This window comes from Amycolatopsis sp. cmx-4-61 (assembly GCF_046548775.1).
Classification (GTDB): domain Bacteria; phylum Actinomycetota; class Actinomycetes; order Mycobacteriales; family Pseudonocardiaceae; genus Amycolatopsis.
On record NZ_JAEBEI010000015.1, the window covers coordinates 1 to 115,343 of the forward strand.

Annotated in this window: 95 protein-coding genes and 2 pseudogenes (1 of these 97 running past the window's edge); 55 read left to right on the forward strand and 42 right to left on the reverse strand. The window is 73.0% G+C overall.

Features of this window, described 5'->3' with window-relative positions:
- Window positions 1-300: 300 nt before the first annotated feature.
- Entirely contained in the window at window positions 301-2,280 is a 1,980-nt protein-coding gene (locus ACLJOU_RS32915; protein ID WP_410572984.1) for an amino acid transporter, read from the forward strand.
- A 73-nt stretch (window positions 2,281-2,353) separates the two neighbouring features.
- Here the strand turns inward: ACLJOU_RS32915 and ACLJOU_RS32920 are convergent, their stop codons facing one another.
- The gene (locus tag ACLJOU_RS32920; RefSeq protein WP_410572986.1) at window positions 2,354-2,731 is read right to left on the reverse strand and encodes a hypothetical protein; all 378 of its coding nucleotides are present in this window, start codon (window positions 2,729-2,731) and stop codon (window positions 2,354-2,356) included.
- 221 nt (window positions 2,732-2,952) lie between these two features.
- On the opposite strand from ACLJOU_RS32920, the gene ACLJOU_RS32925 reads away from it, so the two are divergent.
- Window positions 2,953-4,989, forward strand: a complete 2,037-nt coding sequence (locus ACLJOU_RS32925; RefSeq protein ID WP_410572988.1) for an MGH1-like glycoside hydrolase domain-containing protein — start codon at window positions 2,953-2,955, stop codon at window positions 4,987-4,989.
- Here ACLJOU_RS32925 and ACLJOU_RS32930 read toward each other — a convergent pair.
- From ACLJOU_RS32930 to ACLJOU_RS32950, 5 genes are all read right to left on the reverse strand, one after another.
- Window positions 4,986-5,777 carry an FkbM family methyltransferase gene (locus tag ACLJOU_RS32930; protein WP_410573334.1) on the reverse strand — a complete coding sequence of 264 codons (792 nt, stop codon included), beginning with the start codon at window positions 5,775-5,777 and terminating at the stop codon, window positions 4,986-4,988. The genes ACLJOU_RS32925 and ACLJOU_RS32930 overlap by 4 nt on opposite strands.
- A 25-nt stretch (window positions 5,778-5,802) precedes the next feature.
- Window positions 5,803-6,549, reverse strand: a complete 747-nt coding sequence (locus ACLJOU_RS32935) for a cytochrome c oxidase assembly protein (protein ID WP_410572990.1) — start codon at window positions 6,547-6,549, stop codon at window positions 5,803-5,805.
- Window positions 6,546-6,977: a DUF2243 domain-containing protein gene (locus tag ACLJOU_RS32940; protein ID WP_410572992.1), complete on the reverse strand. Its 432-nt coding sequence runs from the start codon at window positions 6,975-6,977 to the stop codon at window positions 6,546-6,548. Before ACLJOU_RS32940 ends, ACLJOU_RS32935 begins: the two co-directional genes overlap by 4 nt.
- A 241-nt stretch (window positions 6,978-7,218) precedes the next feature.
- On the reverse strand, window positions 7,219-7,698 hold the full coding sequence (locus tag ACLJOU_RS32945) for a hypothetical protein (RefSeq protein ID WP_410572994.1): 480 nt from the start codon (window positions 7,696-7,698) through the stop codon (window positions 7,219-7,221).
- Window positions 7,673-8,596 carry a DMT family transporter gene (locus ACLJOU_RS32950; RefSeq protein WP_410572996.1) on the reverse strand — a complete coding sequence of 308 codons (924 nt, stop codon included), beginning with the start codon at window positions 8,594-8,596 and terminating at the stop codon, window positions 7,673-7,675. The genes ACLJOU_RS32945 and ACLJOU_RS32950 overlap by 26 nt, the downstream gene beginning before the upstream one ends.
- 318 nt (window positions 8,597-8,914) lie before the next feature.
- Here ACLJOU_RS32950 and ACLJOU_RS32955 point away from each other — a divergent pair, with 318 nt between their 5' ends.
- The 3 genes from ACLJOU_RS32955 (at window position 8,915) to ACLJOU_RS32965 (ending at window position 10,882) form a co-directional block, all read left to right on the forward strand.
- Entirely contained in the window at window positions 8,915-9,904 is a 990-nt protein-coding gene (locus ACLJOU_RS32955) for an SDR family oxidoreductase (RefSeq protein ID WP_410572998.1), read from the forward strand.
- A gap of 36 nt (window positions 9,905-9,940) precedes the next feature.
- The gene (locus ACLJOU_RS32960) at window positions 9,941-10,555 is read left to right on the forward strand and encodes a DUF2231 domain-containing protein (RefSeq protein WP_410573000.1); all 615 of its coding nucleotides are present in this window, start codon (window positions 9,941-9,943) and stop codon (window positions 10,553-10,555) included.
- 168 nt (window positions 10,556-10,723) lie between these two features.
- Window positions 10,724-10,882, forward strand: coding sequence for a hypothetical protein (locus tag ACLJOU_RS32965; protein WP_410573002.1), 159 nt, complete (start codon window positions 10,724-10,726; stop codon window positions 10,880-10,882).
- Here the strand turns inward: ACLJOU_RS32965 and ACLJOU_RS32970 are convergent.
- On the reverse strand, window positions 10,837-14,232 hold the full coding sequence (locus tag ACLJOU_RS32970) for a TM0106 family RecB-like putative nuclease (RefSeq protein ID WP_410573004.1): 3,396 nt from the start codon (window positions 14,230-14,232) through the stop codon (window positions 10,837-10,839). The genes ACLJOU_RS32965 and ACLJOU_RS32970 overlap by 46 nt on opposite strands.
- 166 nt (window positions 14,233-14,398) lie before the next feature.
- Here ACLJOU_RS32970 and ACLJOU_RS32975 point away from each other — a divergent pair, with 166 nt between their 5' ends.
- The 9 genes from ACLJOU_RS32975 (at window position 14,399) to ACLJOU_RS33015 (ending at window position 23,294) form a co-directional block, all read left to right on the forward strand.
- Window positions 14,399-16,975 carry an alpha-glucuronidase family glycosyl hydrolase gene (locus ACLJOU_RS32975; RefSeq protein ID WP_410573006.1) on the forward strand — a complete coding sequence of 859 codons (2,577 nt, stop codon included), beginning with the start codon at window positions 14,399-14,401 and terminating at the stop codon, window positions 16,973-16,975.
- A gap of 85 nt (window positions 16,976-17,060) precedes the next feature.
- Entirely contained in the window at window positions 17,061-18,020 is a 960-nt protein-coding gene (locus tag ACLJOU_RS32980; RefSeq protein ID WP_410573008.1) for an acyl-ACP desaturase, read from the forward strand.
- Window positions 18,021-18,040: 20 nt separating this feature from the next.
- Complete coding sequence (locus ACLJOU_RS32985; protein WP_410573010.1) at window positions 18,041-18,805, forward strand: IclR family transcriptional regulator; 765 nt, start codon at window positions 18,041-18,043, stop codon at window positions 18,803-18,805.
- A gap of 70 nt (window positions 18,806-18,875) precedes the next feature.
- Entirely contained in the window at window positions 18,876-19,907 is a 1,032-nt protein-coding gene (locus ACLJOU_RS32990; RefSeq protein WP_410573012.1) for a Rieske 2Fe-2S domain-containing protein, read from the forward strand.
- Window positions 19,904-20,065 carry a hypothetical protein gene (locus ACLJOU_RS32995; RefSeq protein ID WP_410573014.1) on the forward strand — a complete coding sequence of 54 codons (162 nt, stop codon included), beginning with the start codon at window positions 19,904-19,906 and terminating at the stop codon, window positions 20,063-20,065. Before ACLJOU_RS32990 ends, ACLJOU_RS32995 begins: the two co-directional genes overlap by 4 nt.
- Window positions 20,062-20,982, forward strand: coding sequence for a PDR/VanB family oxidoreductase (locus ACLJOU_RS33000; protein WP_410573016.1), 921 nt, complete (start codon window positions 20,062-20,064; stop codon window positions 20,980-20,982). Before ACLJOU_RS32995 ends, ACLJOU_RS33000 begins: the two co-directional genes overlap by 4 nt.
- Window positions 20,983-21,033: 51 nt before the next feature.
- The gene (locus ACLJOU_RS33005; RefSeq protein WP_410573018.1) at window positions 21,034-22,491 is read left to right on the forward strand and encodes a phospholipase D-like domain-containing protein; all 1,458 of its coding nucleotides are present in this window, start codon (window positions 21,034-21,036) and stop codon (window positions 22,489-22,491) included.
- A gap of 201 nt (window positions 22,492-22,692) precedes the next feature.
- Entirely contained in the window at window positions 22,693-22,992 is a 300-nt protein-coding gene (locus ACLJOU_RS33010; protein ID WP_410573020.1) for a hypothetical protein, read from the forward strand.
- Window positions 22,929-23,294 (forward strand): hypothetical protein, encoded by a 366-nt coding sequence (locus ACLJOU_RS33015; protein WP_410573022.1) that lies wholly within the window; start codon window positions 22,929-22,931, stop codon window positions 23,292-23,294. The genes ACLJOU_RS33010 and ACLJOU_RS33015 overlap by 64 nt, the downstream gene beginning before the upstream one ends.
- A gap of 3 nt (window positions 23,295-23,297) precedes the next feature.
- Here ACLJOU_RS33015 and ACLJOU_RS33020 read toward each other — a convergent pair whose 3' ends face one another.
- The 4 genes from ACLJOU_RS33020 to ACLJOU_RS33035 form a co-directional block, all read right to left on the reverse strand.
- Entirely contained in the window at window positions 23,298-24,872 is a 1,575-nt protein-coding gene (locus tag ACLJOU_RS33020) for a succinic semialdehyde dehydrogenase (RefSeq protein ID WP_410573024.1), read from the reverse strand.
- On the reverse strand, window positions 24,869-26,497 hold the full coding sequence (locus tag ACLJOU_RS33025) for a GMC family oxidoreductase (protein ID WP_410573026.1): 1,629 nt from the start codon (window positions 26,495-26,497) through the stop codon (window positions 24,869-24,871). Before ACLJOU_RS33025 ends, ACLJOU_RS33020 begins: the two co-directional genes overlap by 4 nt.
- A 119-nt stretch (window positions 26,498-26,616) precedes the next feature.
- Window positions 26,617-27,075 carry a dihydrofolate reductase gene (locus ACLJOU_RS33030; protein WP_410573028.1) on the reverse strand — a complete coding sequence of 153 codons (459 nt, stop codon included), beginning with the start codon at window positions 27,073-27,075 and terminating at the stop codon, window positions 26,617-26,619.
- Window positions 27,072-27,869, reverse strand: a complete 798-nt coding sequence (locus tag ACLJOU_RS33035) for a thymidylate synthase (protein WP_410573030.1) — start codon at window positions 27,867-27,869, stop codon at window positions 27,072-27,074. The genes ACLJOU_RS33030 and ACLJOU_RS33035 overlap by 4 nt, the downstream gene beginning before the upstream one ends.
- A gap of 105 nt (window positions 27,870-27,974) precedes the next feature.
- Here ACLJOU_RS33035 and ACLJOU_RS33040 point away from each other — a divergent pair, with 105 nt between their 5' ends.
- From ACLJOU_RS33040 to ACLJOU_RS33050, 3 genes are all read left to right on the forward strand, one after another.
- Window positions 27,975-28,427 carry a Fur family transcriptional regulator gene (locus tag ACLJOU_RS33040; RefSeq protein ID WP_410573032.1) on the forward strand — a complete coding sequence of 151 codons (453 nt, stop codon included), beginning with the start codon at window positions 27,975-27,977 and terminating at the stop codon, window positions 28,425-28,427.
- On the forward strand, window positions 28,424-30,697 hold the full coding sequence (katG, locus tag ACLJOU_RS33045) for a catalase/peroxidase HPI (RefSeq protein ID WP_410573034.1): 2,274 nt from the start codon (window positions 28,424-28,426) through the stop codon (window positions 30,695-30,697). The genes ACLJOU_RS33040 and katG overlap by 4 nt, the downstream gene beginning before the upstream one ends.
- A gap of 178 nt (window positions 30,698-30,875) precedes the next feature.
- Entirely contained in the window at window positions 30,876-31,640 is a 765-nt protein-coding gene (locus tag ACLJOU_RS33050) for a polysaccharide lyase family 7 protein (RefSeq protein WP_410573036.1), read from the forward strand.
- 42 nt (window positions 31,641-31,682) lie between these two features.
- Here the strand turns inward: ACLJOU_RS33050 and ACLJOU_RS33055 are convergent, their stop codons facing one another.
- Window positions 31,683-32,705, reverse strand: coding sequence for an LLM class flavin-dependent oxidoreductase (locus ACLJOU_RS33055; protein WP_410573038.1), 1,023 nt, complete (start codon window positions 32,703-32,705; stop codon window positions 31,683-31,685).
- A gap of 130 nt (window positions 32,706-32,835) precedes the next feature.
- Here ACLJOU_RS33055 and ACLJOU_RS33060 point away from each other — a divergent pair, with 130 nt between their 5' ends.
- Together ACLJOU_RS33060 and ACLJOU_RS33065 are read left to right on the forward strand one after the other, a co-directional pair.
- Window positions 32,836-33,354: a hypothetical protein gene (locus tag ACLJOU_RS33060; RefSeq protein WP_410573040.1), complete on the forward strand. Its 519-nt coding sequence runs from the start codon at window positions 32,836-32,838 to the stop codon at window positions 33,352-33,354.
- 150 nt (window positions 33,355-33,504) lie between these two features.
- Window positions 33,505-35,172: an alpha/beta fold hydrolase gene (locus ACLJOU_RS33065; protein WP_410573335.1), complete on the forward strand. Its 1,668-nt coding sequence runs from the start codon at window positions 33,505-33,507 to the stop codon at window positions 35,170-35,172.
- On the opposite strand, the gene ACLJOU_RS33070 is transcribed toward ACLJOU_RS33065, so the two are convergent.
- Window positions 35,156-36,793 (reverse strand): DUF6461 domain-containing protein, encoded by a 1,638-nt coding sequence (locus tag ACLJOU_RS33070; RefSeq protein WP_410573042.1) that lies wholly within the window; start codon window positions 36,791-36,793, stop codon window positions 35,156-35,158. The two genes, ACLJOU_RS33065 and ACLJOU_RS33070, sit on opposite strands and share 17 nt — an antisense overlap.
- Before the next feature lie 221 nt (window positions 36,794-37,014).
- The gene (locus tag ACLJOU_RS33075; RefSeq protein WP_410573044.1) at window positions 37,015-39,777 is read right to left on the reverse strand and encodes a SpoIIE family protein phosphatase; all 2,763 of its coding nucleotides are present in this window, start codon (window positions 39,775-39,777) and stop codon (window positions 37,015-37,017) included.
- A gap of 393 nt (window positions 39,778-40,170) precedes the next feature.
- Between ACLJOU_RS33075 and ACLJOU_RS33080 the strand changes: the two genes are divergently transcribed.
- The 7 genes from ACLJOU_RS33080 (at window position 40,171) to ACLJOU_RS33110 (ending at window position 47,624) form a co-directional block, all read left to right on the forward strand.
- Window positions 40,171-41,469 carry a cellulase family glycosylhydrolase gene (locus tag ACLJOU_RS33080; protein ID WP_410573046.1) on the forward strand — a complete coding sequence of 433 codons (1,299 nt, stop codon included), beginning with the start codon at window positions 40,171-40,173 and terminating at the stop codon, window positions 41,467-41,469.
- A 115-nt stretch (window positions 41,470-41,584) separates the two neighbouring features.
- Window positions 41,585-41,944, forward strand: coding sequence for an ArsR/SmtB family transcription factor (locus ACLJOU_RS33085; protein WP_410573048.1), 360 nt, complete (start codon window positions 41,585-41,587; stop codon window positions 41,942-41,944).
- Entirely contained in the window at window positions 41,941-42,429 is a 489-nt protein-coding gene (locus tag ACLJOU_RS33090) for an SRPBCC family protein (protein WP_410573050.1), read from the forward strand. The genes ACLJOU_RS33085 and ACLJOU_RS33090 overlap by 4 nt, the downstream gene beginning before the upstream one ends.
- A 1-nt stretch (window position 42,430) precedes the next feature.
- Window positions 42,431-42,991 (forward strand): maleylpyruvate isomerase family mycothiol-dependent enzyme, encoded by a 561-nt coding sequence (locus ACLJOU_RS33095; RefSeq protein ID WP_410573052.1) that lies wholly within the window; start codon window positions 42,431-42,433, stop codon window positions 42,989-42,991.
- A 131-nt stretch (window positions 42,992-43,122) separates the two neighbouring features.
- Window positions 43,123-44,616, forward strand: a complete 1,494-nt coding sequence (locus tag ACLJOU_RS33100) for an MGH1-like glycoside hydrolase domain-containing protein (protein WP_410573054.1) — start codon at window positions 43,123-43,125, stop codon at window positions 44,614-44,616.
- The gene (locus tag ACLJOU_RS33105; RefSeq protein ID WP_410573336.1) at window positions 44,538-46,151 is read left to right on the forward strand and encodes a discoidin domain-containing protein; all 1,614 of its coding nucleotides are present in this window, start codon (window positions 44,538-44,540) and stop codon (window positions 46,149-46,151) included. The genes ACLJOU_RS33100 and ACLJOU_RS33105 overlap by 79 nt, the downstream gene beginning before the upstream one ends.
- A gap of 123 nt (window positions 46,152-46,274) precedes the next feature.
- The gene (locus ACLJOU_RS33110) at window positions 46,275-47,624 is read left to right on the forward strand and encodes a cellulose binding domain-containing protein (RefSeq protein WP_410573056.1); all 1,350 of its coding nucleotides are present in this window, start codon (window positions 46,275-46,277) and stop codon (window positions 47,622-47,624) included.
- Here ACLJOU_RS33110 and ACLJOU_RS33115 read toward each other — a convergent pair.
- Together ACLJOU_RS33115 and ACLJOU_RS33120 are read right to left on the reverse strand one after the other, a co-directional pair.
- Window positions 47,625-48,354: pseudogene (locus ACLJOU_RS33115) on the reverse strand (alpha/beta fold hydrolase).
- Window positions 48,351-48,590 carry a DUF1330 domain-containing protein gene (locus ACLJOU_RS33120; protein ID WP_410573337.1) on the reverse strand — a complete coding sequence of 80 codons (240 nt, stop codon included), beginning with the start codon at window positions 48,588-48,590 and terminating at the stop codon, window positions 48,351-48,353. The pseudogene ACLJOU_RS33115 and the gene ACLJOU_RS33120 overlap by 4 nt, the downstream one beginning before the upstream one ends.
- Before the next feature lie 128 nt (window positions 48,591-48,718).
- Between ACLJOU_RS33120 and ACLJOU_RS33125 the strand changes: the two genes are divergently transcribed.
- Window positions 48,719-49,717: a LacI family DNA-binding transcriptional regulator gene (locus ACLJOU_RS33125; protein ID WP_410573058.1), complete on the forward strand. Its 999-nt coding sequence runs from the start codon at window positions 48,719-48,721 to the stop codon at window positions 49,715-49,717.
- Here the strand turns inward: ACLJOU_RS33125 and ACLJOU_RS33130 are convergent.
- The 5 genes and pseudogenes from ACLJOU_RS33130 to ACLJOU_RS33150 form a co-directional block, all read right to left on the reverse strand.
- Window positions 49,682-51,093, reverse strand: a pseudogene (locus ACLJOU_RS33130) (FtsW/RodA/SpoVE family cell cycle protein); the annotation flags it as partial. The gene ACLJOU_RS33125 and the pseudogene ACLJOU_RS33130 overlap by 36 nt on opposite strands.
- Before the next feature lie 192 nt (window positions 51,094-51,285).
- Window positions 51,286-52,296, reverse strand: a complete 1,011-nt coding sequence (locus ACLJOU_RS33135; RefSeq protein WP_410573060.1) for a DUF5914 domain-containing protein — start codon at window positions 52,294-52,296, stop codon at window positions 51,286-51,288.
- A 402-nt stretch (window positions 52,297-52,698) separates the two neighbouring features.
- Window positions 52,699-53,589 carry a MerR family transcriptional regulator gene (locus tag ACLJOU_RS33140; RefSeq protein ID WP_410573062.1) on the reverse strand — a complete coding sequence of 297 codons (891 nt, stop codon included), beginning with the start codon at window positions 53,587-53,589 and terminating at the stop codon, window positions 52,699-52,701.
- A gap of 217 nt (window positions 53,590-53,806) precedes the next feature.
- Window positions 53,807-54,691, reverse strand: coding sequence for a MerR family transcriptional regulator (locus tag ACLJOU_RS33145; RefSeq protein ID WP_410573064.1), 885 nt, complete (start codon window positions 54,689-54,691; stop codon window positions 53,807-53,809).
- A gap of 106 nt (window positions 54,692-54,797) precedes the next feature.
- Window positions 54,798-55,688 carry a YhjD/YihY/BrkB family envelope integrity protein gene (locus ACLJOU_RS33150; protein WP_410573066.1) on the reverse strand — a complete coding sequence of 297 codons (891 nt, stop codon included), beginning with the start codon at window positions 55,686-55,688 and terminating at the stop codon, window positions 54,798-54,800.
- Between the two features lie 33 nt (window positions 55,689-55,721).
- Here ACLJOU_RS33150 and ACLJOU_RS33155 point away from each other — a divergent pair, with 33 nt between their 5' ends.
- Entirely contained in the window at window positions 55,722-56,387 is a 666-nt protein-coding gene (locus ACLJOU_RS33155) for a CDP-alcohol phosphatidyltransferase family protein (protein WP_410573068.1), read from the forward strand.
- Between the two features lie 13 nt (window positions 56,388-56,400).
- Here the strand turns inward: ACLJOU_RS33155 and ACLJOU_RS33160 are convergent, their stop codons facing one another.
- The 3 genes from ACLJOU_RS33160 to ACLJOU_RS33170 all read right to left on the reverse strand — a co-directional run bounded on the left by ACLJOU_RS33160 (window position 56,401) and on the right by ACLJOU_RS33170 (window position 60,120).
- Window positions 56,401-57,924, reverse strand: coding sequence for a phytoene desaturase family protein (locus ACLJOU_RS33160; RefSeq protein ID WP_410573070.1), 1,524 nt, complete (start codon window positions 57,922-57,924; stop codon window positions 56,401-56,403).
- A gap of 280 nt (window positions 57,925-58,204) precedes the next feature.
- On the reverse strand, window positions 58,205-59,323 hold the full coding sequence (locus ACLJOU_RS33165; RefSeq protein ID WP_410573072.1) for a glycosyltransferase: 1,119 nt from the start codon (window positions 59,321-59,323) through the stop codon (window positions 58,205-58,207).
- Window positions 59,302-60,120 carry a carotenoid biosynthesis protein gene (locus tag ACLJOU_RS33170; protein WP_410573074.1) on the reverse strand — a complete coding sequence of 273 codons (819 nt, stop codon included), beginning with the start codon at window positions 60,118-60,120 and terminating at the stop codon, window positions 59,302-59,304. The genes ACLJOU_RS33165 and ACLJOU_RS33170 overlap by 22 nt, the downstream gene beginning before the upstream one ends.
- Window positions 60,121-60,510: 390 nt before the next feature.
- On the opposite strand from ACLJOU_RS33170, the gene ACLJOU_RS33175 reads away from it, so the two are divergent.
- From ACLJOU_RS33175 to ACLJOU_RS33220, 10 genes are all read left to right on the forward strand, one after another.
- Complete coding sequence (locus tag ACLJOU_RS33175) at window positions 60,511-61,611, forward strand: polyprenyl synthetase family protein (protein WP_410573076.1); 1,101 nt, start codon at window positions 60,511-60,513, stop codon at window positions 61,609-61,611.
- A 142-nt stretch (window positions 61,612-61,753) separates the two neighbouring features.
- Window positions 61,754-63,229 carry a phytoene desaturase family protein gene (gene crtI / locus ACLJOU_RS33180; protein ID WP_410573078.1) on the forward strand — a complete coding sequence of 492 codons (1,476 nt, stop codon included), beginning with the start codon at window positions 61,754-61,756 and terminating at the stop codon, window positions 63,227-63,229.
- On the forward strand, window positions 63,226-64,188 hold the full coding sequence (locus ACLJOU_RS33185; RefSeq protein WP_410573080.1) for a phytoene/squalene synthase family protein: 963 nt from the start codon (window positions 63,226-63,228) through the stop codon (window positions 64,186-64,188). The genes crtI and ACLJOU_RS33185 overlap by 4 nt, the downstream gene beginning before the upstream one ends.
- Before the next feature lies 1 nt (window position 64,189).
- A complete protein-coding gene (locus tag ACLJOU_RS33190) occupies window positions 64,190-64,534 on the forward strand; it encodes a lycopene cyclase domain-containing protein (protein ID WP_410573082.1) in 345 nt (114 codons plus the stop codon).
- Window positions 64,531-64,851 carry a lycopene cyclase domain-containing protein gene (locus ACLJOU_RS33195; protein ID WP_410573084.1) on the forward strand — a complete coding sequence of 107 codons (321 nt, stop codon included), beginning with the start codon at window positions 64,531-64,533 and terminating at the stop codon, window positions 64,849-64,851. The genes ACLJOU_RS33190 and ACLJOU_RS33195 overlap by 4 nt, the downstream gene beginning before the upstream one ends.
- On the forward strand, window positions 64,848-65,579 hold the full coding sequence (locus ACLJOU_RS33200) for a class I SAM-dependent methyltransferase (protein ID WP_410573086.1): 732 nt from the start codon (window positions 64,848-64,850) through the stop codon (window positions 65,577-65,579). Before ACLJOU_RS33195 ends, ACLJOU_RS33200 begins: the two co-directional genes overlap by 4 nt.
- On the forward strand, window positions 65,576-67,117 hold the full coding sequence (locus tag ACLJOU_RS33205; RefSeq protein WP_410573088.1) for an FAD-dependent oxidoreductase: 1,542 nt from the start codon (window positions 65,576-65,578) through the stop codon (window positions 67,115-67,117). Before ACLJOU_RS33200 ends, ACLJOU_RS33205 begins: the two co-directional genes overlap by 4 nt.
- Before the next feature lie 5 nt (window positions 67,118-67,122).
- Window positions 67,123-67,329, forward strand: a complete 207-nt coding sequence (locus tag ACLJOU_RS33210) for a hypothetical protein (RefSeq protein ID WP_410573090.1) — start codon at window positions 67,123-67,125, stop codon at window positions 67,327-67,329.
- A 5-nt stretch (window positions 67,330-67,334) separates the two neighbouring features.
- Complete coding sequence (locus tag ACLJOU_RS33215; RefSeq protein WP_410573092.1) at window positions 67,335-68,564, forward strand: NAD(P)/FAD-dependent oxidoreductase; 1,230 nt, start codon at window positions 67,335-67,337, stop codon at window positions 68,562-68,564.
- 320 nt (window positions 68,565-68,884) lie between these two features.
- The gene (locus tag ACLJOU_RS33220) at window positions 68,885-70,759 is read left to right on the forward strand and encodes a Calx-beta domain-containing protein (RefSeq protein ID WP_410573094.1); all 1,875 of its coding nucleotides are present in this window, start codon (window positions 68,885-68,887) and stop codon (window positions 70,757-70,759) included.
- Between the two features lie 99 nt (window positions 70,760-70,858).
- Here ACLJOU_RS33220 and ACLJOU_RS33225 read toward each other — a convergent pair whose 3' ends face one another.
- Window positions 70,859-71,683, reverse strand: coding sequence for a PaaX family transcriptional regulator C-terminal domain-containing protein (locus tag ACLJOU_RS33225; RefSeq protein ID WP_410573096.1), 825 nt, complete (start codon window positions 71,681-71,683; stop codon window positions 70,859-70,861).
- Between the two features lie 159 nt (window positions 71,684-71,842).
- Between ACLJOU_RS33225 and ACLJOU_RS33230 the strand changes: the two genes are divergently transcribed.
- From ACLJOU_RS33230 to ACLJOU_RS33240, 3 genes are all read left to right on the forward strand, one after another.
- Complete coding sequence (locus ACLJOU_RS33230) at window positions 71,843-73,156, forward strand: MFS transporter (protein ID WP_410573098.1); 1,314 nt, start codon at window positions 71,843-71,845, stop codon at window positions 73,154-73,156.
- Window positions 73,153-74,499 carry an alpha/beta hydrolase gene (locus tag ACLJOU_RS33235; protein WP_410573100.1) on the forward strand — a complete coding sequence of 449 codons (1,347 nt, stop codon included), beginning with the start codon at window positions 73,153-73,155 and terminating at the stop codon, window positions 74,497-74,499. The genes ACLJOU_RS33230 and ACLJOU_RS33235 overlap by 4 nt, the downstream gene beginning before the upstream one ends.
- A 108-nt stretch (window positions 74,500-74,607) precedes the next feature.
- The gene (locus ACLJOU_RS33240; protein ID WP_410573102.1) at window positions 74,608-75,207 is read left to right on the forward strand and encodes an NAD(P)-dependent oxidoreductase; all 600 of its coding nucleotides are present in this window, start codon (window positions 74,608-74,610) and stop codon (window positions 75,205-75,207) included.
- Window positions 75,208-75,452: 245 nt separating this feature from the next.
- On the opposite strand, the gene ACLJOU_RS33245 is transcribed toward ACLJOU_RS33240, so the two are convergent.
- A complete protein-coding gene (locus ACLJOU_RS33245) occupies window positions 75,453-76,352 on the reverse strand; it encodes a LysR family transcriptional regulator (protein WP_410573104.1) in 900 nt (299 codons plus the stop codon).
- A gap of 27 nt (window positions 76,353-76,379) precedes the next feature.
- Between ACLJOU_RS33245 and ACLJOU_RS33250 the strand changes: the two genes are divergently transcribed.
- Entirely contained in the window at window positions 76,380-77,159 is a 780-nt protein-coding gene (locus ACLJOU_RS33250) for an inositol monophosphatase family protein (protein WP_410573106.1), read from the forward strand.
- A 52-nt stretch (window positions 77,160-77,211) separates the two neighbouring features.
- Here the strand turns inward: ACLJOU_RS33250 and ACLJOU_RS33255 are convergent, their stop codons facing one another.
- Window positions 77,212-78,141: an alpha/beta hydrolase family esterase gene (locus ACLJOU_RS33255; protein ID WP_410573108.1), complete on the reverse strand. Its 930-nt coding sequence runs from the start codon at window positions 78,139-78,141 to the stop codon at window positions 77,212-77,214.
- 189 nt (window positions 78,142-78,330) lie between these two features.
- On the opposite strand from ACLJOU_RS33255, the gene ACLJOU_RS33260 reads away from it, so the two are divergent.
- Both ACLJOU_RS33260 and ACLJOU_RS33265 read left to right on the forward strand, forming a co-directional pair.
- A complete protein-coding gene (locus ACLJOU_RS33260; protein ID WP_410573110.1) occupies window positions 78,331-79,146 on the forward strand; it encodes a PaaX family transcriptional regulator C-terminal domain-containing protein in 816 nt (271 codons plus the stop codon).
- A 146-nt stretch (window positions 79,147-79,292) separates the two neighbouring features.
- Window positions 79,293-80,735, forward strand: coding sequence for a hypothetical protein (locus ACLJOU_RS33265; RefSeq protein ID WP_410573112.1), 1,443 nt, complete (start codon window positions 79,293-79,295; stop codon window positions 80,733-80,735).
- A gap of 46 nt (window positions 80,736-80,781) precedes the next feature.
- Here ACLJOU_RS33265 and ACLJOU_RS33270 read toward each other — a convergent pair whose 3' ends face one another.
- The gene (locus ACLJOU_RS33270) at window positions 80,782-80,958 is read right to left on the reverse strand and encodes a hypothetical protein (protein ID WP_410573114.1); all 177 of its coding nucleotides are present in this window, start codon (window positions 80,956-80,958) and stop codon (window positions 80,782-80,784) included.
- Window positions 80,959-81,044: 86 nt separating this feature from the next.
- On the opposite strand from ACLJOU_RS33270, the gene ACLJOU_RS33275 reads away from it, so the two are divergent.
- A complete protein-coding gene (locus tag ACLJOU_RS33275) occupies window positions 81,045-81,266 on the forward strand; it encodes a hypothetical protein (protein ID WP_410573116.1) in 222 nt (73 codons plus the stop codon).
- 50 nt (window positions 81,267-81,316) lie between these two features.
- On the opposite strand, the gene ACLJOU_RS33280 is transcribed toward ACLJOU_RS33275, so the two are convergent.
- Window positions 81,317-81,562 (reverse strand): ATP F0F1 synthase subunit C, encoded by a 246-nt coding sequence (locus tag ACLJOU_RS33280; RefSeq protein ID WP_410573118.1) that lies wholly within the window; start codon window positions 81,560-81,562, stop codon window positions 81,317-81,319.
- 1,043 nt (window positions 81,563-82,605) lie between these two features.
- Between ACLJOU_RS33280 and ACLJOU_RS33285 the strand changes: the two genes are divergently transcribed.
- The 9 genes from ACLJOU_RS33285 to ACLJOU_RS33325 all read left to right on the forward strand — a co-directional run bounded on the left by ACLJOU_RS33285 (window position 82,606) and on the right by ACLJOU_RS33325 (window position 91,997).
- Entirely contained in the window at window positions 82,606-83,364 is a 759-nt protein-coding gene (locus ACLJOU_RS33285) for an AfsR/SARP family transcriptional regulator (RefSeq protein ID WP_410573120.1), read from the forward strand.
- Window positions 83,365-83,651: 287 nt separating this feature from the next.
- Window positions 83,652-83,903 (forward strand): acyl carrier protein, encoded by a 252-nt coding sequence (locus ACLJOU_RS33290; protein ID WP_410573122.1) that lies wholly within the window; start codon window positions 83,652-83,654, stop codon window positions 83,901-83,903.
- A 9-nt stretch (window positions 83,904-83,912) separates the two neighbouring features.
- A complete protein-coding gene (locus ACLJOU_RS33295; protein WP_410573124.1) occupies window positions 83,913-85,163 on the forward strand; it encodes a beta-ketoacyl-[acyl-carrier-protein] synthase family protein in 1,251 nt (416 codons plus the stop codon).
- Entirely contained in the window at window positions 85,160-86,269 is a 1,110-nt protein-coding gene (locus tag ACLJOU_RS33300) for a beta-ketoacyl synthase N-terminal-like domain-containing protein (RefSeq protein WP_410573126.1), read from the forward strand. Before ACLJOU_RS33295 ends, ACLJOU_RS33300 begins: the two co-directional genes overlap by 4 nt.
- Window positions 86,266-87,006 (forward strand): 3-oxoacyl-ACP reductase FabG, encoded by a 741-nt coding sequence (gene fabG, locus ACLJOU_RS33305; protein ID WP_410573128.1) that lies wholly within the window; start codon window positions 86,266-86,268, stop codon window positions 87,004-87,006. Before ACLJOU_RS33300 ends, fabG begins: the two co-directional genes overlap by 4 nt.
- Before the next feature lie 14 nt (window positions 87,007-87,020).
- Window positions 87,021-88,403 carry a hypothetical protein gene (locus ACLJOU_RS33310; protein WP_410573130.1) on the forward strand — a complete coding sequence of 461 codons (1,383 nt, stop codon included), beginning with the start codon at window positions 87,021-87,023 and terminating at the stop codon, window positions 88,401-88,403.
- Between the two features lie 120 nt (window positions 88,404-88,523).
- A complete protein-coding gene (gene sbnB / locus ACLJOU_RS33315) occupies window positions 88,524-89,561 on the forward strand; it encodes a 2,3-diaminopropionate biosynthesis protein SbnB (protein ID WP_410573132.1) in 1,038 nt (345 codons plus the stop codon).
- 13 nt (window positions 89,562-89,574) lie between these two features.
- Window positions 89,575-90,549, forward strand: coding sequence for a 2,3-diaminopropionate biosynthesis protein SbnA (gene sbnA / locus ACLJOU_RS33320; protein WP_410573134.1), 975 nt, complete (start codon window positions 89,575-89,577; stop codon window positions 90,547-90,549).
- Window positions 90,550-90,692: 143 nt separating this feature from the next.
- Window positions 90,693-91,997, forward strand: a complete 1,305-nt coding sequence (locus ACLJOU_RS33325) for an MMPL family transporter (RefSeq protein ID WP_410573136.1) — start codon at window positions 90,693-90,695, stop codon at window positions 91,995-91,997.
- Window positions 91,998-92,074: 77 nt separating this feature from the next.
- On the opposite strand, the gene ACLJOU_RS33330 is transcribed toward ACLJOU_RS33325, so the two are convergent.
- The 11 genes from ACLJOU_RS33330 to ACLJOU_RS33380 form a co-directional block, all read right to left on the reverse strand.
- The gene (locus ACLJOU_RS33330; protein WP_410573138.1) at window positions 92,075-93,040 is read right to left on the reverse strand and encodes an ATP-binding cassette domain-containing protein; all 966 of its coding nucleotides are present in this window, start codon (window positions 93,038-93,040) and stop codon (window positions 92,075-92,077) included.
- A complete protein-coding gene (locus ACLJOU_RS33335) occupies window positions 93,040-93,243 on the reverse strand; it encodes an MbtH family protein (protein ID WP_410573140.1) in 204 nt (67 codons plus the stop codon). Before ACLJOU_RS33335 ends, ACLJOU_RS33330 begins: the two co-directional genes overlap by 1 nt.
- A gap of 81 nt (window positions 93,244-93,324) precedes the next feature.
- Window positions 93,325-94,143: an ABC transporter permease gene (locus tag ACLJOU_RS33340; RefSeq protein ID WP_410573142.1), complete on the reverse strand. Its 819-nt coding sequence runs from the start codon at window positions 94,141-94,143 to the stop codon at window positions 93,325-93,327.
- Window positions 94,140-104,372 carry an amino acid adenylation domain-containing protein gene (locus ACLJOU_RS33345; protein ID WP_410573144.1) on the reverse strand — a complete coding sequence of 3,411 codons (10,233 nt, stop codon included), beginning with the start codon at window positions 104,370-104,372 and terminating at the stop codon, window positions 94,140-94,142. The genes ACLJOU_RS33340 and ACLJOU_RS33345 overlap by 4 nt, the downstream gene beginning before the upstream one ends.
- Window positions 104,372-105,337 (reverse strand): pyridoxal-phosphate dependent enzyme, encoded by a 966-nt coding sequence (locus tag ACLJOU_RS33350; protein ID WP_410573146.1) that lies wholly within the window; start codon window positions 105,335-105,337, stop codon window positions 104,372-104,374. The genes ACLJOU_RS33345 and ACLJOU_RS33350 overlap by 1 nt, the downstream gene beginning before the upstream one ends.
- Entirely contained in the window at window positions 105,328-106,545 is a 1,218-nt protein-coding gene (locus ACLJOU_RS33355; RefSeq protein ID WP_410573148.1) for an acyl-CoA dehydrogenase family protein, read from the reverse strand. Before ACLJOU_RS33355 ends, ACLJOU_RS33350 begins: the two co-directional genes overlap by 10 nt.
- Window positions 106,542-107,159, reverse strand: coding sequence for a DUF2786 domain-containing protein (locus tag ACLJOU_RS33360; protein ID WP_410573150.1), 618 nt, complete (start codon window positions 107,157-107,159; stop codon window positions 106,542-106,544). The genes ACLJOU_RS33355 and ACLJOU_RS33360 overlap by 4 nt, the downstream gene beginning before the upstream one ends.
- Window positions 107,160-107,162: 3 nt before the next feature.
- On the reverse strand, window positions 107,163-107,441 hold the full coding sequence (locus tag ACLJOU_RS33365; protein WP_410573152.1) for an acyl carrier protein: 279 nt from the start codon (window positions 107,439-107,441) through the stop codon (window positions 107,163-107,165).
- An 89-nt stretch (window positions 107,442-107,530) separates the two neighbouring features.
- Window positions 107,531-109,207 (reverse strand): phytoene desaturase family protein, encoded by a 1,677-nt coding sequence (locus ACLJOU_RS33370; RefSeq protein WP_410573154.1) that lies wholly within the window; start codon window positions 109,205-109,207, stop codon window positions 107,531-107,533.
- Window positions 109,208-109,313: 106 nt separating this feature from the next.
- Complete coding sequence (locus tag ACLJOU_RS33375; RefSeq protein WP_410573156.1) at window positions 109,314-111,884, reverse strand: FtsX-like permease family protein; 2,571 nt, start codon at window positions 111,882-111,884, stop codon at window positions 109,314-109,316.
- On the reverse strand, window positions 111,884-112,678 hold the full coding sequence (locus ACLJOU_RS33380) for an ABC transporter ATP-binding protein (RefSeq protein WP_410573158.1): 795 nt from the start codon (window positions 112,676-112,678) through the stop codon (window positions 111,884-111,886). Before ACLJOU_RS33380 ends, ACLJOU_RS33375 begins: the two co-directional genes overlap by 1 nt.
- 152 nt (window positions 112,679-112,830) lie before the next feature.
- Here ACLJOU_RS33380 and ACLJOU_RS33385 point away from each other — a divergent pair, with 152 nt between their 5' ends.
- A complete protein-coding gene (locus ACLJOU_RS33385; RefSeq protein ID WP_410573160.1) occupies window positions 112,831-114,108 on the forward strand; it encodes a sensor histidine kinase in 1,278 nt (425 codons plus the stop codon).
- Between the two features lie 6 nt (window positions 114,109-114,114).
- On the opposite strand, the gene ACLJOU_RS33390 is transcribed toward ACLJOU_RS33385, so the two are convergent.
- Together ACLJOU_RS33390 and ACLJOU_RS33395 are read right to left on the reverse strand one after the other, a co-directional pair.
- Window positions 114,115-114,759 (reverse strand): LuxR C-terminal-related transcriptional regulator, encoded by a 645-nt coding sequence (locus tag ACLJOU_RS33390; RefSeq protein WP_086839021.1) that lies wholly within the window; start codon window positions 114,757-114,759, stop codon window positions 114,115-114,117.
- A 55-nt stretch (window positions 114,760-114,814) separates the two neighbouring features.
- Window positions 114,815-115,343, reverse strand: the 3' portion of a protein-coding gene (locus ACLJOU_RS33395; RefSeq protein ID WP_410573162.1) for a hypothetical protein. 281 nt of this gene lie beyond the right edge of the window; only the last 529 of its 810 coding nucleotides appear in the window; its start codon lies beyond the right edge, outside the window; it ends in the stop codon at window positions 114,815-114,817.

The window sequence follows — 115,343 nt, forward strand, 5'->3', positions numbered from 1 at the left end:
AGTTGACCAGCTCGATCGCATCTTGCCGGAACTGCTCCGGGTACTTCGACCTGCGAGACACCAGGACATCCTCCCTCCAGACCACCGTCTGGAATCAAGGTGTCCGGCCCCACGGGGCAACTCCACGAGATGCCCGAACCGGGCCTCCCAGGTACGCGAGCTGACTCCCGGGTACCGAACCCGGAACGTTGACACCGTCCGAAGAGGACCGACCTCGGGGAGCCTCCCGTGCGGCCGCCACGCGGGGTCGGGCATGCTGATGACCACTGTTCTGCGAGGCCGAGGGGACGAGAGGGCGAAATGGGTGCTTCACCCGATTTGACCATACCGGAGAGCGTGGACAGCCCGGCGCCGCCGCAGCCCGCTTCGGCCGTGGCCCGGTGGCTGCTGGAGCACCGCGTCGCCCCCGTCGGGCGCGCCGGCGGCGAGGACCACGGCACGCCGCAGGCGTGGTGGAAGGTCATGTGCCTGACCGGCGTCGACTACTTCTCCACCCTCTCCTACCTGCCCGGCATCGCCGCGCTCGCCGCCGGGGCGCTCTCGCCGCTGGCGACGCTGCTGATCGTCGCGCTGACGCTGCTCGGCATGCTCCCCATGTACCGCCGGGTCGCCCACGAAAGCCCGCACGGGCAGGGTTCGGTGGCGATGCTGGAGACCCTGCTGCCGTTCTGGCGGGGCAAGCTGTTCGTCCTCACGCTGCTCGGGTTCGTGGCCACGTCGTGGATCATCACGATCACGCTGTCGTCGGCGGACGCCACCGTGCACATGCTGGAAAACCCGTACCTGCCGGGCTTCCTGCACGGCCACGCGGTGCTGATCACCGTCGTGCTGCTGCTCATCCTCGGCGGGGTGTTCCTGCTCGGCTTCAGCGAGGCCGTCGGGGTCGCCATCCCGCTCGTCGCGGTGTTCCTGCTGCTCAACGCCGTGGTGACGGTCGCCGGGGTGATCGACCTGGCCGGGAACTCCGCCGCCCTCTCCCACTGGACCGACGCGCTCACCGCCGGCGGTGGCGGGTTCACCGGCGTCATCGGCCCGGCCGTCATCGCGTTCCCGATGCTGGTGCTGGGGCTGTCCGGGTTCGAGACGGGCGTCAGCATGATGCCGCTGGTCGCGGCCGAGGGGAAGAACGCCGAAGAGAAGCTGGCCTCCCGGATCCGCAACACGCGGAAGCTGCTGACCGCCGCCGCACTCATCATGTCGGTGTTCCTGATCGCGACGAGCTTCGTGACGACCGTGCTGATCCCGGCCGACGCCTTCAAGGACGGCGGCGAAGCCAACGGCCGCGCCATGGCCTACCTCGCCCACCACGAGCTCGGCGAGCTCTTCGGGACGGTCTACGACGTCAGCAGCGTGCTGATCCTGTGGTTCGCCGGTGCCTCGGCGATGGCCGGGCTGATCAACATCGTCCCGCGCTACCTGCCCTCCTACGGCATGGCGCCGGAGTGGGGCCGCGCCGTCCGGCCGGTCGTGCTCGTCTACACCGCGATCAGCATCCTCATCACCATCGCCTTCGGCGCCGACGTCAACGCCCAGGCCGGCGCCTACGCGACCGGCATCCTGGCGATGATGGTCTCCGGCGCGGTCGCGGTCAGCATCTCGGCGATCCGGCGACGGCACCGCGGGGCAGCCGTCGGCTTCGTCGTCCTGACGCTCGTCCTGCTGTACGCGCTCGTCGAAAACGTCATCGAAAAACCGGACGGCATCGCGATCTCGGCCCTGTTCATCCTCGGGATCATCGTCGTCTCGCTGGTGTCCCGCGTTTCGCGGACGACGGAACTGCGCGCCGACCGCATCGAGTTCGACGAAGACGCCCGCCGGTTCATCGCCGATTCCCTGGGCCACGACGGCGCGTTGAACATCGTCGCCAACAAGCGCCAGGGCGGCGACGAGGCGGAGTACTCCGCGAAGGAGGCCGAACAGCGCGGGGTCAACCCGGTGCCCGGCGCCGCGGACATCCTGTTCCTCGAGATCGACGTCGTGGACCCGTCGGAGTTCAGCAACGTGCTCCAGGTGCGCGGCGTGGAGATCGACGGTTACCGGATCCTGCGCGCGAACAGCCCCGCGGCGCCCAACGCGATCGCGGCGATCCTGCTGGCCCTGCGCGACGTGACCGGCGTCCGGCCCCGCTGTTATTTCGACTGGTCGGAAGGCAACCCGCTCGGGCACCTGTTCCGCTACCTGCTCCTGGGCCGCGGCGACACCGCGCCGGTCGTGCGGGAGATCATCCGCAGCAGTGAGAAGGACCCGGCCCGCCGCCCGGCCATCCACGTGGGCGGCTGAGGGGCTTTCGCACCGCCCCGGTGGGTTGCTGCGCCGCGAAGACCGCTTCGCGGCCGCGTCCCGAACGGCCTGGCTACCGACCCGCCGGTGGCGGACCGCCTCGCCGGACCGGCGCACGAGCCGGGGCTCGGGCGGGACCGCGGGCGTCCTGCGGCCGGGGGGCGCGGACCGGTGCCCGGCCGGGCGCTCGCGCCGGTCCGCGCGGCGGAGGCGGCGCCGCCGGGCGGGCCGCCCGGGGCGGGCGTTCGGCTTGCGGCGCCGGGCGGGGCCGGTTCACCCAGGAGTCGAACACCAGGATCAAAACCGCGAACACGGCGAAGCCGATGCCCAGCCCGATGTGGACCAGCGCGCCCAGGATGCCGGCCACCAGCAGCACCGGCAGCACCGCCATCAGGCAGAACGGGTCGATCCGGCCGAATTTCCGGCGGGACGTCCCTTCGCGGGGACTCACCGTGCGGCCTCCGGGTTGCTGCGCGCCATTCCAGCAGTATGCAACGTCGGAGCCCCGCCCTGCCACCTGGACGGCGTACCGGAGCGCCCCATGACCACGGGCGGTGACCTCGCGGATCGCCGCCGTGGTGGACAGGAACGGACAGGATCCGGGCGGATCCGGAGAGAGACCGCCGTTCCGTGGTGCAATGGCCGGCGCCGAAAGCCGAAAGGGGTACGCGGATGAGGAACGGCTTCCCGCAGCGAATCGGTTACGCACTCCTGGCCCTGGTGACGACGTGCGGCACGCTCGCCGGCGCCACCCCGGCCACCGCCGATCCGTCGGCCCCTTCACTCGAGTTCGCGAACCCGGACATCCAGGCCCTGTTCGGCGGCGCCTACACCGCCGCGCTGCAGAACCTGCTGCACACCAACACGATCGGGTACGACGCGCGCTACGACCGCAGCGGCCTGCTGGATCCCGCGACCGGCATCCTCCGCGCGGGCGGCGGCTACAACCAGCCGTGGACGCGCGACGCGTCGATCAACACCTGGAACGCGGCCAGCCTGCTCACCCCGGCCGTCGCGAAGAACACGTTGTGGGCCGTCGTCGACAAGGACGCGAGCGGTGCTCTGCGCCTGCAGCAGGACGACCAGCAGTGGGACCAGGTCGTCTGGGTCACCGCCGCCTGGAACCACTACCTCGTGACCGGCGACCGGGACTTCCTCCAGAACGCCTACCGCGCCGCCACCACCACGCTGACGATCCGCGAACACGCCACCACGGCCGGCTTCAACGCGACCTACGGCCTGTTCACCGGCGCGTCCTTCTTCAACGACGGCATCGCCGGCTACCCCGCGCCGCCCGCCGACGCGACCGAGTCGGTCAGCACCGGGAGCATGCCGTGGCCCGGCGTCGCGAGCGGGATGTACCTGAGCACGAACGAGCTCTACTACGCCGCGTACGTCAACGCCGCGAACATGGCCGAGAAGCTGGGCCGCCCGGCGTCCGAGGTCGCGGGGTACCGGACCAGGGCCACCGCCCTGCGGACGGCGATCAACCAGCGGTTCTGGAACCCCGCCACCGGCCTGTACGACTACCAGCTCCTCGCCGACGGCTCCCGCGGCGCCTTCCAGGAAGGCACCGGGCTGGCCTTCGCCCTGATCTTCGGCGTCGCGAACCCGGCGCAGGCGCGGTCGATCGCCGCGCACGCCCGCGAACTGCCCTGGGGCATGCCCGACACCTTCCCGAACTGGGCGCGCTACAGCGATGCGCAGCCCGGCCGCCACAACGCCATCGTCTGGCCGCTCGTGCAGGGACTGTGGGCCAAGGCGCTGGCCGGGCAACGCGAGCAGAACGCGTTCGCGTCCGAAACGGCCCGCCTGGCCAAGCTGGCCGGCAACAACAGCGGCTTCTGGGAAATCCACAACGGCACCACCGGGGTCGTCGACGGCGGCTGGCAGCGGCTGGGCGACACCGTGAAGTTCCACTGGGGTTCCGAACCCGACCAGACGTGGTCGGCCACGGCGTTCCTCGACATGGTCCACAGCGGCCTGTTCGGGCTGACGTTCGCCGACCGCGGGCTGTCCTTCGCGCCGCTCCTGCCGGCGGGCTGGGGTGACGTCACGCTGCGGAACCTCCGCTACCGCGGTGCGAACCTCACCATCGCCCTGCACGGCGCCGGCGCCTCGATCCGCTCCTTCACCCTCGACGGCCGGAGCGGCCCGGCCTCGGTCCCGGACACGCTCACCGGCGACCACACCATCGACATCACCCTCACCGGAGCGGCCGCCGGCGACCGGGACGGCGACGGTGTCGCCGACGCCCAAGACCGCTGCGCCGACACGGCGGGCACCGCCGCCTTGGGCGGCTGCCCCGACCCGGCCCACCTCGAAGCCGAGGACGCGCGCAACACCGGCGGGGTGAAGACGAACGTGAACCACACGGGTTACTCGGGCCGCGCGTTCCTCGACGGCCTCTGGGCGCAGGGCGCGGCGGCGTCCTTCACCGTGCACCGCACCACGACGGCGCCGGAACGCGCCGCGATCACCGTGCGGTACGCCAACGCGAACGACGACACCCGGACCATGACCCTGTCGGTGGACGGGCAGCCGGTGCGGCAGGTCGGCTTCCCGAAGGTCTCCGGCAGCTGGGACGACTGGGGCACCACGACCTTCGCCGACGTCCCGCTCACCGGCCGGGACCCGGTGGTGACCCTCTCCGAAAACCCGGGCGACTCCGGCGCGATCAACCTCGACTGGCTCGAATACCGGCGTTAGCGGACGGCGAACACCATCCCGATGTCGGCGGCCTCCTGGACGGGGTCCTGCACGGCCTCGACCGTGAAGCCGCGCGTGGCGAAGACTTCGCGGACGGTGTCGCGGTTGCGGCGCCACCCCTCGACCTCGACGACGGCCTGCCGGACCAGCGGCCAATGCCGGTCTTCGAGCCCGCGCAGCACGTCGAGCTCGGCGCCTTCGACGTCGACCTTCAGCAGGTCGACGCGGTCGATACCGTGCTCGTCGAGCACCGCCGACAGCGGCCGGACGCGGACGCGGTGGGTCTCGAGCTCGCGCATCACCCGCAGCTTGCGCCCGACGATCCCCCGCAGGATCGGCGCCGGCACGCGGCGCAGCCCGGCACCGAGGCCGCCGCGGCGGATCATCTCGACGACGCTCGCGGTGACCCGCCGCCGCTCGGTTTCGACGTTCGCCGCGTCCCGCCATGACGAGGAAAAGATGGTCGCCGCCGGGAAGTAGCTGAAGTCGAGTTCGGCTTCGCCGGCCGCCAGCCCGTACGGCAGCGCCGTCAGCCGTCCGCCGAAGAAGTCGCGTCCGTTGCGCTCCAGCGTCGCGTGCAGCGGGGGCAGCGGCTCGAACGCGTAGATCCGCACGTCCCCGTCCAGCCGCTCGTAGACGGCCGCGGAGAAGACGCCGATGTTGGCGCCGACGTCGAGGACGGTCGCACCGGGAGCGAGCTCGACGCCGTGGGCGAAGTAGGCGCCCACCTCCTCGCGCAGGAAGGACACCTCCCACGGGTTGATGCTGTGCAGGTCGATCGTGTCCATGGTCACGCGCAGAGGCTTATCAGGATCACGCTCGCCGGGGCACCCCCGTTCGGCGGCTGCTCCGGGCTTCCTCGCGCCCGCGGGCGGCGTACCACTGCAGCGCGACGATCAGCGCGAGCCCGAACTCGACGACGTCACCGCCGTAGTACATGAGCTCAGCACCGGCCTGCCGGTCCGCGACCGAGAGCACCACTCCCGGCGGCGCGCTGACGTACAACGTCTTCGCCAGCACGGCGTGCGCGGCGGCCGCGCCGATCAGGGCGCCCGCGCGGACGCCGAGCCCGGCCCGGTGGCGCAGCGGGTCGAGCCGGCAGATCGCCGTGGTGAACAGCAGCCCGGTCAGGAAGACGTGCAGGTGCAGCCACGGTTCGTCGCCGATCGCCGCGTACCGGCCGGTCCGGTAGAGCAGCCAGAGGCTGCCTGCCTCCAGGACGGCGGCGACCGGCGGGAAGACCAGCACGCCGGCGGGTCGCGACCCGAGCACCCGGGTGAGACGGCGGCGCGCCGTCGTGGGGACCGCCCGCAGCAGGAGGGTCATCGGCCGGGCGAGCACGAGCAGGACGGGCGCCAGCATGCCGAGCAGGACGTGCTGCAGCATGTGCCCGGTGAACGAGGACGTCCCCGGAACCAGCGCCACGGCGACGCCGGCGCCGAAGACGACGTCCCGGGCGGGCGGCCAGCGGTCACCGCGTTGCCGCAGCCGCCACGCGCCGGTTTCGTAGGCCATGATCGCCAGCAGTGCCGGGAGGTGGTGGCCGAGGTGAGCGCTCACGCGGTCGCCCGGGTGCGGCGCAGCAGGAGCACGCCGGCCACGACGAGCAGGACCGCGACGACGTTCCACGTCCAGTCGTACGGCGTGAGGTCCACGGCGTAGCGGATCTGGTGCAGGCCGAGGAGTTTGTGCTGGATGGTGCCGTCGTAGAGCTGGAAGGCGCCGGCGCCGGTCAGGATCCCGCCGGCGAGGGCGCGGCCGGAAAGCCGGTCACCTCGCCGCAGGTCGGCGACGAGCACCAGCCCGAACACGATGGCGAAGAAACCGAAGGCGTGGAAGATGCCGTCGGAGACGAGGCCGGCGTCGGTGGTCGAGCGATCGTAGAAGTGGTGCCAGTGCAGCAACTGGTGGAAAACGGTCTCGTCGGCGAACGCCGCGACGCCGATCCCGGCGAGAACTCCGGCCCACGCCGATCGGGCTGTCCGCATGCCCATCACCTCCGGTGCCCGGCTACCCGCCCGGGTGCGGGACACGCGTGCTCGTTCGCCGGGGCCGGCACCGGGCAGACCGTGGGCGACGAAAGCCGAACGGGGCCTGGCCCGCACTCGACCCCGGGACGGCGGCTGGCGCGCCTGACGGCGAAGGGCCGTCAGGCGCGACTCAGCGGCGGCTCCACACCCGGCGAGGGGTCAGCCTCACCCCGCAGGGAGCGCGCCCAGGGTCAGCGGCTCACGGTCGCCCGTCCTCGCCCTCGATGTGCATCGCGGCCTGCTCGGGCCCGGCAGCCACCGCCGAGCCGGCATCGATACCCACCTCGTCGGGCTCCGAATCGAACGGCGGGCCGTCGCCCGCCACCGGTTCCAGCTGCATCGGCTCGTCCGGGGTCGCGCCCGTGTCCGGGTCCGCGTCCGCCTGCTCGCCGGGATCGGCCTCGAGGCCGGCCGGCGGGACCTGCGCCGTCGGGTCGGGGCGTTCCTCGTCGATGCGGTCGCCCAGCCCGCGCGGGTGGGCCTGCTCCCACGGCGTCATGCCGTACTTCGTCACGCCCGACCAGTGTTCCGGGGGATCCATGCCCTCCTCGAGCGGGTCGGCGCGAAGCCGGTCCTCGTCGAGGTCCTCGGCGCTGTTCAGCGCGGCCGGGTCCGTCTCGACGGCGTCCGGTTGGCCCGTGTCCTGCGGCGGGTCATAGCTGTGGTCCGGTTCGGTCATGTTCCCCGGGCTTCCCGCTGAGGCGACGGCGAAACACCGGCCGCCGGCAGCTTTCCCCGGTCCGGGCCAGCAGGACCACGCCCACGACGGCGACGGCCGCGGCCGGGACCCACACGAAAGCGTGACCCGGTTCGAGGCGCTCGCCCGTCAGCAACCGGGCGGCGGGCACGGCGGCGAGCGGGTCGAGCAGCACCAGCGCCGGCATCGACCACGACAGCGCACCGCGCGCGTACGCCTGCTGGCTGCCCAGCTGCGCGACCACCGCGACGGCGAGTGCCGCCCACAACGCGGTACCGCCCAGCGTCGGCAGCAGCCCGCGTTCGCCGAACGTCTTGACCGCCGCGGAAATGAGCACCGCCGCCACGCCGGCGGCGATCCCGGCCGCCGCACCGCATGCCAGCGCGCCCCACGGCCCGCGCCCGATCCGGCTGACCCCGGCGACGACACCTCCGGCCACGACCACCGCGGCAACGACGGCGAACCACGGCGGCAGGTGGTCGCCGGTGCCGGCGGCGGGGCGCGCCGCGACCAGGAAGACGGCGAGGCCACCGCAGGTGAGGACGGCTCCGATCCCGTCGAGGCGCGACGGCAGGCACCGGTCCCGCACCGACCGGATCGCCAGCGCGACGACCAGTCCCCCGGCGAGCACCGGCTGCACGATGGCGACCGGCGCCAGGGCCAGCGCGACCACCTGCAGCAGGGTCCCGAGGATGGTGGCGCTCTGGCCGACCATCCACTTGGGACGCGTCACGAGCAGCCGCAGTTCGACACCGCGAGCATCCGCGGTGCTCAGGGCGGCCTCGTGCTGCAGCACGGAGCCGACGGCGAACATGACGGCCGCGACCGCGGCGACCGAGGTCCCGGGCACGAAAGCGGCGATTCCGGCGGGAAGAGGCACGCGGCAGGAGTACCCGCACCCGGCCCTGGTCATGCCGCAAGGACGGGGGTGCGTTCGGGCTCCGCGGCCGGCGCAGGGATGGCCGGGCAGGGGCGGTAGCCACCCGAGCCGCAGCATCACGCGACGACGCCAGGGATGGCCGCGTAACGCGCGATCGAGCGGCCCGGCTCCGCGGCGCCACAAAGCGATGCCACCGCGCTGAAAACCCACCCCAGCGCGGGGAACAGCCGCAACCCGCGACAACCACGCGCCGAGGCGTTTGTCGGGCCACACGAGCGGTATCCGCGTGGCCCGGGATCCCCAACAGGAGGAGGCGTCATGCCCCGACCGGTGTCCGACCAGGTGGTCGTGCTCATGGGCGCGTCGAGCGGGATCGGGCGCGCCGCGGCGCTCGCCTTCGGCGCCCGCGGGGCGCGTGTCGTGTGCGCCGGGCGCACCGCGCGGGCCCTCGACACCCTCCTCGAGGAGATCACGGGGGCCGGCGGGACCGCGCTGGCCGTGCCCACCGACATCACCGATCCGGACGCCGTCCGCGCGCTCGTCCGGACCGCCGAAGCGGAGTTCGGGCGCATCGACACCTGGGTGAACGTGGCCGGCGTGTCGGTGTTCGGGCGGGTCGAAGACATCACCGACGAGGAGTTCGAGCGCGTCCTGCGGGTGAACTTCCTCGGGCACGTCCACGGCGTGCGCGCGGCGCTGCCCGCGTTGCGCCGCGCGGGCGGCGGCTCGGTCATCGGCGTGGCGTCGGCCGAGGGCGTGCGGGCGGTGCCGCTGCACGCGCCCTACACCGCCAGCAAGTTCGCGCTGCGCGGCTTCTACGACTGCCTCCGCATCGAACTCGCGCAGGAGGGTGCCCCGATCGCCGTCACGACCATCCTCCCCGGGGCCATCGACACGCCGTTCTTCGAGCACGCGCGCAGCAAGCTCGGCGCGCTGCCGAAGCCCCCGCCGCCGGTGTACGCGCCCGAGGCGGTCGCCGACACGATCGTGTTCGCCGCGACGCACCCCCGCCGCGAGATCCCGGTCGGCGGAGCCACGGCCGGGTTCTTCCTCGGGCAGCGGCTCTCCCCCGGGCTGACCGATGCCCTGCTGTCGGTGCGCCGGATCGGCTCGGGCAGCTTTCGCAACACCCTGCCGGACAACGGAACCGACAACGTCGACTCCTCTGTGGACGAACCGGGCCGCGTCCACGGCAGCCACCCGGGAAAGGTGGTGCAGCGCAGCGCCTTCACCCGGCTGATCGGGACGCTCCCCCGGCCGGGCGACCTGCTCACCGCGGTGGTGTCCCGGCGTCACCGCACGAGTTGAGGATTGACCCGCGCGCGACGGGGTAGCCGCAGCGGTATGGATCCGACGCGCGACGGTCACGCCCGGTCGAAGCCCGCCTGGGCGCACCGGGTGCTGGGGAAAGCCGAAAACGCCCAGGCGCTCGACGGCCCGGCTGCCGCACTGCGGAAGGTGCTGGGCGGTGCGGACGGGACCGGCCTGGTACGCCAGCTGCGCGGCCAGGGTCTGGGGCACCCGCTGCACCCGCTCGCGGTGACGCTGCCCATCGGCGCCTGGCTGTGCTCGGCGCTGTTCGACCTCCTCCCGGACGGGAAGGACACCGCGCGCCGCCTGGTCGCCACGGGGTTGCTGGCCGCCCCGGCGGCGATGGTGCTCGGCCTGGCCGACTACACGGACCTCGACGTGCGGCAACGCCGGGTCGCCCTGGTGCACGCGGCGGCCAACGCCACGGCGGTCGCGCTGTTCGGAGCGTCCTACGCGGCCCGGCGCCGCGGCCGCAGCGGACGGCTCCTCGCCGCCCTGGGCCTGACGGCGACCAGCGTGGGCGGCGCCCTCGGCGGGCACCTGTCCTACGCCCAGGGTGCCGGGGTGTTCCGCTGGCAGCCCCTGGACGATCTGGCGCCCGCGGAGCTCGCGGGGGACGACCCGGCCGCGCCCCGCAACCCCGCCTGACGCACCAGTCCGCCGTTCCCGGCCGGCCCGGCCGATAACCCCGGTGAAGGCTGAGCGGTGGCTCACGTACGCGGAGGGGCGGGCCGCGCACCTGGACGGTCGCGCGCCACGAAATCACCCCCCGCCGAGCGCACGCTTGATCACCGGCCGCCGGGGTAACCGTCTTCCATGAGCGAATCCGACGAACGCCCCCTGACCCCCGACGCGCCGGCCCCGCCCGGCACCCCGGAACTCGATCTCGACGTGGAGATCCCCGAGACCGACCGCACGGAACCCGGCTCTCAGGACGTCGAGGACGACGCCGGCACGACCGAACCGCCCGGCTGACCCGCGGGCCACGGGCGGGCCGCCGTCATCAGGCCGATCATGCCCGCGACCAAGCGCATCTGGTCCACCGTCCGGATGTCGGCCTCGACGAGCCGGGGCGAGCACACCAGCACCGCCAGTGCCTGCGCCCGCGACAGCGCCACGTTGAGCCGGTTGCGGGACAGCAGGAAATCCAGGCCGCGCGGCAGGTCGACCGCCGACGAGGACGTCATCGTCGCGATCACCACCGGGGCCTCCTGGCCCTGGAACCGGTCGACCGTGCCCACCCGGACCCCCGGGAATCCGGCGTCCGCCAGGGCCCGGGTCACCGTGCGCGCCTGGAGGTTGTACGGCGCCACCACCAGGATGTCGGGGTCGCCCAGCGGCCGCCGCGCACCCTGGTCCGTCCACATGCGACCGTACACTTCGGACACCAGCCGGACGACCTCGGCGGCTTCCTCCACCGACCGCGTCGTGTTGCCCTGGTGGTCCACTTCGGACACGTACAGGCCCGCGGCGACGCCGTCCAGCGCGCGGTCCGCCGCCGACGGGTGGGCGTGCAGCCGTCCGGCGTAGGACAGGTTCGACACCGGTTCGCACACGGCCGGGTGCATGCGGCGCGTCTCGTCGAGGAAGTAGCCCAGCGACGCGGGCATGATGTCGGCCTCGCCGATCAGGTGCCCCAGCGCCGAGGCCTCGGCACCCGCCGGGTGCGTCCCCTGCACCACCTGGGGCAGTTGCTGCGGATCGCCCAGCAACAGGACGTTGCGGGCGCACATCGACACCGCGAGCGCGTCGGCGAGGGCGAACTGGCCGGCCTCGTCGATGATCAGCAGGTCGAACGGCTCCTCGCGGACCGCGGCGTTGGCGAACGTCCACGCCGTCCCGCCGACCAGGTGCCCGGCGTCGTGCTCCTCGCGCCACTTCACCAGTGCCGGGTTGCTCTTCGGCTGGTCCCAGGGCGCGGCGGGGTCCGGCGTCTTCTTCGCGCGCTTGGCGCACGCCAGCTCCGGCGCGCTCTTCTTGGCCGCGCTCAGCACGTTTTCCACGGCCTTGTGGCTGGTCGAGGTGACCGCGACCGTCCGGCCCGCCCGGACCAGCCGCGCGATCAGCCGGCCGGCGAGGTAGGTCTTGCCCGCCCCCGGCGGCCCCTGCACGGCCAAGGCCGACCCGTCGAGCGCCTCGACCGCCTCGATCACCGTGGCGACCAGGTCCTCCCCCGGCTCGGGCAGCGTCACGCCGCCACGCAGCCGCGGCGGCGTCCGGCGGAGCAGGTCGACGCCCGGGTGCCGCGGCAGTTCCGGCAGCGCGTCGACAACCAGGCGCGCAAGGTCGGCGACCGCCTCGTCCTTGGGCGACGGCCGCACCGGGCTGCCCGGCAGCACCGCGTTCGGCCGGTCGTTCGTGGTGGCGTCCGGCGGGCAGCTCTCTTCCAGGGTCAGCTCCACCGCCGACGCGGCGACGACCTTCGCGTCGCGGGCGGTGTCGCCGTAGCGCAGCCGCACGTCGTCGCCGGGGGCGAACGGGTGCGGCCGGTCGGGGTCGCACGTCAGCTGCAGCGTCCGTTTCGCGGTGCGCGCCCGCCCGGCCGGGGGCACCCACTCCCCCGCTTCGAGCGAGACCGGCACGGCGCAGGCGGTGTCCACCTCGAGGTCGCCGAGCGGGGCGGCGAGCTGGCGGAAGTACTCCCACCACGCCGGGTTCGTCTCCCGGCGGTGGTAGCCGACGGACGCGGCCAGCAGCGCGCGGGCCCGCTCGTCGGGGGTGAACTGCCCCGGGTCGTCCGGCAGCCCGTCGAGCAGGGGGTCGACCAGCGCGGCGAGCTGCGCGGCCCGTTCGGCGCGCCGCTCGGCGGCGACGTCCTCCTCGGCCGCGCGCAGCAACGCGTCTTCGGCGGACTCCTCGGCCGGCTCCGGGACGTCGATACCCGCCTCGGCGCGGACCCGGTGCAGGAAGTCGAACAGCCGCCGGGCGGACACGCAGTCGTCCTCGGTGTTCTCGCCGATGCGACGCAGGACCTCCTCGGCGCGTTCCGGCTCCCCGGACTGCGAGAACGCCAGGTACTCCTCGTACGCGTCGACGTCGGACACCGCGGTCTTCGCGCGGGCGCCGGGCTGGTAGAGCGGTTCGAGGTGCCGGATCGAGTACGACCGCTGCGACACGCGCAGCGCCTTGCGCACGACCGCGTGCAGGTCGACGACCGCACCGCTGCGGAGCAGGTGGTCGACGGTTTCCTCGCGGGTGCCGTGCACCGCCGCGAGCCGCTTGATCGCGGTGACTTCGTACGGCGCGTAGTGGTAGACGTGCGAGCCCGGGTGCTCGGCCACGCGCGCCGCGGCGAAGTCGACGAACTCCTCGAACGCCCGCCGCTCCTGCGCGCGGCTGTGCGCCCAGAACGGCGTGAACTGCCGGTCGCCGAACGCGCCGAAGAGGTACTCCAGGCCTTCGCCGGCGAGGGCGTGCGGATCGCCCGCGAGGTCGACGAACACGTCGCCCGGCGCGGGAGCGGGCAGGGCGGCCAGCTCGTCCGGGTCGACGATCTCGTAGGCGATCTCGCCGGTGGTGTCCTGCCGGACCTGCAGCGCGGCCTGGGCGCGCAGCGTCGCGAACGCCGTCGCCGAAAGGTCCCGCGGCCGGTCGTCCGGACCGGCGGCGGCCAGCGCGTCGATCGAGCCGAGCCCGGCGGCGGCGAGCTTGCGCCGCTGGTCACCGCGCATCCCGGCCACCAGCGAGAGGTCTCGGTCGGCTTCGCGGGCCGTCACGCAGTGCTGCGCGAACCCGCAGCCGGCGCAGGCCGGGCGTTCGTCGGCCCACAGCGGTACCGGCAGCCGCGGCGGGCGCCCGGCCAGCCGGACCCGCAGCCGGTCCACCAGCGGCCGGAAGTCCTCGACGCGCAGCGACCGGGTACCCCCGTCGGTCAGCCGGAGGTGCAGCTGCGGCCCGGCCGGCCAGCCGCCCCGGGTCAGTGCGTCGGCGCACGCCGTCAGCCGGACCACCGCCGCCGGCGTCGCTTGCCGGACCGGTGTCGCGTCGTGGACTTCGTAGCGGCCCTCCCCGTCCCGGACCAGGAAGTCCGCCTGCGCCGAGAACCCGCCGTCGGCGAAGACGGCCCGGTGGATCACCGGCGTTCCCGACCGCAGCGCCTCCTCCGTCGCCTTCGCGGCGAGCGCGGTGTCCTCGACGTCGATCTCGGCGACCTCGCGCCCGTCGGCGCGGAACCGGGCCAGCATCGCCGAGGTGTGCCCGCGCCGCGAGACCGGTTCGGCGGGTGCGGGGCGCGGCGCTCCCGGCAGTCCCGCGGCCAGCGCCTGGCGGAGGACGCTGCGGTGTTCGCAGTCGAGCAGGTCGGCGAGATCGGCTGGGGTGAGCATCGCCGCGAAGTCTGGCACGGGGCTTCGGCCCGGCCGGGCACACCGTCCCCGACACGCCGAAACTTTCGGGATTTCCCCGGTATATCGCCAATTCTTGACAGTGCGAGCCCGCGCCCGCAATAGTGCGGGAACCGAACTTAATACCCGGCGATCACGTGGGGGAACCTTGTCTCTCGACGACGAGCACGGGCTGCGGCGGCGCTCCTTCCTGATCGGCAGCGGAGCCGTCCTGACGACATCGGTGTTCGGCGCCCCCGCGGCCCAGGCGAGTCCGCCGGGTTTCCCGGGTGACTACGACGGCTCGGACCTGTGGCTGCGCTACGAGCCGGTCGCCGATCCCGGCCTCCTCGCCCGGTACCGGGCCGCGCTCGGCGCGATCGTCGTGGAGAACGCCGACCGGACGAAGGTGCACCGCCACACGGCGAACCTGGGCATGGCCCCCGGCTCCACCGAACACCTGGTGGAGAGCACGTTGGCCGCCGCGCGCGACGAACTCGTCCGGGGTCTCGGCGGGCTGCTCGGACGGTCCGTGCCGGTGCGGGACGGCTTTCCCGACCGCGCGGTGGTCGTGGGCACGCCGGACAGCTCACCCCTGGTGCGCCGGCTCGTACCCGCGCGCGACCTGGCGCCCCTCGGTACCGAGGGTTACCTGATCCGTTCGCTGTCCCGGGGCGGGCACCGGTCGATCGTGATCGCCGGCAACACCGAGGTCGCCGCGCTGTACGGGACCTTCGCCTTCCTCCGGCGTCTCCAGGCGGAACACCCCCTCGCCGACCTGAAACTTTCTTCGGTTCCCCGGATCAACCACCGGTACCTCAACTACTGGGAAACCGAGCGTCTTTACGCCGGGAACAACCCGGCGGGTACCGGCGGGTCGAACGGTGAAAACGGGGCGATCTTCGATTTCACCGCCACCGGCGCCTCCGCCGGGCTGAACCTGCCGGTGATCCTCGACCGGTACCTCGTGGCGGCGCGGGCGATGGCCTCGGTGGGCATCAACGGCATCACGATCAACAACGTCAACGCCAACAGCTTCTACCTCACCCCGGCCGCCATCGAGCAGGAAGCCGCCCTGGCGGACGCGCTGCGCCCGTACGGGATCAAGCTGGCGGTGTCGATCAACTACGCGGCCCCGACCGACGCCCGGTTCGCGCCGGACACCCTCACCCGCGAGCAGCTGGACCCCTACAGCGCGCAGTTCCGGGACTGGTGGACCCGCCGGGCCCGGCAGCTGCAGGCGGCGATCCCCGACTTCCTGGGCTTCACGGTCAAGGCGAACTCCGAAGGCCAGCCGGGTCCCCAGGACCTCGGCTACGACCACGGGGACGGCGCCAACGGCATCGCGGCGGCGGTGGCGCCGCTCGGGATGCGGATCTTCTGGCGGACCTTCGTCTACAACGCCGACGTGGACGCGGACCGGCTGAAGCGCGCGTACCTGGAGTTCGGTCCGATCGACGAAGAGCGCCAGCCCGACGGCACGATCGGCCGGTTCGCGAAGAACGTCTTCCTGCAGACCAAGAACGGCCCGCTCGACTACCAGGCCCGGGAGCCGGCCAACCCGCTGTTCGGCCGGATGGAACACACGAACCAGGCCATCGAGCTGCAGGTCACCCAGGAGTACACCGGGCAGAACACGATGCTGTGCTACCTCGGCCCGCTGTGGGAAGAGGTGCTGAAGTCCGACACGTACGCCACCGGCCCGGACGGCCGGCTGCTGCCGCACCGCCTGGTGGGGCACGTGGTGGACGGCACGGCCCAGGGCCACCCGGACAGCGCCATCGTCGGCGTGGCCAACTTCGGCAACGCCGACAACCTGACCGGGCACCACTTCGCGCAGGCGAACCTGTACGCCTTCGGCAGGCTGGCCTGGGACTGGACGCTGGACGCCCGCGGCATCGCCGAGGACTGGGTCCGGCTGACGTGGGGCAACCGCGACTTCGTCGTCCGGACGATCGTGGCGATGATGCTGGGCTCCCGCGAGGCGCTGGTGAGCTACCAGACGCCGCTGGGCGTCGCGCACCAGTTCCGGTCCAGCGACCACTACGGCCCGAACCCCGCCGAACGGCTCGCGCGCGACGACTGGAGCCCGGTGTACTACAACCGGGCCGACACCGCCGGACTGGGCTACGACCGCTCGCCCACCGGCAGCGGGTTCACCGCGCAGTACTTCCCGGTGCTCGCGGCCCGGTACGCCGACATCGAGACCGTGCCCGAGAACCTGCTCATGTGGTTCCACCACGTGCCGTGGGACCGGCGGATGCACAACGGCCGGATCTTCTGGGACGAGCTCGTGTACCGCTACCAGACGGGCGTCCACTACGTGTCCTGGATGCGCCGGGCCTGGGACGCCCTCGAACCGCACGTCGACGCCCGGCGCTTCGCCGAAGTGAAGGCGAAGCTCGCGGCCCACGAGGCCGACGCGGGCACCTGGCGCGACACCTGCGTGGGCTATTGGCAGCAGTTCAGCGGCCGGGCCGTCCCGACCGACGGGCCCCTCTCGATCAGGATCGTCGTCGGCGGCCGGGCGCTCGGCGGTTTCGACGCCGGGGCCGCGTCCAGCACCGTCCCGCTGGCGGCCGGTACCGCGCCGAGGATCACGAAGGTCATCCCGGCCGATCCCACCGTGCGGTGCGAAGTCCTTTCCCAGGCCGGTGGCGTGCCCGGGCGGGCCGTCGTGCGGGCCACCGGCATGAGCTTCTTCGGGCCGATTCTGAAGGATTACGTGTTCGAGTTCACGCGTTGAGGGGAACCTCCCGGTAACCGCGTCCGTTGTCGTTTCCTACGGCACCGTAAGTTACGGTCGCGTAGGCACGAAAGGACGTTGCCCCATGCCGGTCCCCGAAACCACCCGCCTGCTGCACGAACTGGAAGGCACGGTCGAAGAGAACCTCAACCGGCACCTCGCCGCCGCCCAGGAGTGGATGCCGCACGAGTACGTGCCCTGGAGCCAGGGCCGCGACTTCGCCGAGCTGGGCGGGGAGGCGTGGGCCCCGGAGCAGTCCAGGGTGAGCCCGATCGCCCGGACGGCGCTCGAGGTCAACCTGCTCACCGAGGACAACCTGCCCAGCTACCACCGCGAGATCGAGCGCGCGTTCGGCCGCGACGGCGCGTGGGGCACGTGGGTGCACCGGTGGACGGCCGAGGAGGGCCGCCACGGCATCTGCATCCGCGACTACCTGCTGGTCACCCGCGCCGTCGACCCCGTCGAGCTGGAGCGGATGCGGATGGAGACCATGCAGGCGGGCTACGACACCGGCGACAAGCCGCTGCTCAACGTCTGCGCCTACGTCTCGTTCCAGGAGCTCGCGACCCGGCTTTCGCACCGCAACACCGGCCGCTACACCCAGGACCCCCTGGCCGAGAAGCTGCTGGCCCGGGTGTCCACGGACGAGAACCTGCACATGGTCTTCTACCGCAACCTCGTCAAGGCGGCCCTGGAGATCTCGCCGGACGCGATGATGCGCGCGATCACCGACGAGGTGCTGAACTTCGCGATGCCGGGCGCGGTGATCCCGAGCTTCCAGCGCAAGGCGGCGCTGATGGCCAAGGCCGGCATCTACGACCTGCGCATCCACCACGACGACGTCGTCCAGCCGCTGCTGCGGTACTGGAAGGTGTTCGACCTGACCGGCCTCGGCGCGGTCGGCGAAGCCGCGCGGGAGGAGCTGGCCGCGTTCCTCAAGGGGCTCGACACGCAGGCGTCCCGGTTCGAGGAACGCCGGGACGCCGCGGCCGCGCGCCGGGCCGCGCGGGGCATAGCGGACACAGTGGACACAGTGGACGCCTGAGTCACCCACCGGAGGTCGCCGTGCCGCACCGAGGTCGCGTGCCCGGCGCCACCGGGCCGGTGCTCGGCCGCGCGCTGAAGGTGCTCGAGGCGTTCTCGCCGGACCGGCCGGCCCTGCGGCTGAGCGAGGTCGCGCGCCGGACCGGGCTGCCGGCCGCGACCGCGCACCGGCTCCTGCGGGAGTTCTGCGCGTGGGGCGCGCTGGAGCGCGACGAGACCGGCGTCTACCGGGTGGGGCTGCGACTGTGGGAACTGGGCTCGCTCGCGCCGCGGGGGCTGGGCCTGCGGGAACTCGCCCTGCCGTTCCTGGAGGACCTCTCGCAGATCACGCGGGAGAACGTCCAGCTCGCCGTCCGCGAAGGCACCGAAGTCGTGTACATCGAGCGGATCGCCGGCTCCGGGGCCGTCCCGGTGCTGACCCGGGTCGGCGGCCGGTTCGCGCTGACCGCGACCGGTGTCGGGCTCGTCCTGCTCGCCCACGCCCCCGCCGACGTGCAGGAGGACGTGCTCGGCCGTCCGATCGAGCGGTACACCAGCGAGACGGTGACCGAGCCGGACCGGCTGCGGCACATGCTGGCCGACGTGCGCACGCACGGCTTTTCCATCAGCGAGCGGCAGGTGACCCTGGACGCGCTGTCGGTCGGCGCGCCGATCCACGACGCGCGGGGGCGGGTCGTCGCGGCGGTGTCGCTGGTCGTGCGGCACGGGAGCGTGGCGCCGCACGCGCTCGCCCCGCTGGTGATGACGAGTGCGCGGGCGATCTCGCGGGCGCTTTCCGTCTTATGAAATAGCCCTTCGTGGCATCCGGGCCGCTCCTCCAGGCTGTGACCCGGCCCACCACGAAAGGACGACCTCGATGAGCGCCATCCCCCGCGACCAGTGGTACGTCGCCGCCTACGGCTCCGAGATCGGGGCCGAGCTGTTCAGCCGCACCGTCTGCGGCGAGCCCATCCTCTTCTGGCGGACCCGGGACGGGAGCGTCACCGCGATGGCCGACCGGTGCGTGCACCGGCGGTTCCCGTTGTCGCAGGCGCCTTCGCGGCTGGTCGACGACCAGGTCGTGTGCGGCTACCACGGGTTCACCTACGGCGCGGACGGCAAGTGCGTGGCCGTGCCGGGGCAGACCCGGGTGCCGCGGACCGCGCGGCTGACGCGGTACCCGTTGGTGGAGCAGGACTCCTTCGTCTGGGTGTTCATCGGCGACCCGGCCAAGGCGGACGCGGCGGCGATCCCGCGGGCACCCTGGCTCGACTCGCCGGGCTACACCACCGTCCGCGGGATGGAACCGCTGAAGGCGCGGTACTCGCTGCTGGTGGACAACCTGCTGGACCTGTCGCACGAGACCTACCTGCACGGCGGCTACATCGGCACCCCGGAGGTCGCCGAAACGCCGATCACCACCGAGGTCGACGAGGACGCCGGCGTCGTCTACGTCTCGCGGCACATGGCCGACGCCGCGTGCCCGCCCTTCTACGCCAAGTCGACCGGCCTGGAGGGGCGCATCACGCGCTGGCAGGACATCGAGTACACGCCGCCGTGCCTGTACAAGCTGCACAGCCGCATCGCGCCGGTCGGGTCCGTGCCCGATCCCGACGGCAGCGACCCGGACGCCTTCCACGTCGAGGTCGTCTACGCCATCACGCCCGAGACGGAGAACTCGACGCACGACTTCTGGGCGGTGGCCCGGGACTTCGCACTGGACGACGAAGGCGTGTCGGCCTTCCTCGCCGAGAACAACCGGACCGTGGTGCTGCAGGACGTCGAAGCCCTCGACGTCCTCGAGCGGGTGATCGCCACCGAACCGGACGGCTACCAGGAGCTCTCGATCAACGTCGACACCGGCGGCCTGGCGGCCCGCCGGATGCTGCAGCGGCTGGCGGCGTCATGACCGGACCGATGCTCACCGGCGACCACGTCAACCGCATCCACTGGGTGCTCGGCACCGACCGGCTGCGCGCGGTCTGCCACTGCGGCGCCGAGCGCGAGTTCGACGACCCCGTGCGGCTGTGGGACTGGCTGCTCGCCCACCCCGAGGGACACCGATGACCCGGGAACTGCTGGTGGACCGCAAGGAAAAGCTGGCCGACGGCGTCGTCCGGCTGACGCTCCGCGCGCCGGGCGGCGAGCCGCTGCCGCCGTGGGACCCGGGGGCGCACGTCGACCTCCGGCTGCCCGGCGGCGTCGTGCGGCAGTACTCGCTGTGCGGCCGCCCCGCGGACAGGTCGGCCTACCAGGTCGCCGTGCTGCGCGAGCCCGGCGGCCGCGGCGGCTCGGCGTACGTGCACGACTCGCTGTCACCCGGGGACCTCGTCGAGGTGGACGGCCCGCGCAACCACTTCGCGCTGGTGGACGCCGAGCGGTACCTGTTCGTCGCCGGCGGCATCGGCATCACGCCGATCCTGCCGATGCTCGACGCCGCCACCGCGGCCGGCCGCGATTGGCAGCTGGTCTACGGCGGCCGGACGCGTGCTTCGATGGCGTTCACGGCCGAGCTCACCGCGCACGGCGACCGCGTGACATTCCGGCCGCAGGACGAACACGGGTTGCTCGACCTCCCGGCAATCCTGGCCGCGGCGAAGCCGGGCACGGCCGTGTACTGCTGCGGCCCGGAACCGCTGCTGGCGGCGGTGGAGGCGCTCGCCCCGGCGGACCTGCACGTCGAACGCTTCGCCCCACTGCCGGACGACGGCGAGCGCACGGCCTTCGAGGTCGAGCTGGCCGGCTCGGGCCGGGTGCTGCCGGTGCCCGCGGACCGCTCGATCCTGGAAGTGGTCGAGGACGCCGGGATCACGGTGTTGTCGTCGTGCCGGGAGGGCACGTGCGGCACCTGCGAAACCGGGGTGCTGGGCGGGACGCCGGACCACCGGGACTCCGTGCTGACCGCGGAGGAACGCCAGGAGAACGAGGTGATGATGCTCTGCGTGTCCCGCGCCTGTTCGCCCCGGCTGGTGCTCGACCTCTGACGCAGCGTCACTGCACGGCGAACCGGCCCGATCTGTAGTGATATGGGAGTCGTGACGACGTTTGACTCTTTCGTGGACAAGGTGGACGAGCGGCTCGGCGACGGACTCGAGCGTGTCCTGTGCGCCCACCACCGGCGGCGGCTGCACCGGCTCGGCTGGGGTGACGTGCTCGCGCCCGGCGGTGCGCAGGACCGGCTCGGCGGGCGGGCGCCGGTGCGCGAGGGCAACCGGGTCGAGGTGCTGATCGACGGCGAGGAGTCGCTGCCCGCCGTCGCCGACGCCATCCGGCGGGCGAAGTCGCACGTGCACATCGCGAACTGGCACGCGAGCGCGGACTTCCGGCTGACGCGGGAGCCGGGCTCGCCCACCCTGCGTGAGCTGCTGGCCGAGGCCGCCGGGCGCGGGGTCGAGGTCCGCGTGCTGCTGTGGGCCGGGCCGCCGTTCCCCGCGTTCCAGCCGTCGCGGAAGCTGGCCCGGTCCGAACGGCGGAAGTTCACCGAAGGCACGGACGTGCGCTGCGTGCTCGACGCCCGCGAACGGACCATGCACTGCCACCACGAGAAGCTGGTGGTCGTGGACGACGCCGTCGCGTTCGTCGGCGGCGTGGACTTCACCGCGCTGGAGGGCGATCGGCACGACAGCCCGGACCACCCGCCGCGGCCCATCGGCTGGCACGACCTGATGGCCCGGCTCGAAGGACCCGCGGTCGCCGACGTCGCCGGGCACTTCCGGCGGCGCTGGACCGAAGTGGCGGGCGAGGCGCTGCCCGAACCCGCGGTCCCGGAGCCCGCCGGCTCCAGCCGCGTCCAGCTGCAGAAGACGGTGCCGAACGACACCTACGACTTCCTGCCGAAGGGCGACTTCACCATCCTCGACGGCTACCTGCGCGCCCTCCGTTCGGCGCGGCGGCTGGTCTACCTGGAGAACCAGTTCCTGTGGTCGCCGGAAATCGCCGAGGTCCTCCTCGACAAGCTGCAGAACCCGCCGTCCGACGACTTCCGCGTGGTGCTGCTGCTGCCGCGCAAGCCCAGCAACGGCTCCGACACCACGCGCGGCCAGCTGGGCCGCCTGCTGGACGCGGACGACGGCCACCACCGCCTCCTGGCCACGACGATCAGCGCGCACGACGGGGACGCGTCGGCGCCGGTGTACGTGCACGCGAAGCTCGGCATCGTGGACGACGAGTGGCTGACCATCGGCTCGGCGAACCTCAACGAGCATTCGCTGTTCAACGACACCGAGGTCAACCTCGTCACCGACGACCCGGAGGTCGCCAGGGGCACCCGGCTGCGGCTGTGGGCCGAGCACCTCGGGCATCCGGTGTCGGAGCTGGAGAACCGCGACCCGGCGGACATCGTCGACAACCTGTGGCGGCCCCTCGCCGAGGAGCAGGCCGAGCGGGAACGCCGCGGTGAGCAGCGCACCCACCGGCTGGTCCTGCTGCCGGGCGCCTCCCGCCGCGCGGCCCGGCTGCAGGGCCCGTTGCGGGGGCTGCTGGTGGACGGCTGAGCGGTTCGCGTTGAGTCTCCCCGAGCGCTGGACATCGATCTGGCCACGGTCCGGCGCGTCCTCGCCGAGGAGACCTCCCTGGCCCCAGTCGCCGCGGTGCACGCGGCCGCTCTCGACGCGCAGATCCGTGACTTGCGCCTGCGGCGTGCGGTACTGGCCGCGGTCGCGAACCGGAAATCGACTCCGCGGGAGAGGGATCTGATGCACGAACTGGTGAACCTGACCGACGCCGAACGGCGCCGCTACATCCACGACTTCGTCGACGACACCTTCGGCGGTGCCGACGCCAATCCGGCCATGGTGGAACTGCTGCGGTCGAGCATGCCGGAGCTCTCCGAAGACGCCACCCCCGCACAGGTCGAGGCGTGGATGGAGCTCGTCGAACTGGTCCAGGACAGCGGATTCCGGACCGCGGATTCCGGACCGCGGTGCGCCGGATGGCCGCGTACCAGGCGGCCCAGCGCGCCGACGGCGACACCACCGGCCTGCACCACGACCTGACCGAAACCGTGCGCGAGGAAGTCGGCCGAGCGCTCGCGACCGGCATCGCCCCGGACTCGGAGCAGGCCGGCGGTGTCGTCGCCACGCTCAACGCCCACTACGCCGAGACGTTCGGCAAGGCCGACGACAGCCGGCTGAAGCGGTGGATCCTCGACCGGCTCGAGGTCGCCGGGGTTGCCCGCGTCACGCGGTATTGGCAGCAGGTGGCCACCATCGACGACTGGCCGCCGTTCCCGGACCTCGAACCCGTGTTCACGTGGTTCGGCCAGGCCCTGCGCGCCCGTGTCGACAGCCGGCCGTGAACGCTACCGGATCCGCAGCTTCCGCATCAGCTTCAGCCCGGAAAGCATGCTCTCCACGTACTTCTCGTACCCCTGCCCCGGCCGCGGGCCCATCACCTGCTTCTTCAGCACGGCCAGGTTCTGCACGTCCGTGTACTTGAGCAGCCCCTGATCGCCGTGGCGGGCCCCGACGCCGGAGTTCTTCACCCCGCCCGAGGGCGTCCCCTTGGCCGCGTACGCGGTCGCCAGGACGTCGTTGACGTTCACGTTGCCGGACTCGATGCGTGCCGCCACCGCGCGCGCGGCCGCGACGTCGGTGCTCCAGACCGAGGCGTTCAGGCCGTAGTCCGTGTCGTTGGCCAGCGCCACCGCTTCGTCCACCGTGCGGTACTTGTGCAGGGCCACCACCGGCCCGAAGGTTTCCGTGACGCCGCAGAGCATGTCCGCGGTGACGCCCTCGAGGATCGTCGGCTCGAAGAAGGCCGGGCCGAGGTCGGGCCGCGGCCTGCCACCGCACAACACGGTGGCGCCCTTGGCGACCGCGTCGTCCACATGGGACTTGACGCGGCGCATGTGGTCGACCGAGACCAGCGACCCCATGTCGGGGCCGAAGTCGTACGCCGCGCGGACGTCGAGGGCCGAGGCCGCCGCCACGAACGCCGTCTTGAACTCCTCGTACCGGGACTCCGGCAGGTAGATCCGCTCGATGTGCATGCAGATCTGGCCGGTGTTGCCGAACGCACCGAAGATCGCGCCCCGGACGGCTTCGGCCAGCGAAGCGTCCTCCAGCACGATCATCGGGTTCTTGCCGCCGAGTTCGAGGCAGCAGCCGATCAGGTTGCGGCCCGCCCGCTCGCCGATCACCCGGCCGGTCGCCGTCGAGCCGGTGAACATCACGTAGTCGGCGTGGTCGATCAGCGTGGGGCCGACGTCGGGACCTTCGCCGCACACCACCTGGAACAGGCCTTCCGGCAGCCCCGCCTGCTCCAGCAGCCGGACGCCGTAGAGCGGCGAGAGCGCCGTCTTGTTGTCCGGCTTCAGCACCACCGCGTTGCCCGCCATCAGCGCCGGCACCGCGTCGGAAACCCCGGTGGCGAACGGGAAGTTCCACGGCGCGATGATGCCGACGACACCCTTGGGCAGCCGGACCTCGGTCGACGTCGTCAGCAGCGGCACCGGGCCGCCGCGCTTGGCCGGCGCGAGCAGGCGGGCGGCCCGCTTCAGGTAGTGGCTCATCACCATCGGCGGGTCGCAGGTTTCCTCGATCGCCATCCGCCGGTTCTTGCCGCTTTCGGCCTGGATGAGGTCGGCGATCGTCCGCGCCTGCTCGACGAACAGCGCGTGCGCCCGCTTGAACACGGCCAGCCGCTGCTTGAGCGGGGTGGCCGCCCACCTGCGCTGGGCCTCGCGCGCGACGGCGAACGCCCCCTCGATGTCCTCGGGCGCCGACTGCGGCAGCTCGACGAGGACGTCGCCGGTGTAGACCTCGGTGAGCTTCCAGGTCGCGCCGGCCGAGCCCGGCACCCGGGCGACGAGCTGCCGCAGGAACGCGTCGGTGACGGACGCGGGACGGGTGAGCCCGAGCGGGGTGAGGGTCATGACCGGCTCCCGAGGACCAGCTGGGCGCCCATTTCCCCGATCATGATGCAGGGCGCGTTGGTGTTGCCGCCGGTGATCGACGGCATGATGGAGGCGTCGCAGACCCGCAGCCGCTCGACGCCGCGGACCCGCAGGTCCGGGCCGACGACGGCGAGTTCGTCGACGCCCATCCGGCAGGTGCCGACGCCGTGGTAGACCGAGGTCGCCCGGTTGAGGATCGCGTCGCGCAGCGCCTGGCCCTCGAGGTCCTTGCCGGGGTGGATCTCTTCCTTGACCGAGCCCTTGAACGCCTTGGACGCGAAGATCTCGCGCACCATTTCCGAGCCCTCGCCGAGCAGCTCGAGGTCGGCCGGGTCGGACAGGTACCGGAAGTCGATCAGGGGCGGCGCGGCGGGATCGGCCGAGGCCAGCCGCAGCGTGCCGCGGCTCTTCGGGTAGATGAGCGTCGTCAGCACGGTCAGGGCGCCGCGCTTGTCGACCGCGTGCCGGATCGGCGCGTCCTGGTTGGGCGAAACGTACGCCCACGGCAGGAGGTGCAGCTGCAGGTCGGGGACCGCCCCGGCCTGCGAGGTGCGCAGGAAGGCGACCGCCTCGAAGACCGAGTTCGCCAGGAACGTGGTGCCGGGGCGGAGCAGCTCCCGGGCCAGCCCGCGGGCGAAGTACGGGGCCGTGCCCTTGTTCTTGCTGGACGACACGTGGAACGTCAGGGCGTGGAACATGTGGTCGTGCATGTTGTCGCCGACGGGCAGGTCGGCGACGACGTCGATGCCGTGTTCCTTCAGGTGCTCGGCGTGGCCGACGCCGGACAGCATGAGCAGCTGGGCCGACCCGATGACCCCGGCGGAGAGGATGACCTCCTTGCCGGCCCGGATGGTGCGCCGGCGGCGGCCGTCGACCACCTCGACCCCGACGGCGCGGCCGTTTTCGATGAGCACCTTCTCGACGAGCACCCCGGACTGCAGCTGCAGGGTCGGGGGCGCGAGGTGGTGGATGTAGCCGCGCGAGGCGCTGTAGCGCAGGCCGTCGGCGGCGTTCTGCTGCATGCGGCTGACGCCTTCTTGGGACTCGGCGTTGTAGTCGTCGAGGATCTTGCAGCCGAGCGCGTCGGCGGTGGCCTCGACGAACTGCAGTGAGCCCTCCTGCGGATTCTTCGCGCGGGTGATCCGGATCGGGCCGCCCGCGCCGCGGAAGGCGTTCTCGCCGTCCTCGAAGTCCTCCATGCGCTTGTAGGCGGCGTTGACGCTGTCGGCGTCCCAGCCGGTGTTGCCTTCGGCGGCCCAGGAGTCGAAGTTGGCGCGGTTGCCGCGGACGTAGACCATGCCGTTGATGGAGCTGGAGCCGCCGACGACCCGCCCCCGGGGCACCGGCATGCGCCGATCGAGAACGTGTTTCTGCGGCACGCCGTAGTAGCCCCAGTCGAGCAGCTTCTTGAGCTGCGGCACGGCGTGCATCGGCCCGACGAGCCCGGGTTTCCGGACCAGCAGCTGCTCGTCGCTCTTCCCGGCTTCCAGGACGATCACGCTGGCCCCGGCCTGCGCCAGCCGCCCCGCGATCGCCGCTCCGGAGCTGCCCGACCCGACGACGACGTAGTCGGCCTCGTTGCCGCGCGCCGCCTTGTCCGCCATGTCCGCTCCTCGCTACGACCCGCTGGAACTGGAACGTGTTCTAGTTCCAGTCACCGTATAGCGCCGACCCCGGCGAGCGCAACGGCCCGGAGGCGGGCACTTTCACGGGAAAGTGCCCGTCAGGACCAGGTGAGGAAGCGGTAGTGCAGGCCGGTCGACGACTCCAGCCACTCCCCGGCGGCCTCCGCCGGGCGCCCGACCTCGGGCGCGTACGTGTCGCCCTCGAAGGACTCCCGCAGCTCGGTGACCACGATCCGATCCGCGAACGGCAGCGCCGCCCGGTACACCGCCGCCCCGCCGATCACCCACAGGTCACCGGACACCGCGGCCAGCGCGGACGGCAGGTCCGCGAACGTCTCGACGCCCTCCTGCGGCGCCGACGACAGCACCAGGTTGCGCCGGCCCGGCAGCGGCCGGAACCGCGGCGGCAGCGACTCCCACGTCCGGCGCCCCATCACCACGGCCGCCCCGGCGGTCAGCTCCTTGAAGTGCCTGAGGTCTTCGGGCAGGTGCCAGGGCAGCGAACCGTCCCGCCCGATGACCCCGTTCGCCGCCTGCGCCCAGACCAGCCCGATCACACCGCCACCGGCGCCTTGATGCCCGGGTGCGGGTCGTAGCCCTCGAGCGAGAAGTGCTCGTAGGTGTAGTCGAACAGGCTGTCGGCGGGCTTCAGGCCCAGCGCCGGGAACGGCCGCGCGTCCCGGGCCAGCTGCGTGCGGACCTGGTCGACGTGGTTGTCGTAGACGTGGCAGTCGCCGCCGGTCCAGACGAAGTCGCCGACCTCCAGGCCCACCTGGGCGGCGATCATGTGCGTCAGCAGCGCGTAGCTGGCGATGTTGAACGGCACACCGAGGAACAGGTCCGCGCTGCGCTGGTAGAGCTGGCAGGACAGCTCGCCGCCGGCGACGTAGAACTGGAAGAACGCGTGGCAGGGCGGGAGCGCCATGCGCGGGATGTCGGCGACGTTCCACGCCGAGACGATGATGCGCCGGGAGTCCGGGTTCTCACGCAGCGTGCGCAGGACCTCGGCGATCTGGTCGACGTGTCCGCCGTCCGGGGTCGGCCACGAGCGCCACTGCACGCCGTACACCGGACCCAGGTCGCCGTCCGGAGCCGCCCACTCGTCCCAGATCGTGACGCCGTGCTCCTGCAGCCACGAGACGTTCGCGTCGCCGCGCAGGAACCACAGCAGCTCGTAGGCGATGGAGCGGAAATGGACTTTCTTCGTGGTGATGAGGGGAAAACCCTCGGACAGGCGATACCGCAGCTGGTGCCCGAAGATCGACCTCGTGCCCGTGCCGGTACGGTCGCCCTTGCGGGCGCCCGTGTCGAGGACGTGGCGGAGGAGGTCTTCGTACTGCGTGTCCGGCATGCCCGGAGCCTAGCCATGCCGCTGACTCAGCGTGAACCCCGGCTGGGCCACTCGGACGAGAGCCAAACTTGACCCATTCCAGAAAAGGCCCTAGGGTCGGCGGTGATGTCGGACTTCGAAGCACAGCTGCGTGCGGTCTCGCTGCGGGTCACCCGGCCCCGGCTGGCCGTGCTGGCCGCGCTGCGCGACCACCCGCACGTCGACACCGAGACGGTGATCGACCTGGTGCGGGCCGAGCACCCGACGGTTTCGCACCAGACGATCTACGACGTGCTGCGGGCGCTCACCGACACCGGCCTGATCCGGCGCATCCAGCCGGCCGGCGCGAACGCGCGCTACGAGGCCCGGGTCGGTGACAACCACCACCACGTCGTGTGCCGTTCGTGCGGGGCGATAGCCGACGTCGACTGCGCCGTCGGCCACACCCCCTGTCTGACCGCTTCGGACGACCACGGTTTCGTGATCGACCAGGCGGAGGTCGTCTACTGGGGCACCTGCCCCGACTGCGCGGCCGACCGTCCCCGAAATGATTCGCCGCTCCCGGAAGGAAGTAAATGAGCTCCACCCAGGACACCCCGTCCAGCGCGCAGGGCGTGGACAAGAAGGCGGCGGCCGGTTGCCCGGTCGCGCACGACTCGGTGACTTCGCACGGCAGCGAGAGCGAAAACCCGGCGATCGATTCCCCGAAGCCGAAGACGGGCGGCCGGCCGCGCACGAACAAGGACTGGTGGCCCAACCAGCTCGACCTGTCGGTGCTGCACGCCCACTCCGCCAAGGGCAACCCGCTCGGCGCGAACTTCAGCTACGCCAAGGAGTTCGCGAAGCTCGACGTCGAGGCCCTCAAGCGGGACATCACCGAGGTGCTCACCACCTCGCAGGACTGGTGGCCCGCCGACTTCGGCCACTACGGCGGCCTGATGATCCGGATGAGCTGGCACGCCGCGGGCACCTACCGCATCCACGACGGCCGCGGCGGCGCCGGGGACGGCAACCAGCGCTTCGCCCCGCTCAACAGCTGGCCCGACAACGCCAACCTCGACAAGGCGCGCCGCCTGCTGTGGCCGGTCAAGCAGAAGTACGGCCAGAAGATCTCGTGGGCCGACCTGCTCGTGCTGGCCGGCAACGTCGCCCTGGAGTCGATGGGCTTCAAGACCTTCGGCTTCGGCTTCGGCCGCGTCGACGTCTGGGAGCCCGAGGAGATCATCTGGGGCCCGGAGGACGCCTGGCTGGGTGACGAGCGCTACGTCAGCGACTCGGAGATGGCGCCCGAGGTCGGCGCGACCGAGATGGGCCTCATCTACGTCAACCCCGAGGGTCCCCGCGGCAGCGCGGACTTCGAGGCGGCGGCCCACTTCATCCGCGAGACCTTCGGCCGGATGGCGATGAACGACGAGGAGACCGTCGCCCTCATCGCCGGCGGCCACACCTTCGGCAAGACCCACGGCGCCGGCATCGCCGACGACCACGTGGGCCCGGAGCCGGAAGGCGCGAACCTCGAGGCCCAGGGCCTCGGCTGGCTGAGCACCCACGGCAGCGGCAAGGGCCCGGACACGATCACCAGCGGCCTCGAGGTGACGTGGACCGACAAGCCGACCGAGTGGAGCAACCGCTTCTTCGAGATCCTCTTCGGCTACGAGTGGGAGCTCACCACGAGCCCCGGCGGCGCCAAGCAGTACGTCGCGAAGGACGCGCCGGAGATCATCCCGGACCCGTACGACCCGAACAAGAAGCACAAGCCGACGATGCTCACGACGGACCTGTCGCTGCGCTTCGACCCGGTCTACGGCCCGATCTCGCGCCGGTTCCTGGAGAATCCGGACGAGTTCGCGCTGGCCTTCGCCAAGGCCTGGTACAAGCTGCTGCACCGTGACATGGGCCCGGTCAGCCGCTTCCTCGGCCCGTGGGTCGCCGAGCCGCAGCTGTGGCAGGACCCGGTGCCGGCCGTCGAGGGCGAGCTCGTCGGCGACGCCGACATCGCCGCCCTCAAGGCGAAGGTCCTCGAGTCCGGCCTGTCGGTTTCCGAGCTGGTTTCCACCGCGTGGGCGTCGGCCGCGAGCTTCCGCTCCACCGACAAGCGCGGTGGCGCCAACGGCGCCCGGATCCGCCTGGAACCGCAGCGCAACTGGGAGGTCAACCAGCCCGAGCAGCTCGGCAAGGTCCTGGCGGTCCTCGAGGGCGTCCAGCGCGAGTTCAACGAGGCGGGCGGCGCGCAGATCTCGCTCGCCGACCTGATCGTGCTGGCCGGCTCGGCCGCCGTCGAGAAGGCGGCGCGCGACGCCGGCGTCGAGACGACCGTGCCGTTCCACCCGGGCCGCACCGACGCCTCGCAGGAGCAGACCGACGTCGACTCCTTCAAGGTGATGGAGCCGCGCGCCGACGGGTTCCGCAACTACCTGCGCTCCGGTGAGAAGCTGCAGCCGGAGGTGCTGCTCGTCGAGCGCGCCTACATGCTCGGCCTGTCCGCACCCGAGATGACCGTCCTGGTCGGTGGCCTGCGTTCCCTCGGCACCAACCACGGCGGGGCCGCGCACGGCGTCCTCACCGACAAGCCGGGCGTGCTCTCAGGCGACTTCTTCGCCAACCTGCTCGCGCCGGGCACCCGGTGGAAGGCGGCGGAGTCCGGTGAAAACGTCTACGAGATCCGCGACGTGACGACCGACGAGGTCAAGTGGACCGCCACCGCGGTCGACCTGATCTTCGGGTCGAACTCGCAGCTGCGGGCGCTGGCCGAGGTCTACGCCAGCGACGACGCCCGCGAGAAGTTCGTCGCCGACTTCGTGGCGGCGTGGACGAAGGTCATGGAGCTCGACCGCTTCGACCTCGCCTGATCCGGCGCAGAACGGGCCCGGCCGGGTTTCGGCCGGGCCCGTTTCGTGTCCGGCGTGATCTTGACAACGGGTGAGCGCCGACCTACCGTGGGTCCCACGCCGCCGGGTTGTCCAGACCATTTATTTCACATCCGTGAACGAATGGTGCAGTGTCCCCACCGCGAAAGGACACCCGACGATGCGTGTGCGTGCCCTGCTCGTCCTCCTGGCGATCCCGGCCCTGGCCGCGGCGACCGCCTCCCCCGCACTGGCGGCGGACCCGTCCGTGGCCCCGGGCGGCAACTTCGACCTCTCGGTCTGGCAGCTGCAGGAGCCGGTCGGCTCACCGGACAGCCCGACGACCATTTCGTCGTCCCGGCTGCAGGGGCCGAACGGCTTCCAGGACAGCTACTTCTACACCGACACCCGCGACGGCGCGATGACCTTCTGGGCGCCGGAAAAAGGCGTCACCACGCCGAACTCGAACTACGCGCGGTCGGAGCTGCGCGAGATGAACCGCGACGGATCCTCGGCGAACTGGTCGCTGAGCGGATCGCACAAGCTGAACGCGACGCTGCGGGTGGTGTCGGTGACGTCGAACGTGTGCGTCGGCCAGGTGCACCTCGGCACCGGCGGCTCGTCGACGAAACCGCTGCTGGAGCTGTACTACCGGGCCAGCGGCGACATCGTGCTGGGCACGGAGAACTCCCCCGACGGCGGGCAGACGGCGCACACCGTCGGCCACGTCTCGGTCGGCAAGACGTGGACGTACACGATCGGCATCTCCGGCGGCAACACCATCGACCTCACGGTCAACGGAACGACGACGCACTACGGCATCCCGTCGTCGTTCAAGGCGTACAAGCAGTACTTCAAGGCCGGTTCGTACAACCAGTCCTCTTCGGACAGCACGACGAAGGGCGCGCGGGTCGCGTTCTACGGCCTGAAGGTCACGCACAGCTGACGACGAGCGGCCCGGCCGCCACCCCACCGGGCCGCTCCCGCGTCAGCGCCAGCCCAGCTCCGGGGCCACGTGCCGCACGATGTTCTCCAGCACGTGCGCGTTGTAGTCGACGCCGAGCTGGTTCGGGATGGTGAGCAGCAGCGTGTCCGCGGCCTGGATGGCCTCGTCCTCCTTGAGCTGCCGCACGAGCTCGTCGGGCTCGCCCGCGTAGGAGCGGCCGAAGATGGCGCGGGTGTTCTCGTCGATCATGCCGACCTGGTCGCGCGAGTGGCGGTCGCGGCCGAAGTACGCGCGGTCCTGGTCGTTCGTCAGCGCGAAGATGCTGCGGCTGACCGAAACCCGCGGCTCGCGCTCGTGGCCGGCCTCGGTCCACGCCTCGCGGTAGGCCTCGATCTGCTTGCGCTGCTGGACGTGCAGCGGCTCGCCCGTCTCGTCGTCCTTGAGCGTCGAGCTCTGCAGGTTCATGCCCAGCTTCGCCGCCCAGACGCTCGTCGCGTTCGAGCCGGAGCCCCACCAGATGCGGTCGCGCAGGCCCGCGGAGTGCGGCTCGAGCCGCAGCAGCCCCGGCGGGTTGGCGAACATCGGCCGCGGGTTCGGCTGCGCGAAGCCGTCGCCGTCCAGGAGCTTGAGGAACACCTCGGTGTGCTGGCGGGCCATGTCGGCGTCCGTCTCGCCCTCGCCCGGTGCGTAACCGAAGTACCGCCAGCCGTCGATCACCTGCTCGGGGGATCCCCGGCTGATGCCGAGCTGGAGCCGGCCGCCCGAGATGAGGTCGGCGGCACCCGCGTCCTCGATCATGTACAGCGGGTTCTCGTAGCGCATGTCGATCACGCCGGTGCCGAGTTCGATCTTCGACGTCCGCGCGCCGATCGCCGCGAGCAGCGGGAACGGGCTGGCCGCCTGCCGCGCGAAGTGGTGCACGCGGAAGTAGGCGCCGTCCACGCCGAGCTCCTCGGCGGCCACCGCCAGGTCGATCGACTGGTGCAGGAAGTCGGCGGCCGACCGGGTCTCGGAGTGCGGGCTCTCCGACCAGTGGCCGAAGGACAGGAAGCCAATCTTCTTCACACGCCCTCAGACGTCCGGCGGCCCGATTTGATTCCCCGGTGTGAGCGGTCCGACCGTCGCTCGTTCCGGTGAACCGGCGCCCACGCCCGGCCCGGCCGGGGTACTCCTTCGGGAAACGAGGAGGAGACGCATGCCCGACAACGACCTCACGGGGTTCCTGATCATCGGACTGGTGTTCGTGGTGGCGGACGGCCAGGTCCTCTACCGCGGCGGCCGGCGGTACCTGAGCGGGCCGGACGGCGCGGAGGGGACCGGCTCGATGGCCTGGATGGTGGTGACCGTCTTCCACCTCGTGTCGTTCGGCGTGCTCGCCCTGCTCTCGGTCGTCGGCCCGCAGTGGTCGGGCTCGACGGCCGCGCTCGTCGGCCGGCTCGGCGTCTTCCTGCTGCTGATGGCCGTGGCGCACGTGCTGACGCTGGCCGTGCTCTCCCGCCGCCGTCAGGACCGGATCGTCGAAGAGCACTTCCAGGACCGCGAAACCGACCGGCCGATGACCGAGACCTACGTCCGGCCGGCCACCGAGGTGGTCGTCGAGCAGGCGTCGACCGACCCGGCGTGGCGCCCCACGGTCACCCCGGTGCCGGGGCAGGAGGGCCCGCACCCGCGGGTGGCCCCCGATCTCGGCAACCACGGCCCGTACCGCACCTGACCTGCGCCGCCGCGTTCACCGGATCGACGGAATCTTCCCGGTAGGACGCGGTTCCCGTGCTGCCGCTCCCCACCGGGCGTGATTGGATCTGGCCCGGCCGGTGCGCGAGGAAGGAAGACTGCGGTGCGAACGTCCCGAGCTGGACTGGCGGTGGTCGTCTCGGTCCTGGTCGCGGCCACGGCACCGGCCGCCGCCACCACGCCCGACCCGCTCGCCCCGTACCGGAGCCAGGAGGTCGCCTGGGGCGCCTGCCCGTTCAAGCAGCGCAGCCAGCCCCACCCGGCGCAGTGCGCGCGGATCACCGTCCCCCGCGACTGGGCGGCCCCCGCCGCCGGCAACGACCTGCAGGTGGCGATCAGCCGCGCGGCGGCCACCGGCACCCGGCAGGGCGCGATCCTGGTCAACCCCGGCGGCCCCGGCGGCCGGGGCACGTCGCTGGCCGGCGCGCTGGCCGGCCTGGAACCGGCGGTGAACGAGCACTACGACATCATCGGCATGGATCCCCGCGGCACCGGCCAAGAGGGCGGCACGGACGAGGGGTACGTGTGCCGGGTGCCGCTGGGGCGGCTGCCCACGGACGACGACGACCTCGACGCCCGCGACCGCTCGGCCGGAAGCATCGCCCTGCACCAGCGGACACCGCGCGTGCTGGCCGAGGCCTGCCAGAGCGACGCGCGGGCGCCGTTCATCACCACCTGGCAGACCGCGCACGACATGGACCTGATCCGCGCGCTGCTGGGCGACGAAAAGCTGAACTACCTCGGCTTCTCCTACGGCACGTGGCTCGGCGCCAAGTACGCGTCGCTCTTCCCCGAGCACGCCGGGAAGATGGTCCTCGACTCCAGCGTGAACTTCGAAGGCCGCCTCCAGGCCGCGTTCGAAGCGTTCCCGAAGATCGACCAGCGCCAGTTCGACCGCGTCTACGCGCCGTGGCTGGCCCGCCGGTTCCCGGAGCAGCTCGGCAAGACCGCCACGGAGGTCAAGGCCAAGTGGGAGCGGCTGCGGGCCTTCTTCAAGACCAAGGGGGTGCCGCCCGACGTCTTCGACTCGGTCTTCGTCGGCAACGGCAGCACCCGGCAGTGGATGACCGGCGCCCTGGTCCTCACCAAGGGCGCGGCGGCGCTCGACGGCAAGACGACCTCGGCGCCGGCCGCGCTGACCGACGCCCTCGACCGGGCCTCGCGGGCCGTCTTCGGGCGTCCGGCCGCCCAGCTGACCGCCACCGACGTGGCCGCCGACCCGCCCGAGCCCGACTACGCCGACGTCCCCGGCACGCGGCTCGCTGTGGCGTGCGGCGACCAGCCGACGCGGACGGCGAGCTGGTACAAGCTGCTCAGCGACCTGCAGGGGCCGGCGTACCCGCTGTTCGGCTGGGCGTACGGCCTCAGCGAGGCGTGCGGCTTCTGGTCCGACCCGCCCCAGCACGAACTGCCGAACCTCTCGTCGAAGGCGGCGAAGAACATCCTCGTCGTCCAGGGCGAGTTCGACCCGCAGACCGGGTACGAGCAGGCGGAGGCGGCGGCGCGCGCGGCCGGGATCCCGATGATCTCGGTGGCGGAATCGCCGTTCCACGGCCAGTACGCCGTGAGCGGGAATTCCTGTGTGGACAAACTGGTGAACGGCTTCTTCCTCGGCGGCGCGCGGCCGGCGGCGACCATCTGCCCCGGCGTCCCGCTGCCGGGCGAGCACCAGGTCTTCCCGGTGCCGGGCCCGGTGGGCGAACCGTCCCAGCCGCCGGCGCCCGCGGCGCGGGACTCCCGCACGACGGTCCGGGAACGGCTCCAGGACGAAATCAGCGCGGTCAACCGCGAGCACTGATCCGGTAGGCCAGCCCGAGCCGCTCGATGTCCTCGAGGTCCTCCGGGTACAGCCCCCGTCCGGTGAACCGCTCGACGGCGACCAGGCCCTTCTCGTCCCGGTCGCGGAAGTTCGCCAGGTCGAGGCCGGCCAGCGCCGCGGTGACCTCGCCGGTTCCGGACGGCTCCTGCAGCCCCGGCTCGAACGACGTCAGGACCTCGCCGCCGCGGGCGAAGGACAGGCGCGTCACGCCGTTGACGTTCCAGAACATGCTCGCCGCCCGGCCGGCCCGGGACACCGCCGTCAGCACCGGGGCCTGGGAGCCGATGAAACCGTTCTCCTCGACCACCACCACGACCCCGCCGAAGTCGCCGACCGCCAGCCACTGGTCCCGGTACTGCTCGCGCAGCTCGTCCAGCGGCTCGGGCTCGGCCGGATCGGCACCGAACCCGCGGATGACCTCCTCCGCGGGGAGCCCGGTGACGACCGTGACCGTCGCGGCCACCGTGAGCCGCGACCGCCGGATCCAGCGGTAGCGCACCTCCGGTCGATCCGCCGTCGGCGGCTCCGGCTCGCCGCGGAGGCGGTGGCCGAGGCGGTCGGCGCGGGCGTGCACCACCGGTGGCCCGGGCGGGGCCGCCCAGATCCAGAGGCTGTAGCCCTCGGTCTCCGGGTCGTCGCGGCCGTAGGCGTGCACGCGGACGCGGTAGTCGCCGGGCCACGGCGGGGTCTTCGCCCGCCCGCCCACGCCGGCCGAGCCGTGCTCGGCGCGCCAGCTGAGCTCCACGACCTCGTCCCAGCCCAGGGTTTCCACCTCGGCCGGCGGCTCGGCGAGCACCCGGACACCGACCTGGACCCAGCCCGCCTCCGTGCCGGTGCGGACGACCACGCCTCCGTCGACGGCCTCGGCGAGACCGTTCTCCGCGAAGCTGCCGAAGGCCGGGAAGCCGCCTTCGGTCAGGGCGAAGACGTGGTCGCGGACTTCCGCTGAGGTGCTCCCGTACTGCGGCAGCAGGTATCCGGCCCGCTCTTTTTCCCGCAGTGCCGCCGCGTACCCGGCGGGCATCGGTGCCGTGCGGAGGAGGTTCGCCGCGACCCCGAGCGCCGTGCCGACGATGCCCGCGGCATCGGGGCAGCCGGCCTCGCGCGCGGCGATCGTCGCGGTCACCAGCGCGATGGCCAGGTGGTCGGCTCCGTGCGCGGCCGCGATCGCCGCTTCGTCGCCCTCGACGGTGCGGAACAGCGTCGTGTCCTCCACCAGGCCGGCGGTCAGGTCCGCCACCAGCTCCAGCAGGCCGGGCCGGGTCTGGTGCAGGAAACGCGTCTGCCGCACCGCTTCCGCTTCGCTGTCGGACGTGATGAAGGCGAAGGCCCCGGACGAGGGCGGCGGTTCGAGCGCGCCCGTCACCGAAGGCGCCGGGACCTGCAGCTCGGCCAGCGTCAGCTCCACCGCACCGTGCACCCGCTCGATGACCCACGACGGCAGGGTCCGCAGCGACCGGACGACCGCGGACTCGTCCGGCAACCCGCGCGGCTCCGGCTCCGACCGCAGGCGGCCCAGCACCGCGGCCGGCGCGGGCGGGAGCACGGCACGGACGGCGGCCACGGCTGGGGCCACCGCGGCGGCGAGGTCCTCCCCCATGCGACCACTGTGCCAGAAACCGGGCCGGAGCTGGAGGCGGACCGGAATTGTCGGACCCCTCCCGTAGCCTCCGGCCGGTACCGATCGACTGGGGAGGCAGCGATGACCGGGACCATGTTCGTCCGGAACCCGCGTGGCGATACCGCGTCTGGGAAATATCCGCCGGCGCGGGCTCGCGTGCCGCGGTCACCGTCCACAAGGGACCCGCGAGCCGGACCGCCTCAGAGGCTGACGGTTTCGACCGGGAAAGCCCCTGACCTCGGTCCCGCCAGGCCGGCGAGCTCGAGGATGCGAAGCGGCGCCGAGCGCGCCTTCGCCCGCGTCTTGAACGTCAGCCCGCGGCGCCCGGTCACCGTCGCGACGTCCAGGAGGAGGGCGATGCCGCAGCTGCTCAAGTAGCCCAGCTCGGTCACGTCGATGGCCACGGACTTCGACGCCGTCGCCTCGACCGCGGCGAGGACAGCCGGGCGGACTTCGCCGATCGTCGCCAGGTCGAGGTCTCCGGTCAGCTTCAGCGTTAAGGATTCGGGCGCGCTGTCGTCCACCGTGACGTTCGGGGAGCCGGGCGGCGCCGGCCGGCTTTCCCGGACGCCGGCGGGGGTTTGCGCGGAGGCCGGGTCCGGGCTCGCGGCGATGCGGAAGCGGACGGCGGTGCCGTCGTCGCCGTGGTCGATGCCGAACTGCTCCGAGAGCGCCTGGATGATCCCGATGCCGCGGCCGCGGTGGCTGTTGTCCGCCGGCTCCGGGCGCCAGTGGCCGTCGTCGCGGACGAGGGCGTCGAACCGGCCGTCCGCCGTGCGGGTCACCGAGTACGTGACCTCGCCCGGCGTCCGCGGGAAGGCGTGCTCGACGGAGTTGGCCACGGCCTCCCCGATGGCGAGGCTGAGGTCCTGGTGCAGTTCCGCGGGCAGGGCGGCGAGCGCCGACCAGCGCTCGAGGTCGTCGCGCAGGCGTTGCAGCACGTGGGGCTCGGCGGCCGCACGCCGCTGCAGCGGTGGCGGCAGCAGCCGGATCGCCAGCAACGCGACGTCGTCCTCCTGCCCGCTGTCGAGCAGGGCCTCGGCGATCGCGGTGACCAGCTCCTCCGGCGCGCGGGCGTGCGCGGCGGCTGCGGCTTCGCACAGCCGCCGCAGTCCTTCGTCGATCGGCTCGGCACGTCGCTCGACGAGGCCGTCGGTGTACAGGAGCACCGAGGCGCCGGGAGTCAGGGTCGCGGTGTCTTCGCGGTAGCGCGTCCGGTCCGGGCCGCCGAGCACGGCACCGCGGCCGGGCAGCAGCCGGACGCTTCCGTCCTCGACCACCACGGGCGGCGGGTGGCCGGCCACGGCCCAGCACAGCTCGCCGGTTTCCCAGTCGAGCGTGAGACAGGCGCAGGTCGTGCCGGCCGCCCCCGCGGTGCGCCCGGCGAAGGCGTCGAGGCGGTCGAGGGCGGCGGCCGGGCCGAGGCCGTCGAGCAGGCTGCCGGCCAGCGCGCTGCGCAACTGTCCCATCACCGCCGCGGCCTGCGGTCCCTTGCCCACGACGTCACCGACGGACAACGCGATCCGCGTCGGTCCCACGGACACGAGCTCGTACCAGTCGCCGCCCGTCTGGGCGTGCACGGCCGCCGGCTGGTAGCGCGCCGCGGCGGCGATCCGCGGCAGGGCGGGCAGTTCGCGCGGCAGCAGGCCGCGCTGCAGCGTCTCGGCGATCTCGTGCTCCCGCTGCAGCAGCAGTTCCCGCTCGGCTTCGCGCCGGCGCCGTTCGGTGACGTCGCGGCCGATGGCCTGCACGCCCGACGGCGTCGCCTGGATGCTCAGCTCCAGCGCCATTTCCGTGCCGTCGGCCCGGCGGACGTGGTCGACTTCGCTGGTCTCGCGCACGGTGCCCGGCCGGGCGATCAGCTGCCGCCACCGGTCGCGGCCGGCGGCGTCGAGCAGGGCGGTGATCGGCGTGCCGATCAGCTCGTCGCGCGCGTACCCGAGGAGCTCGCAGGCCGCCGAGTTGATCTCGACGAACCGCAGGTCGCGATCGAGCACCCAGATCGCGTCGGTGGCGCGCTCCACCAGCAGCCGGTGCCGTTGTTCGCTGTCCCGGAGGGCGCGCCCGGCGTGCGTGCGCTGGATGGACTCCCAGCACCGGCTCACGATGAGCTCGACCAGCTCGATCTCCGCGTCCGTCCACTCCCGGACCGTCGCCTGGTGCACGGCCATCGCCGCGACGAACCGGCCGCCGCGCAGCAGCGGCACGCAGATGACGGCGCGGATCCCGGTCACGCGGTAGGCGTGCCGGTCGGCCGGCTCGAGGCGCTCGTCGTGGAGGCTGTCGGCGACCACCCACGAACGGCCGGCCCGCATGGCCCGCATGCAGCCGTCCCCGAACTCGGACATGGCGAAGCGGCCGGGCAGCGGCGGCAGGCCCGTGGCGTGGTCCCCGCTCATCAGGAAGTGGTCTTCGTCCTCTTCCGCTTCCGCGTAGGCGCAGCGGTCGGCGCGCAGGTGTTCGCCGAGGCTGCGGGCCGCGTACACCATGATGTCCTCGGGGTCGGCCAGTTCCTGCAGGCCCCGTTCGAAGCCGGCGAGGAACCGCTGCCGTTCCGCCTCGGACTGCCGGCCGGAGGCGTCCAGCAGCACACCGCCGATCGTCGCGCCACCGGGGGCGCACCGGCCCAGCTCGTGCAGCCACACCACCCGGCCGTCGCCGGTCAGGGCGCGGTAGGTGACTTCGTAACCGCCCTGGCTCCGGCCCGCCGCCCGCGCCCGCGCGCAGTGGTCGCGGTCCTGCTGGTGGACCACCGAGAGAGCGAACGCCGGATCGGCCAGCCACGACTCGGGCGGATGGCCGAGCAAGGTGCGGGAAGCGGCGGAGACGAAGGTGAAGGCACCGCTGCGGGCGTCGGCCTCCCACACGACGACGGGCAGGCCGTCGACGAGATCCCGCAAGTCCTCCGGCTGCATGTTCCCCGGCTTCCCACGAACGTCGACCCGCAGCGCGGCTGCGAACACCCTACGGAGCCGACGGCCGGAGCGCGATTCAGCGCCCGATCGGGAGAGAAATCTGTCGTGACGGGTGCAGATATCTCCTTGAATCGCCCAGCGGCCGGCAAGCCCTTCCCCGTTGCCGACGACCCGCGTCCACCCCACCGCCCCCGCGCCGCCTCCCCCACCCGAAGCGACCGGCGCCCTTGACGATCCCCTCCGTCGGATGTTCTCATCTCTGGGAGCGCTCCCAGCCTGTCGAAACACTCGAACACGGACCAAAGGGAGTTCAATGAAGCGCTCCATCGCTGCGCTGGCCACCGCCGGCGCGACGGTTCTCGGCGGCACCGCCGTGCTCGCCATGCCGGAGGCTTCGGCCGCCGCGCAGGGCTGCCGGGTCGACTACACCGTCACCAACCAGTGGCAGGGCGGGTTCCGGCCGGGGTCAAGGTCACCAACCTCGGCGACGCCGTCAGCGGCTGGTCGCTCAAGTTCACCTTCCCCGACGCCGGCCAGAAGGTCGCGCAAGGCTGGAACGCCACCTGGTCGCAGTCCGGCGCGACGGCGACCGCGGCCAACACCGACTGGAACCGGACCCTCGGCACCGGTGCCGTCGCCGACCTCGGCTTCACCGGCACCACCACCGGCGCCAACCCGATACCGGCGTCCTTCACCCTCAACGGCGTCACCTGCACCGGGTCGACGACGACCACCACCACCCCCACCACGCCGACGACACCCACGACCACACCCACGACGACACCCACAACAACGACCACCACGCCCTCCGGCAGCACGCCGCTGGCCGCCAACGGCCAGCTGCACGTCTGCGGCGTCCACCTGTGCAACGAGGCGAACCGGGCGATCCAGCTGCGCGGCATGAGCACGCACGGCCTCCAGTGGTTCGACTCCTGCTACAACGACGCCTCCCTGGACGCCCTCGCGAACGACTGGCACGCGGACCTGCTGCGCATCGCCATGTACGTGCAGGAAAAGGGCTACGAAACCAACCCGGCCTGGTTCACCGACCGGGTCAACAGCCTGGTCGGCGAGGCCGAGGAACGCGGCATGTACGCGATCATCGACTTCCACACCCTCACCCCGGGCGACCCGAACTACAACCTCGACCGCGCCAAGACCTTCTTCGCGGCGGTCGCCGCGCGGAACGCGGCGCGGAAGAACGTGATCTACGAGATCGCCAACGAACCGAACGGCGTCAGCTGGGGCGCCATCAAGTCCTACGCCGAGCAGGTCATCCCGGTGATCCGCGCCGCCGACCCGGACGCCGTGGTGATCGTCGGCACCCGAGGCTGGTCGTCGCTCGGCGTCTCCGACGGCTCCAACGAAACCGAGATCGTCAACAACCCGGTCAACGCCTCGAACATCATGTACACGTTCCACTTCTACGCCGCCAGCCACAAGGACAACTACCGCGCCACGGTGAGCCGGGCGGCCGCGAAGCTGCCGCTGTTCGTCACCGAGTTCGGCACGGTGACCGCCACCGGCGGCGGCACCCTGGACCAGGCGAGCACCACGACCTGGCTGGACCTGCTCGACCAGCTCCAGATCAGTTACGCGAACTGGACGTACTCCGACGCGGACGAAAGCAGCGCCGCCCTGCAGCCCGGCACCTGCGCGGGCAGCGACTACGGCACCGGACGGCTGACCGCGTCCGGCGCGCTGGTCCGGAGCCGCATCAACACCCCGGATCACTTCTGATCCCCCGGGTGGGGGTTCCGCGCGCGGAACCCCCACCCTTTCTCAACTCATCGGTTGACAACGGGCCGGGGCGGGTTCTAGGTTCTTGTTCAACCGAAGAGTTGAGGACAACGCGGTGGACGAGGACAGCGAGCGGCTCAACCGCGTGTTCGCGGCACTGGCCGACCCGACGCGGCGCGACCTGGTGGCGCGGCTGGCCGGCGCGGACGCGACCGTCGGCGAGCTGGCCGAGCCGTACGACGTCAGCCTTCAGGCGATCTCCAAGCACGTGAAGGTGCTCGAGGAAGCCGGCCTGGTGACGCGCAGCAAGGACGCCCAGCGCCGTCCGGTCCACCTGGACGCCGAGGTGTTCGACCTGATGACCAAGTGGATCGAGCGGTACCGGCGGCAGGCCGAGGAGCGCTACCGGCGCCTCGACACGCTGCTGGGCCGCATGACCGGCGACGGAACCCGACCCGAAGAGGACGCATCATGACCAGCACGACGCACCGAACCGAAATACTGGCCGACGAGAAGGTCCCGAGCATCCGGATCGTCCGCGACTTCGACGCCGCACCCGAGCAGGTGTTCCGCGCGCACACCGACCCCGAGCTGTACGCGCAGTGGGTCGGGCCGTACTCGGTCACCACCCGGATCACGCGGTGGGACGCGCGCACCGGCGGCGAGTGGGCGTTCGCCAACGACCGCGACGGCGAGGAGATCGCCGCCTTCCACGGCTGTTTCCACGACGTGCGGCCGAACGAGCGGATCGTCTCGACGTTCACCTACGACGGCGAACCCGACGGCGTCGCCCTGGAAACGCTGACCCTCGAGGAACTCGAGGGCGGCCGCACCCGGCTGCACGTGCTGAGCGTGGTCAAGGACTTCGCGACCCGCGACGGGATGCTGGCGAGCGGCATGGACACCGGGGTCGACGAGGGCTACGCCAAGCTCGACGCACTGCTCGCGAAGGAAGCGTGAAATGACTTCGTCCGGACCCGCCCGACGGCACGCCCAGGACGCGGCCCGCTTCACGGAGCTCACGGAATCGGCCTCGGCGGGCGACTGGACGCGGCCCAGCCCGGTCGCGGACTGGACCGCCCTCGACGTCGTGCGGCACCTGGTCGAGTGGCCGCGGGCGTTCCTGCGGGGGGCCGGGATCGACCTGCCGGCCCTGGCCGTCGAAGCGGACCCGGCCGGCGCCTGGAAGCAGCACGTCGCCGACATCCAGGCCATCCTCGACGACCCCGCCGGCCGCGTGCTCAGCAACCCGCACACCGGCGACCGGCCGGTCGACGAAGCGATCGACCAGTTCTACACCAACGACGTCTGGATGCACTCCTGGGATCTGGCCAAGGCGCTCGGGCGCGAGCCGGACCTCGGCGAGGAGCGCTGCGCCGCCACGCTGGCCGGGATGCAGCCGATGGAAGCGATGCTGCGCGAGAGCGGGCAGTTCGGGCCGGCGGTGCCGGTCCCCGGCGACGCCTCGGCCCAGGACCGGCTGATGGGCTTCCTCGGCCGCGACCCGGCCTGGCGCCCCTGACCACCCCGGGGGTCGGTGCGGTTCGACCGCACCGACCCTCGGATACAACGTTGTAAAGCATATTTACAACGTTGTAACGAGCCGCTAGCGTCTCCTCCGGCCGGTCCCCGAGGATCACGAGGAGCGTCAGCATGCGCTCGCTTCGACGTCTGTGCACGGTCCTGCTCGCCACCGTCGCCCTCAGCGGCACGGTGACCCCGGCGCACGGCACGCCCGCCCCGCCGCCGGTGTACCCCGGCGTGGGCGCCGGGACGCACTTGCTCGACCACGCCGCGAAGCTCGCGGGCCTCGTCGATCCCGGCTGGTACGAAGCCAACATCCCGTTCGTCGACCTGCCCGACAAGACGATCGAAGACACCTACTACTACCGGTGGCGCACCTACAAGGAAGCCCTGAAGTACACCGGGCCGAAGGACGGGTGGATCGTCTCCGAATTCCTCGGCCCGGTCGGCTACTCCGCACCCGGTGGCGGGATCGACGCCGCCGCCGGGCACCACCTCTACGAAGGCCGGTGGCTGCGGGACCACCGGTACCTCGACGACTACGTCGACTACTGGCTGCGCGGCAGCGGTGCGGGCGCCAAGCCGGCCACCGACGGCCTCAACGCCAACACCACCGACTGGGCCCACGAATACTCGTTCTGGGCCGCCGACGCGGTGCTCGCGCGGGCATCCGTCGACGGCCGGTGGGGGTTCGCCGTCGACCGGCTCCCCGACCTGCAACGGCAGTGGGCCGTCTGGTCGCCCCAGTTCGACGCGCGGCTCGGCCTCTACTGGCAGGTTCCGGTGTGGGACGCCATGGAGTACACCGCGAGCTCCTACCAGAGCCCGGACCCCTATCACGGCGGAGCCGGCTTCCGCCCGACGCTCAACGCCTACCAGTACGGCGACGCACTGGCCATCGCGAGCCTGCTGCGCCGCCGCGGCGCTCCCGGCGACCGGCAGCTCGCCGACCGGTACGACCGGGACGCCCGCTCCCTGCAGGCGAACCAGGACCGCGTCCTGTGGGACAGGGGCGACCGGTTCTACAAGCACGTGATGCGGGACGGCAACCCGGCGCACGCGAAGATCGCGGACCGGGAGGAGATGGGGTTCGTACCCTGGTACTTCCACATGGCGCCGGCCGGCGCGTCCGCCGCGTGGGCCCAGCTGACCGACCCGGCGGGCTTCGCCGCCCCCTTCGGGCCGACCACGGTCGAACGGCGCAGCCCGTGGTTCCTGCACGACGCCCAGCTCGGGTGCTGCCGGTGGTCGGGCCCGAGCTGGCCCTACGCGACGAGCCAGACCCTCACCGCGCTGGCGAACCTGCTCACCGACTACCCCCCCCGCAGCCCTACGTTTCCGCGCAGGACTACTACGGCCTGCTGCGCGGCTACGCCCTCACCCAGCGCAAGGACGGCCGGCCCTACGTCGCCGAAGCGCACCACCCCGACGAAGACCGCTGGCTGTACGACTCCCCCGGGCACAGCGAGGACTACAACCACTCGACGTTCGACGACCTCGTGCTGTCCGGCCTGCTCGGCGTCCGGCCGCAGCAGGGCGACCACGTGCGGCTCGCGCCGCTCGTTCCGTCCACTTGGGACCACTTCGCCGTCGAGAACGTGCCCTACCACGGCCGCAACCTGACCGTGGCCTGGGACCGGGACGGGCACGTCTACGGACAGGGCGCCGGGCTGAGCGTCTGGCTCGACGGCGAGCTCGTGCACCGCCAGGCCGGCCTGACGGCGGTCGACGTGCCGGTGCGGCCGGGCCGCGCCGCCGACGCCGCCCACGAAGTCGACGACCTGGCCAACATCGACCGCACGGGGTATCCGGCGGCGTCGGCGTCCTACACCTGGCGCGGGGACAGCCCGGCGAACGCGATCGACGGCCAGGACTTCGCCCTCGACGTCCCGTCGACGCGGTGGACCGGCTACGGCAGCCCGAACCGCAGCGACTGGCTGGCCGTCGACCTCGGCGCGGCCACCGACGTCTCGGACGTCCGGATCTCCTTCTACGACGACGGGGGCGGTGTCCGCACGCCGGACGCCTACGCCGTGCAGTACCGCACCGCGGCCGGGTCGTGGGCCGATCTCCCCGGTCAGCAACGGGATCCGGCGACCCCGGTGCGGGGCCGGCCGAACCGGGTCGTCGTGCAGCCGCCCGTCCGCACCGACGGGCTCCGCGTCCTGCCGTCCAGAGTGGACGGTGGCGCGACCGGGATCACGGCGGTGCAGGCGTGGCGGGCCGAAGACGAACGGCTGACCGTCCGGCTCCAGGACAGCCCGGCGCGGCTGCGGCCCGGGCAGACGGCCGAGATCGGTGGCACGGTCCGCAGCTCGCGGCCGGTGACCGTCCGGCCCGCGCTCACGCTGCCGCGCGGCTGGACGGCCCAGCCGATCGGGCCCGGCGGCGATCTGCGGCTCACGCCGGGACGGCCCGTGACGCTGCGCTGGCGCGTCACCGCCCCCGCGGACACGCCGGTCGGCACCCGGGCGCCGGTGCGGCTGCTGGTCACCACGCTCGACCGCGGCGGCCCGGTGCGCAGCACCGCGGACGTGGTCCGGGCGGAGGTGGTGTTCGACCCGGCCGACTTCGCCACTCCGGTCTGGGACGACGACTTCGGGGGCACACAGCCGGAGCCCTACCGGGTCAGCCCGCGGTTCGGGGAACCGGTGCCCGAGCTGAGCCAGGCGGACGGTGCCCTGGTCGCGTCCGCGAACCGGCAGTCCGCCGCCGTGCTCGTGGCGCCGGTGGCCGCGCCGGCCGGTGACTTCGCGGTCCTCCTCGAACCCCGCGCGTTCGCCGGGAGCGCCCCGGAGGACAGTGTGCTCCTCGGCCGCGCCGCGGGACCGGATGATCTGGCGCTGGCCTGGTACAACCACCACTTCGGGACGTCCGGTGCGGACGTGCGCGCCGGCGGCCGCGACTACGGCGACGACGCGACCGGCGGGTGCTGCGCCGCGGTCACGTGGGCACCGGGCGATCGGTTCGCCGTCGTGTCGGACCACCGGGGCGGCCTGACGAGCTGGCTGGGTCACCAGGGCCGGTGGCAGCTGCTGCGCACCATCCCGGGCGGCTCGGCGGTCGCGCCCGGCTGGTCGCCCGCGATCGGTGTGCGGCTGACCGCGGGCCGGCTGGTCCTGGACCGGCTGACGGTCGTGGCCCGCGGGCCGGCGTAGGGCTCCGGCGAGGAGGCGATTGACAAACGGCGGGGGCGCGCGGGACTCTGGGAGCGCTTCCAGACAATGCCGCCGGGGCGCTTCCGCCTGCCGCCGCGGCCGGAGAAGGCGGAAGGAGAATCCGTGGGATCCATCTCCCGCCGGCCGGCCGCGCGCCCGGGTGTCCTCGCCGTGATCGCCGCGCTCGTCCTCGGCGTTTCCCTGCTGTGGCCGTGGAGTTCGGGTGCCGCGCCGGCGACCCCGATCACCGGCAACGCAACCCACTTCGACGCACTCGGGGCACCCTACGGCGGCTGCGGCCTGCCGCAGGACGTCCTCGACTCGCCGGACTTCGTCGCGCTCAACGTCTACAACACCCCCGGCGACTACAGCTTCTACCCGCGGCCGATCCCGCCTTCCCAGGCGGCCAAGATCGGCCTGTGGGACAACGGCCGCAACTGCGGGCGGTTCGTGCAGGTCACCATCGGCGACTACTGCACCGGCGTCAACGACGGCGCCCCGGGACAACCGTTCTGCCGCAACGGTTCCTGGGTGACCGACGGCTACGCCGGCGCCCAGCTGACCATGGTCGTGGCCGACAGCTGCGGCGACGCGAACGCCTGGTGCCGCGACGATCCCGGGCACCTCGACCTGTCGACCGCGTCGCTCAACCGGTTCGTCAAGAACGGCGTCCCGGTCGGGGACATGAACCCCGCGCACTGGAACAACCGGCACATTTCGTGGTCCTACGTGCCCGCCCCGAACTACAGCGGTGACCTGAAGCTCGGGTTCCTGCAGGGCGCGCAGCGGTATTGGACGGCGATCGCCGTGTCGCACCTGCCCAACGGCGTCCACGGCGTGGAGTTCCTCGGCGCGGACGGCAGCTGGCAGCAGGCGCAACCGGACAGCGACCTGGGCCAGGCCTTCCTCATCGGCCCGACCGCCACGGCGGGCACCGCCTACGCGATCCGGGTCCGCGACTCCGGCGACGCACTCGTCAACGACGGCCGCGTCTACCGGTTCACGCTGCCCGACCAATGCCTTTCGGGGTGCGCGGCCGCCTACACCGGCATCAGCTACACGACCGGGACCGGCACGCCAGCTACAACACCGACAACACCGACCACGTCCACGAGTCCCACCAGCACGGCGACCACCTCGACCACCCCGACCACCCCGACCGCCCCGGCCGGGACGTCGTGCACGGCCACCTCCGCGGTGACGTCCTCGTGGAACGGCGGTCACCAGCTGGAGTTCACCGTGAAGAACACCGGCTCGGCCGCTCTCACCGGCTGGAGCACGGCGTTCTCCTTCGCGGGCACCCAGCAGGTGACGAATTCCTGGAACGCCGCGGTGACCCAGACCGGACCGCAGGTGCAGGCGGCCAACCAGACCTACAACGGAACGCTGGCGCCCGGGGCGACCACGACCTGGGGTGCCGTGGTGACCGGCGCGGTGCAGCCCCTGGCCGGGCTGGGCTGCACCGCCCGCTGATCAGCCGGCGACGGTGGCCCAGAACCCGGTGAGCGCGGCGGCGGCGCGGGCCGGTTCGTGGGTCATCCACCAGTGGCCCAGCCCGTCCAGCACGGCCAGCCGGGCGGCGGCGTTGCGCTTCGGTGCCGGCGACGTGGTCGGCGGTGGCCAGGATGGCGAGCCCCGGCCGGGCCGCCGCCCGCTCCAGCGGCAGGCCCAGGCCGGGCGGCCCCGCCGCGCGGTACACGGCGAGCACCGCGCGGCCCATCGCCTCGTCCTGCCCCGCGGCGACGCGGGCGGCGACGCCTTCACCCATCCCCCGTTCGACGAGCACCGCCGTCCGTTGCTCGGCGGTGCCGCCGAACCGGGCGGCGACGTCGGCCTCACCCGCCCCCGGCGTCCGCCAGCGGCGGGCGAGCTCGTGCCACGCGTAGCCGGGGTCGAACATCCCGAGCCCGTCGCCGACCCAGCTGCGGACGAGCTCCGGACGGGTCGGCACGACGTTCAGGACGTGCCCGCCGCCGAGGTCGTGGCCCACCAGGTCCACCGGCTCGCCGAACGCCTCGAACTCGCCGGCGAGCCAGTCGCGGTAGTCCGCGTGGGTCGTGCCGAACCCGGCCGGCAGGGGCGCGCCGAACCCGGGTGGGGACAGACGGACGACATCCGGGCGCGTCGGCGCGAGCTCGGCCGGCAGCAGGTCCCAGACCGCCGCCGTCTCCGGGTTGCCGTGGAGGAAGACGGCGGGCGTCATCCCGCGACCGGCGTGGTCGGCTGCAGCACCGCTTCCACCAGCGCCTCGGTGCGCAGGTGGGCGGTGGCCCGGTACTCGGGGTCGCGGACCATGGCCGCGAACGCCTGCCGGTCCGGGTAGCGGACCAGGGCGACCACGTCCCAGGCCTGCCCGTCCTCGGCGACCAGCGCCCGCCCGCCGTCGCCGAGGTACTGCCGCTGGAGGCCGTAGCGGGAGCTGAGCCCGCTACTCCGCAGGGCGGCCGAGTAACGCTGGTAGGTTTCGCGGCCGCCGTCCGGCCGAAGCGCTGCCCGGCTCCCTCGTGCCGCACTCTCCGGCGCCCACCCCTTAGGCTCGTCGTCTGACCGCGGAGGGAGGTGGCGGCGTGACCGAACGCGGGCGGTTGCCGCGGGTCAAGCGCGCGACGATCGAGGACGTGGCCCGGGAGGCCGGGGTGGGACGGCAGACCGTCTCGCGCGCCCTGCGGGACCTGCCGGAGATCGCTCCGGACACCCGCGAGCGCGTGCTGGCGGCGGCGACCCGGCTGGGTTACCGGCCGAGCGCGCTGGCGAAGGGCATGCGCACCCAGCGGTCGGACGTCATCGCGCTGATCGTCTCCGACATCGCAAACCCCTTCTACCCGGCCGTGGCACGCGGGGTGTACGACGCCGCGGAGGCGGCCGGGTGCAGCGTCGTGCTCTACAACACCGACGCCGACCCCGGCCGGGAACGCGACGCCATCGAGGACGCGCTGGCCCGCTCCGCGCGCGGAGTCGTCGGGTTCTTCTACGGCACCCCGGACGACATCCTCGCCGATTACGCGCGCTCCGTCCCGCTGGTGGTCGCCGACCGGGAACTGCCGACGGAGGTGGCGGCCTCGGTCAGCAACGACTTCGCGTCCGGGACCGCGGCCGCCGTCGCCCTGCTCGCCCGGCGGCCGGACGCCTGCCTCGGCATGCTGGACAGCTCGGTCGGCGTCGCGGTCGACGAGCGGCGGCTCGCCTTCGTCACCGCCTGCGCGGCGCACGGGTTCGGCGATGTCTCGGCGCGGATCGTCCAGGGCCCGCCCACCATCCCGGGCGGCACGGAAGCGGCCGGCCGGCTGCTTTCGGCGTGGCCCGAGGTCAACGGGATCTTCGCGTTCAACGACCTGATGGGCATCGGCGCGGTGCAGGCCGTCTTCGCCCGCGGCGGCGCGGTCCCGCAGGACTGCGCCGTGGTCGGCTTCGACGACCTCGAGATGTCGGCCTACCTCCACCCGCCGCTCACCACGGTCCGGATCGACAAGTACGACCACGGCCAGGCCCTGGTCCGGGCCCTGCTGGCGGAGACCGCCGACCGGATCTCGCTGCCGGTTTCGTTGATCACCCGCGCCACCACCTGAGTCGAATCCGTCGAGGGACGCCCTTGACGGGGTCCTGCGCTCTGGCCCTGCAACGGTTCTGCGCACGGGTCTCGCGGCGGGCGCGGTCAAGGACTGAGGACCCGGCGCCGCTCGCCGCCGGACGCCCGGACCCGTGGGGCATACGCCGGTGGGGCGGGCAGGCGCAGCAGCCACCCGAAGCGGCCGGGACCGTGGTGACGCAACGCCGCCACCGCCTCCGGCTCGTTGCGGGCGCAGTTGGCGAGGATGCCGAACATCGCCAGCGTCACCAGCAGCGACGAACCGCCGTACGAAACCAGCGGCAGGGTCACGCCCGTCACCGGGAGGAGGCCGACGACGTAGCCGATGTTGATCGCCGCCTGGACGACCACCAGGAGCGTGAGCGTGCCCGCCACCAGGCGGATCCACGGGTCGAGCGCCCGGCGGGCGATCCGGGTGCCCACGATCGCGACGCCCGCGTACAGCACGATCACCGCGATGCAGCCCACGAACCCGAGTTCCTCCCCGACCAGCGCGAAGATGAAGTCGTTCTCCACGCCGGGCAGGTAGCCCCAGTTCGCGCTGCCGCGGCCGAGCCCGCGACCGAACACCCCGCCGTCGGCGAGGGCGTACAGCGCCTGGGTCGTCTGGTACGAGCCGTCCGAGTCCGACAGGAACGACAGCACCCGGGCCAGCCGGTAGTCCGTCGTCACGGCCAGCACCGTGAACCCGGCCGCCGCGCCGGAGACCAGGGCCGCGAACAGGCGGCCGGAGATGCCCGCGAACCACAGCAGGCCCAGCATGATCACGCCCAGGGTGATCGTGCCGCTGAGGTTGGGCTGGGCCATCACCAGCGCGAACATCAGCAGCGTCACCGGGACCACCGGCACCAGCAGGTGCCGCCACCGGTGCAGCAGGTGCTCCTTGGCCGCCAGGACGTGCGCGCCCCAGAGCACCAGCGCCAGCTTGGCGAACTCGATCGGCTGGACCGACTGCCCGGCGATGACGAACCAGCGCTGGGCGCCGCCGCCGGCCGAGCCCAGCGGGGTGAGCACCAGGAGCAGCATCCCCAGCGCCGCCGCCATCGCCTTGCTCGCCATCCCCCGGATCTTCCGCAGCGGCAGGCGGAGGCCGAGCCAGAACACCCCGGCCCCCAGACCCAGGTACGTGACGTGCTTGACGAACAGGTCGTACTTCCCGCCGCCGGTGCGCGGGTCGTAGGAGGAGACCGACGACGCGCTCAGCACCATCACCACCCCGACGAGCCCGAGGGTCCCGGTCAGCGCCAGCACGAGGTGGAACGACGCGAGCGGCCGCGTCAGCCACCCGGTCAGCGCCTCCCCCGCGGCGGCGGCCCGCGACCCGCGCGGACGGCGGCCGGCTTCGTGGACGTCGATGGCGCGAACCTCATCCCGTACGGGGAGAACGGCGGTCCCGTTCCCGGCCTCGCCAAGCTAGCCACACCCGGCTGGCAAGATCCTGAGAACACGGGAACGCACCTGTCCGGCCCACGGCGAGGAGATGCCGGAGCAGACCGGTCGTGTCGGCGCGCAGGCGGGGTTTCGGCCTGCCGCATCGCCGCCCGAGGACTAGCGGTGGTCCCCGCGCAACGCGTACCGCCGCTCGGCGTAAGCCAGATCGTCCCGCCACAGCCGGGCCGCCGCGCGGCGCATCAGCGGCCGCAGCGCCGGGGCCATGCGGGCAGCCTTGGCGAACCCCGGGCGGTCGGACGCGGCGATCGTCGCCTCGATCACCGCCGTGCGGGGGCGGCCGTCGGCGCCCGGGCCGAGCGGGGTCGCGTGCGTTTCCACCACGCTGCCGGCGCCCTCACCGTCCACAATGGTCATCAGCACCGTCCGGGGGCCCGGGCAGGTGAACTCGGCGACCACCGGGACGCCGATCTTGCCCGCCAGCCGGAACGTCACCTCGACGACGAACCGGTCGTCGGCCTCCGCGACGTCGACCCCCTGCGGCGCCGACAGCACGCGCAGCCGCGCGAACGAATACGGGTGGAACCACGCGCCGTGCCACGGGTCGAGGCGGTTGGCCACGACGTCTTCGGGCTCGCAGACCCCGGCCAGCGTCGCCACGGCGTCCACCGTGGTCCCGGCCGGGCGGACCGGCACGATCGGCCGGTCCGTGGGCTGCTCGCCGCCGATCCGGTCGAGGCGGACCCAGGCCAGGACGCCGTCGTCGTAGGACGGCAGGGCGGTCCACCCCGGGCGGTCCGCACCAACGCGCAGGCCGTGCCAGCGACAGACCAGCTCGCCGCAGTGCACGCGCGCCTCGGCCAGCGGTGCGCCGAGGTGGGGGCAGGCACCCGGGCCGACGAGCAGCGCGCCGTCCGGCCCGCGCCAGGCGACCAGCTCCCGGCCGCCGACCCGCACGCCGAAGGGCCGGTCGGCGCGGATTTCCCGCGCGGCGGCGAAGACGAACCAGTTGCCGGCCGGCCGGGCGCCGGCCCGCTTGACCGCCGCTTCGATGAGCGCGGGGCTGCAGTCGGCGTAGGCGGGCTCCTGGCGGGCCCACGCCGGCTCGCGGAACGGCTGCACCGGCCACCGGGCCGGCCAGCGCTCGATCACCTGCCGCTTGAGGTCCACCGGAAACGCTCCCGCCTGCCACGGCCGGCCGAAAGGCCGGCACGCGGGTAATCCTGGGCCATTTGGAGCGGTTGCGCAACGCTTTGGCCGGGCGGTCGGGTGCGGATTCACGCCTTCAGGCGTTCGAGGGCCAGGTCGAGGGCCGCGGCCGGAACGCTTTTACCCAAGCCCGGGGCACCGATCCACGCCTCCAGGCACTCGGTGGCCAAGTCGAGAGCGCAGCCAGAACGCTTTCACCCGGCACCCGGCACCCGGCACCCGGCACCCAGCACCCGATTCACGCCTCCAGGCGCTCGGCGGCCAAGTCGAGAGCCCGGCACCCGGGCACCGATTCACGCTTCAGGTGCTCGGCAGCCACGTCGAGAGCCCGGCCAAAACGCTTTCACCCGGCACCGGCTCGATTCACGCCTTCAAGCGTTCGGTGGCCAGGTCGAGGGCCGCGGCCAGGTCGTTGACCCAGGGGACGTCCCGTTCGGCGAGGTTCTCCCAGCCCGGCCCGGCCGTCGCGATGTCGAAGCCGCGCCGCCGCAGGCGCTGGACCAGCAGGTCGTCGACCGTGTTGGCGGACATCGACCACAGGAACACCACCACCGGGTCGAGCTTGGCCGCGATGGCGACCGTCGTCTCGGCGGGCACCATCTGGCCCAGGTGGACCGCCGGGATCCCGACCTCCACCATGGCGGCGCGCAGGACCTCCATCGGCAGGCTGTGCCGTTCCTCCGGGCAGCAGGCCAGCAGCACCACCCGTCCGGGCGGGGTGTTCGCGAAGCCGGCGCTGTAGCGCTGCAGGGCGAGCGAGATCTCGCCGGTCAGCGCCCACTCCGACTCGAAGCAGACGTCGCCGCGCAGCCAGCGGCCGCCGAGGTGGCGCAGCACGGGCACGAGCACCTCGGTCCACGCCGCGGCCGGGCCGAGCGCGTCCAGGGTCTCGTCCAGCAGCGCGGCCAGCGAGGCGAATTCGAGGCCGTCCGCGGCCCGCTCGAGCTCTTCGATGTGCCGCTCGACGGAAAGCTCCGCGACCGTTTCGCCGACGCCGGAGAACGCCGCCGCGGCCGCTTCCCTGGCCCGCATGCCGCGGTCGATGAGCCGCTGCATGTACTGCAGGCGGCGGACGTCGGCGTCGGAGTACCGGCGGTGCCGTCCGTCGTCCCGCAGCGTCGGGCCGACCCCGTAGCGCGCGGCCCAGGTCCGCAACGTCACCGGCGAAACGCCGAGCAGTTCGGCGACCTTGCCGGGCGTCCACGAACCGCCGGCCCGGGGCCCGTCCCGGCCGCTCTCCGCGTCGACGTCCATCAACACCACGTTTCCACACGCCAGGGACACCCCGCCGGTGCGGTCGCCACGGGGCGACCTCCCGGCGGCACGGCCGCCGGCCGATTATGTCCGCATCAACGGATACGGCATCCGGCGCTCCTCCGACACTCCCGGCGGGCAAGAAACACCCGCCGAAGGGAGGTTTGTGACCCGAATCATGGTTTGTCCACGGCTGTGGTCGATGCATCGGAGGCGGTCACGGCCACACCCGTCCGGCGTGCGCGGAAACCGCCCGCAGTGCCGCCCGCAGGTCGTTGAGCACCGGGCCGACACGTCCCCCGACCGGGTACCAGCCGGGCCCGGCCGCGCGCACCGGCAGGTCCCGCCGGGCGAGCTCGGCCACGAGCGGGGCGTCGGCGCTGTAGGGCGTCATCGACCACAGCAGCACGAGCACCGGCTCGAGCCGGACGGCGGTCCGCACGACGACGTCCGGTGCCACCATCTCCCCGAGGAAGACCACCGGAACGCCGGCCTCCCGCAGCACCGCGGCGAGGACCTGGAACGGGAGCGGGTGCCGCTCGGCGGCGCAGCAGGCCAGCAGCACCGGACGTCCGTGCGGGGGCGGCCGGACGCGGGCCGCGTGGCGCTCCAGCGCCGCGGAGACCGCCCCGGCCAGGGCCCACTCGGCCGCGAAGGCGCGTTCCCCGGTCTGCCACCGCTCGCCCTGCCGGCGCAGTACCGGCGCGATCACGTCGACCCAGGCCGCGAGGGTGCCGTGCCCGGCCAGCAGCTCGTCCAGGAGAACGGCCAGCGCGGGCAGGTCGAGGGCCACGGCGGCCTGGTCGATTTCGTCGGCCCGGAGCCGGGACTGCGCCGGGGTGACGGCCTCGGCGAGGACCATCCCGGCCGCCGTTCCGGCCCGGATCCCCTGGTTGACCAGCGCGTGCATGCGGCGCAGGCGCTGCAGCTCGCGCGGGCCGTAGAGGCGGTGGCCACCGGGCCCGCGGCGGGCCGGCCCGAGGCCGTACCGGCTGTCCCAGGCGCGCAGCAGCACCGGCGACACGCCGAGCGCGGTGGCGATCTGTCCCGTCGTCCACCACAGGGCCCGGTCGGCCACGTCCGCTTCGGGTCTCGTCGTCACGCACCCCCCAGCCGCTGGTCACCCGGCCCCGACGCGCGTCCGCCGGGCCGTACCGCCGATGATGACCCAGTCGGATCGATAGTGCAACGCTTTAGGGGTGATCGACTCAGGCGGCTTGCCCCGAACTACGGGAGCCTTCGGACACCTGACTCGCTTCTGCATCGATTCGTCGGGCTCCCAGCCGGGTTCGCTCGGCGCTGAGGACGAGCCGGTACCCGAACAGGAGCAGCACGTGGAGCAGGTAGAGCCAGAGGATCAGCGCCGAGACCGCGCCGACCACCTCGAGGCCGCCGAAGGGCACACTCCAGTCCAGGGGAATGGCCAGGAACAGGAGGAACCCGTGGAAGAACCCCGCGAGCACGGCGGCCACGGCGAACGCGCCCGCGACCAGCGGCCCGCGACGCACGCCGCGCGGGGCACTGCCGGCGAAGACGATCGCGGTCACCGCCGCGATGATCAGCCAGTCGATGTGGAACGAGAGCGTGATGCCCCAGAACGTCGACCAGCCGCCGCGCGTGTAGAAGCCGGCCACCGTGTCGGCGGTGGCCAGCGGCGCGATCGCCAGGGTGGGGCTGAGGACCAGGACGGGCACGAACATCAGCCGCCCGCGCCAGCCGACGAGGGCGCCGGCGGGCTGCCCGGCGACCTGGACCAGGCCGCGCAGCAGGCCTTCGCCGTAGAAGGTGGCCGGCAGCAGGGTGACCAGCAGGGCGGTCCACGGCGTGCCGAGCGCGGCGGTGGCCAGGGCCTCGAGCGCCGCTCCGGGACCGTGTCCGGGCGGCAGCGCGTCGGCCCAGCGCGAGACGCCGTGGCGGACGAACCCCGGCGACCCGAGGAACGCCGCACCCCGCAGGGCGACCAGCGCCAGCGGGACGACGGCCAGCACGGCGAAGAACGTGACGCCGGCGGCCCACAGGGACAGGTCGCGGCCCCGGAGGGCCCGGCCGGCGTCCCGCAGGACGGCGGCCGCCCGGCGGGCCACCTCACGGGCGCTCACGCCGGCACCCCGGCCCCCGAGGACGACGACGGGGTGGCCGGCTGGTCCCGGGTGCACGAGCACGACGCGTCGGGCAGCGCGCTCGCCGTCGCGTGGCTGCGGACGATCCACCTGCTGGCCCGTCCGGTGCTCGGCGTGCCGCCCGACGTGCTGACCGGCTGCGGGGTGCTGAGCGCGCTGGCGGCGGTCTGGCTGGCCGCGCTGGGCGGGGACGCGCTGTGGCTCGCCTTGGCGGCGATCGTGGCGACCGGGGTGTTCGACGGCTTGGACGGCGCGGTGGCGCTGCGCACCGGCCGCGCCCGCCCGCTGGGCGCGGTGCTCGACGCGGCTTCGGACCGGCTGACCGAACTGTGCTTCGTGGCGGTGTTGCTGGTGCTCGGCGCACCCGCGGGGTGGTGCGCGGCGATGGCGGTCCTCCTGTTGCTGCACGAGTACGTCCGGGCCCGTGCCCAGGCGGCGGGCATGGCCGGCGCGGGGGCGATCACCGTGGCCGAGCGCCCGACGCGCCTGGTCGTGACCGCGGTCGCGGTCACCGGGGCGGCGGTGGTGCCGGGCGGGACACCGTGGACGGACTGGCCGTGGGGGACGACGTGCGCGGTGCTGGGGACCGGCCTGTCGGTCGTCGGACTGGCCCACCTCGGGGTGGGGGTCGCCCGGGCGTTCCGGCGGGCCGGGGAACCGGGCGACGAGCGCCGCTGAACCACGGGCCCGGTCATCGGCTCCGCCCGTCTCCGGGTTCGGGGAAGCGGGGGCGTTCCGCCGGCCCGACGAGCTCCGCCACGATCTCCGCGGACATCGCCACCAGCGGCAGGCCGCCTCCGGGGTGGGCCGAGCCGCCGGCCAGGTACAGCTTCGGCACCGGGCTAGCGTTCGCCGGACGCAGGAGGGCCGCGCGGGGGCCGTTCGACGACGAGCCGTAGATCGCTCCCCCGGGCGCACCCGTGTCGCGTTCGAGGTCGGCCGGGGTGCGGATTTCGCGCCACCGCAATCGGTCGCGCACGTCCAGGCCACGGGCGGCGAGGACCTCGAGGACCCGGTCCGCGTACTTCTCCGCCAGTCCCGGCGCCGTCCAGTCGACGCCGGCCGCCGGGTCGTGGCGCGGGGCGTTCACGAGCACGAACCAGGCTTCGCAGCCCGGCGGGTGCAGCTGCGGGTCGTCGGGGGCGCAGAGGTAGATCGTGGGGTCGTCGACCGGCCGGGGAGAGCGGCCGAAGATCGCGTCGAACTCGGCGTCGTAATCGGCCGGGAACAGCACGCGGTGGTGGCTGGGGTCGGGTGTCGTGCCCTCCAGCGCGAGCAGCAGCACGAACCCCGCCAGTGACGGCTGCGTCTTCCCGAGTGCCCGGCGCGGCCGGCGGGCCCGGGGGTCGTCGAGCAGGTCGCCGTAGACGTGCGTGGCGTCGGCGTTGGCCACGACGGCCGAGGCCGCGAGCCGCTCGCCGTCCGCCAGGCGGACTCCGGAGACGCCCGCCGGGCCGGTCTCGATCGCGGTGACCTCCGTGCCCGTCCGGACGTCGACGTCCATGGCGAGGAGCCGGTCGACGAGGGCGTCCCCCAGCCGGCGCAGGCCGCCGCGGACGTGCCAGGCGCCGAACTCCTGCTCGACGAACGGGACGACGCTCAGCACGCCGGGCAGCCGCCGCGGGTCCGAGCCGGTGTAGGTCGCGTAGCGGTCCAGCAGCATCCGCGCGCGCGGATCGCTCAGCCGGCGACGCCCGATCCCCCGCAATGTGCGCCAAGGCGCGATGGCCAGCAGGTCCCGGACGCCCCGGGCGTGCCGGAGCAGGTCGCGGGGGCCGTTCAGCGGGCGGCGCAGCACCGGTTCGCCGACCAGGCCCCACAGCCGCTCGGCGTCCCGCATGAGGCCGCGCCACTCTTCACCGGCACCGCCGCCGAAGGCCGCTTCGAGCGCGTCGGGGACGGCCGCGCGCTCGTGCGGGACGGCCAGCTCGGTGCCGTCGGCGAACCGGTACCGGCAGGCCGGGTCGACCGGCACGATGTCGACCAGCTCGTCGAGGTCCGCGCCGGTGGCCGCGAAGAGCTCGCGGTAGACCGAGGGCAGGGTGAGCAGCGACGGGCCGGTGTCGAAGGTGAAGCCGTCCCGGGTGCGGCTGCCGAGCTTGCCCCCGCAGGTGGCCGAGCGTTCCAGCAAGGTAACCCGATGCCCGGCGGCGGCGAGCCGGGCCGCGGACGCCAGGCCGCCCATCCCGCCCCCGACCACCACGACGGCGCTCATCGCGATCCCCCGCTCGACAGCGGCCCGATCGCGGGAGCGACAGCGGCCACGCGATCTTCCGGCCGCCGGACCCACCCGCCAGCGAACGCCGAACCACCACCGGCCACCAGGGCGGGTTCCCCGCCCAGCCCGACCACGGCAGCCACGCGATCTTCCGGCCGCCGGACCCACCGGCCCGCGAACGCCGAACCACCACCGGCCGCCACCACGTCACTCACGCGGACGCGCAGCGCCTTCTCCGACCGACCGGCTCGCACCGGCCTGACCGAGCACCCGGCGTTCACGCGCGTCCCCCCTTCGGCAGCCGACGGCCCTTCCACACCAGCCGCCCCTTTGCCCGGGCCCGCCAGGACCGGCCGATCAGCCCGGCCAGTGCCAGCACCGATACCGGGTGCGCCAGGCTGTCCGGCCACACCCGTCCTCCGGTCCGCCGGGCCGACACCACCCGTCCGGCGACTCCGGCCGCGTACCCGGCCAGCCCCGCCCGCGAACCACCCAGCGCCGCCACGGCGGGGAGTACCCACACCACGAGGAACAACCCGGCGATCGCCGCGGCCGCGGGGGCCGAGCCGGTCGCCGACCACAGGGACTTCGTGTAGCCCTCCCGCAGCTGCGCCCACGTCGGGTACATGTGGCACTCGGCGATCCGGCTGCCGTCGGCGACCACGCCGCGGCCGCCGGCGCGCTTCACCGCGCGCATCAGGGCGATGTCGTCCAGCACCTCGGCCCCCACCGCGGCGAACCCGCCGCACTTGCGCAGCATCGCGGCGTCGATGACGAAGAACTGGCCGTTGGCGGCGGCCAGCGACGGCCGCGGTGACGTCTCGGCGAGCCGCAACGGCAGCAGCACCAGCCACGACCACTGCAGCAGCGGCTGCACCAGCCGCGCCCCGAGCCCTTCGGCCCGCTGGCGCGGGAACGGCGACACCGCGTCGAGTTCCGCTTCGCGCAGCAGGGAAACCGCGGCCGCGACGGCGTCGGGCGCGAGCACGACGTCCGCGTCGACGCAGACCAGCACGCTCCCCCGCGCCCGCTGGGCCAGCTGGTGGCACGCGTGCGGCTTCCCCAGCATCCCCGGCGGCGGCTCCACGCCGGTCAGCAGGGTGACCCGCGGCCCGGCGATCCGGCGGACGACCTCCGCCGTCCCGTCGGTGGAACAGTCGTCCAGCACCAGGATCTCGGCGTCGTCGAGCCCCCGTTGCGCCAGCAGGGACCGCAGGGCCGGGGCGACGCGGTCGGCTTCGTCGCGCAGCGGCAGCAGGATCGACACGGCTTCGCAGCACCGGGCCGGTCCTTCGCGCGGCGCCCGGACGATCCGCGCGTTGTACGCCGCGTGCGCGGCCGCGGCGACCGCGGCGAGAGCGGCGGCGCGCACGGTCACGCGGACACGCGGGCCCATCGGAACCCCCTCCCCAGCCGGACGGCGAACGGCACGGCCACCGCACCCATGAGCAGGCCCCCGGCGACGGCCACCCACGGCCGGCCGAAGAACGCGAAGTGCGCCCACACCGAGGAAAACCACGTCCACAGGTACAGCGCGGGTGCCGGCCCGGCGGCGGGGCCGGGGATCGGGTCCGGCGGCCGGGGCACCCAGTGGTGCAGCGCGGCCTGGACGAGGACGGCGACCAGCAGCCAGCCCGCGAAGTTCGTGACCGGGATGCCGTGCACCAGCGGCAGCGACGGCTCGGGCGACGCCCAGCGCCAGTACCCCTCGTCCACCATCTGGGGGTCGAGGAAGACGTCCCACGCCGCCAGCGCGCACGCCGCCACCGCGACCACACCGGCCGGCTTCACGGCCAGCGCACGCCCGGCGAGCAACGCCGGCCACGCCATCATCAGCCAGGCGAGCGGGACGATGCCCGGCACGCCGGCGACGGGCCAGCCGAGCAGGCCGGTGTATTCGTAGCGCCCGAAGGGGAACCCGGTGTGCAGGCCCGTCACCTCGGCCAGCAGCCCGCCGCCGCCCGCGACCACCGCCAGCGTGAGCGCCGCCCGGGCACCGGCGCGGGACCAGGCGTCGGCGAGGGAGGCCGCCGCGAAGCACAGCACGGTGAGCACGGTCAGCGGGGTCCGGCCGCCGGGCTCGGTCACCGAGTAGAGGATCTGGCAGAGCACCGTCGCGGCGGCGCAGAGCCAGGCGGCCAGTGCGGGCGGTGCGAAGCGGAGACGGGTGAATGCGGTTGTCCGCGAAACCATCACGAGAGCAGAATAGACCGGTAGGGAACACCGCGCCTTGCTCGCCCTCGATTTTCCCGACCTTGCGAAAATTGCCGAAGAATGGCGCAGCAAATGCACGACGAGCACCCGGCGACGCCCAGGTGTGGGCGGGCGCCGCCGGGTGCGGGGCCCGCACCCGAGGGGTGGGACGGCGGGCCCGCCGGGACGGCGTGTGGCATCGCCGTCCCGTCCACAGGAAGGTCACTTCCGATTCAGCACCGATCCACTCCGCCGCCTGCGGTGGGGCGCCCGCCCGGCGTGCCGGGCCGTTTCGCGGAGTTTCCCGGTGTTCACCGGGTTCAAGTAGACAAGCTACACCACATGTGAAACGGTTGCGAATCGAATAGGCCGAGAGTGGGAGGGCGCCGGATGACCGCGACGATGACCACGGGGGTGACACCCGCGGACGGCGCGCCCGCCGAGCGGCTCGACGCGCTGGGCCGTCGCTGCCTGACCGAGGCGCACGGATTCGTGAGCGCGCGGGCGAGGGAGCATTTTTCCGGACGCAGCGAGGGAAAGCTGGCGGAAACCGCCGTGCCGGAGTTCGTGGCGGGCGGAAAATGCCTCCGCCCGCTTTTCGCGTACGTGGGGTGGCGGTGCGGGCAACCGGAGTCCGACGCCGCGATCCGCGCGGCCGCCGCGCTGGAACTGCTGCACTGCTTCGCCTTGGTCCAGGACGACGTGATGGACGGATCGGCGCTGCGCCGGGGCCGCACCGCGCTGCACGTCCGGTTCGCGCGGTGGCACGAGGAGCAGGGCTGGGCGGGCTCGGCGCCGCGGTTCGGCGAGTCCGCGGCGATCCTGTTCGGCGACCTGTTCCTGGTGTGGTCGGAGCAGATGCTGCGTGAAAGCGGGCTACCGGCGGCACAGCTGGCGCGGGGCTGGGCGCACTACGACGCGATGCGGGCCGAGCTGGCCGTCGGCCAGCTCGCCGACCTGGTGAACGACGCGCGGGCCCTGCCGAGCTGGGACACGCTGCTCGACGTCCTGCGCCGCAAGTCCGGCAACTACACGGTGCGGCGCCCGCTGGAGTTCGGAGCGGCCCTGGCCGGCTGTGGCCCGGAGCTGACGGCCGGCCTGAGCGAGTTCGGCGGCCTGGTCGGCGAGGCGTTCCAGCTCCGTGACGACCTGCTGGGCGTGTTCGGCGACCCGTCGGTCACGGGCAAGCCCGCCGGGCAGGACCTGCGCGAGCGCAAGGCCTCCAGCGTGGTGGTGCTCGCGGCGGCGATGGCCGACCGGCGGCGGCAGGCCGAATTCGCCGAGCTGGTGGCGCTCGACACGGTGGACGACGAGGCCGTGACGCGCTGGCGGGAGCTGATCGAGGCCACCGGGGCGCGGGAGCGCATGGGCGAGCTGATCCGCGAGCGGGCGGACAAGGCCATGGCGGCCCTGGACCCGGCACTGGTCCCGCGGCACGCCGCCGACCTGCTGGCCGCCCTCGCGGCCCGCTGCACGGAGCGCGACCGATGAGAGGCGAACCGATTCAAGACCTGCTTCGCGGCCCCACGGCGATCCGGCGACTCATTCAGCCGGAAAACCGCGGAGCTCGCTCCACGAGAAATGAACTGATCCCCACCCCCGTCAGCACCCCCGGCCCGTCGGAGTGCGACCGATGAAAACCGTGCCGGGGCCGGTGAATCGCGTCGTCGTCGTGGGGGCCGGGCTGTCCGGGCTCGCCGCGGCTCTGCACCTGGCCGGGCGGGGGCGGGAGGTCACCGTCCTCGAGCGGGATCCCGGCCCCGGCGGGCGCGCCGGGCGCGTCGAGCGGGGCGGCTACCGGCTCGACACCGGCCCCACCGTGCTCACCATGCCGTCGATCCTGCGCGACACCTTCGCCGCGGTCGGGGCCGAGCTCACCACGGAACTGCCGCTGACCCGGCTCGACCCCGCCTACGTCGCCCAGTTCGCCGACGGCAGCACGCTGCCCGTGCACACCGACGGGGCCGCGATGGCCGACGCGGTGCGCGAGTTCGCCGGGCCGGCCGAGGCCGCGGGCTACACGCGCCTGCGTGAGTGGCTGACCCGGCTCTACCGGGCCGAATTCAGCCGGTTCATCGACGCCAACATCGACTCCCCGCTCGGCATGCTCCGCCCGGAACTGGCCCGGCTCGCGGCCCTGGGCGGGTTCCGCCGGCTCGACGGCCAGGTCGGCCGGTTCCTCGGCGACGAACGGCTCAAGCGGGTCTTCACCTTCCAGGCGCTGTACGCGGGCGAGTCCCCCATGCGGGCGCTGGCCCTCTACGCGGTGATTTCCTACATGGACACCGTCGGCGGGGTGTACTTCCCGACCGGCGGCATCGCGGCCCTGCCGCAGGCCCTCGCCCGCGTCGCGGCCGACGCCGGCGTCAAGTTCGGCTACGGCGACGCCGCCATCGAACTCGAACGCGCCGGTTCCCGGGTCACCGCCGTCCGCACCGCCGCCGGGGCGCGCTACCCGTGCGACGCCGTCGTCCTCACCACCGAACTGCCCGAGAGCTACCGGCTGCTCGGCCGGCCGCCCCGCCGGCCCGTCCCGCTGCGGGCCGCGCCCTCGGCGCTGGTCGTGCACGCCGGCGGTCCCGCCACGCACCCCGAGGCCGCGCACCACACCATCTCCTTCGGACACGGGTGGCGCTCGACCTTCGACGAGCTCATCACCCGGGGACGGCGGATGAGCGACCCCTCGCTGCTGATCACCCGGCCGACCGCGTCCGATCCCGGGCTCGCCCCACCCGGCCGTCAGCTGTACTCCGTGCTCGCCCCGGTGCCCAACCTCGACCGCGGCCCCGCGGACTGGGCCACCGAAACGGCGTCCTACGCCGAGGAGGTCCTCGACGTGGCCCGGGCCCGGCTGCTCCCCGGTTTCGCACCCGAGTTCACCCACGTCATCGGGCCGGCCGAGTGGGCGGCCCGTGGCCTGGTCGCCGGGACGCCGTTCAGCTACGCCCACTCCTTCGGCCAGACCGGGCCGTTCCGGCCGCGGAACCTGCCCCGCGGGACGGACAACGTCGTGCTGGCCGGGGGCGCCACGGTTCCGGGCGTTGGCGTGCCGACCGTGCTCATCTCCGGCAGACTGGCTGCCGACCGGATCACCGGAGGGACGCGATGACCCGACGCGAACTCGACGCCGCCGGCATCCGCGAGCCCGGGCTGCGCGCGGCCTACACGTGGTGCCGCGAGCTCAACGCCCGGCACGGCCGCACGTACTTCCTCGCGACGCGGATGCTGACCCCGGCGCAGCGGCCGGCCATCCACGCGCTCTACGGCTTCGCCCGCTGGCTCGACGACATCGTCGACGAGCCGGCCGCCGATGCCACGCCCGAAACGCTCGACACGCGCCTGCGGGAAGTCGAAAAACGGTTCCTCGACGACCTCGACGCCGGCACGAGCGACGACCCGCTGCTGACCGCGGTGATCGACACGGCGGCCCGGTACACCCTGGCCAAGGCGTACTTCGAGGCGTTCTTCACTTCGATGCGGATGGACCTCAGCGTCGACAGCTACGCCACGCGCGAAGCACTCGACACCTACGTGCACGGTTCGGCCGAGGTGATCGGGCTGCAGGTGCTGCCGGTGCTCGGCACGGTCGCCCCGCGGGAGGAGGCCGAACCGCGGGCCGCCGCGCTCGGCAAGGCCTTCCAGCTCACCAACTTCCTGCGTGACGTCGCCGAGGACCTGGCCCGCGGGCGCGTCTACCTGCCGGCCGACGAACTGGCCGCGCACGGCGTCGACCGCGAACGGCTCGAGTGGTGCGCGCAGCGGGGCCGGGCCGATCAGCCGGTCCGGGCCGCGATCCGCAACCAGATCGCCGTCACCCGCGACATCTACGCCGAGGCCCGGCCGGGCATCGCCATGCTGCACCCGGTTTCGCGCCCCTGCGTGGCGACGGCGGCGACGTTGTACGGCGGCATCCTCGACCGCATCGAAGCCGCGAACCACGACGTCTTCGCCGGGCGCGCGGCCGTTTCCCGCGGGCAGCGGCTGGCGGTGGCGTGCGGGGCGGTGGCCCGCACGCAGTGGGCCCGGCGGCGCCACCGCGCCCCGGCGCTCCCGCTGGCGGTGGGCTGACGTGGGCAAGGCCGAATACCTCGTCGTGCTGGCCGCGTGCGTCCTCGTGACCCTGCCGCTGGAGATCGCGGGCGCGCGCGTCTACCGGCAGCCCCGGCGGCTGGCGCGCGCGGTGCTGCCGGTCGCCCTGGTGTTCCTGGTCTGGGACGCGCTGGCGATCGCCGTCGGCGTGTGGGACTACGCGCCCGAGCACGTCACCGGCGTCCGCGCGCCCTTCGCCGTGCCGCTGGAGGAAGTCCTGTTCTTCGTGGTGATCCCGATCTGCGGGGTGCTGACCTACGAGATCGTCCAGCTCACCCTCGCCGCGCTGCGGCGGCTCGGGAGCCGGCCGGAGGTCCGCCGGTGATCCCGTGGGGTTACACCGTGCCCGCGGCCGCCGCCGTGGCCGCGGTCGTGCTGGCCGAGCTCTTCCTGCTGCGCACGGGGCTGTTCCGCCGTCCCGCCTACTGGATCACGATCGCCATCGTGACGGCGTTCCAGATCCCGGTGGACGGCTGGCTGACCAAGCTGTCCGACCCGATCGTGCGCTACGCGCCGCAGCACATCACCGACTGGCGCTTCCCGTGGGACATCCCGGTCGAGGACTTCCTCTTCGGCTTCGCGCTCGTGACCGCGGTCCTGCTGATCTGGGAACGAACCGGCACCCGCGAGGAGCGAGCATGAACGCGATGGCGAAGGACGGTCTCCCCCGCGGCGCGGTGCCGTCGGCCTTCGACACCGAAGCGCGGTGGTACGACCGGCTGGTCGGCGCCAACCCCGGCTACCACGAGCACCTGCGGCTTTCGGCGCAGCGGCTGGAGCTGCCGCCGGACGGGACGGGCCTGCGGCTGCTGGACGCCGGCTGCGGCACGGGCGCCTCGACGGCCGCGCTCGTGTCGGTCGCGCCCGGTGCCGAGGTCACCGCGTTCGACGCCTCCGGGGAGATGCTCGCGCAGGCGCGGGCGAAGGACTGGCCGGACGGCGTCACGTTCGTCCACACGCCGGTCGAGGACCTCGACGGCATCCCGGGTCCGTTCGACGTGATCCTGGCCGCGTACCTGCTGCGCAACCTGACCGAACCGACCCGGCAGCTGCGCCGGCTGCGCGGCCTGCTGCGTCCCGGCGGCCGCATCGCGGTCCACGAGTACTCCGTCCACGATTCGCGACGCGCCCGGTGGGTGTGGAACGCGGTCTGCGCGGGCGTGATCATCCCGCTCGGGAAGGTCACCACCGGCGACGCGACCCTCTACCGCCACCTGCGCCGCAGCGTCCTCGAATTCGACGGGATCGCCGCGCTCGCCGGCCGGCTCTCCGACGCCGGCTTCACCGACGTCCGCACCGCCACGATGCCCGGCTGGCAGAACGGCATCGTGCACACCGTCCTCGGCACCAACCCGCAGGAGCACCCGTGACCCGGCCCCTCGGCACCGACCGCCGCATCGAGACCCGGCCGGCCCCGCCCGGCCTGGCCGACGCCGGGCTGCTCGGCCGTCGCCCGACCGCGGCGGTCGTCGGCGGCGGCATCGCGGGCCTGACCGCCGCCACCGGGCTGGCCGAACGCGGCGTCACGGTGACGCTCTTCGAACGGGACGCCCACCTGGGCGGGCGCGTCGGCGGCTGGACCGACCGGCTGCCGGACGGCACGCCGGTGACGATGAGCCGCGGTTTCCACGCCTTCTTCCGCCAGTACTACAACCTCCGCTCGCTGCTCATGCGCACCGATCCCGGGCTCGACCGGCTGACGCCGCTGGCCGACTACCCGCTGCTGGACGCCCAGGGCCGCACGGACACCTTCGCGGGTCTCCCCCGGACGCCGCCGTGGAACGCGCTGGCGTTCGCCTGGCGCAGCCCGACGTTCACGCCGCGGGACCTGGTGCGCATCAACGGCCGCGGGGCCCTGCCGCTGGCGACCGTCAGCGTCCCGGAGACCTACGACCGGCTCGACGAAACCGACGCGGCGAGCTTCCTCGACGCGATCAACTTCCCCGAAGCGGCCAAACACCTGGCGTTCGAGGTGTTCTCCCGCAGCTTCTTCGCCGATCCGCGCGAGCTGTCCGCGGCGGAACTGGCGACCATGTTCCACCTGTACTTCCTGGGTTCCAGCGAAGGTCTCGTGTTCGACGTGCCCACCGAGCCGTTCCCGCAGGCGCTGTGGGACCCCCTGGCCGGCTACCTGGCCGACCGCCGGGTGACGATCCGGACCGGCACGCCGGTGGCGGCGCTCGACCGCAACCCCGACGGGTTCGCGGTCGCGACGGCTGACGGGAGCGCGCAGTTCGACACCGTCGTGCTGGCCTGTGACGTGCGGGGGCTGCGCGAGATCGTCGCCGCCTCCCCGGGTCTGGGGACGCCCGAGTGGCGGGCGGCGGTGGCCGGGCTGCGCACGGCGCCGCCCTTCCTGGTCCGGCGGCTCTGGCTCGACCGGCCCGTCGAGGCCACCCGGCCGCCGTTCCTGGGCACCGGGAGCGTGCCGCCCCTGGACAACATCAGCCTGCTCGACCGCTACGAGGACGAGGCACGGCGGTGGGCGGCCCGCACCGGTGGCTCGGTCATCGAACTCCACGCGTACGCGGCCACGACCGACGACCGCGACACGCTGGTGAAGGCCGTGGACGACCGGCTGCACGCGATCTACCCGGAAACCCTCGGTGCCCGGGTCACGGCGTCGATTTCCCTGTGGCGCGAGGACTGCCCGCTCTTCGGGCTCGGCGACTTCGCCCGCCGCCCGGCGGTCGTGACGCCGGACCCGGCGCTGGCACTGGCCGGCGACGGCATCCGGATCGACCTGCCGGTGGCCCTGATGGAACGCGCGGCCACCACCGGCTGGGCCGCGGCGAACACGCTGCTGGCCGGGTGGGGGCTCGCCGGGCTCCCGGTGCGCTCGGTGCCCAACCGCGGCCGGATCGGCCTGCTGAACCGGCTCGCCGCGACGAAGTACTTCCGGGGGTGAGCGGGATGACCGAGCGCAAAATCCACCGCGGCGACGGCCCGCCGCGCCCGAACACGCTGCCGAGCCACGGAACACCTTCCGCGCACCCACCGCGCCGGGCCGCGCTGCCCAGCCACCGGACACACCCCGCGGACCCGCCGCACCGGGCACCCCGCCGCCGCAGCACCGCGTTGCCGGACCACTTCCCTTCCTCCCACCACTTCCGCGGGTGAACGCCATGCCGGACCACGAAGTCGTCATCGTCGGCGCCGGGCTCGCCGGGCTGGCCGCCGCCGTCACGCTGCACCGGGCCGGGGTGCCGTGCGCGGTGCTGGAGGCGTCGGACGAGGTCGGCGGCCGGGTGCGCACCGACCTCGTCGACGGGTTCCGGCTCGATCGCGGGTTCCAGATCCTCAACCCGGCCTACCCGGCGATCCGGCGCCTGGTCGATGTCGGCGCCCTGGACCTTGGCCGGTTCTGGCGCGCGGTCCGGGTCGTCGACGACGACCGCGTCTCGCTGCTCGGGAACCCGCTCGACACGCCGAAGGCGCTGCGCGACATCGCGGCCCGGCGGTACCTCTCGGCAAAGGACCTGGCCGCGCTCGGCGCGCTTTCGGCCCGCGCCGCGGCCGGACCGGCGCAGGCGATCATCGACCGAGCCGACCGCACGACCGCCGACGAACTGCACCGCGCCGGCGTGTCCGCCCGGGCCGTCGAGACCGTGCTGCGGCCGTTCCTCTCCGGTGTCTTCCTGGAACCCGGACTGACCACCTCGGCCCGGTTCTTCCAGCTGGTGTGGCGGAGTTTCCTGCGCTCGGCACCGTCCCTGCCGGCCCTGGGCATGGGCGAGCTCCCACGGCAGCTGGCCCGCGCCCTGCCGACGTCGGCCGTCCACCTGGACACGCCGGTCGAGCGGGTCCGCCCGGGCGAGGTCCGCACGGCGGGCGGTGAAACCCGGACCGCCCGCGCGGTCGTCGTCGCCACCGACGGGTCCACGGCCGCCCGGCTCGCCGGCGTCCCGGCACCGCGCTGGAACAGCGGGACGACCTGGTACTTCGCCCCACCACGATCCCCGTTGCGCGAACCGGTCATCGTGATCGACGCGCGCGGCGGGCCGGTGGTCAACACCAGCGTCGTCAGCGAGGTGTGCCCGACTTACGCCCCACCGGGCGCCGCGCTGGTGAGCGCGTCGGCGTTGACGACGCTGCCGGAGGCGGACGTGCGCCGCCAGCTCGGCCGGATGTACCGCACGGACGCGACGCGCTGGCCGCTGGTGGCGCGGTACGAGATCACCCACGGGCTCCCGGCCATGCCGCCACCGCACGAACTCCGGCGCGACGTCCGGCTGGGCGACGGCCGGTACGTGTGCGGTGACCACCGGGACACCAGCTCGCTGCAGGGGGCGTTGGCGTCCGGGACCAGAGCGGCCCGCGCGGTTCTCGCCGACCTCGGCACGGCACCGCGCTGAGCGCTTCCCGCATTACGACATCCGGGCGGAAATTCGCTCGCAGCACGGCGAAAACCACCGCGGCGACACCGGGAACCCGGTACTGATCGTGCCGATCCGGCCCCGCTGCATCACCGGATCGAGTGAAAGCCGCAGGGAGTTCTTCGATGTTCCGGCCCAGCACACCCATGGTCTGGGTAGCCCGGAAACCTCGCCGTGCCCCGTTGAGCGCCTTGACACAGGGCACTCCGAGTGACGTTTTCCGCACCCGCTAACGAAGTCGCGGCTTTTCCGTCTTTCCGAGGCAACCCGCAGTAATCCGGTCTTCGGAAAGGAAGTCCATGTCGCGGAGATCCTTGTTCGTCGCGCTGATCACGGTCAGTGCCTTGCTCACCCCGGCCGCGGTGGCGGCCGCGGCGCCGCCCGGGGTCGACCCGGCCACCGTCGATCTCACGCTCGCCGCCGGGCAGAGCGCCACCGTCGCCAAGCACGTCACCACCTCCACCGTCCCCCCGAACCCCGACCTCGTCCTGCTCGCCGACACCACCGGCAGCATGAGCGGCGCGATCACCAACGTCCGCACCAACGCCGACGCCATCACCGGTGACGTGCTCGCCGCCCAGCCGACCGCCCGGTTCGGCGTCGCCGAGTACAAGGACTTCACCGACTCCGTGCCCTTCAAGGTCAACCAGGGCATCACCGGCGACACCGCCGCCGTCCAGGCCGGTATCGACCAGTGGGCCGCGTCCGGCGGCGGCGACTTCCCCGAAGCCGACCTCAACGCCCTCTACGAACTGGCCTCCGGCGCGGTCACCTTCCGCCCGGACGGCACGCGCATCATCGCCTGGTTCGGGGACGCGCCGTCGCACGACCCCAGCGGCGGGCACACCCTGGCCCAGACCATCGACGCGCTCAAGGCGGCGAAGATCCGCGTCGTCGCGGTCAACGTCGGTGCGCTCGACGCCGACGGCCAGGCGAGCGCCATCGCCACGGCCACCGGTGGCGTGCTGCTGAACAACGTGCCGTCGAACCAGGTGTCGCAGGCCATCCTCGACGGCATCAAGTCCATCGAGGTCACGGTGGCGCCGAAGGTCACCACCTGCGACCCGCAGCTGACGCTGACCAACGACCCGGCGAGCGTCAAGGTGTCCAGCGGGGACGTCGCCACGTTCACCGAGACCGTCGCCGCGGCGGCCGACGCCGCGCCCGGCACCTACCACTGCACGGTCGACTACCTCGTCGACGGCGTGTCCCGCGGGTACGTCGAGACGACGACCGTGCGCGTGCTCGGCCTGAGCATCAACGACGTCACGGTGGCCGAGGGCTCCGGCGGCGCGCCGGTGCCGGCCACCTTCACCGTGTCGCTGCTCGGCGGCACCAGCCCGAACCCGGTGACGGTCCACTACGCCACCGCGAACGGCACCGCCACCGCACCGGCCGACTACCAGGCGGCGAGCGGTGACGTGACCTTCGCGCCCGGCGAGACGAGCAAGCCGGTGACCGTGCTGGTCAACCCGGACACCGTCGACGAGCCGGACGAGACGTTCACGGTGAACCTCTCGGCACCGGTCGGCGCCGGGCTGGTCGACCCCACCGGCGTCGGCACGATCGTCGACGACGACCGCGACGGCACCTTCTCCTGCACCGGCACCGCCGCGAACGTCATCGGCATCACCGCGGCCGTGGCGAACCCGGCGAACCTGCCCTGCGCCGACGACAGCCAGTCCGTCCTCGACGCGACGCTCAACGCCGGCCTGATCAAGGTGGAGACCCACGCGCTGACCGCGGCGACCGACCTGACCCCGGACGACCAGTCCGCGGCGCCGGCGGCCGGTGACCACGCGCAGGCCTCGGCCAAGATCGACAGGACGGTGATCAGCACGGTCGGGCTGACCATCGAGCTGGGCGTGATCCAGTCGCAGGCGGCGGCGACCTGCCAGCCGGCCACGGGCGGGCTCGCCCCGGCGCTGACCGGCAGTTCGAGCGTCGCTTCGCTGAAGATCAACGGCGTCCCGGTCACGGTCGGCTCGGCGCCGGTGACCATCGCGCTGGTCATCGGCTCGCTGAAGCTGAACGGCCAGACCATCGCGAACGGCGTCGTGAAGCAGCAGGCGGTCACGCTGGAAACCCCGCTGGCGAAGATCGTGCTGGCGGAGTCCCAGGCGGACGTGCACGGCACCGCCGCGCACCCGGCGGGCAACCCCTGCCGCCGGTGACCCGGTGAACCACCCGGGGTGGGCGGTCCTCGCCCGCCCCGGGTCCGGCGCACGAAAGAAGCGCCCCAAGGCCGCCTTGGGGCGCTTGTGCCGGGGTCGCTAGCCGGAGGTCGGCATCAGCTCGAGGGTTTCCTCCGCCAGCCGGTCGGCGCCCTCGCGGAAGTCCGCGTCCAGCTTGCGGAACAGCGTCTCGGCCTGGATCGCCGGCCAGTCGCGCGGCAGGTGCCCGGCCGGCAGGTGGGGGTCCCGGCGGACCACGTGCAGCCAGTCCGAATGCAGCATCAGCCGGCGCGTCAAGTCGTCCGGAAAGGACGGTTTCCCGCCGTCCCACTTGTCCAGGAAATCGTGGTAGCGCGCGGCTATCGTGGCCGTGTCGAAGGCTTTCCGGACCAGCGAAGCCGCTTCCGTCGGTTTGGCCGGCTGGGCGGTGAACACCGTGACGTGCCCGTCGAGGCCGAGCTGCTCGACGATCGCCGTCACGTCGCGGTCCCCCGGCGCGACCCACAACCCGTTCTGCAGCAGGCCGAAACCCGCCCACGTCAGCTGGCGGCGCAGGTCGTGGCGGTCGCCGCGGCGGGTGTCCGGGAGGGAAAAGCCCACCAGCGTCCAGCCGGCGTCCTCGGAGCGGTTGACCGCGCCCGTTTCCCAGATGCGGCGCCTGCCGTCCTCGAGGACCGCGGCGAGGCGCTCGCTGAGACCGAAGTAGACCTTCCGCCCGTGGCGGTGGCGGGTCAGCAATCCGGTGCCCGCCATGCGGGTCAGCGTCGACCGGACCGCCTCCTCCGAGACGCCGACCCGCCCGAACACGTCGATCACGCTGCCCGAATAGATGGCGCTCGACCGGCCGAGCAGGTGGATGCCCAGGAACGTGAGCATGACGGACTTCGGGCGGGGCCCGGAGCCGGTCTCGGCGGAGTGCGTCACGGCGCCAGCGTAACCCGGGGCGGCCGCCACTTGATGTTGTGCAGATCGTTGACGGCCGTCATGCCTCTGACTAACGTTGGGGCCCGCTCCCCCGTCGTCCGCCCCCGGACGAACCTGCCCCTCCGCAGTGCCCCGCCCCCGAAGACGAGGGTGAACCCCATGAGCACTCAGCTCCGCAGAGCGGTCGCGTCGAGCTTCCTCGGCAGCCTGATCGAGTACTACGACTTCCTCCTCTACGCCACGGCGAGCGCGGTCGTCTTCGGCAAGGTGTTCTTCGCCGACCTCGATCCGGCACTCGCCACGGTCGCCAGCTTCGGCACGTTCACCACCGGCTACCTCGCCCGCCCGCTCGGCGGCCTGATCTTCGGTCACTTCGGCGACCGCATGGGCCGCAAGCGGATGCTCGTGCTGACCATGACCCTGATGGGCGTCGCGAGCTTCCTCATCGGCCTGCTGCCCGGCTACGACCAGATCGGCCCGGTCGCCCCGCTCGGCCTGGTCCTGCTCCGCGTCGTCCAGGGCATCGCGGTCGGCGGCGAGTGGGGCGGCGCCGTGCTGATGTCCGCCGAACACGCGCGGTCGCGCCGCGGGCTGTGGGCCGGGTTCACCAACGCGGGCGCGCCGAGCGGCATGGTCGTCTCGACCCTCGTCATGTCCGGCACCGCCGCGCTGACGTCCGAAGCGGACTTCCTCGCGTGGGGCTGGCGGATCCCCTTCCTGCTCAGCATCGTCCTGCTCGCGATCGGCCTGTTCGTGCGGTCCCGCGTCGACGAAACCCCGGCGTTCCTGGCCGCCCGCAAGGAGGAACGGCGACGGTTGCCGCTCGTCGCCGTGCTGCGGGACCACCCGCGCGTGCTGCTGCTGAGCGTCGGCGTCGGGCTCGCCGCGTTCGTCGTCCAGGCGACGCTGACCACCTTCGTGCTCGCCTACGGCGTCCAGCACGGGCACCCGCGGCAGGACGTGCTCAACGCGCTCACGCTGTCGTCGGCCTGCGCGGTGGCCGGGATCCTGCTGTGGTCGGCGCTGTCCGACCGGATCGGCCGCCGCCCGGTCGTCCTGGCCGGGGTGGCCGCCATGGCCGTGTTCGGGTTCCTGCTCTTCCCGATGGTCCGCAACGGCAGCGGGCTGCTGCTGGTCCTGGCGCTGGTGATCGGCCAGGGCGTCATCCACCCGATGATGTACGGACCGCTGGCGGCCCTGTACACCGAACTGTTCGACACCGAAAGCCGCTACACCGGCGCGTCGCTGGGCTACCAGCTCGCCGGGCTCGGCGCCGGGTTCGCCCCGCTGATCTTCGCCGAGCTCCAGCGCGCCAACGGCGGTGGTTCGACCACGCCCGTGTCGTGGACCATCGCCGCGTTCTGCGTCCTCTCCGCCGTCTGCGTGCTGGCGCTGCGGGAAACGCACCGCCGTGAACTGACGCCCGTGGCCGAGTTCCCCGCGGCCGCCGAGCGAGAGAGGAACCGAGGATGAGCAGGTGGTTCCGCCGGGCCGGCGCCCTCGTCGCGGCGACGCTGACGGCGTTCGGCCTCACCGCGGGAAGCCCGGCGCAGGCCGCCACCCCCGCGCACTACACCGGGCAGCTGCCCGACGGCGCGAGCTGGGTGGCCGACGTGCCGGCGTCCTGGAACGGCACCGTGATCCTCTACAGCCACGGCTTCGGCCCGCTCGTGGCGCGCAACGCGCCGGACGAGCCGACCGCGCAGGCCCTGCTCGCGGGCGGTTACGCGCTGATCGGCTCGTCCTACAGCGGGCCGTCGCTGTGGGCGCTCGCCTCCGCGCCGCGTGACCAGTTCGCGTCGCTGGACGAGCTCGTGCGCAGGATCGGGCCGCCCCGCCGCACCATCGCCTGGGGCACGTCGATGGGCGGTCTGGTCAGCGCGCTCGAGGCCGAGTCCGGCGCGCGGCGGCTCGACGGCGCGCTGACCACGTGCGGCCTGGTCGCGGGCGCGCTCGACCTGAACAACTACCAGCTCGACGGCGAATACGCCTTGTCCCGCCTGCTCGCCCCGGCCCAGCCGGTGAAGCTGGTCCGCTACGCGAGTGCCGACGAAGCGAACGCGGCGGCCGAGGCACTGACGAAGATCGTCACCGACGCCCAGGGCAGCGCGGCCGGCCGGGCCCGGATCGCCCTGGGTGCCGCGCTGCTGAACACGCCGCCGTGGCTGACCGGCGACCTGCCGCCCGGGCCCGCCGACCACGCGGGCCAGGAACAGCAACAGCAGGAGGCGCTGGCGCAGTTCGTGCTCGGGTTCGTGGTGCCCGGCCGCTACCAGATCGAACTGGCGGCCGGCGGGAACAGCGCGTTCAACCGCGGCGTCGACTACCGCGCCCTGCTGGCCGGCAGCCCGCTGGTCCGGCAGGTGCGGGCGTTGTACCGCGCCGCAGGCCTGGACCTCGACGCCGACCTGGCCGACCTGACCCGCCACGCGGACGTCACCCCCGACCCGCACGCCGTCGCGACGCTCGCCCGCACGTCCCAGCCGACCGGACGGCTGCGCGTGCCGTCGCTGGCCATCCACACCACCGCGGACCACCTCGTGCCGGTCGAGCAGGAGAACCGGTACGCCCAGCGGGTTCGCTCGGCGGGCCGGGAACCGTTGCTGCGCCAGGCTTATGTGCAGGCGGCCGGGCACTGCGCGTTCCGGCCGTCGGAGACGCTGGCGGCGTTGCACGCCCTGGAATCCCGGATCGAAACCGGGCGCTGGCCCGACCTCCGGCCGGCGAGTCTCAACGCGGCCGCGGCCGCACTCGGCGATCCGGGCCGGTACATCCGCTACACGCCGGCGCCGCTGACCGGCACGAACCGCCGCTGAGGCCGGGGGCGGCCGCATTCCGCGGCGGCCGCCCCTTGCGTCAGGGTAAATCACGGCTTTCGGAACTTGCATTTGATGTTAATGGGCGGACCCCCTAGCGTGGTCGGCATGAACCTCACCGTCCTCGCGGCGTCCGGCCGGACCGGACTCGCACTCACCCGGGAAGCCTTGCGGCGCGGGCATTCCGTCACCGCGATCGCCCGGGATCCCGGGCGCATCGCCGTTCCGGACGCGCCTCTCCTGCAAAAGGTGGCGCGCGACGTCGAAGATCCGGCGAGCCTCGACCTCGCCGGCTCGGTCGTCCTGTCCGGCCTCGGCACGGACCGGCCGGGTGTCCTGCTGGCGGGCGCCAAGGCGGTGGTCGCCGCCGGACCGCAGCGCATCATCTGGCTCGGCGCGTACGGCACGGGCGAGTCGGCCTCGGTGGCCGGCGAAGCGGCCGGTGTGCTCACGAAGCTGCTGGGCGACCGCCTCGGCGACAAGGTCGAGGCCGACGCGACGATCCTCGCGGCCGGAGGCACGGTGTTCCACGCGGGCCTGCTGACCGACGGCCCGGAAAGCCCCGCGCGGCGCACGGTGCCCCTGGCCGACGGACCGCCCCTCGACTTCGACGCGGTGATCAGCCGGGCGACCGTCGCCGCGGCCATGCTCGACGAAGCCGAGACCCCGCGCTTCGCGGGCAAGATCGCCTTGCCGCTGGCGGATTGAGCCGCGGGCCTGGCGAGGCGGGGCAAGGCCGAACGGGGTTTGGCGGGCCCAGGCGTTGGCCGGGCAAGCTTGGCGAGGCTTGGCGGGGCTGAGCAAGGCCCGGGCGGCGCCGGACGGGTTTGGCGGGCCCAAGCGCGGTTGGCCGGGCAGGCTGGGTAAAGCCAAGCGGGTTAGGCAGGACCAGGCAGGCCAAGCGGAGATTGCCGCACGGGGCGCCAAACAGCGGGTCCGCGCGCGGGCCTGGGCTACGGGGTCGTGATCTCCTCGAACGCCGCACGAACCTGGTCGCGGAGCCAGGCGTGGGCCGGGTCGGAGTCGTAGCGCTGGTGCCACGTGCAGCAGATCTGCGCCGCGCGGGATTCGGCCGGGAGGGGGCGGGTGATCAGCCCGAACGCGTCGATCAGCGGGCGGCCGAGCACCGCCGTGCAGCTGACCAGCGCGTCGCTGCGGGCCGCCAGCTGCAGCGCCGTCGCCAGGGTTGCCACCGACGCGATCACCCGGCGGCGCAGGCCGTCCGCCGCCAGCACGTCGTCGATCGGGGCCGTGAGGCGGCCACGGCGGGACACGAGGACGTGCGGGAACGCCGCGAACGCCCGTAGGTCCAGTCCCTCGGCCGCGGGGTGACCCGCGCGCATCGCCACCACCAGGGCGTCGTGGCCGAGGACCTCGGCCCGGAACTCGGGCAGGTGCGCCCGGGGGCCGCCGAGTTCGAGGTCGACGCGGCCGTGGCGGAGGTCGTCGGTGTCGGCCGAGTGCTCGGCCAGCACCCGCAGCTGGACCCCGGGCGCCTGCTCCTGGAGCCGGCCGGCCAGCACCGGGACGACCGACGCGGCGAGCGCGTCGTGGCACTGGATCGTGAACGTGCGGTCCAGCTCGCCCAGGTGCAGCTCGCGGGCCGGCTGCAGGACCTCGCGCGCCCGCCGGACCAGCCGGTGCACGTCTTCGCGGACGGCCACCGCGTACGGCGTGGGCACCATCGTGTGGCCGGTGCGGACGAGGATGTCGTCGCCGGTCACCGCGCGGAGCCGGCCGAGGGTGCGGCTGACCGCGGGTGAGGACAGGTGCAGCCGCTCGGCCGCGCCCATCACGCTGCCCTCCTCGAGCAGCGCGTCGAGCACCGTGAGCAAGTTCAAGTCGAGTTGCACGAACGCAAGACAACCACAGGAGAGAACATGAGCCAGGACCTGCTCACCGCCACCACCGCCGCCGTCCGGGCCGCCGGTGACCGGATGCTGACGCGCTACTCCCCCGCGTCGCGCCAGCCGGGGCTGCCCGAGCTGCTGAAGAGCCTGCACGACAACGACACCGCCGTCGCCGACGTGCTGCGGCCGGCCCTGACCGGCCTCCGCCCGGAGGCGCGGTGGCTCGACGACGAGCACGGGTCCGGGCCGCTGCCCCCGGGCGAGTGGTGGCTCATCGACCCCGTGGGCGGCAACGTCAACGCCGTGCACGGCATGCCGGAGTGGAACATCGGCGTGAGCCTCGTCCGCGACGGGCGTCCGGTGCTGGCGGTGGTCCACTTCCCGGTGCTCGGCGAGACGTTCACCGCCACCGAGGGCGGCGGCGCCCACCTCGACGGCGAACCGCTGCGGGTGTCCGCCAAGACGTCGCTGGACGGCGCGCTGGCGGGCACCGGCCAGGCCCAGCCGGGCCACGACCCCGAGCTCTTCGCGCGGCTCGCCTCGTCGTTCGCCGCGATGTCGGAAGCCGCGCTGTACGTGCGGATCTCCGTGCCGGTCAGCCACCAGCTCGCCCAGGTCGCCGCGGGCCGGATGGACCTGCACTGGCAGTTCGACAACGTCCGGTCCCACGCCGCGGGCGTGCTGCTGGTCCAGGAAGCCGGGGGTGTCGTCACCGGCCTCGACGGCGGCCCGTGGGACATCGCGGGCACCGGCTACCTCGCCGCCGCGCCCGGCGTGCACGCCGACGCGTTGAAGGTCCTGACCGCCTGAGGCCTGGACGGGGAGCGCCGGCGAGGGGGCAGCCTCGCCGGCGCGAGATCGGTCAGGACAGCCCGAAGAAGGCGATCGCGACCGCCGCCATCCCCGCCGCGGGGAGGCTGTGCCCGGCGCCTTGGACGCTGTAGGCCTCCACCCGGACCGTGCCCGAACCGTCGGCGAAGCGGCGGCGGTTCCAGCCGGCCTGCGGGGTGTCGGCCGACGTCGGCGTCTGGCTCAGGCCGAACACGTTGGTCCACTGCTCGATTTCCTCCTGCAGCAGCGCATACGGCACGAGCGTGTCGGCGGTGCCGTGCCACAGCTGGACGCGCGGGCGGAGACCGGTGTAGCCGGGGTAGGCCTGCCGGACCGCGTCACCCCACTGCTGGGGCGTGCGGTTCGCGCCGCCGCCACCGGTGCACCTGCTCGACCACGGCGGGAAGTCGGCGGCGTTCGCGAAGCAGTTGAACGGCACGCCCATGAACGCCGCACCCGCTTTGAACACGTCCGGGTAGAGGGCGAGCATCTCGTTGGTCATCATGCCGCCGGAGGAGGAACCGGTGGCGAAAACGCGGTTCGGGTCGCCGCCGTAGCGCTGTTCGGCGTAGGTCACCATCGACACGATCGAAACCGGGTCGCTGCCGCCGTTGCGGTGTTTCGCCGCATCGGACCACGTGTCGAAACAATTCCCGAAGCCGGCCTGCTGCTGCGCGCTGGGGTAGATGACGAGGAACCCGTAACGGTCGGCCAGCGAGGCGAACTCGCTGCCGGAGTAGAAGCCGGGGCCCGAACCGCCGCACCCGTGCATGGCGACCACGATCGCCGGGTTGGCCGGGCGCGTGTCCGGCACGTAGATGTGCATGCGCATTCCGCCGGGGTTGTTCCCGAAGCCGGTCACTTCGACCAGCGAGGCGGCCGACGCCGGGGCCGCGACGCCGGCGACGGCCAGCAGCACGGCACTGGCCACGGTCACGAACGCCGTTCTGAATCCACTCATCGGTGACCTCCGTTCGGCGATCCCCCTCGCGCATCGAGGTTAGGCAGATCCACGACGACCGTCAACAATTCATCGACTATTCCGGGATAGCGAAAGTTTCGAACTCGGTGATATGCTGGAAATGCCGGACAAACGATTGTCGATCGTCGCGGAAACAGTGAACAATCCGGCCACGGCGGGAGGTGGCACGTGCCCGGAACGGGCGAGCCGGCCGTGCGCCCCGAGGCGCTGCTGCTCACGGTGTTCGGCGACCACGTGCTGGACCGCGGGGTCGCCGTGTCGACCGGCGGCGTCATCGCGGCGCTCGACCGGCTGGGCGTCGGCGAACACGCGACGCGGGCGACACTGAGCCGGATGGTGCGCCGCGACCTGCTGCACACCGTCCGGCGGGGCCGCCAGGCGTTTCTCGGCCTGACCGGGCACGGCACCGCGGTGCTGCGCGACGGGCAGCGCAGGCTGGACGGCGACGTCGTCGACCGGCACTGGGACGGCCGATGGACGCTGCTGACGTTCTCGGTGCCGGAGACCCGGCGCGCGGACCGGTACGCCCTGCGCACCCGGCTGGGCTGGTTCGGGTTCGGCCCGCTGCGCAGCGGGCTGTGGGTGTCGGCGTCGGCCGCCGACATCGCGCCCGCGCTGGCCGAACTAGACCTGCTGGACCACGCCGAGGTGTTCCGCGCGGAGCCGTACCTGTGGACCGACCCGGCGCGGATCGCCCGCGAGGCCTGGGACCTGCCCGGGATCGCGGCGGGGTACGAGCAGTTCCTCCGGCGCTGGGGTGGCGGGACGGGGGCCGGCCTCGGCGACGACCTGTGTTGCCGCATCCGGCTGGGCGCGGAGTGGCTCCTGCTGATCCGCCGGGACCCGGTCCTGCCGCCGGAACTGCTGCCGCCGGACTGGCCGGGCACGCGCGCGGCGGCGTTGTTCCGCGCCTTGCGTCAGCGATGGACCGGCCCGGCCGAGGAGCTGGCCGGTGAGCTGCTGGAAGCCATCGTCGCGGAATGAGCGGCCCGGGACCGGCGGCGCCCAAGCCGAACAGCATGCGGGCGCTCCTCGACGTGCTCGTCGGGGAATGACACCGACAGCGGTTGCCACGTTGCATGCCACGTTGCAAACTGGGGGCTCCGCCGTCCCCATCCCGGAGGTCAAAGGTGACCGACTTCGATCGACGTGACGTGCTGCGTGCCCTCACCGCGCTGGGGGTGACCGGGGTGACCGCGGGCCTGTTCGGCGGCACCGCCGAAGCAGCCGGCCCGAGTCCGCTGGACCTGAAGTTCTCCATCACCGAACAGTTCCGGCCGTTCGACCTGATCGCCCCGAAGTTCGTCCAGCTCGACTCCCCCGCCCGGCCCGGTGCGCTCGTCAAGACCGGCATCCGGCCGAAGGCGCCCTACGGCACGGTGACCGTGCAGGTGCTCGACGACCGCGCGCCCGTCGTGGCCGGGCTGGCCGGGGACGGGGTGTCGGTGCTCGGCACCTACGACCCCGCCGCCGGCCAGGCCGCCATCGAGATCACCACCTCCGGTGGCACGGCCGTGGTCAAGACCGCGCCGGCGCAGCTGCGGGCACCGTTCGGCTTCGCCGTCGTGGTCAACGAGAACGCCGTCACGGTGCTCGCCGACCGGGGCACCGGCTGGCAGCCGCTGCTGACCGAGCGCGACCAGGTCCGCGCGCGGATCGACCTGCGCGACCCGGCCGTGCTGGGCCGGCTGGGCTACGCCTACGGCAGCCGCGGGCCCGCGCGGCTGGGCCGGGTCCGGGCCGGGTACTTCGGCCAGGCGGGCGTGCGCGACCCGCACGTCGTGCAGCACGCCGACGGCCGCCCCTTCATCCGGCACGGCAAGCTCTACCTGACCATGACCAACGCCGGGCTCGGGTTCTTCCAGCAGGCGCACTGGGGCGTGTGGACGCTCGACCTCGCCGACCCGACGAAGCTGGAGCAGGTCGCGGCCCTGTTCTTCGCCCGTGACGGCGTCGTCCTGGGCGACCACGCCGGCCAGATCGTCTGCGACGGCGACCGGTTCATCCTGCTGATGAGCTCCTGGGGCGACTTCTCGTTCAACGGCGTCCACGTGCGCCACACGGTCACCCACGCCGACGTGCTGTCGGGCGTGCACGTCCTGCCCACCCGGCAGCTGCCGCTGCCCACGACGGTCAGTTCGTGGGACCCGGCGCTGACGAAGATCGACGGCCGCTGGCACATCGCGTTCGTCGAAAGCCCCGCCCAGCAGCCGGCGTTCGTGTTCCACCCGGCCCTGGCCGCCGCCCCGCGCGGCGCGGACTACGACCAGGGCCTGACGCTGCTGGGCGCCGACCGGTCGGTCACCCAGACCGAAGGCACCATCCTGCAGCGGGTGGGCGGCCGCTGGTACCTGTTCGCCAGCGACGGCAACGCGCGCGAGTACCCGGTCTACGACCTGAGCCTGCGCAAGCTCGGCACGCTGAACGCGCCCTACGGCACCAACATCCCGCACCCGATGCTGGTGAAGATCGGCCACCGCTGGTGGCTGCCGACGTTCAACGGGACGCAGTACGCCGAAGACGTCCTCGGCTACGGCGGCCACGGCGACTTCATCCTGATGCAGTCGAGCTAGCGCCAAGCGCCGATCGGGGCACCGGCCGCCGCAAGCCGGTGCCCCGTCACGTTATGGCCTGGGCCCGGCGGACCACCTCCCGGCACAGCCGCCCGACGTCGGAGGGGTCGTCGGTGAACTGGGACGGCTTCACGCAGAACGTCGTGAACCCCAGCTCGAACCGCTCCGGCAGCGCGGCCATCGCCCGGCCGAGGTCGGCGCACGAACGGTCGTCCGGGAACACCGCGCGTCCCCCCGGCCAGCTCCAGCTGGTCGCCGCACGCGGCGCGCCGATTCCGCTGTGGACGGTACGCCGAGCGGGTGGAAGCCGTGCCCGTAGCGCACCAGCCGGTCCAGGATCTCGCGCTGCTCGTCGAGGATCCGCCCGCGCCGGCCGAACGGCACGCCGAGGGCGGCGTACTCGTCGCGGCTCCAGCTCACCGTCGGCTGGACGACCAGGCGCTCTCCGCTCCGCAGGTCCTCGGCCTCGGCGGGCGGTACGCGCACTACCGCTCGCTGGTCGCCGAGGCCGTCCACCTCGCCCTGCGGTGACGCCCCGCCCGCGCCCGGACCCGCCCGGGCGCGGGCGGGCGGGCGGGAATTCACCGGTTGGACGCGATGAAATACACGACGACCCCGATCAACGCGAGCACCTCGCTCAGCACGAAGGTCGTGTAGCCCATCGTCTGCAGTTTTCCTTGCGCTTCCGGCTGCCGTGCCGTGCCGTTGATGACGGCGGCGAAGATCAGGCCGACGCCGATTCCCGGGCCGATCGCCCCCAGGCCATAGCCGATGGCGGCGAGTCCGGGGTTGAGGTTGACGGCCTGGGCCAGAACGTTGTCACTCATGACATTCCCCTTCACATCGGTCCACGCGCACGCTCGCGTGGGACAGCGGGCTCATGCGTCATACCGAAAGCGGAACAGGGCTGGTCGAAGGCGGCGGAAATCGGAGGTCGGGGCGGATCGCGCAGATCTCACTGGGCCGGCGGAATTCGTCGGTAATCGAGTGGTCCGATCACGACCAGGATATCACGGCAAATCGGAAACCGCCCGCGAGAAGACGCGGGGGCGAGCCGGCGTGCCCGCGCCGACCGCTCGGGATGTCCATTGTGGCCGGTCGAGGCAACCACCGGTCGTTGACCGTGAGTGATCAACTGTCGCACCCAGTGATCACGTCCTGCGTCCTCGAAACCGACCGGCCGTCCACCCGGGCCGAATCGGAGTGGTACCCGAAGCCGGGTTACGCCTTCCGCCTGGACGGCCGCAGCGACCCCTTCCGGTCGGACTTGTTTCGAAACCCGGGTACGCCGTAGCGCAACGACACAAAAGGCGGCCGACAAAGCCGGGGGAACGCAAACCGGGCCCGCCGCGGCGCCAATTTATCGACGGAAGAGAAAGCCGGAACGACCCCCCGGACCGCTATTGCCCGCAGTACCCCGCCACCCACAAGCGGCCTGCCCGGCAACCCCGCCGCCGGGCCGGCGGGAGGGCGTCCCGCGAAGCTCCGGACCGCCGGCCCGGACGCGGGCGACCGCAGCGTCAGCGCGGCTTTCGCGGTGTAGTGACCCCCTTGCCGACCGTGCAAGCACCCGGGTGGATGCGGCCGCCCCCAGCGGCCCGCGGCGACCCTACCAGTGAATATCACCGGCGACTGTCGGAGTGCTGTCACCACCATTAATGGTGGTGCTAACACCACCATCCCCTGCGGTGTCCGAATACATCCCGATCCGAACTGTCCACCAGGTGATACTACTGACGAGTTCGGCGTTTCACTGGTCCGAACGGAGGTACCTAAGCCACCGACCCTCTGCCACTATCTTGCGCAAAATACATCTTCGGGTGGTCCGGCCGATGAGTATCGGGCTGCCCGAATCTGGGGGTAGATCGAAGTGCAAATCGAACTGCTGGGCGCCATGGAAATAAGATCCAACGGGAGAATTTACTCGATACGCGCGAAGAAAGTGCGGACCCTGCTGGCGATGATGGCTCTGTCGCCCGGCCGTCCGGTGTCCTACGAGCAGCTGGCGGACGAGCTGTGGGGCCCGCGGTCGCTCGCCAACTCCCGCAACGCGCTGCAGGCGAACATCGCACGGCTGCGGCGGCTCTTCAAGCCGATCACCGACGCGAGCGGGGAGGAGATCGTCCGGACCACCTACAGCGGCTACCAGCTGGAGGTGCCCGCCGAAGCGATCGACTCGCACCGGTTCCTCGAACTCGCGCGGCGCGGCACGTCCCTGGTCACCTCGGCACCGCACGAAGCCACCGGGATCCTGCGGGAGGCCCTGGTGCAGTGGCGGGGGCCGGCGCTGATGGACGTGCAGGACGGGGTGCGCTGCCGGGCCGCGGCCACGCACCTGAACGAGCGTCGGCTGACCGTGCAGGAGGACCTCATCGCCGCGCGGCTGGCGGTGGGGCAGCACCAGGAGATCGTGCACGAACTGCGGCTGCTGGCCACCGAGAACCCGGGCCGGGAGCGGCTCAGCGAACTGCTGATGCTCGCTCTCTACCGCACCGGCCAGCAAAGCGAAGCGCTGTCGGTGTTCCACCACACCAGCAAGTGGCTCGGCAGTGAGCTCGGGCTCTCACCGGGCCGCGCTCTGCGGCAGCTGTACCAGGCCATCCTGGTCCAGGACTGCATGCTCGACTGACGGCACGGCTGCACTCCACAGCCACTTCACAGCAGGGACGGCGCGACCACCGGCCGTCCCTGCTGTCATTTCGCTGTCATCGAACACCGCCCGGTGTTCTTGACCGGCACTGTCCGGGCTCATCCGCTCTCCTTCCGTGATCGACGGCCGTGATCATGGCGCACCCGGATGACCGACGGCTGACGGTTCGCCGACGCCGGCCTTCGTCAGCAGTCGGTCAGAGTGCGGTCATCTGCGCTGGCTAGTTTCCGGCGAGGCCGAAGTTCGCCCGAAACCCAGGAGTAGTCATGACAGCGGCAGTGTCCGAGCGCAGGGAACAGATCCGCGCGATCGTCCGCGACCACCTCGAGCTCGAGGACAGCGAGCTGTCCGAGACGAGCAACTTCATCGAGGACCACGAAGCCGACTCGCTCACGCTGATGGATGTCCTCGCCGCACTGGAAAAGCAGTTCGGCGTCACGATCGACCAGGCCCAGTTCCGCCGGATGGTCGACCTGGACAGCGCCTACGAGGTCGTCGCGGAATCCGCCGGCTGGTAGGGGAATCCGATGAGCGAGCACTCCACCGCGCCCGGACGCCGGGTGGTGATCACCGGCTGCGGGGTGGTCTCCAGCCTCGGCACGGGCATCGACGAATTCACCGCGGCGCTGCGGGCCGGGCGCAGCAACGTCCGGCCCATCAGCGTCTTCGACACGACCGGCTTCGAGCACAACAACGGCTGTGAGGTCATCGGCTTCGAGCCCGAACGCTGGATCCACAACGTCGAGATCGACTCGCTCGGCCGCGCCAGCCGGTTCTCCACCGCCGCCGCCCGGCTGGCCGTGGCGGACTCCGGCATCGACCTCGACGTGCTCCGCGAAGCACGCTGCCTGCTCTCGGTCGGCACGACCGACGGCGAGTCGCACGAGCTGGACAGCATGGTGTCGCTGGACATCGCCGGCGGGCCCGAGGCGATGAGCCCGCGGCTGGCCCGGCGCACGTCGGCCGGACGGCTCGCCACCTCGATCGCCCACGAGCTGCGGCTGTCCAATGTGGAGGTCGGCAGCATCGCGACGGCCTGCTCGGCGGGCAACTACGCCATCGGCCACTCCTTCGACGCGATCCGGCTCGGCGAAGCGGACTTCGCGTTGTGCGGTGGCGCGGACGCCGTGTGCCGCAAGACGTTCACCTCCTTCTACCGGCTGCGCAGCATCGCGCCGGACTACTGCCGCCCGTTCGACAAGAACCGGCTGGGCATCCTGACCGGCGAGGGCGCCGGCATCCTGATGCTGGAGAGCCTGGAGTCGGCGACCGCCCGCGGTGCCCGCATCTACGGCGAGGTCCTCGGCTACGGCCTGTCCTGCGACGCCCACCACCCGGTGGCCCCGCACCAGGGCGGCATCGCCCGGTGCATGGAACTGGCCCTGGCGAACGCCGGCGTCAAGCCCGCCGAAGTCGACCTGATCTCCGCGCACGGCACCGGCACCCACGCCAACGACAAGACCGAAGCGGCGGCGATCCGCGAGCTCTTCGGCGACGACACCCCGCGCGTGGTGTCGATGAAGTCGATGCTCGGCCACTCGATGGGCGCGGCGAGCGCGCTGGCCGCCATCGGCTGCTCGGTCGCCATCACCGAGGGGTTCATCCCGCCGACGATCAACCACGTCGAGACCGACCCCGAGTGCGCCGTCGACTGCGTGCCCAACGTGGCGGTCGAGGCGGACCTGCGGATCGTGCAGAACAACGGCTGGGCCTTCGGCGGCAACAACTCGGTCGTGCTGATCGGCCGCTACGACGGTCCGCGGGAGGCGGTCGCATGACCACCGCACCCCCGGCCGCTCCGGTCATCTCGGCCTGGACGGCGATCTCGCCGTTCGGCCACGACCGCGCCTCCTTCGCCGACGGCGTCCGCACCCGCACGTCCCCGGTGTCCGCAGTGGACACCGGTCGCTGGGCACCGGGGCCCGGCGGGACGGCCGCCACCGTCCCCGGCTTCGAGCCGCGGGACTTCCTCGGCACGAAGGGCACCCGGGCGATGAACCGGGTCAGCGGGCTGGCCGTCGTCGCGGCGAAGCACCTGCTCGCCGACATCGGCGTCGAGCCGGGCGACGAGCGCGACGACATCGGGTTCGTGCTCGGCACCACGACCGGCAGCGTGCAGAGCATGATGGACCTGACCCGCGCGTCGCTCACCGGCGACAAGCCCGACCACGTCGAACCGGCCGCGGTGCCCGGCTGCGTGATGAACTGCGCCGCCGGGCAGGCCGCGATCTGGCACGGGCTCAAGGGTCCGAACGCGACGATCGCGGCGGGCCGGACCACCGGCCCGCACGCGTTCAACTACGCGCGGCGGCTGCTGCGGACCGGCCGGGCGACCCGGGTGCTCTGCGGCGCCGCCGAGGAGTACTCCCCCGCCCGCGCGTGGGTGGAGCACCACCGCCGCGGCGGGGACGGCCCCGTGGTCATCGGCGAGGGCTGCGCCATGTTCCTGCTCGAACCGGCGGACCTGCGGCCGCCCGGGCGCCGGGTGCTGGGCACCCTGGCGGGCTTCGAGTCCCGGGTGTGCCTCGACGGCGACCTCGCCGGGACGGTCGCCGTCGCGGTGCGCGCGCTGCTCCGCTCGGCCGGCGTGGCCCCCGAGCAGGTGTGGGCCGCGACCGGCAGCGGCTTCACCGACTCCCACGGCGACGCGGTCGAGACCACGGCGCTGCGGCAGCTGTTCGGTGCTGCGGCCGTCGACCGCGTGCCGTCGGCGGACCTGCTCGGCGACACGGCTTCGGCGAGCGCGATGTTCCAGCTCGCCGCCGTCCTCAGCGTCGCGGAGTCCGCCGAGCGGGCCGGCGCCGACCACACGGTCGTCACCACCTGCGACGACGACGGTTCGGTGGCGTGCACGCTGCTGCGGCTCGGCGAGCCGGTCGCATGAGCGCGCCCAAGGTCGCGCTGGTCAGCGGCGGCTCGCGCGGCATCGGCCGCGCGGTCGTGCTGCGCCTCGCCGAAAGCGGTCACGACATCGCGTTCTGCTACCGCGCGGACGAGCAGTCCGCCGACGTGCTCGCCAAGGAGGTGCACGACCTCGGACGGCGGGCGGTCGCGACGAAGGTCGACGTCACCGACCGCGAAGCGGCCGCCGACTGGGTGGCCGCCACGGCCGCCGACCTCGGCGTCCCGGACGCGGTGGTGACGTCGGCGGGCATCACCCGCGACGGCGCGTTCGTGACGATGACCGGGGACCGCTGGACCGACGTCCTGCGGACCAACCTCGACGGTGTCTACAACGTCTGCCAGCCGGCCGTGTTCCTCATGCTGAAGCAGCGCCGGGGCAGCGTCGTCACGCTGTCCTCGGTGTCCGGGGTGCACGGCAACCCGACGCAGGTCAACTATTCGGCGTCCAAGAGCGGTGTCATCGGCTTCGCCAAGGCGCTCGCGAAGGAGATCGGCCGGTTCGGGATCCGGGTCAACGCGGTCGCGCCGGGCCTGATCGAGACGGACATGACCGGGCAGATGACGGACAAGGCACGCGAGAAGCTGCGCGCGGCCATCCCGCTGGGCCGGTTCGGCACCGCCGAGGAGGTCGCCGACCTGGTGTCCTACCTGGTGTCCGACCGCGCCGCCTACATCACCGGAAGCGTATTCGAGATCGACGGCGGCCTGGTCGTCTGAGGGGAAGATCCACAGTGGATTCCGATACCACGAGCCCGCGGTTCATCGCGCGGCTCAAGACGGCCGCGCTCGGCTCGGCCGAGCACCCGTTCGTCTTCCTCGGCAACTTCGAGGTCGAAGAGCTGTGGGCGGCCGACGAGCTGGGCCTGCCGCGGGTGTCCGCGGCGGGCAGCACGGCGGTGGTCAACAGCATGGACGAGTTCGCGCTGCTGCTGGGCGGCAAGGGCGACCACGTCGTGCTGAAGCACGCACCCGACCCGGACTACCACCGCTACCTGCTCGACCTCGGCTTCGAGCTGCCGGAGGTGCACGTCGTCGCGGCGCCGGACCCGGCGCGCAACGTCACCCAGGACGCGCTCGCCGATCCGGCGCTCGTCGCCGCGCTGGCCGAACTGGCCACCGACGGCGCACACCTGCTCCCCCACGGCGCCTCGGCGGTCGAGGAGGAGCTCGCGGCCCGCACGGGCGTGCCGCTGGCCACGCCGCCCGCCGCGCTCTGCAAGGCCGTCAACAGCAAGGTCTACAGCCGGCAGCTGGCCGACGAGCTCGGGCTGCGGCAGCCGCCCGGCTGGATCTGCGACACCCCCGCCCAGCTGGCCGACGCCGTGCCGGAGGCGGCCAAGGTGCTCGCCGAGGGCGGCACGGTGGTGGTGAAGGAGGCGTTCGGCGTCTCGGGCAAGGGCATCGCCGTCGTCACCAGCGAGCAGCGGCTGCTGCGCCTGCAGCGGATGATCGAACGCACCGCCGAAAAGGCGGGCCGCGACCGGATCGCGCTGGTCACCGAGACCTGGGTCGACAAGCGCGCCGACCTGAACTACCAGTTCACCGTGGGCCGGGACGGCTCGGTGCGGTTCGACTTCGTCAAGGAGGCCATCACCGAAAACGGCGTCCACAAGGGACACCGGATGCCGCCGCGCCTCGACGGAGCCCAGCACGCGGTGATCCGGCACGCGGCGGACGTCCTCGGCGCCCGCCTGGCCCGGGACGGCTACTACGGTGTGGTCGGGGTCGACGCGCTGGTCGAGCCGGACGGCGGCATCTTCCCGGTGCTGGAGATCAACGCGCGCAACAACATGTCCACCTACCAGGTGCCGCTGCAGGAGCGGTTCGTGCCCGAGGGCGCCGTCGCGATGGCCCGGCACTACCCGGTGCGCCTCGCCGCTCCCCTGCCCTTCTCGCGATTGCGCGAGACGCTCGGCGACCTGCTGTTCGCCGGGTCCGGCAGCGGGCTGCTCGTCAACAACTTCGCCACGGTCAACGCGGGCGCCGGGGTCGCCGCCGCGGGCGAAGCGTTCGCCGGCCGCCTCTACGGCGTGCTCATCGGGCCGTCCGCGGAAGCGCTCGACGAGCTGGACGACCGGATCACCGAGCGCCTCACCACCCTCGCCGCCGACTGAACCGCCGCCCCACCGACCGTCCTCACCCCAAGCGCCCCAATGTGGCCTTCGGTGCGTCAGACGCACCGAAGGCCGCCTTGGGGCGCTTGGGCCCACCGACTGCCTCAGGAGGCTGCCAGCATGAGCACCAGCACGTCCGTCCCGGAGTTCGCCGTCATCTCCGGGGCGCAGGTCCACGAAGTCCTCGGCGGGCAGGAAAAGCTCGTCATCGACCTCATCGAGTCGGCCTACCGCCTGCACGGCGCGGGCGACACGGTCAACCCGCCGTCCTACTTCCTGCGCTTCCCGGACCGGCCGTCCTCGCGGATCATCGCCCTGCCGGCGTCGGTCGGCGGCGACATCGCGGTCGACGGGCTCAAGTGGATCTCGAGCTTCCCGGAGAACGTCGCGAGCGGGCTGCCGCGGGCGTCGGCGATCCTCGTGCTCAACGACCCGCGGACCGGCTACCCGCTGGCCTGCCTGGAAAGCTCCATCATCAGCGCCACCCGGACCGCCGCGTCGGCCGCGCTGGCCGCCGACTGGCTGACCCGGGACCGGGCCCGGCCCGCCCGGCTGGGCATCGTCGGCACCGGCCTCATCGCGCGGTACATCCACACCTACCTGGCCGCCGGGGGCTGGGACTTCGACGACGTCGGCGTGTTCGACCTCAGCACCGCGCACGCCGAGGGGTTCCGCGGCTACCTGAACGCGGCCGGCCAGTCTTCGGTCACCGTGCACGGGTCCGCCGAGGACCTGATTCGCGGCAGCGACCTGGTCGTGTTCGCCACGGTCGCCGGGGAGCCGCACGTCCACGACCCGGCGTGGTTCGACCACCACCCGCTGGTCCTGCACGTCTCCCTGCGCGACCTGGCCCCGGAAGTGATCCTCGCCTCGACCAACGTCGTCGACGACGTCGAGCACTGCCTGAAGGCCAACACGTCGGTGCACCTGGCCGAGCAGCGGACCGGGAACCGCGAGTTCCTGTCCGGGACCCTGTACGACGTCATGACCGGGACGGCCACCCTACCGAAGGACCGGCCGCTGGTCTTCTCGCCGTTCGGGCTCGGCGTGCTCGACCTCGCCGTCGGCAAGCACGTCTACGACCAGCTGCACGCGGCAGGCGACCTGCGGACCGTGCCCGAGTTCTTCTTCGAACTCGACCGGTACGGCAAGCGGTGAGCGGGAGCTTCGCGTGCCGATAATCAGCGCCCCGCAGGACTTCAACACCGACGACCTGTTCGTCGACCTCCGCCGGTTCGCCGGCCACCCGCTCTACCTCAAGTGCGAGGGCTTCAACTTCGCCGGGTCCATCAAGATCAAGGCCGCCCGGTCGATGGTCGCCGCGGCCGAGCGCCGCGGCGATCTGAAGCCCGGCTCGACGCTCGTGGAGAGCTCGTCCGGCAACCTCGGCGTGGCCCTCAGCCTCGTCGCCGCGAGCTCCGGCTACCACTTCGTCTGCGTCACCGACTCGCGGTGCACCCTCGGCGCCCGGCAGCTGATGGAAACGATGGGCGCGGAGGTCCGCATCGTCACCGAACCGCACCCGGAGCACGGCCTGCTGGGTGCGCGCATCGAGCTCGTGCGGCGGTTGTGCGCCGAACGCGGGTTCGTCTGGCTCAACCAGTACGAGAACGCCGGGAACTGGCGCGCCCACTACGAAACGACCGGTCCGCAGATCGCCGGCGGGTTTCCCGACGCCGCCGTCGTGTTCATCGGGGCGGGCACCACCGGCACCCTGATGGGGGTCGCCCGGTACCTGCGCGAGCACCGGCCGGGCACCCGGGTGGTCGCGATCGACACGGTCGGCTCGGTCACCTTCGGCACGCCGCCGGCCCGGCGGATGATCCCCGGGCTGGGCACCGGGATCCGGCCGCCGATGCTCGACGCCTCCTACGTCGACGACGTCCTGCACGTCGAAGAAGCGGACACCGTGCGCACCTGCCGGGCCCTCACGCGGGAGGGGTTCTGCTTCGGCGGTTCCACCGGGACCGTGGTGAGCGGAGCACTGAGCTGGCTGGCCGCGCACGCCCACGAGGAGATCGGCCCGGCGGTCGCGATCGCGCCCGACCTCGGTGACCGCTACCTCGACACCGTCTACCACGACCAGTGGGTGGCGGACCTCTACGGCGAGGACCTGCTCGAGGACGACGGGCTCCGCGTCCTGTGATCCACCACACACGGCCTAGCACCACCGCGGATCCGGGACTCACACCCCGTGAACGAACGATCACGCTTCACTAGACTCGAACACATGCGCGGATAGGAAAGACCGCGAACGCCGCCATGCCCATCGGGTCGAAGGGGACGATCGTGAAGCCTTCACCGGCCGTCCGCGCCTCCTGCTGGAGTGCCGGCCACTCCAGCGCGGTCATCACCCTCTGGCTGGTTCTGCTGGCCCTGGCCGAACTGCCGGGGCTCGCCGGCGGGCCCCGGCTCGGCGGTGGCTCGCTCGCCGACCCGGACGTGGCGGCGAACTGGTGGCCGGTGGTCGCCGCGCCCATCGCGGTGCTGCTGAGCGTGCCCTTCTCCCGGCTGCTGCTGCTCGTGTCCGCGGTGTTCATCAGCGTGGTCACGGTGGCGACGGCGGCGGTGCTGGACACGGTTTCCGGGTCCGTCACGATGTCGCCGCGCACCGGCGACGCGGCCCTGCTGGTCGTCATCCCGGTTTCGGTCCAGCACCTGCTGTTCGCCTTCTGCCGGCGGCGGGAAGCGCTGGCGGGCGGGAACGACGCGGCGCGGACGGTGCGGATCGTCGCGAGCACGGCGGGCCACGCGGCCCTCGTCTCCGGCGGCGGCGTGGCCGCGTCACTGGCCGCGGTGGCGGTCGCCGGCACCGCGGAGCTGATGCCGCTGGCCACCGCGGCGCTGGTGGCGGTGGTGGTGGCGACCGTCGCGGCGCTGAGCCTGCTGCCCGCCCTCACCGAGCGCGTGCTCGCCTCGCCGAAGGAACTGCCGCCGCAGCCGCCCTCGCGGTTGACGGTCGGCGACCTGCCCCGGTTCGTGCGGCCGGCCGCGATCGCGGCCGGGGTGCTCTCCCTCGCCGCCGCCGCCGGTTACGGGGCGCTGCGGGTGTTCTCCCCCATGTGCGCGGGCTGCCGTCCCCTGGCCGCCGACCTGGACGTCTGCGGGGTGACGACGATGCTGATCGTCCTCGGCCTGGCCACGCTCGTCGCCTACCGGCGTCCGGTGGTGGCGCTGGCGACGTTCGTGCTGAACGCCGTCGCCGTGCTCGCCGGGCTGGGGCTGCTGGCGCTGCTCGTCGATCCGCTGCCCGGCTGGGCGCCCATGGTGCTCGTGGTCGCGCTGCTCGTGCCGGCGAACCACCTGCAGGTCTACCTGCTGCACCGGCTGCGGAGCGAGACACTGGCCGGGATGTCCCGGCGCAACACGGTGGCACACGCGTGCCGCCGGGCCTGGTCGGCATCCGGCGGCGCGCTGCTGGTGACGGTGGTGATGTGGCTGGTCTGGGGACTGACCGAACACGGCGACGTCCGGGAGTTCGCCCTGGCGACCGCGGTGGTCCTCGTCGTCGACACGGCGATCGTCCGGTTCCTCCTGCTGCCCCGGCTCGCCGTCCTGGGCGGACGGGCGAACTGGTGGCGGCCGGTCAAGTGACCGGGTGGACGTCCGGTTCCTGCTGCTGCACACCAGCTCGCCGTCCCGAGTGGACGGACGGAGCTGGTGGCGGCCGGTCAACTGACGGGCGGACGTCCGGTCAGGTCGAGGAACACCTCGTCCAGCGTCGGGCGGCGCAGCGCGAAGTCGGTGTACTCCACTCCGGCGTCGCGCAGGGCGGCGGCCGCGGCCGCGATGCCGCCGGCCGTGTCGGGGAGTTCGACCGCGATGCTGCGCTTGCGTTCGTCGACGGTCACCGACGAGCCCGGCACCCGGGACAGCGCGGACACCGCGGGGTCGAGCCACTTGGGGTCGGCGACGGCGACTTCGAGCCGCTCCGCACCGATCTTGCGCTTGAGCTCGTCGGCGGTGCCTTCGGCGATCACGCGGCCGTGGTCGATCACCACGATGTGGTCGGCGAGGTAGTCGGCCTCTTCGAGGTACTGCGTGGTGAGCAGGACCGTGACGCCTTCCTCGACCAGGCCCCGCACGATGCCCCACAGCGTGCTGCGGCTGGCCGGGTCGAGGCCGGTGGTCGGCTCGTCGAGGAACAGCACCGACGGGCGGCCGATCAGGCAGGTGGCCAGGTCGAGCCGCCGCCGCATGCCGCCCGAATAAGTGCCGACCGCGCGGTCGGCGGCCGCGGTCAGGTCGAAGCGCTCGAGCAGCTCGGTGGCCCGCTCCCGGGCCCCGCGCCGTCCCAGGTGCAGCAGGGTGCCGAGCAGCTGGAGGTTCTGCCGTCCGGTGAGCAGTTCGTCGACCGCGGCGTACTGGCCGACCAGGCCGATCCGGCGCTGCACCTCCTTCGCCTGCGTGGCCACGTCGAACCCGGCCACCCGGGCGGTGCCGCCGTCCGGGCGCAACAGGGTGGCGAGCACCCGGACGGTGGTGGTCTTGCCGGCGCCGTTGGGGCCGAGCAGCCCCAGCACCGAGCCCGCGGGCACCCGCAGGTCGATGCCCGCCAGTGCCTGGTGGTCGCCGAATCCCTTGCGCAGCCCGGTGACTTCGATGGCCGCTTCGCGGTCGAGCGCGTCGCTCGCCATCAGCCGGCGTCCTGCAGGCTCTTCGGGCGCAGGTCCGGCCAGGTGGCCTCGACGTGGGCGACCGCGTCCGCGCGGGAACTCTCCCCCAGCGAGACCTCCCACCCCGGTGGCACCGCGGCGAACACCGGCCAGATGCTGCGTTCTTCCTCGGCGTTGACCAGGACGAGGAACCGGCCGTTCTCGTCGTCGAATGGACTCGTCACTTCACATCTCCGTCTGTGTCGGCTGGCTTGCTGTCATGGTGTTCGGACCGGCTGACGGTCCGCTGACCGCCACCTGACCCGCTAGGCGATGGTGCGGTACTTGCGGAAGCTCAGTCCCCCGGCCAGAACCAGCGTGACGACGAGGGTGATCGCCACGACGACGCCGGGGTGCTGCGCGGGGAACCCGGTCTCGTCGACCGGCGTGCCCCACAGGCGGCGGACCGCGGTGGTCACCGAGCTGACCGGGTTCCACTCCGCGACCGGCCGCAGCCACACCGGCAGGCGGTCGGTCGACATGAAGGCGTTGGAGAGGAAGGAAAGCCCGAGCGTCGCGACCGCGCCGATGCCGTCGATCGCTTCGGGGTTGCGCAGCGACAGGCCGAGCAGGATGCCGACCCAGATCATCGCGTAGAGGAACACGACGAGCAGGGCGAGCCCGCCGAGCAGCGGCAGGAACCCGGTGTGCACCCGGCCCCCGACGAGCAGCCCGGACGCCACGGTGATGGCCAGGGCGATCAGGCCGACCACGAAGTCGCCGAGCGAGTGCCCGATGAGGACGGCGGGCCGGACGATGGGCAGCGAGCGGAACCGGTCGGTCAGGCCGCCGTTGAGGTCGGTCGCCACGGCGATGGCGGTCGGCGCGATGCCGGCCAGGCCGACCTGCATCAGCGCGGCGGGGAACAGGAACTCCGGGTAGCTGCCGCTGCCCGGCACGATCACCGCGTCCTTGAACACGTACCCGATCGCCAGCATGGTGATCAGCGGGTTCAGCGTGACCGCCAGCAGGCGGCCCGGCACGTTGCGCAGGTGGGTGAGCCGGCGCCCGGCGAGCGCCAGCACCTCGGCCACGCCGTCGCCCAGCGCGGACCGGCGGCGTTCCGCCGGGGCAATCACAGTCATTCGTCCTCCTCGGAAGAGCCGTCCAGTGCGGCGGCGACGATCCGGCCGATGGCGGCCTGGGCTTGGGGGTGCATCATGAATTCGTGCCCGCAGTCGACGCGGTGCGTCTCGATCACGCCGTCGACGTGCGGTGCCCAGCGGCCGGGCCGCTCGGCGAGGTCGGCTTCGGAAAGCCCGTCGGCCGCCAGGAACAGCCGCAGGCGGCCCGAGAACCGGGCGGGTTCGTACCGGAGGGCGAGCTCGCCGTTGTTGCTCATCACGTCGAGCACGCGGGCCATGCGCGCCTCGCCGATCCCGGCCAGCCGCGACCCGCCGCGGCGCAGGACGTCGATGACCGCCGCGGGGCCGAGGTCCGCACCGGTGAACTCGCCGGCGTCGTGGCCGAGGTGCTCGAGGAAGCTGACGAGCAGTTCGTGCCGGGTCGGCGGGGTGCGGTCCGCCGCGTCGACCGGGAAGCTGTCCAGCACGCACAGCGTTTCCACGCGCTCGCCCGCCTCCTGCAGCTGCACGGCGATCTCGTGCGCCAGCAGGCCGCCGAACGACCAGCCGAGCAGGTGGTACGGCCCCGCCGGCTGGATCGCGCGGATCCGGGCGGCGTACTCCTCGGCGACGTCCTCGACGCTGACCGGCAGTTCGCCGTCACCGCCGATGTTCGGCGACTGCAGCCCGTACATCGGGCGGCCGGGATCGAGGTGCTGGACGAGCCCGAGGTAGGGCAGGCTCAGCCCGAGCCCGGCGTGCACGCAGAACAGCGGCTCGCGGTCGCCGTCCGGCCGGATCGGCAGCACCGGGGCGAACGGGTCGAGCACGTCCCCGCCGTCGCCGTCGTCGTCGCCGCCGTCCCCATCGCCGCCGTCCCCGCCGGTGCCGGCCAGCGCGGCCAGGCGTTCGACGGTCCCGTGCGTCAGGACGTCGGCCACGGTGAACCGCAGCCCGGCGTTGCGGGCCAGCGCGACCAGCCGCACCGAGAGCAGGCTGTTGCCGCCCAGTGCGAAGAAGTCAGCGTCGACCTCGACCTCGGGCAGTCCGAGCGCCTCGGCGAACGCCAGCCGCAGGACCTCCTCGGCGGGGGTCCGGTGGTCCGCTTTCGTCGTCGGGGCGGGCAGTTGCGCCAGGTCGAGCTCGCCCGCCGCGGTGAGCGGGATGGCGGTGAGCTCGACGATCGCGGACGGCACCGCGAAGTCCGGCAGCTCCTGCGCCAGGTGCTCGCGCAGGCCGTCGGTGGCGCCGCGGGGCACGACGTAGGCGACGATCCGGTCGTCCCGGACCACGACTTCGGCCGCCGCGACACCGGGGTGGCGCAGCAGCGCGGTCTCGACCTCGACCGGCCGGACGTCGAACCCGCGCGCCCGCACGGTCCCGGTCACCGGTTCCAGGCGGCCGTCGAGCCGGTGGCGGACGACCTCTCCGGTGCGGTACATCCGGGCGCCGGGGACGAACGGGTCCGCGACGAACCGCGTGGCGGTGCGGCCGGGCTGTCCGGCGTAGCCGCGGGCGAGGGCCGGGCCGGCGAGCCAGAGTTCGCCGTGCCCGCCCGGCGGGACGGGCCGGAGCGTCTCGTCGAGCACGTAGGCCCGGGCGGCGCCGGCGGAGTCGGGCAGGCAGCCGGGTTCCGCGCGGCCGGTGCGGCCGCGGTGGTGGGTGTGGACTTCCGCGCCGGCCCGCTGGAGCCGCTCGGTCAGCGGAGCGGCGAGCGGCTCCCCGGCGACGACGAGGCGAACGCCGGCCAGGGCGGCTTCGTGCCGGGCCGCGAGCGCCCGCACCTGGTGCCCGGTGGCGAACAGGACGGTGGGCGGTTCGCCTTCGAGCAGCTGCGCGAGGGCGGCCACCCCCGTTCCGGTCCCGGTCTCGGTTCCGGCGAGGTGCACGGAGCCACCCGCGGCCAAGGCGGCGAGCACGACGGGGATGGCGTCGGGCAGGTCGGGAACGATGACCCGGGTGCCGCCCGGAACGGACTCCCGCAGGGCGGCGACGGACTCGGCGAGCGCGCGACGGGTGAGGACCGTGCCGTCGGGCAGGTGGGCCGCCACGTGTCCGGGGGCGATCGGCGGGGTGCCCGCGAGTCCGGCTTCGCCGGGCACCTCGGCCTCAGCGCCGGCCGAGCGGTCGTGCTCGGGCACGCGGGCCACCGGGATGCCGCCGGCGAGCTCGGACTCGCCCGAAGCCGCCGAGCGGCCGCGCTCGGCCGCAGGGGCCACCGGCGCAGCACCGGGCAAACTGCCCTTGCCGGAAGCGGCGAGATCGCTCACCGAGCCACCGCCCTTGGCCCCGGAGGTCACCGGCGCGGCACCGGCCACACCGCCGGAAGCCGCTGGGGGGACGACCTCCAGCACCACGCCCGGTTCCTCGGCCGGGTCGGCCAGGCGGTACGCCGCTCCTGCTTCGAGGGCCGCGAGGACGTGGACCACGCGGTCCGCCGGTGACGGCGCGGCGACCGTCACCGTCCACTCCGGACCCACGCCGCTCGCCGTCAGCCTGCGGGCCTCCGTCGTCACGCGGCGGCGCAGCTGGGCGTGGCTGAGCCGGCCGCCGTCCCAGCTCAGCGCCGGGCCGCGGGTGTTCCGCAGCGTCGGCAGCTCCGCCGGCTCCACCGTGACCGCCGGGGCGGGCTCCGCCGGGCTCAGCTCGATCCCGCTCAGCGGCCGCTCCGGGTCCGCCGCGACCAGCGACAGCAGCCGGTTCAGGCGGGCGGCGAGCAGTTCCGCCGTCTCCGGGGTGAACAGGTCCGCGCAGTACTCGATGCTGCCTTCCAGCCCGCCCTCGCCCGGCCGCTCGCCGAACTGGAACGTCAGGTCGAACTTGAACTTCGCGCCCGTCGCCGGCAGGACCTCCGGGCGCACCCGCAGCCCGCCGATCGAGAACCGCGGGTCCGGGACCTCGTAGTAGGACAGCATCACCTGGAACAGCGGCTGACGCGACAGCGACCGCGCGGGCCGGGCCATCTCGAGCAGCAGCTCGAACGGCAGGTCCTGGTGCGCGTACGCCTCCAGGTCGGTGTCCCGCACCCGGTCGACCAGCTCGGCGAACGTCGGGTTGCGGCCGGTGTCGGTGCGCAGCACCAGCGTGTTCACGAAGAACCCGACGAGGCCGTTGGTCACCTCGTCCGAGCGCCCCGCGACGAGGCTGCCCAGCGGGATGTCCGTGCCCGCGCCGTGCTTGGTGAGCAGCGCGGCCACCGCCGCCTGGACCACCATGAACACGCTGGCACCGGACCGGCGGGCCAGCGCGGTCAGTGCCCGGTGGACGGCCGGCGGCACCGCGAAGTCCACCGAGCCGCCGCGGAAGGCGGTCGCGCCCCGGCGGGGCCGGTCCGCCGGCAGCCGCAGCTCCTCGGGCAGGCCGTCGAGCGCGTCGCGCCAGTACTCCCACTGCCGGTCCGCCGCCTGCCGGTCGTCGAGCAGCTCCCGCTGCCAGACCGCGTAGTCGGCGTACTGGGCGGCCAGTGGTGCCCAGCCGGGCTCGGCTCCCCGCACCCGGGCGTCGTACGCGGTGGCCAGGTCGCGCGCCAGGACGTCCACCGACCAGGCGTCACCCGCGATGTGGTGCAGGACGAGCAGCAGGACGTGCTCGTCACCGACCTGGTACAGGGTCGCGCGCAGCGGCCGGTCGGTGGCGAGGTCGAACGCGCGGCTCGCCTCGGCCGCCAGGACGGCGGTGAGCGCGTCCTCGGCGACCGTCGCGGTGGCGAGCGGTGACTCCGCGGCGGGCAGGAGCACCCGCTGGTACGGCACCCCGTCGACGTCCGGGAAGACCGTGCGCAGGATTTCGTGCCGCTCGACGACGTCGCCGAGCGCCGCCGCCAGTGCCGCCGGGTCGAGGTCGCCGCCGAGCCGGACGGCCAGCGGGATGGTGTACCCGGCGCTTTCGAGCCGGTTGAGGAACCACATCCGGGTCTGCGCGTGCGAGAGCGGGATCCGGTCCGGCCGGTCGAGCTTGCGGAAGCCGGCGGCCGCCTGGCCCGCGGAGACGAGCCGGCCGGCAAGCCGGCTGACCGTCCGCGCCTCGAAGAGGTCGCGAATGGACAGTTCGGCGGCCAACGCGGACCGCACGCGGCTCACGACCGAGTTGGCCAGCAGGGAATGCCCGCCGATGACGAAGAAGTCGTCGTCGATCCCGACTTCTCCGACGCCGAGCACGTCGGCCCAGATCTCGCACAGCGTCGCTTCGACCGGGGTGCGCGGGCCGCGGGCGCCGGGGCCGGTGGGCTGTTCGGGTGCGGGCAGCGCCTTGCGGTCGATCTTGCCGTGCGCGGTCAGCGGGAAGCGGTCGAGGACGAGGTACGCGCCCGGGACCATGTACGCGGGCAGCTGCTCGGTCACGTGCTCGCGCAGTTCCTCGGCGGTGGCGGTTCCGGTGACGTAGGCGACGAGCCGCCGGTCGTTGCCCGTGCCGTGCACCGTCACGACCGCTTCGCCGGCCGAGGGGTGCGCGGCGAGGCAGGCTTCGATCTCCCCGAGTTCGATGCGGTGCCCGCGGATCTTGACCTGGAAGTCGCGGCGCTCCACGAACTCCAGCTGACCGTCCGGGCGCATCCGCACCCGGTCACCCGTGCGGTACATCCGCGTGCCCGGCTCGCCGAACGGGTCGGCCACGAACACCGCCGCCGTCTTGACCGGGTCGCCCACGTAACCGCGGCCGACCACCAGGCCGCCGACGAACAGCTCGCCGATCGAGCCCGCGGGCACCGGGCGCAGTTCGTCACCCAGCACGTACAGCCGGGAATTCCGCACCGCGTGGCCGATCGGGACGACGTCGACGCCGGAGCGGATCACCGCGTGCGTCACATCGTCCGAGCACTCCGTCGGCCCGTAGGCGTTCACCAGCGGCACGTCCGGGAAGCGCGCGAACCACCGCGCACACAGATCCGGTGGCAGCGCTTCGCCGGTCACCACGAGCCACCGCAGCCCCGAGACATCCGGCTGCTCGGCCAGGTCCCAGGAATCCAGGGCCGCCCGCAGCAACGACGGCACGACCTCCAGCACCGAAACGCCCTCGGCCCGGATCAGGCCGAACAACGCGTCCGGATCCGCCGCGACCGCCCGCGGCACCACCCGGACCCGGCCGCCGACCAGCAGCGGGGCGAGCATCTGCCACACCGAAACGTCGAACGTCACCGGCGCGTTCTGCACCACCACATCCGACGCCGCCAGCCCGAGGTCCTCCACCTTCGCCAGCAGGTGGTTCACCATCCCCCGGCGGTGCACCATCGCGCCCTTCGGGCGCCCCGTGGAACCCGACGTGAAGATCACGTACGCGAGGTCCAGACCGGCGTCGCCTCCGGAAACCGGGGCCCACTCCTCGTCTTCGGCGTCGTCCAGGACCACGATTGCGGTGTTGCCGCCGGCGATCTCGGCCGCCAGGTCCTCGAAGCCCGCGCCGACGGCCACGGACGCGGCGCCCGAGTCCGCCAGCAACCCGGCCAGCCGGGCCACCGGCAGCGTCGGGTCCAAGGGCACGTACGCCGCCCCGGACCACAGCACGCCCAGCACGGCCGTCACGAAACCGACTCCGGGGTCGGCCAGGATCCCGACCACGCCACCACCGAGCCGACGGGACAACGCACTCGCCCGGCCGGCCAGTGACCCATACGAAACCCACGCGCCACCATCGGCCACCGCGGGTGCGTCCGGCGTGGCCAGCGCGAACTCGCAGACCCGCGCGACGACATCGGCCCCGACCGGGCCGGTGGCCCCGGCCCCCCGCTCCAGTTCCGCGGCCGGCACGACGTCGATCGCGCCGAGCCGCACCGAAGAATCGGCGATGGCGGTGTCGAGCAGGTGCCGGAACATGCCGGTGAGCCGGCCGATGCGCCCGGCGTCGAACGCCTCGGGCGCGTAGTCGAAGCGGAAGGCCAGCTCGCCGCCCGGGTTCACGACCAGGCTCAGCGGGTAGTGCCGGGAGTCCTCCGTGACGGCGTCGACCACCCGCACGTCGCCGCCCAGGACGACCTCGGTCTCCCGGCCGTCGGCGGGCACGTTCTCGAAGACGATGGCGGTGTCGAACAGCTCGCCGGTGCCGGCCAGCCCGGGCACGTCGTTCTGCACCTCGGCCAGGCCGACGTGCTGGTAGGCCGACATCCGCGCCTGCTGGTCGCGCAGGGACACCAGCAGCTCGTCGAGGGTGCGCGCCGGGTCGAGACCGACCCGGACCGGCACGGTGTTGATGAACATGCCGACCATGGTTTCCACACCCGGCAGCTCGGCCGGGCGCCCGGAGGTCACCGACCCGAACACGACGTCCCGGCGGCCGGTGAGCCGGCCGACCAGGATCGCCCAGCAGGCCTGCACGACGGTGTTGAGGGTGAGCTCGTGGCCGCGGGCCCACGCCACCAGTTCGGCGGTCTCCTCACGCGTCAGCACGACCTCGGCCGACTCCGGCACCGCCGTCAGGTGGCCGTCGACCTCGGGCGCCACCTTCGTCGGCTCGGTGAGGCCCTCGAGGACTTCGCGCCACGCCTGGCGGGCCTCCTGCTCGTTCTGGCGGCCGAGCCAGGCGAGGTAGTTGCGGAACGGGGCCACTTCCGGCAACGCCGCCGCCGGGCCTTCGGTGTACAGCGTGGCCAGCTCGCGGATGAGGATCGGCACCGACCAGCCGTCGGTGGCGATGTGGTGGGCCGTCCACAGGAAGCGGTAGCGGCCGGCCGCGACCTTGATCAGGGTGAACCGCACCAGCGGCGGGTGCGCGAGGTCGAACCGGCGCTCCCGGTCCTCGGCCGCCAGCCGGGTCAGGCGTTCCTCGCGGTCGGCTTCGGGCAGCGTGGAGAGGTCGAGCTCGGTCCAGGGCAGCCCGACCTCGGCCGCGATCAGCTGCACGGCGTCGCCGCCGCGGCGGTGCCGGAAGTAGGCGCGCAGGGTCGCGTACCGGCGCAGCAGCGCGGCACACGCCTGCCGCAGCGCCTCGACGTCGAGCGGGCCGGCGAGGTTCGCGGTGGCCTGCACGGTGTAGACGTCCACGCCGTCCGGGTCGAACTCGGAGTGGAACAACAGGCCCTGTTGCAGCGCGGACAGCGGCAGGGCGTCTTCGATGCGGCCGCCGTCGGGCGCGAGCTCCCGCAGCTCGTCTTCGGTCAGTTCGACCAGCGGGCCGTCGGTCACGGCGACGACCCCGGAACCCGGCTCGCGGACGGCGACCTGCTCGGCGATGGCGGCCGGCGTCCGGCGCTCGAGGATGTCGCGCGGGGTGAGCTCGATGCCCGCCGTGCGGGCTCGCCCGGCCACCTGGATCGCGCTGATGCTGTCGCCGCCGAGGGCGAAGAAGTTGTCGTCGATGTACACACGCGGCACCGAAAGCACTTCGGCGAGGATGTCGCAGACGACGGTCTCGACGGTGTTGCGGGGACGGCGGCCGACGACCTCGGCGCGGAAGTCCGGGGCGGGCAGCGCCTCGCGGTCGACCTTGCCGTGCTCGGTCAGGGGCAGCTCGTCCAGCACGACCAGCGCCGAGGGCACCATGTAGTCCGGGAGCAGCTGCTGGGCGGTGCTGCGCACGGCACCGGCGTCGATCGGCGCTTCGCCGTCGACGCCGATGAGGTAGCCGGCGAGCCGCTTGCCGCCGTCGGCGTCGGTCAGCACGCGCACGACGGCGTCCAGCACGCCGGGCACGGACCGCAGGACGCTTTCGATCTCGCCGAGTTCGATGCGGTGGCCGCGGATCTTGACCTGGAAGTCGCGGCGCTCCACGAACTCCAGCTGACCGTCTTCGCGCAGCCGGACGCGGTCGCCGGTGCGGTACATGCGCTTTCCGGGTTCGCCGAACGGATCCGCGACGAACACCGCCGCCGTCCGCGCCGGATCACCCACGTAACCCCGGCCGACCACCAGGCCGCCGACGAACAGCTCGCCGACCGCACCCGCGGGCACCGGACGCAGCTCGTCACCCAGCACGTACAGCCGGGAATTCCGCACCGCACGACCGATCGGGACGACGTCGACGGCGGACCGGATCACCGCGTGCGTCACATCGTCCGAGCACTCCGTCGGCCCGTAGGCGTTCACCAAGGGCACGTCCGGGTACCGCGCGGACCACCGCGCACACAGGTCGGGCGGCAGCGCCTCCCCGGTCACCACGAGCCAGCGCAGCCCCGAGACGTCGACGGACCGCCCGGCCAGGTCCCACGAGTCCAGCGCCGCCCGCAGCAACGACGGCACGACCTCCAGCACCGAAACGCCCTCGGCCTGGATCAGGCCGAACAACGCGTCCGGGTCGGCGGCGACCGCGCGGGGAACAACCCGGACCCGGCCGCCGACCAGCAGCGGCGCCAGCATCTGCCACACCGACACGTCGAACGTCACCGGCGCGTTCTGCACCACCACATCCGACGCCGCCAGCCCGAGGTCCTCCACCTTCGCCAGCAGGTGGTTCACCATCCCCCGGCGGTGCACCATCGCGCCCTTCGGGCGGCCTGTCGAACCGGACGTGAAGATCACGTAACCCAGGTCCAGACCCGCGTCCTCACGCGAGATCGGCGCCCAGTCCACATCTTCGGCGTCGTCCAGCGCGACGACCTCGGCACCGCCGCCGGCGGCCGCCACGACTTCGGCCGCCAGCTCCTCGAACCCGGCGCCCACCACCACGGCGTCCGCGCCCGAATCGGCGAGCAGCCCGGCCAAGCGGGCCACCGGCATCCCGGCGTCCAGCGGCACGTAGGCGGCGCCCGACCACAGCACGCCGAGCACGGCCGCCACGAAACCGACCCCCGGCTCGGCCAGCACGCCCACCAGACCACGGGACGGGAGCCGGCGGGACAGCGCGCTCGCGCGGCCGACCAGCGACCCGTAGGACAGCCAGTCGCCGCCGTCGGCCACCGCCGGCGCCTCCGGCGTGGCCCGCGCGATGTCGCACACGCGCGTCACGACATCGGCCCCCACCTCCCCGGCGGCACCGATCCCGGACGCCAGCAGCTCGCCGAGTTCGTCCGCCGAGACGACGTCGATCGCTCCCAGCACCGCCGCGGACCCGGCTTCGGCGAGACGGCCGACGAACCCGGCGAGCCGCTCGAGGTGCGCGGTGACGCCCTCGGCGTCGTAGAGGTCGGGGTTGCCGTTCAGGTGGATTTCGATGATGTCTTCGGTGACGTCCAGGACGGTCAGCGAAAGGTCGTTGGTGATCCCGGTCGACAGGTTCATCACGCGCGTGTGGCACTCGCCGAGCCGCAGGCCGGGCTCCGGCGGGAGCACGTTGACGAACGGGCCGCCGAACGGGCGGCGCTCGTCGCTGCGCACGCCGATGTCCCGGCGGATCTGGTTGACGTGGTAGCGCTGGTGCTTCAGGGTCGCGGCAAGCTCCCGGGAAGCCTGGGCCAGCAGCTCGGCGATCGTCGTCTGCGGCTCGACGACCATCCGCAGCGGCAGGTAGTTCGCGACCATGCCCGGGGTCGCCCGCGAGCGCACGCCCGCGCGCGCCGCGACCGGGACGGTCAGCAGCAGGTCCTTGATGCCCGAAAGCCGTTGCGTGTAGGCCGCCATCGCGGCGATGAAGAACGTCGGCAGCGTGACCTTCGCGGCCGCGGCCGCCTCGCGCACGGCCTTCGCCGTCTCCGGGGGCAGGGTCATCGTGCGCCGCAGGAACCCGCGGGCCGGGGCCGGCTCCTTGCCCGACAGGCTGACCAGGTCGGGGGTCGTGTCGAAGTGCCGGCTCCAGAACGCCTTGTCCCGCAACCGGTGCGGGGAATCCTGGTAGGCGAGGTCGGCGTCGAGCAGCAGCCGGAACGGCGGCAGCGCGCTGCGGCCCGGGTCTTCCCCCTTCAGCAGGGCGTTGTAGAGCTCGCCCAGCCGGCGGTGGCAGATCGCCGCGCTGAAGCCGTCGCCGATGAGGTGGTGCGTGGTGAGGTACCAGAAGTGGCGCTGCGCGCCGACCTTGATCAGCGCGCCGCGGAACAGCGGGAAGTCCTCGAGCGAGAACGGGTGCCGCATGTCTTCGTGCATCCAGTCGAGCGCGGCGGCCTCCGGGTCGGCCTCGGCGGTCACGTCCGGGTACTGGATCGGGAGTTCGGTCAGCGGCTCGATCAGCTGCCGCGGTTCGCCCTCGACCTCGACGAACCGGGCGCGGAAGCACTCGGCTTCGTCGGCGAGCGCGCGCAGGGCCGCGCCGAACACCTCGACGTCCAGCGGGCCGGTGATGTCCAGGTAGTCCGCCATCGCGTAGGCGAGGCCGCCACCGGACAGCTGCTCGTCGTACCAGACGTCGGTCTGTGCGGTGGACAGGGGCAGGAACGCGTCGACCGCGGTCATCAGGGCACCTCGAAGAGTGTTTTGGCGTACGGGGATTCGTGTTCGGCGCCGGCGAGCAGCGCTTCGGGGCCGTAGTTGTCCTTCACCCACTGGTCCTGGTAGATCGTGTCCAGGTAGCGGTCACCGAGGTCGGGCGAGATCACCACCGCCGTGGCCGCGTCGTTCTCCGCCAGCCAGCCGAGCGCACCCGCCAGCACCATGCCGGAGCCGCCCCCGAGCAGGAAGCCGCTCAGCGCCAGCCGCCGGCACGCGCGGATCGCGGCCGCCTCGTCGACGCGGACCAGATCGTCCACGAGGGACATGTCGATGACCGGGAACCGGACACTGCTGCGCACGGCCGTGCTGCGCCGGGCCGCGCGCGGCCCGGGGCCGACGCACTCGACGGCCACGATCCGCACCTGCGGCCGGACCTGGCGCAGGTACCGGGCGCACCCGGTGAGGGTGCCCGCCGAGCCGACCCCGACGAACAGCACGTCCAGGTCCGGCACCGTGCGCAGGATGTCCGGGCCGGTCGAGCGGAAGTGGGCCATCCAGTTGCCCGCGTTGACGTACTGGTCCAGCCAGGTGTAGCCGGCGTTCTCCGCGCACAGGCGGCGGACGAGCCGCAGGCCCGCGGCCGGGTCCGGGGCGACGAGCACCTCGGTGCCGAGGTTCTGCATCAGCTGGCGGGTCAGCAGGGTGCTGCGCGGGTCGGTCACGCAGACGAACCGGTACCCGCGGCTGGCCGCGACCAGGCTCAGCGCCACGCCGAGGTTGCCCGACGACGTCTCGACGATGGTCGAGCCCGGGCGCAGCACACCCGCGCGCTCGGCCAGCGTCACCATTTCCAGCGCGGGCTTGAGCTTGCTGGAGCGCGCGAAGTTGAAGCCTTCGCACTTCATCAGGACCCGGCGGCCGACGACGTGGTGGAGGTCGACGTAGAGGTCCGTGACGTCGAACTCCTCCGGCCTGGTGATCACCCGCACGACGCACCTCCGGACGACGATTTCCCGGCGTGCGCGGGGAACGGCTCGCCGCGGCCGACCTTGCCCGCGAGCAGCCCCTGGAAGACGGTGAGCTTCTGGATGTTGCCGGCGCCTTCCATGAATTCGACGCCGCGCGCGTCCCGGACGAGCTTGTCCAGCGCCGGGTGGTCCCAGCGGGCCCGCGGCCCGAAGAAGCCGCACGCTTCGAGCGTGGCCTCCTCCGCCAGCCGGCACGCTTCGGCCTTGGCCGCCGAGGCGAGGTGCCCGCGGGAGCCGTCGGCGTCGACCTCGATCGCGGACAGGTGCACGAGGTGTCGGACCCCTTCGATGCGCCGGCCCAGCTCCTCGAGCCGGTCCCGGCCGGCGCGGTCGAGCGGGCCGCCTTCGGCGACCACGTAGTCGTGGGCGGCCGCGGCGATGCCGAGGGCGATCGCGGCGACGCCCGGCCGCAGCCGGTTGAAGGTCTGCACGCACGCCCACATGCCCCGCCGGGCGGGCGAGCGGTCCCGGCCGAGCACGCGCTCGGCGGGCACGGCGACGCCGTCGAGCGTCAGCTCGCAGATCCGCGCCGCGCGCAGCCCCAGCGACTCGAGCGGCTCGGCGTGGAACCCCGGGTCCGCCGTGTCCACCAGCACCGCGGTCACGCCGAGCGGGCCCGGCGCGGTGCGGGCGAACACCACCCCGAGTGCGGCGCGGGCGGCGTTGCCGACGTACTTCTTGCGGCCGTCGAGGCGGTGCCCGCCGTCGGGCGCCGCCGACAGCGCCGTCTCCAGCGCGGTGGCGTCGGAACCCCGGTCCGGTTCGGTGAGGGCGAAGAACGTCCACGTCGGACGCTCGAGGAGCCGTCCGTAGAACCACTCCTTCTGCTCCCGGTCGGCCAGGACGTCGACGAGCACGCCCGACATCGACGCACCCGGGCTGGCGAGCATCAGGCCGGCGTCGCCGCGGGCCAGTTCTTCGAGCACCACCGCCCGCTCGATCGCCGTCATGCCGTGGAAGCGGTGGGCGCCCAGGCGCAGGCCCGCGCCCCCGAACTCCGCCGGGACGAGCATGGAGGCGAGGCAGCGGACGCCGGCCAGGTCCAGGTGCGCGCCGACGGCGTCGGGGGCGGTGTCGAGCCCGGCGCCCGCGGTGCGGAACTCCGCACCCCACTGCCGGGCCGCGTCCCGCAGCGTCACCAGCCGGTCGTCCAGGACGGTCGCGGTCACGCCACGGCCTCCGGGGTGTAGGCGCCGGCGAGCAGCTCGGAGACGTCGGCGACCTCACCGGCGCCGCCGCGCGTGAACCCCGCGGCGCCCAGCAGGCGCAGCAGGACGCGGTCGGTTTCGGTCAGCCGCCGGTGCAGGTAGGCCAGGGCCGCCGGCGGCGGGCCGGCTTCGTGCGCGGTCAGGAACGCCCGCACCTCCAGCTGCCCGGTCAGCGCCTCGGCGACGGCGCCCTGGACCAGCTGACGGCGCAGCAGGGTCGTGTCGCCGCTGCGCCGCCCGCCGAGGTAGGCCAGGCCCGAGTCGAGCAGGGCGCCGGACAGGCCCAGCCGCAGCCACACCGCCCCGGTCGCCAGGACCGGGTCGGGGTGGCCGGCGGGCCGGCCGGTCCGCACCAGCACGACGGGACCGCCCGGCAGCTGCGCCGTCCGGACCACGAGCACGTCGCCGTCCGCCGGTCCGGCCGGCCGGACCGCGACGCCGCCGGCCCCGGCCCCGGACGCGCCCGCCGGCAGGGCCGCGTGCAGCACCGCCAGCGCCGGGGCCAGCCCCTCCGCGCGGGCGGTGTCGTGGCACCGCAGCCAGGTCGCCGTGAGCGGCGGCGAGATCGTGGTCATCGCTCAGGCGGCCATTTCTGCCGAGACGAACCGGGCCAGCGACCCGACCGATTCGAAGTGGCTCATTTCGAGGTTTTCCGCGTCGAATTCGATGCCCAGCGCTTCCTCCAGCTGCATCAGCAGCTCCAGCACGCCGGTGGAGTCGAGGCCGGCGTCCGCGAGCCGGGTCTCCGGGCCGAGGTCGCTCACCTCGGTCTCCAGCACGGACTCGAGTGCGGCGCAGATTCCCGCGACGACGCGGTCGTCCAGGACCTCCGCCGATCCAGCCACGGTTTCCGTCACTTCGCTCACCATTCCCTTCGTGAAGACAGCAGCCATTACCACGGGCCCGGAACCGGGCCTCGAGTTCTTTTCTCCGCCGTGGCGGGTCCTTATCCGGCGACGACCCGGTCGAGCAGGGCGAGACCGCGGGCCGCACGCCGCCGCAGCCCCCGGGAGGTGCGCAGCGGATCCCAGCCCGGTTCGCGTTCCGGGAGCAGCTCGGGATTCCCCAGCGGCCCCTCCGAGAGAACGGGGCGGCCGAGGATGGCCGACGCGCACTGCGCGCCGCCGGTCGCGACCCCGACGATCCCGCCGCCGTGCAGGATGCTCTGGCCCGTCAGGTAGAGACCTTCGATCCCCGAGTCGATGTCCGGCCGTTGCCCGACCCGGCCCCAGGTGTGCAGCCCGTAGGCGCTCCCGCCGGTGGACAGCGTGTAGCGCTCCTGCGTGAGCGGCGTCGACGTCTCGACGTGCACGAGGTGCTTGCGGAACGGCCCGATCGCCGCCTCGGCCAGGTCCAGCATCTGTTCGGTCAGCCGGTTCTTCGCGGCGAGGTACGCCGGCTCGCGCCGGTAGCGGCCCCCGTGCGTGGGGCCGGTCTCGAGTCCCCAGTGCGCGTACCCGGGCGGGCAGGCCGTCATGATCTGGAAGTTCATCTGCCCCGGCGGGCACGCCGAGCCCGGAACCGGGTCCTTCAGGGAAGCGAAGGACAGGAACGCGAACGGCAGTTCGTCGAGCCGGCCGGCCTCGAGTCGCGCGTATGCGGCGTCGACGTCTTCGTTCGGCCAGTACCAGATGTTCGCGCTCGGGAGCGGCAGTTCCCGGTCGAGCGCGACGTAGCAGACCGCCAGCGGCAGGCGCATCGTCGCCGTCTCCGCGCGGGCCACCACGGGTTCGGGCAGGTTTTCCCGGCCGTCGCACAGTTCCAGGACGGTCCGGCGGTAGTCCGCGTTGGACACGACGACGGGTGCGGTGTGGACGGTCCCGTCGGTCAGCCGGACGCCGGCCACCTTGCCCCGGTCGATCAGGATCCGGTCGACCCGCGTGCGGGTGAGCAGCGTGCCGCCGTGCGACTCCAGCAGCTCGACGAAGGACGCGGCGATCACCTGGCCGCCGCCCTCCGGGTAGCAGGCGCCGCGCAGGTAGTCGTCGAGCATCATCGTGTGCGCGACGACGAGCGTGCCGGCCGGAGCTGACCCGTAGTTCCCGGACTGGGCGGCGAGGACCGTGCGCGCCCGGGCCGACAGCCCGCAGTGGTCGAACAGCTGGGCCAGCGTCCGGCGGCTCCAGCGCAGCAGCACGGCCGGCACCTTCGCGCCCGGGCCCGCCCCGAAGGCGGACTGGCGGCAGGCCCGGGCGACGGCGGCGCAGATGTCGACGTAGCGGGTGAGGCCGTCGGCCTCGGCGGGCAGCGCGGCCCGCAGCCGGTCGGCGTACCGGTCCCACCCGGTCGGCACGTCCACGGTGACGGAGGGCAGGACGACCCGGTCGAACCCGTCGGGGTCCATCGGGTGGAAGCGGACCCGGTCCCCCAGGCCGAGGCCGGAGAGCACCCGCGGCAGCAGGCCGTCCGGTCCGCAGTCGCCGAGGTAGTGCACCCCGACGTCGAACTGGTAGGCGCGCCGCCGCCGGAACACGTGGCTGTTGCCGCCCGCGACGTCGTGCTGTTCGAGCACGAGGACGCGCATCCCGCTCGCCACCAGGTACCCGGCGCACACGAGCCCGCCGATCCCGGAGCCGACCACGATGGCGTCCCAGCGCCCGGCGGCTTTCTCTTCGGTGTCCACGCCCCGACGCTATGCCGGGGCGGTGACCTCGGGCTGACCGCGCGCTGACAATCTGGGGGAGAGTCGTCAGCGCGGCACTGGGGGTTGCCGGCCGGCCCGAGGTCACCTATTCGGGGGCGAGTGTCGACGGCGACGGCCTGGTGCGCAACGTGAACCACGTCGGCGCACAGGTGGCCACCACCGTCAGCACGACGGCCAGCCCGAGTATCACAAGATATATCCACAAAGGACCGGACGGGAAGGGGCTGTCGGAGACCGCCGCGCTGAAGGGCACCAGCATCGACGCCGCGACGAGCGTGCCGAGGAACACCCCGATGGCGGCCACGATCCCCGCTTCCACGGCCATCATGCGCATCACCTGCCCCCGCGTGGACCCGATGAGCCGCTGCAGCCCGAACTCCCGCCGCCGGTCCGCCGTCGCCATCACCAGCGTGTTGACCATGGAAATCGCGGCGTACACGAGCAGCAGCCCGACGATCAGGTAGTTGACCCACGCGTTGGCCTGCACTTCGGCGAGGAACGCCTTGGTGAGCGCTTCGCGGCCGGCCACCTGCACGCCGTCGACGTCCCCGGCCCGGCTGCGCAGCGACGCGAGCAGGTCGGCTTCCGGCGTCCCGGGTTGCGCCACGACGAGGATCCGGTCGGCGGCCCCCGCGGCCGTGTGCGGCGCCAGCGTGTCGGCCGGCATCAGCGCGGACGCCGAGGCCGCGGAGCTGCGCAGTGTCGCGACGACGTCCAGGGTGGCCCGGGACCCGTCGCCCAGCCGCAGCACGATCTTGGCGCCCACGCCGACCCCCAGCCGCTGCGCGAGGTCCGCGGGCAGGGCGATCGTGTTGCCGTGCAGCGCGTCGAGCCGGCCGGTCGCGACGATGCTCCCCCACGCCTTCGCCACGCCGTCCGCCGTGATGCCGGTGAGGTCGACACCGTCTTCGTCCTGCGTCGCGTCCGACGGCTGTTCGTTGTAGCCCTTGCTCGTCACGAACGCCGTCGCCCCGGCGACGCCGGGTGCCTGCTGCACCTTCGCGATCAGGCCGGGCGGCAGGTCACCGGTCGCCGACGTCACCACGGCGTCGGCGAGCAGCGAATCGGTGTACTGCTTCTCCGCGACCGCCACCTCGGTGGTCTGGAAGTACAGCATGAAGATCGCGAGCCCGGTGGCGAGCATGATGGGCGTGACGGCCCCGGCCATCGGCATCCAGCGCGCCCGCGCGTTCAGCGAGGCCAGGTAGCCGGGCAGCCCGCCGAAGGCGCGGATGGGCCGGCGCAGCACCGCGACCAGCAGCTTGGTGAGGCCGGGCGCGAACAGCGCGACGGCGGTCGCCACCAGCGTGACGGCGGGGCCCGCCGTGCTCGCCGCGAGCGGGCCGTCGACCACGGTGATCGTCAGGTAGGCCAGCGCCACCGCGCCGACCAGGCTCGACACCCCCAGCCACAGCCGCGCCGGGGTCAGCCAGCGCGTGGGGATCGCGGTTTCCCGCATGGCTTCGACCGGACGCGTGCGGCCGGCGTACCGGGCGGCGACGAACGCGGCGCCCCACGCCGAGCCCAGGCCGACGACCGCCGCGGCGACGACCGGGTAGAACCCCTGCTCGAACCGGAGCACCGGCTGGATCACGCCGAACCCGGTCAGCCGCCCGAAGAGCCAGTCGCCGAGGAGCATGCCGGGGAAGATGGCCAGCGCGGTGCCCAGCGCACCGATGATCATCGCCTCGCCGGTGATCATCCGGCTCAGCTGGCGCGGGGTCGCGCCGATCGCCCGCAGCATGGCCACCTCGCGGCGGCGCTGCTGCACCGAAAGCGTGAGCGTGCTGGCGACGACGAACATGGCGACCTGGGCCGCCAGACCGCCGAACACGGCCGCGAGGATGATCAGCAGCTCGCCGTCGCCGGCGGCCTTGGCGAACTCGGCCGAGCCGCGTGCTTCGCCGGTCAGCGTCACCGCGCGCTGGTCGCGGACCGCGGTCGCGATCTGCGCGCTGACGGCGGTGACGTCGGCACCGGGGGCGAGCTGGACCCCGAAGGCGTCGACCTGCCCGGCCGCGGGTCGCAGCCCGGCGGCCTCGGCGGGCGAGAAGAACACCGCGTCGGCGGCTATCCGGCGGCCGGCGTCGGCGATCCCGGTGACCTGGTAGGAGTGCACGCCGCCGCGCACGGCGATGTCGGTCCTGGTGCCGGCGTGCGCCCCGATCCGGGCGGCGGTGGCGGAATCCAGGACGACTTCGCCCTCGCGGATCGGGGCCTGCCCCTCGGTCAGCCGGTAGGGGGCCAGCTCCGCGGAAACCCAGCTGTGGCCGGCCTGCGTGCCGGGCACCGAGGGGCCGCCGGAGTCGCCGAGCACCTCGGCGTGGAAGGAAACGTCCGGGACGACGTGGGCGACGCCGGGCACGCCGCTGATCGTGCCCGCGAGGCGTTCGTCGAGCCGGACGCGCTCGGACAGCGTGGCGGTCTCGTGGTAGGCGTCTTCGCCGTGGCCGACGGTGGGCAGGTCGTAGGACTGGTTGCCGGCCACGACGATCGGCGCGGCGGCCAGGCGCTGCGGCGGGATCACGGTCCGGATGCCGGTCTCCATCAGGCCGCCGCAGGCGAGCATGACGGCGGTGCCGACGAACACCGAGACCAACGTGGCGATGAAGCCACCGGTGCGGTAGCGCAGGGTGCGGACGACGAGGCTCAGCATCAGCGCGCCAGCTCGCTCAGCCAGGGGCCTTCCTGCGGCCGCTGCTCGGTGCGGGCGACGAGCGCGGTCATCCGGCGCGCCACCTCTTCGGGGTTCGGCTGCCGCAGCTCGTCGACGACGCGGCCGTCGGCGAGGAAGAGCACGCGGTCGGCGTAGGAGGCGGCCACCGGGTCGTGCGTGACCATCACGATCGTCTGACGCGAAACGTCCTTCGCTTCGCGCAGCAGGGAGAGCACTTCCTGGGCCGAGCGCGTGTCCAGCGCGCCGGTCGGCTCGTCGGCGAAGATCACCTCGGGGTGCGTGACGAGGGCGCGCGCGATGGCCACCCGCTGCTGCTGCCCGCCGGACAGTTCCGCGGGCCGGTGGTGACGCCGCTGGCCGAGCCCGACCTGTTCGACGACCCGGCGCACGAGGGCCGGGTCCGCCCGGCGGCCCGCCAGCCGCAGCGGCAGCGTCACGTTCTGCTCGACGTCGAGCGCGGGCAGCAGGTTGAAGGCCTGGAACACGAACCCGATGCGGTCGCGCCGCAACCGGGTCAGGTCGACCTCGCGCATCGCGCCGAGGTCGGTGCCGCCCAGCACCACCGAACCCGACGTCGGCTTGTCCAGGCCGGCCGCGCAGTGCAGCAGCGTGCTCTTGCCCGAACCGGACGGCCCCATCACCGCGGTGAACGTGCCGCCGGCGAAACCCGCCGTCACGTTGTCGAGGGCGAGCACCTGCGCCCGGTCCTTGCCGTACGCCTTGCGCACGGACAGCAGCCGCACGACGTCGACCGTGTCGTCTTGGTGGTACATCTGCAGCTCCCCTGCGCGGTTTCGCTTCGTCCGTTCGTTACCGCGACCACGTTACGAAGCCGCGGACCGGTTTCCGAGGGTGCTAGGGAGCGGAACTTTGCGGGGGTTAGCACTACCGCGGACAACGCCGCCGCCTGCGCATAATGGGCGCCATGACTAGCGGAAGCCCGGTCGCCACGATGACGCGGTCGCTGCTGCGCGACGGCGGGCTGGCGACGCTGCGCGGCGGCGCGCTGGCCGTGGTGGCGGTGACCGAACTGGTGATGTTCGTCGTCGTGGTCACCGCCGGCTCGCTGATCGGCGTGGGCGTCGGCCTGTTCATGCTGCCCCCGGCGGTGCTGCTGATGCGGTCGCTGACCGACCGGGTCCGCGCGGCGGCCGACGCGTGGTCGGGTGTGCGGATCGCCTCCCCGTACCTGCCGGAGCCGGCCGGGAGCACGGCGGTGCGCCGCTGCCACCACCTGCTCGGCGACCGCGCGAACTGGCGCGACGCGCTGTGGCTGCTGGTGGACAGCTCCGTCGGCATCCTGCTCACCCTCACCCCGCTTCTCCTGGTCCTGCACGGGATCCGCGGGCTGACGATGCCGTTCGTCGCCGGGTCCGACGCCGCCGAGTGGCTGGGCAGCTGGTACGTCGTGCTCCCGGTGGACGACCAGCCGACGGCCTGGTTCGCCGCCATCCTCGGCCTGGCGCACTTCCCGCTCGCGCTGTGGAGCGCACCGCACCTGCTGAAGCTGCACGCGCGGCTCGCGGCCACGCTGCTGGCCCCGACCGAGGTGACCCGGCTGACCAACCGCGTGCAGCACCTGGCCGAAAGCCGCGACGACGCCGTGGGGACGCAGGCGACCGAGCTGCGCCGCATCGAGCGCGACCTGCACGACGGCGCGCAGACCCACCTCGTCGCCATGGGGATGACGCTCGACGCCGCCATGCGCGTGCTGGATTCCCACCCCGAGGCGGCGCGGTCCTTGATGGACGAAGCGAAGAACAGCTCGGCCAAGGCGTTGCAGCAGCTGCGCGACCTCGTCCGCGGCATCCAGCCGCCGGTGCTGGTCGACCGCGGCCTCGCCGACGCGATCCGCACCCTGGCCATCGAAAACCCGCTGCGCATCGAGACGACGATCGACCTGCCCGGCCGGCCGTCACTGGCGGTCGAGACGGCCGCGTACTTCTCGGTGTCCGAAGTGCTGAACAACGCGATGAAGCACTCCGGGGCGGACAGCGGCACGATCAACGCCCACCACGAGTTCGGGCGCCTGGTCATCAACATCAGCGACAACGGCCGCGGCGGCGCGAACACCGAAGGCGGCACCGGGCTGCGCGGGATCGAAAAGCGGCTCGCCCCGCTCGACGGCTTCCTCACGATCCTCAGCCCGCTCGGCGGCCCGACCATGGTGACGATCGAGATCCCCTGCCGCCTCGAGCCCTGATCGCCCTCAGTGCTTGAGGTAGGCGAGCACGGCCAGCACCCGCCGGTTGGCGTCCTCGGACTGCGGCAGGTTCAGCTTCGCGAGGATGTTGTTGATGTGCTTGGAAACGGCCTTCTCGGAAACGACCAGCTCGCCCGCGATGTTGCTGTTGGACCGGCCTTCGGCCATCAGCTTGAGGACCTCGCGCTCCCGGGGCGTGAGCCGCTCCAGCCGGTCGTCGCGCGTGTTGTGCGTCAGCAGCCGGGTCACCACGTCCGGGTCCATCACCGTGCCGCCGAGCGCGACCTGGCGGACGGCGTCGACGAACTGGTCGCCGTGGAACACGCGGTCCTTCAGCAGGTAGCCGACCGAGCCCTCGCCGTCGGCGAGGAGTTCGTCGGCGTACAGGCGTTCCACGTACTGCGAAAGGACGAGCACGGGGAAACCCTGGATCCGGCGGCGCGCCTCGATCGCGGCGCGCAGGCCTTCGTCGGTGAACGACGGCGGCAGCCGGATGTCGACGATCGCGATGTCCGGGCGTTCGCGGAGCATGGCTTCCAGCAGGTCCGGCCCGTTGTCCACCGCCGCGCTGACCTCGAACTCGTGCGCCTCCAGCAGGCGCACCAGACCGTCCCTGAGCAGGAACTGGTCCTCACCGATGACCACGCGCACTTCGTCCGTCCCCCGCTTCGCACCCGACCGCCGACCACGCCATCTTAGGGGCGCGTCAATCGGACTCGGCCACCACGCAGGTGCCCAGCGCGCGGCGGCGCGGGTCGTAGTCGGCCAGCAGGACCGGACCGGCGGCCGTGCCGTCGGCGACCGGCGCCCAGAGCCCGGTGCACGGGAACTCAGGCGGTGCCACGAGCGCGCCCGCCGCGGCACCGGTCCGCGCGAGCCCGCTGCCGATGACGACGGTCTCCGCGCCTTCCAGCTCCGGGACGGCGTCCGGCGCCACTTCGGGTGCGTAGCCGACGCGGACCGTCCGGCGGCCGCCGGCCTCGAACAGCAGGGCGGTGGCGGCGTCGCCGACGGGATCCGGCGTGTCGTACGGTGTCACGCCCTGGTCCATGATCAGGACCAGGGCGCGCCGGAAACCGTGGCGCCGCACGTAGGAGCCGGCGATCCGCAGGGCGGTGAACGGCGCCAGGCTCCCCTGTCCCGAAACCGAAAACACGAGCGGGTTGCCCGGCAGCACGGCGGTCAGGTTCACCGGCGCCGACAGCCGCGGGTCGAACTCGGGGGCCGCGTGCGCC

Excerpts from the sequence above, each read along its gene's own strand:
- ACLJOU_RS33360 (WP_410573150.1), bottom strand. The coding sequence starts at position 107,159 with ATGACCACGATCTCGCCGCCGCTCACGGCGACCTGGCTGCGGTGCCAC.
- crtI (WP_410573078.1), top strand. The coding sequence starts at position 61,754 with ATGAAAACCGTGCCGGGGCCGGTGAATCGCGTCGTCGTCGTGGGGGCC.
- ACLJOU_RS32945 (WP_410572994.1), bottom strand. The coding sequence starts at position 7,698 with ATGACCGAACCGGACCACAGCTATGACCCGCCGCAGGACACGGGCCAA.
- ACLJOU_RS33020 (WP_410573024.1), bottom strand. The coding sequence starts at position 24,872 with ATGACCCTCACCCCGCTCGGGCTCACCCGTCCCGCGTCCGTCACCGAC.
- ACLJOU_RS32980 (WP_410573008.1), top strand. The coding sequence starts at position 17,061 with ATGCCGGTCCCCGAAACCACCCGCCTGCTGCACGAACTGGAAGGCACG.
- ACLJOU_RS33235 (WP_410573100.1), top strand. The coding sequence starts at position 73,153 with ATGAGCAGGTGGTTCCGCCGGGCCGGCGCCCTCGTCGCGGCGACGCTG.
- ACLJOU_RS33095 (WP_410573052.1), top strand. The coding sequence starts at position 42,431 with ATGACTTCGTCCGGACCCGCCCGACGGCACGCCCAGGACGCGGCCCGC.
- ACLJOU_RS33280 (WP_410573118.1), bottom strand. The coding sequence starts at position 81,562 with ATGAGTGACAACGTTCTGGCCCAGGCCGTCAACCTCAACCCCGGACTC.
- ACLJOU_RS32990 (WP_410573012.1), top strand. The coding sequence starts at position 18,876 with ATGAGCGCCATCCCCCGCGACCAGTGGTACGTCGCCGCCTACGGCTCC.
- ACLJOU_RS33015 (WP_410573022.1), top strand. The coding sequence starts at position 22,929 with ATGGCCGCGTACCAGGCGGCCCAGCGCGCCGACGGCGACACCACCGGC.
- ACLJOU_RS33230 (WP_410573098.1), top strand. The coding sequence starts at position 71,843 with ATGAGCACTCAGCTCCGCAGAGCGGTCGCGTCGAGCTTCCTCGGCAGC.
- ACLJOU_RS33330 (WP_410573138.1), bottom strand. The coding sequence starts at position 93,040 with ATGGCGAGCGACGCGCTCGACCGCGAAGCGGCCATCGAAGTCACCGGG.
- ACLJOU_RS33165 (WP_410573072.1), bottom strand. The coding sequence starts at position 59,323 with ATGGGCCCGCGTGTCCGCGTGACCGTGCGCGCCGCCGCTCTCGCCGCG.
- ACLJOU_RS33010 (WP_410573020.1), top strand. The coding sequence starts at position 22,693 with ATGCACGAACTGGTGAACCTGACCGACGCCGAACGGCGCCGCTACATC.
- ACLJOU_RS33090 (WP_410573050.1), top strand. The coding sequence starts at position 41,941 with ATGACCAGCACGACGCACCGAACCGAAATACTGGCCGACGAGAAGGTC.
- ACLJOU_RS33300 (WP_410573126.1), top strand. The coding sequence starts at position 85,160 with ATGACCACCGCACCCCCGGCCGCTCCGGTCATCTCGGCCTGGACGGCG.
- ACLJOU_RS32965 (WP_410573002.1), top strand. The coding sequence starts at position 10,724 with ATGAGCGAATCCGACGAACGCCCCCTGACCCCCGACGCGCCGGCCCCG.
- ACLJOU_RS33040 (WP_410573032.1), top strand. The coding sequence starts at position 27,975 with ATGTCGGACTTCGAAGCACAGCTGCGTGCGGTCTCGCTGCGGGTCACC.
- ACLJOU_RS33220 (WP_410573094.1), top strand. The coding sequence starts at position 68,885 with ATGTCGCGGAGATCCTTGTTCGTCGCGCTGATCACGGTCAGTGCCTTG.
- ACLJOU_RS33295 (WP_410573124.1), top strand. The coding sequence starts at position 83,913 with ATGAGCGAGCACTCCACCGCGCCCGGACGCCGGGTGGTGATCACCGGC.
- ACLJOU_RS32970 (WP_410573004.1), bottom strand. The coding sequence starts at position 14,232 with ATGCTCACCCCAGCCGATCTCGCCGACCTGCTCGACTGCGAACACCGC.
- fabG (WP_410573128.1), top strand. The coding sequence starts at position 86,266 with ATGAGCGCGCCCAAGGTCGCGCTGGTCAGCGGCGGCTCGCGCGGCATC.
- ACLJOU_RS32955 (WP_410572998.1), top strand. The coding sequence starts at position 8,915 with ATGCCCCGACCGGTGTCCGACCAGGTGGTCGTGCTCATGGGCGCGTCG.
- ACLJOU_RS32930 (WP_410573334.1), bottom strand. The coding sequence starts at position 5,777 with ATGGACACGATCGACCTGCACAGCATCAACCCGTGGGAGGTGTCCTTC.
- ACLJOU_RS32915 (WP_410572984.1), top strand. The coding sequence starts at position 301 with ATGGGTGCTTCACCCGATTTGACCATACCGGAGAGCGTGGACAGCCCG.
- ACLJOU_RS33100 (WP_410573054.1), top strand. The coding sequence starts at position 43,123 with ATGCGCTCGCTTCGACGTCTGTGCACGGTCCTGCTCGCCACCGTCGCC.
- ACLJOU_RS33035 (WP_410573030.1), bottom strand. The coding sequence starts at position 27,869 with ATGCCGGACACGCAGTACGAAGACCTCCTCCGCCACGTCCTCGACACG.
- ACLJOU_RS33215 (WP_410573092.1), top strand. The coding sequence starts at position 67,335 with ATGCCGGACCACGAAGTCGTCATCGTCGGCGCCGGGCTCGCCGGGCTG.
- sbnB (WP_410573132.1), top strand. The coding sequence starts at position 88,524 with ATGAGCACCAGCACGTCCGTCCCGGAGTTCGCCGTCATCTCCGGGGCG.
- ACLJOU_RS33170 (WP_410573074.1), bottom strand. The coding sequence starts at position 60,120 with ATGGTTTCGCGGACAACCGCATTCACCCGTCTCCGCTTCGCACCGCCC.
- ACLJOU_RS33345 (WP_410573144.1), bottom strand. The coding sequence starts at position 104,372 with ATGACCGCGGTCGACGCGTTCCTGCCCCTGTCCACCGCACAGACCGAC.
- ACLJOU_RS33250 (WP_410573106.1), top strand. The coding sequence starts at position 76,380 with ATGAGCCAGGACCTGCTCACCGCCACCACCGCCGCCGTCCGGGCCGCC.
- ACLJOU_RS33175 (WP_410573076.1), top strand. The coding sequence starts at position 60,511 with ATGACCGCGACGATGACCACGGGGGTGACACCCGCGGACGGCGCGCCC.
- ACLJOU_RS33375 (WP_410573156.1), bottom strand. The coding sequence starts at position 111,884 with ATGCTGAGCCTCGTCGTCCGCACCCTGCGCTACCGCACCGGTGGCTTC.
- ACLJOU_RS33240 (WP_410573102.1), top strand. The coding sequence starts at position 74,608 with ATGAACCTCACCGTCCTCGCGGCGTCCGGCCGGACCGGACTCGCACTC.
- ACLJOU_RS33070 (WP_410573042.1), bottom strand. The coding sequence starts at position 36,793 with ATGGGGGAGGACCTCGCCGCCGCGGTGGCCCCAGCCGTGGCCGCCGTC.
- ACLJOU_RS33340 (WP_410573142.1), bottom strand. The coding sequence starts at position 94,143 with ATGACTGTGATTGCCCCGGCGGAACGCCGCCGGTCCGCGCTGGGCGAC.
- ACLJOU_RS33255 (WP_410573108.1), bottom strand. The coding sequence starts at position 78,141 with ATGAGTGGATTCAGAACGGCGTTCGTGACCGTGGCCAGTGCCGTGCTG.
- ACLJOU_RS33140 (WP_410573062.1), bottom strand. The coding sequence starts at position 53,589 with ATGGACGTCGACGCGGAGAGCGGCCGGGACGGGCCCCGGGCCGGCGGT.
- ACLJOU_RS33380 (WP_410573158.1), bottom strand. The coding sequence starts at position 112,678 with ATGTACCACCAAGACGACACGGTCGACGTCGTGCGGCTGCTGTCCGTG.
- ACLJOU_RS32940 (WP_410572992.1), bottom strand. The coding sequence starts at position 6,977 with ATGCGGACAGCCCGATCGGCGTGGGCCGGAGTTCTCGCCGGGATCGGC.
- ACLJOU_RS33290 (WP_410573122.1), top strand. The coding sequence starts at position 83,652 with ATGACAGCGGCAGTGTCCGAGCGCAGGGAACAGATCCGCGCGATCGTC.
- ACLJOU_RS33000 (WP_410573016.1), top strand. The coding sequence starts at position 20,062 with ATGACCCGGGAACTGCTGGTGGACCGCAAGGAAAAGCTGGCCGACGGC.
- ACLJOU_RS33385 (WP_410573160.1), top strand. The coding sequence starts at position 112,831 with ATGACTAGCGGAAGCCCGGTCGCCACGATGACGCGGTCGCTGCTGCGC.
- ACLJOU_RS33060 (WP_410573040.1), top strand. The coding sequence starts at position 32,836 with ATGCCCGACAACGACCTCACGGGGTTCCTGATCATCGGACTGGTGTTC.
- ACLJOU_RS33050 (WP_410573036.1), top strand. The coding sequence starts at position 30,876 with ATGCGTGTGCGTGCCCTGCTCGTCCTCCTGGCGATCCCGGCCCTGGCC.
- ACLJOU_RS33210 (WP_410573090.1), top strand. The coding sequence starts at position 67,123 with ATGACCGAGCGCAAAATCCACCGCGGCGACGGCCCGCCGCGCCCGAAC.
- ACLJOU_RS33025 (WP_410573026.1), bottom strand. The coding sequence starts at position 26,497 with ATGGCGGACAAGGCGGCGCGCGGCAACGAGGCCGACTACGTCGTCGTC.
- ACLJOU_RS33200 (WP_410573086.1), top strand. The coding sequence starts at position 64,848 with ATGAACGCGATGGCGAAGGACGGTCTCCCCCGCGGCGCGGTGCCGTCG.
- ACLJOU_RS32925 (WP_410572988.1), top strand. The coding sequence starts at position 2,953 with ATGAGGAACGGCTTCCCGCAGCGAATCGGTTACGCACTCCTGGCCCTG.
- ACLJOU_RS32995 (WP_410573014.1), top strand. The coding sequence starts at position 19,904 with ATGACCGGACCGATGCTCACCGGCGACCACGTCAACCGCATCCACTGG.
- ACLJOU_RS32960 (WP_410573000.1), top strand. The coding sequence starts at position 9,941 with ATGGATCCGACGCGCGACGGTCACGCCCGGTCGAAGCCCGCCTGGGCG.
- ACLJOU_RS33160 (WP_410573070.1), bottom strand. The coding sequence starts at position 57,924 with ATGAGCGCCGTCGTGGTGGTCGGGGGCGGGATGGGCGGCCTGGCGTCC.
- ACLJOU_RS33185 (WP_410573080.1), top strand. The coding sequence starts at position 63,226 with ATGACCCGACGCGAACTCGACGCCGCCGGCATCCGCGAGCCCGGGCTG.
- katG (WP_410573034.1), top strand. The coding sequence starts at position 28,424 with ATGAGCTCCACCCAGGACACCCCGTCCAGCGCGCAGGGCGTGGACAAG.